This window comes from Candidatus Methylomicrobium oryzae (genome assembly GCF_016745425.1).
In the GTDB taxonomy this organism is placed as follows: Bacteria; Pseudomonadota; Gammaproteobacteria; order Methylococcales; family Methylomonadaceae; genus Methylomicrobium; species Methylomicrobium oryzae.
The window spans coordinates 46,582-135,446 of record NZ_JAERVK010000015.1 but is presented as its reverse complement, the minus strand read 5'-3'; the positions used below and the strand labels follow the sequence as shown (position 1 = coordinate 135,446).

Here is an 88,865-nt window from a genome sequence, read left to right as displayed (position 1 = left end):
GACCGGATGCCAAACCGTTAAAAACTCCGTTTACACAAAATTCAGGACACCCTCCCGCTTGGTATCAAAGTGGACCCGTTCACCCGGATAAGCCTTGTTATAGCGCTTCGCTTCCCGTTTCAGGCGCTCCTGGATCGATTGCTCGATCTTGGCTAAGCGTTTGAGGCCATATTGCAGCGTCTTAAACCGATGATTGGTGCTGTTACGCGGCGTAAACTCCTGCAGCCTGGCCCGTTTCAGCACGGCATCAATCGTTGGTGGACTGACGCGGAAGCTTTCCGCCAGCAGGGTCACTTTCCATAACCGGGTTTGATAAAGCTGCCAGATTTCCTGGCGGTCCAGTAAGGTTAAGCGGGTCCGTTTGTGAATGTTCATCTACAGTATTTTCCAAAATACTGTAAACAACGCTAGAAATTCTTACAATTTATAAATGTAAATTAACTGATGATTAAGGGCATCAATTTGTTTAGGCTTCCATTTAAAATTGCGAGCTTAGCCGCCCCCGACGGAGTTAATGCTTCTCCAAGCGCGACCACGTTTATTAAAACTGAAATCCAGAAACTCACTTGGAATTCGACTTTGGCGGTCTTGTGACGAAACAAGCGTTGGGCAAAGAGAGCGCCAGGCCAACCACCCACCAATCCCCAAAGTAAAAGCGTACTTTCTCTTGAACGTCGATATCCATTATGCGCCGCCCATTTGTCGAGCCAATACATAACAAAAGCTATAATGCTTGCGCCTAGGTAAAGCCAAACAAGAAACCCAGGAAGATATCGCAATACACTTAAGCCGATAACTAAAAGCAGGAAGACCAGCGAAGCAATAGTTGCGATAAAAAAACCAACTCTTGACTGGGTTCGTTTTACTGGACGAAGCTTCTCGCCGCTATAAACTACACGTTTAGCCTGAGGTTTGCCGTTGCTGTCGGTAAGAATTTCGTAAGTCACGAGTTCCCCAACTACGGGCCGACGTGAGCGATTTTGGAACGCTTTGATATGGACAAAGATTTCATCACCCCCTAAACTCGGTTCGATGAAGCCAAACCCCCGATCGTCCTTCCATTTATTCAGTTTCCCCTTGTGCCTCATACTCTCACTCAGAAAGATAAAAATTAACCATCCTAAAAGACGCTAACACTGGCGTCAATTGCCACTTTACACGCTACATTTCTCCTTAAAATCCGCACACATTACCAATCATGCCAGATTAAAAAATGCTGGATAGACTCTTATTCGTTTTGCTAGCGTCCCTTTAACAGGCTGTTGAAATTTGCCGACATGCCTTCGGATTCGGCGCCCTTTTTCGAGGTTTTGAGGCACTGGAAGCCTGATTAGGCCTCAAAAACCGGTTTTAGCCGATGATATTCGCCTCGACGGATTAATTTCCGCCTTTTGGCGGATTTCAGGCGCACGACCACCACTTAGGCCGTACTGTAACGCCAACCGAATATGGCGCCCATGCGCGTGAGGTTATACGCAGCCAAGGTAAACAGCGTTTGCGCAGCGACTTTTTTCAAGCTACGGAACTTGGTTTGCCGTAGCGGGCCGACGGTCTTGGCCCAGTCGAAGACTTCCTCTATCCGCTTACGGATTTTGAGGCTTTTACGATAGCCCTCATGTCGGCTGGTCCTGCCATCAATGGCGGAACCTTGATCTTTGCTCGCGACAGGCGGGGTGACTTTAGGCGGGCGTAGCTTGCTAACAAAGTCCTGCGTATCGTAGTTTTTATCCGCGCCCAACGTAGCCCCTGGCTTGCGAATGCTGCGTTTGACCAGGGTGTGGGCCGCCTCGCGTTCTGCGGTGCCGGTGGCCTGAGTCAGTTCGACATCAACCACCAGGCCGTTGCGGTTTTCCATCAAGGCATGGCCGAGGAAAGCCAACTGCGCCTTGTCGCCTTCGCTCTTTTTGTACAGCCGGGTGTCCGGGTCGGTCGTCGATGCATGGGTCTCGTGGCTGCGCTTCTCGCCTTTGAAATTGACCGTGGGATTACGACCGCCGTCTTCCGGCGGCGGGGTCGAGCCGTCTTTCTTGACGAAGCTTTTCTGCGAGGCCCAGGCCTGAATCAGCGTGCCATCCACCGAGAAATGGGCCGTCGGAAACCAGTTGCCTCCACTCCGCCAAGGCCAGCACGCGCTCGAAAAACAAGCGGCTGATCCGTTCGTTCAACAAGCGGTCGCGGTTGGCGCTGAAGGTGGAGTGATCCCAAACCGCGTCATCCAACGTCAAGCCGACGAACCCGCGGTAGAGCAGGTTGAAGTCGATGTGCTCCACCAACTGCCGCTCGGAGCGGCTCGAAAACAGGACTTGCAACAGACTGGCGCAAAGCAGGCGTTCCGGTGGAATGGAATCCCGGCCGCGGCGCGCATACAAGGCGTCGAACGCCTCATCCAGCGTAGCGAGCAGGAGGTCGACCACTGCCCGTAGTTTGCGCAGCGGATGGTTTTGGGGAATCCGTGCTTCCTTATCATCAATAACAGTACCTTATAGCGTTTATCCGGCTCCGGCTTACCCAATGAATGCGGCTTCCAGAAGGATAAAATCAACAGCCTGATTAATGATGATCTGCGAATTCAAACGGGGACTTTCGTCAGGTGGAGATCACCGATCGGCGCACCAAGCTTGAATTTGCGCACAGCATGAAGCACATCGCCGAGCTATATCCCGAAGCCATGGTGATCCGGGTAGCGCTCGACAATCTCAATACGCACAAGGGGGCCTCTTTGTATGAAGCTTTCCTCGCCGAGCAAGCTCGAGCTTTGGCACGGAAGCTGGAGTTCCACTATACGCCCAAGTACGGTAGTTGGTTGAACATCGCTGAAATCGAATGGGCTGTCCTGTCGAACATGTGTTTGTCGCAGCGGATATCGGACAAAGCCAGCCTCCACCGTGAGGTCGAAGCCAATATCCTATCGCGTAACGCTAAGGCGACACCCGTCAATTGGCGGTTTACCGCGCGAGACGCGCGACGTAGGCTGGCCCGCCTGTATTCTGGTATTTCTGAGTGACTGACTACTCGGTATATTATCTGCCGAGACGTGACATATGATGAAACGAAAGGGCGTTTCTCTATTTCATTATACTTGGCCTAAAGTCCAATAGTCAGCAGTTACAATTCCCGATAGATTCCTCAACATAAATCTTCAATTGCCTTAACAAATGGGTTATCCAGTTAACTGACTAAAACTGCCACTTATTGTTAGTACAGATCAAGAAACGCCAGATCATCAGGAAAAATGCCATGGTTGAAAAATATCGATTGATTTATTTGTTCATAACCTTATGGATTTTAGTTGGGTGCCAATCCACGGGGAGCGTTGGCTCGGCAGTGGCGGGTTCTTCCGTACAGATCGATCGTGACGTCGATTACGCGTTACAGGAGCTCTACGAAAGCAATCCCGCTGCAAGAAAATTGGCTACAAGTGCGAAAGGTATTCTGGTATTCCCCAGCATCGTCAAAGCCGGTTTCATGTTTGGTGGACAATTAGGACGCGGCGGTGCTTTACGGGTCAGAGGTCGAACAGTGGGCTATTACCAGAGCCTCGCAGCTTCCTACGGATTGCAAGCGGGTGTGCAATCTTTCGGATATGCGCTGTTTTTTATGAATAATGAGGCACTAAATTACCTCAATCGCAGCGGAGGATGGGAAATCGGAGTCGGTCCCAGCATTGTGATTGTCGATGCAGGAAAAGCCAAAACATTGACCACCACAACCGCCAGAGACAATATTTATGCATTTATCTTTGGTCAAAAAGGGTTGATGGCAGGGCTGGGTTTGCAAGGCTCTAAAATCACACGCATCTATCCCGAATAGATAAATCAATGCGCATCCGACGATTATAAATCAGATGCCAACCGTATAGAAAAAACTGCCGGATGCAGCGACCTCTGCACATTATTGCACTATAAAATTACCCTTACATTTAGTGAGGCACAGGATGGAAGCTTATACAAAACCTACGAAACAACTAAAAACAATCGCCGCTTTCTTGACGGTAACCTTACCCTTATCGGTTTTTGCACAAAACCCGATGGTCTATCCAGCACAAGAACAAAGGCCAGACCAGATGTCTAAAGATCGTTTCGAATGCCATAACTGGGCGGTCTAACAGAGCGGCTACAACCCGAGTACCGGCGCATCCGTTACGCAGCCGAGTTCTCAACAAGGCAGCTTGGGACGGAAAACCTTAAGGGGCGCCGCGATCGGTGCAATTGCCGGTGATGCGGGAGCAGGAGCGGCCATCGGTGCGGCGGCAGGCGGAATGAAGCGCCGCTTCGCTCAAAAAGATGCAAATAGGCAAGCTGCGTCTACAGCCTCTAACGAGGCAGTGAATAATTATAATCGTGCTTTGGGCGCGTGCCTGACCGGGCGCGGCTATAGCGTTCAATAAGTGGTATAAGCCTTTATTTTTGGCTGCAGCGGGAGAGCCTTTAAAATGCATGACTTATCGGGCGAAATAAAACTCGATCGTATCGATGCGCGCACCCTTGTTATTTATCTGAGCGGGAACTGGGTTCAGGGCGCCAAGATCAAGCCGGCAGACGTTGTGCTCACGGAAATCAAGGGCTCAGCGCCTTTCCAGCGGATATTATTGCAGGCGAATGAATTTGAAAGATGGGACAGCCGCCTGCCCACTTACTTGCTCAAAATTCTGGATTATTGCCAAGCCCATCGCATCGACATTGATGTGTCCGGTTTGCCGGAGGGTGTGCAAGGATTACTCAAACTCGCTCGCGCGGTTCCAGAACGTGCAGGCGCCCGCAGGACCGCCACATCAATGCCGTTACTGGCCAAATTAGGCAAATCCGTATTGGGCGGTTGGAAGGATGCCAAAGACCTCATTACCTTTATCGGTGAGGCCGTGCTGGCCGGACTGGCCGTGGCGCGAGGCAAGGCGCGGTTTCGGCTGCATGACTTATTTTTATGCCTCCAGGACGCCGGCCCCGGGGCACTTGCGATCGTGACGCTGATCAGCCTGCTAGTCGGCTTGATTCTTGCCTTTGTCGGGGCTGTGCAATTGGCGATGTTCGGTGCGCAGATTTTTATCGCCGACCTGGTCGGCTTGGGAACGGTGCGCGAGATGGGAGCTTTAATGACGGCCGTCATCATGTCCGGCCGGACCGGCGCCGCTTATGCTGCTCAATTAGGCACGATGAACGTGAACAGCGAAATCGACGCACTCAAGACGATGGGAATATCGCCGATGGAGTTTCTGGTGATGCCGAGGATGCTCGCTTTGATCCTGATGTTGCCTTTACTCTGTCTCTACGCCGACCTAATGGGGATCCTGGGCGGAGCAACTGTCACGATCAGCGCCTTCGATGTGTCGCTGATTCAGTATATCAACGAAACTCGCAAGTCCGTGCACTTAATGGATTTCGGCATCGGTTTGTTTAAAAGTCTGGTGTTCGCGGTACTGATCGCAACGGCCGGCTGCATGCGCGGGATGCAATGCGGACGCAGTGCTTCGGCAGTCGGCGATGCGGCGACCGCCGCTGTTGTGAACAGCATTGTTTATATCGTGGTTGCTGATTCGATCATTACCTTGATCTGCAACCGGCTTGGTATTTGAACGTCAGCGGGAAAAATCATGAGTACGCCTCATATTACTGTCACCGATCTGACCATGGCCTATGGCGACTTTCTGATCCAGCGCGACCTGAACTTCACCATTAATCACGGCGACGTATTCATTATCATGGGGGGAAGCGGCTGCGGCAAGAGCACCCTACTCAGGCATTTAATCGGCTTACAGCAGCCCGCCAAAGGAGATGTTTTTTATGAAGCTCAAAGCTTTTGGCATGCCGATTCTGAAGAGCGCGTCAAGATGATGCGCCGCATCGGTGTCTTGTATCAGAGCGGGGCTTTGTTTAGCTCGCTAACCTTGGCCGAGAATATCGCTTTGCCGCTCGGCGAGTTTACCGACTTTAGCCGGCAAGAAATCGCGGATATCGTTTCGTATAAACTCGCGTTGGTGGGTCTGGCGGGATTCGAGGATTATTACCCGTCGGAGATCAGCGGCGGCATGCAAAAGCGCGCAGGGCTGGCGCGGGCGATGGCACTCGATCCGGAAATCCTGTTCTTCGATGAGCCGTCGGCCGGCCTTGATCCGGTGAGTGCCCGGTTATTGGATGATCTGATTATTAGCCTGCGCGCTACGCTCGGCACCACGATCGTGGTGGTCACCCATGAGTTGGCAAGCATCTTCGCAATCGGCAACAATTCCGTGTTTCTCGATCCGGAGACCAAAACGATGCTGGCAACCGGCGCGCCCGAGAAGTTGTTGGCCGAGTCCAAGGATCCCAAAATTATTCAATTTCTCACGCGAGGCGAAGGCCGTGCTTAAAGTCAGCCCGAAACGGAGCAATAAGTATCATGAGTAAACCGATTAATCCTATGGCGATAGGAGGCTTCACTGTTGGCGCTCTGGCGCTGCTGATCGTGGGGGTGCTGATGTTCGGCGGCGGTCAGTTTTTCAATGCCGACAAATCTCGCTTTGTGGTTTATTTTGATACATCGCTGAATGGCTTGGATGCAGGGGCACCGGTCAAAATGCAGGGGGTCAAGATCGGTGAAGTCACTGAAATTTCAATAGAACTCGATCCTAAAACGATCAAGACGTACAAACCGGTTGTGGTCGAGATCGATCGCAATTCCTTAACCGGTGTCGGCGGTGTCAAATTTCCCAGAGCGATGACGCGTGCTCAACAGGTAATCAATCGTGACAATTTGGTGAAAGCCGGATTTCGCGCCCGTCTGGAAACGCAAAGCCTCTTGACCGGCCTGCTGTACGTCGATATTGACGTGTATCGCGACAAGCCGCCAGTGTTTGTCGGGCTGGATTATAAGGGGCTGGTGGAGTTTCCAAGCATTCCCAAAACAACCGATGAGCTTCGCAACACGGCCGAGGAAGTTGCGAAAAAACTACGCTCGTTGCCGCTGGATCAGATCGTGATGGATTTTGCGGAAAGCGTAAAAGAGCTCAAAAATCTTCTGGCTTCCGAAGACGTTAAGAAATCCAGACAAGCGCTGACCAAAACGCTTGAAGGGATGGAAAAAACGGTTACTACCTTGAATAAGAATCTTGAGCCGCTGCTTAAGGATACGAATCAGGCCATTCAGAATACTAATTTATTCATGCAGGACTCCAGGGCGATGGTTCGGGATGTGCATCAGGATATTCGGCCGATTCTGGCTACTACCGATAAGACTTTATTGGCGGCCACTGCGGCATTGAATAGAACACAGGAGTCGATGGCGAACGTCAGCGAGGCAATTGGCCCGGATTCGGCATTGAATGAGACGCTGGAATCGCTAAAAGAGGCCTCGCGCTCAATCAAAGAATTGACTGATTACCTGGAACGGCATCCGGAATCCTTGATTTCCGGAAAGGATCATTAAGGGGGGATGTTAATCATGTACACATACCGTTTTATTTATTATTCATTACTATCTTTTTTGCTCTTGCCCCTGGCAGGCTGTATCGGCGGTTCGACACCTCCCGCGCAATTTTATCTTCTCGAGCCGATCGGACAGAACGAAAATCCCAGTACGGAGCTGACCGAAAAGCCTGTCGTTGCGCTCGGGCCGGTACGCGTTCCCCGCTATGTTGACCGCCCTCAGATAATCAGGGCGTCCGGTAAGAATATGTATCAATTGAGCGAACTGAATCGCTGGGCAGAGTCGCTTGACGACAATATTAGCCGCGTGCTGGTGCAGAATCTGTCGCAACTGGCCTCCGTGAATACAGTGCTTGCCAATGGCTCTAGTCGAGCTCGCCAGGCAACGCTGCGGGTCGCGGTCAATATCAGGGAGTTTCATGTGAATTCAGAAGGACAGGCGGGATTAAACGCGCAATGGCAGATTATTCGCGGCGACGATACGCTCTTGAATCGACAGGTCTCGTACCACTCGCCGGCCTCGACAACGGACTATGCCGTGATGGTCGCGGCGCTGAACGATTGTCTGGATCGGATGAGCCGCGAGTTAGCGGGGGCATTGCAACAGGCCCTGAAAGAAAGACAAATACCTTAAGGAAGATCGATGACAGTTAGGAATCCCGTATCGGGAACCCGCACCAGCTCACCGTTCGCCAGAACATCCAGGAAGGCGTGGAGTTGAGCGTTGCCTATCTGTTGATGGACATTCTTGCCGCTACAATTGCCAGTTTCGGATTGCTTGCGAACAGTCCGGCGCTCATATGGGGACGATGATTGTCGCAATGTTGCTGGGGCCTATCGCAGGTATCGCGCTGGCCTTGGTGGATAGTGACATAAAGTTCCTTTGGAAAAGCACATTTTCCTTATTGGCTGGGGCGGCAGTTGTAATGGTGGCTGCTTTCGTAATCGGCATCTATGAAAGTCTGGACCTTGAAACGGGTAACGGGGAGACGGTCAAAACATACAGATTCACTTAAAAAATGAACATTAATAAACCAATTAACGCCTCATGCGGTGTCAAATTGCCCGACGATTTTTCTCTCGTGCAGGGCGGGCCCTTATTTCAGCTTTTTGTCCGTAGCCGTTTATCGACGAGCGAGTTGGGCTGGCTCAAACGGCGGATCATTTTCTTTTCCTCGCTGACCTGGTTGCCTTTACTGTTGTTGTCGACGGTTTCCGGGTTCACATTAGACGGCGTACAGATTCCGTTTCTGCATGACCTCGAAACACATATCCGCTTCTTGTTTGCCTTGCCATTGCTTTTAATGACGGAATTGATTGTTCACCAGAGATTGAAGCCAGTTGTTACGCAGTTTATCGAACGGGGTATTGTGACGGAAAAAATACGGCCTTTGTTTGATGCATGCATTACATCAGCATTACGTTTGCGTAATTCCATGCTGATCGAGATTGCGTTGATTGTTCTGGTTGTCACTGTTGGGCATTCGTATTTTTTCGATCTGATGACCGTAAAAGTTGACACTTGGTATCTCATTAGGACAGTATCGGAGGTCCGCTTCTCTGCTGCAGGTTACTGGTTCGCCTATGTCAGTTTGCCTGTGTTCCAATTTTTTCTTGTCCGCTGGCTGTTCCGGTTCTTCATCTGGGGGTGGTTCCTTTGGCAGGTGTCTCGGCTGAAGCTTTATCTCGTGCCGACTCATCCGGATCACGCCGGCGGCTTGAGTTTTCTAGCTGGCAGCCTCGCCGCATTTATTCCGTTTCTAATTTCCCAAGGAGCCTTGCTTTCCGCAATTATCGGAGAGCGAATTCTCTTCGAGGGGGCAACATTGCTGTCCTTCAAGCAAGAGATTGCAATCTTTGTGGTGCTCCTTATACTCCTAGTGCTTGGGCCTCTGAGCGTATTCGCTCCCCTCCTGGCGAGAACCAAAAGGCAAGGCCTTCTGACTTACGGTGCTTTGGCGAGCCAGTATGTGGTTGAATTCGATAAAAAATGGTTGCTAGGGGAAGCTTCACAGGATGAAGCATTGATTGGGAGTGGTGACATCCAGTCCCTGGCCGATTTGAATAATAGCTTTGAAATTATTCGCACCATGCAGGTTTTTCCGTTCGGAAGAGAGACAATATTGCAAACGGTCGTGGTAGCCTTATTACCGTTGGTACCTCTTTTACTGACGATGATCTCGCTGGAAGATTTGTTGAAGCGGCTTATCGGAATGTTGCTGTAGCCTGTCGGTTAGAGGGCCTAAAGTAGTCTGATGTCACTACGAAGCTTCCTACTCTGTTCCGGTGCTTCCAGACTTGTTGGTCCAGATTTCAGCTGATGAGATCATCATGCAGGTGAGGGGGACGGTGCTGATGACACCAAAGCCTGTCTTCCCGCAATTGCCGTACGCGGCGCAGAAGCCATTATTCCCGTGCGTAAGAAAGGCAAGCTGGGGAAAGAGCATACCTCAGGCGTCAAAGTCGGAAATGAAACGATTGTGTTGAAAAAGTCAGTTTGGGATAGAAAACAGCTTACTTCAAAAATTTATTTATATTAATAACAATGAGTTATTATTTTCGCTCATGGTCGAATCAGCTTGAATACGCCCAAAATCGACTTTTGCAACATAAGCAAACGTTACGTACCGCTCAACGATTGAGCCGAGCGCGTCATGTCGCGTCACTTTAACAGTCAAGTAGCCGAGTTACAGGTTCGCTCTGCACTTTTAAATCGGTTTACCCAATTGGAGATACCGGTGCCACTTGTTATACCCTAAATCCGCCCCAAATTTGGGGTAAGGGTAAATTTATCCGCCTTTTGACCTATGCAATAAAGCCCTGTGTTTGAAAAAACTTGCCCCCCTACAAGTCACTACGTATTAATTCAGGGAGTAGTTACAATCCTAAGCTATCCCCAAAAATTGACCTCTGACGGATTTAAGCTCCAACGCCATTGAAGGACTGAATCTATCGGAAGACTCTTCCGTCGGAGCTAATGGCGAAGCCCCTCTGCCTGCATGGCCTCCACTACCGAGGGCTGTGCTGCGACGTGGGTAAGATACTCCTGGAGTCTAGGCCATTTCTTAAGATCGACCTTCAGTAAAGCGCTCCAATTCAGGACTGTAAAAAGGTAGGCGTCGGCCACGGAGAAAGAGTCGCCTGCCAGGTAAGGCTTGCCGTTGAGCTGATGAGTCAAATAGTCGAAACGTTGGCCAAGCCTTTCCAACTGATTTTCTCGCCATTCCGCCGGAATTTTAGGGTTGAACAGTGAGCCGAACAGCTTGTGGAGCTCCGAAGAGATGAAATTCAACCATTCCATCAAATGATAGCGCTCTTTCGTTCCCAGTTTAGGCGCTAACCCGGACTCCGGCTTTTGGTCCGCGAGATACTGCAGTATGACGGCTACTTCGGTCAGGATGTCCCCCTCATCGAGCCGCAGTGCAGGCACATAGCCTTTGGGATTGATCGTCAGATAGTTCTCGCCGCGTTCGGTTTGCTTGTCGGCCAGATCCACCTTTTCCAATTCGAAGCGGTAGGCCGCTTCACGCAGCACGATATGCGGAGCCATCGAGCAGGCGCCCGGTGCATAATAAAGTTTCATCATACGTCTCCTCTCGTTAAAAAATAATCTCATTACTTTATAACGCGCATTGGCGATAAAATTTGGATTACCCTTTACTTGCTAGGTTCAGCGATGTCTATGACGCTTTACTATTTCCATGACCCTATGTGCAGCTGGTGTTGGGCATTCAGGCCGCACTGGCAAGAAATCGTGGCGGACCTTTCTGATGCTGTACGGAGTCAACGCACTCTGGGCGGACTTGCGCCTGACACGGAGCAAGCGATGCCAATAGACATGCAGGTTAAGCTGAGGAGCATCTGGCAGACCATCCAACAGATTGTCCCCGGCACGCCGTTCAATTTTGAATTTTGGGACAAATGTACGCCTCGACGCTCCACTTACGCGGCCTGCCGTGCTGTCATTGCCGCCCGGCGACAGCATCCTGGCTCTGAAGAAACGATGATCCTGGCGATCCAGCAGGCCTATTATCTGGAGGCAAGAAATCCAGCCGATAGGAACACGCTGATTGAACTGGCCAGTGAAATCGGTTTGGAAAGGGCGCGCTTTTCCGTGGATATCGAAAGTCTATCCGTCCAGGAGGAACTGTTAAAAGAGATTGCGTTCACGCACAGGTTGGCAGTAAAAGGCTTTCCGACCCTGTTATTGGAAAAGGAAGGTATTTTTACTGCCATTCTGCACGATTACCATCATGCCAGGACCGTGCTTGATCAAGTCGAGCGCCTAAGCAGGCCAAACATTTCAAAATGAAAATAATCAAGTTCGACCCAAAGCCGATTTACCTATCACAAGCTTGAAGGGCCGCTTAGCCTGTCAAACGGGGCCGCCAGCCTTCCTGTTCGGAGCACAGTCTGACTGCCGCGCCACCCAATAGAACCAACCGCTCTTGTTTGATTTGGAATATATCCAGCCATCCAAGAGATGAATCAAAGAGGAATGACTTAGGGTCTAATTTTTCGTTACGCGCCTTTGCTTCAGCCGTCCTCCAAGAGCTAGCGTATCCATTACACCGAAGAAAAGCGCAGCGTGGTTAATGGATACTTCGGTGAAACCAAGGAACTGATCGGCGGCTAAACCTTAGATTTAGATGAAGTCCAGAAGAGAGCAAATGCGGTGCAAAAACAAACGCAATACAATTTTGACCGTCTCCGGCTGATCGCTAAGGTGCGTATACCGCTATATTAGGGCATGGTGGCGATGCCCGCACACAATGGACCTTGTTTACACATGACTTTCTAACCACATCCTGAGAGGAGGAAACCATGCGTTACATTCAACTCACTTTCACCAGTCTCTGCATCGTACTGATGGCATCGGTTGTCATGGCGAAGGACAAAAAGTCGGAGAAATCGAAGGATCCGCAGGCGATGATGGAGGCCTACACGAAGCTGGCCACACCGGGCGAGCAGCACAAGCAATTAGCAAGCCTTGCGGGAAGCTGGACAATCAAAACCAAGGAATGGATGGAGCCCAACAAACCACCCGTGGAGTCTACCGGCTCCGCAGAGATGAAAATGCTGCTGGAGGGTCGTTTTCTCCAGCAGGAAGTCACCGGCCAAATGATGGGGCAGCCTTTCTCCGGGATTGAGATTACCGCCTACGATAATCTGCTCAAGCGGTATGTTACGGCCTGGATGTCTACCATGGGCACCGGGATCTTCATGATGGAAGGCACGGCGAGCGCGGATGGTAAGACGGTCACCTTGAAAGGCCAGCATGCTGAGCCGGGTGGCGGATACATGAAGCATCGCGCCATCTGGAAGATGGTGGATAACAATACCCAAACGTTTGACATGTATGGGGCTCACCACGGCGGCAAGGAATGGAAGATGATGGAGATGACGTATACGCGAAAGCAGTAGTCAGTAGACCGAACTGCCAGACTGATGCCCAACCTGTATGATCTTCGCAGTTTTCATATCGCTCGACGATTTGGCCGCTAGCCCTGCTCGTGCATGAAGATCTCGCTGTAAAGCGGTGAGCATCTTTATGTACTTGTACCTAGGCAATGGAACCTCGAGCTTGAGTCAGGATCTAAGAAAGTTTAGTTCACCGAGATCATGCTCCGACTCCGGAACATGATCCGCGCCCCCTTTGAGAAACTTTCATGTCTGATTTATTGAAACCCAGTGATGCAGCTCCGGCTACCACGCGTCTTAGAATCACCATCAAGAAGGCTGTCGGCCGGCTACAGGACTGGTTCGTGATCCAATCGGTAGTTATCAAGCTGACAGTGCTGGCCGTTGCCCTCCTGATCCCGGTCACCGGTATCTATTCGTTCATGCTCGTCCAGAGGCAGGCCGCTATGATTGAGCAGATTAAGACCATGGCGGCAGATAAGGAGAAGGAGGAGGGAATACTCAACGACAAGCTGCCCGTGGTGTTTGGTACTGGTTCGGTGCTGAGCTTTCTGGAAACGCACCCGGTCGAGCGCATCACCGTGGTCTACGAACCGCTGCTGTGGAACGTATCGGAACGCATCTTCCTGGTCGAAGCGCAGGGCAAACTGCATGCGTATTACCCCAGCGACATGGAAGCCAAAATCTTTGCCGACAAGGCCGTCACCGCGCCGTGGGGCAGCAAGCTTACCTTCATTCCACGCGAAGAGCTCAATTCCGACAGCCTTGAACTGTTCGAACTCCTGGACCAGCGCTTTGCCAGCGCCCGCCCGCAGCTCGAGAAGGACAGTTGGAAGGCCGGCATCAGCGGCGTGTTATCGGGCATACTGACGATCGGCGTGCTAGGTTTCCTGTACTTCCAGATCAAAAGCCAACACAAGTCGCTCACCTTCATAGAGCCGGCACAGATACAAGGCTCCATCGACGACTTGCTGGGTATGGATGATATCAAGGCCGAGGTGGCACAGATTAAGGATCAGTACGAGCGCCGCACCGAATATGCCGAATACGGCATATTCAAGCCCTTCAATGTCATGTTCAGTGGTCCGGCGGGTACCGGCAAGACCAAGCTGGCCAGTTACCTTGCCAAAGAACTGCGGCTACCCATCCTGTTCCACTCCGCCGCCAACCTGGAAACGGGCTTTGTGTCCGGCGGCTCGACTACACTCGGCCGCATCGTAGCCATGGCCAAACGGCGCAAACGCTGCATCATCTTCCTGGACGAGGCGCAGGATCTGTTCATGAAGCGCGGCGGCCGCCGCAAGTTCGACGACGATACCGCGAACACGTTTTTGTCTATGCTGGATGGCGTGCGCAGCAAGAACGAAACCGAGATCATCTGGATCGTGGCCAGCAACTTCAACAGCGAAACCATGGAGATGGACGAGGCCATGCTGCGCCGCTTTCAGATGAAGGTAGACTTTCGGATGCCCAATCGGGCGGAACGGCTGGCTATCTTCAACCACTATCTGGGCCAGCGGGCGGACAAGGTGCTGCCCGACCTGGACCTGCGCCATTTAGTGGAAGTAACCGAAGGCCGTAGCCCGGCCGACCTGGAGACTATCGTCAACCAAGCAGGCATCACGGCCGTGCAGACGGGAAGAATTATTGGGTCAGATACCTTGATGCAGGCCGCCGAGCGCGTACTGGTGGGCAACGTTAACACCAACACTACGAAGGAACGCGAGCGCGACCGCCGCATCATCGCCGTGCACGAATGGGGCCACTTCCTGGTGGATCTTGCGCATGAACGCCGGCAGACCAACGACAACTGGGAACAGATCCTGGATGACATGAAAACTATCAAGATTTCGCTCAAAGCTAACCCGCGCACCAACGCATTGGGCTTTGTCTTCCACAAGCAAGGAACCAATCTGCTCAAGACCAAAGGCGACATCGAACACGATGTGCGCGTGCTGCTGGGAGGGATGGCCAATGAGGAACTGTTCTTTGGCGAGGAAGGCACGACCAACGGGGCGCACAACGACATCACTCGCGTGACGCGTTTGCTGCACCATGCCGTGGGCGAAATGGGCATGTTCCGCGCCACTCGGCTGAATTTCAGTGCGCTGCAGGACAGGCACAGCGGCGCGAAGGATCTGGATGAGGAAACGCGCAGCATCATGGAAGCGCAGAGCGAGCGCTTATATGGCGAGACCAAGGCTATATTGGCCCGGCTCAAGCCGCTGACCGAGCATCTGGTCGGCAAGCTCCTGGAAGCCCACGAAATGAGCCTGAGTGAAGCGCTACTCGAAATCCGCAGCTTCGAGGCCGCCTGTACGGTGTCAGAAATGTATCAGGAATTTCAGATTGAGGCTGAGCTCAAAAGGGTCTGACTCTTACGATGTCACATAAAAATTCGCTCAAAGCTAAAATTCATGCAGCTGTAGATGCCTTGGGCAATCCGGTTCGCCTAGTGCTGACTCCCGGCGAGGCTTCTGAATATACCCAGGCGGAAGCTTTAATCGAAGGGGTTGAGGCGGATTATGTGTTGGCAGATAAAGGCTACGATTCGGATACCTTTATCGCCGCGATTATCGCCCAACAAGCACGGCCTGTGATTCCACCAAAGAAGAATCGAACAGCCCCGAGAGATTACGATAAAGCACTGTATGTATAAAGTGTATAAGGAGCGCAATCTGATTGAGCGCTGCTTCCTGAAATTGAAGCATTTCCGCCGCATCGCCACGCGCTATGAGCGACTGGCGATTACTTATCAATCGATGCTCAACCTGGCCGCCAGCATGATTTGGCTTAATTGAGAACGCCCTGTAGGTAAACTTTAATAAGGAAAACCGTCGTTAGAGGTTGGATCAACTTCACAGTTATAGTAGAACTCAAAAATTTCTTTGATTCTGATCCCACATGACATTACAACGGGCTTTCGCGGCGGCGGTGAGCAATTCGATTAACGGTAAGGCCCTATGTGCTAGAGACACGGGTTTTTCTTTCCAGTCATCCTGATCTGCATTTTCTTGACGGGATGTCTTAAGCGGTGGCTGTGCCTTTAGTTTTTCGATTGCGCTCTGCAACCGTTCCAGTGCTTTCGGAACATCTTCCGCCAGAAGGGCGCCCGGCACGTTGCCGCTTTTCCCCATCATTTTCAACAAAGTTTGCGCAACATCACCAAAATAGGTGGTATTCGGGTATGCCTTGCAGCTGAACGTAACTAACATTTTTTTCCGCCGTGTTATTCAGTTTTCTGGTAAATCCTCAAGGCCCTGTTGTAGACCGGATAATACTTTTGATGCCAACGATGAAATCGAACGGTATGCTTTCAAAATGTCTTAAATGCCTATCCTTATAGGATATACAGCCTGACGAGCCAGTTCCCCAATAAAGCTTGCCTGTTAGACATCAATGCAAGACTGGCTCGATTGGGAAGATCCTCATGAGTTCACGAGGAGTTGGATGTAACCCATCAATATTGGGCTATCCATTGAGCGAGTTACCAGGTAAAGGGATTGATGATGAGCCTGCTTTATTCGGAAACCGTTCGGTGACCATGGTACTTTAAATCAATGGTCGTCGAACGCTGGGTTATGAGCAGTATACCCGTTTTTGACGGATGTTCTTCAGGTTTGCGAAGCGCTCGCCCTTGAATTGCTTCCACTCCCGAAATGCCACCGTTTGGGCTTTGACTACCTCTGGTCCGGAGGGATGTTCCCGATCCCCTTCCGTTACGGAAGCTTTGTAATATGCTGTGCTCGCTGCCTGGCTCGACTCTATTGAGACAAAAAAGACCTTCTGCAAGAGTGCGTACCCTTATTGGTCAGGATGAATGACTGGCGAGGCCGAGATGCAACAAAAGTGGTAGATGAGCGGACGACAGCTGCCTAGGTGGAGCCAACGCTCGAGTGACGGCTCCAATAAAAAGACGAACGATCGCAGATGGCCTATAGTGCTCTGTCGAGCTTGAATGAGCTAGTTCGACCCTTTCCTGTCCCTCGCGCTTATTCTTTGAAAGGCCGCTCGAGAACCGTAAGCAGGCTGACGATAACCGTGATCAATTTGCACTTATGGGTGAATCCAAATGCATGTCATAATATTAGGATCTATTTATACCCTTCTTTGGGATGATAGGCTGTTAGCGAGCCGGGCTGATACTGTATGATTTGTTGTAAAGTTGCCTGAAAAAGCAGGAAGATAAACAGAACCACCTACATTACTAGATATTCCTAAATCAGTTCGGTTGCTCCATGCATGGAATTTCATGACTTCAACATCGACCTTTCTTCTGCGGGCTGCCTGTCTATTTTTGGCTATTTGGCCGCAAGGGGTACTGGCCGAGTGGCACGGAGATCTGAAGTTTCTGACCGACTATATTTATAGAGGATACTCGAAAAGCCGAGGGCATCCTGTAGCCCAGGCTCATGTTGACTATCAGGGGAATGCCGGATGGTTTGCCGGGTTGGGCGTATCTCAAGTCCGTTTTGATGACCAGATAGACCGAGAACGCGCCGAGATCGAAGTAACGCCTTACTTGGGCTGGAGTTTACCGCTTTCCTCAGACTGGAGAGCCGAGTTCTCGGTCAGCGGTTATCTCTACGACGGCAAAATTTTCGGCCGGAACCCTGATTACGCGGAAATTTACGCTTCTTTGCATTATCGGGACTGGCTGAGCGTCAGGGCATCAATCGCGCCCGATGCCTATCAGCGCGGCGCCGATGTGCTAAATTATGAGCTAAGTTATCGGCGCGATCTTTGGGACAATCTGCAGTTTTCGTCCGGATTGGGATATCACCAGGCCGGGGCTTTGTTGGGCCACGACTATTTCTACTGGAATGCGGGCCTATCCTGGTTTGCGACTTCCTATTTGGCTATCGACCTGCGTTACGTCGATGTCGACCTCAGCTCTCCGCACGAAGCGGAGGATCATCCTCCCGATCAGTTTTATCCTCGCCAGCAAGACCACAATTATCTATTCTCGATCATTCTGGGATTTTAAAAAATTTCGATGCGATTGAACTTTTTTGTTTCTCGGAAGAATACAGTTACGAAGCCGTCTTCGAAAGCACAGGAAAAAGTTTTAACCATGGGGCGTTTAGTTGGTAACAGAGCATCACAAATACCCGATAGGAAACAGGCCGACATGGATGAATATGTTTTGCTTCAGCGTATCGTCGAGGGTGACGCCTCGGCATTCGAAGTGTTTTATAAGCATTACTATCCGAGGCTGTTTCGTTTCATTCTGCGAACGACTCGGCAAGCCGAGCTCGTCGAGGAGCTGATTCAGGAAACGTTATTGTTCGTTTGGGAGAAGCCGGAACGCTTTAATTACGAGAGCAAAATATCGACCTGGGTATTCGGGATCGCGTATCACAAGGCGCTTAAAGCGATGGCTAAGACGGCCCGGCGCAGTCAGGAAATGGATATGGATGAACTGGATGAAATCATCGGCGACCCCATGGGCAATTTGGCGGAAACCACTGAAATACAGGATTGGCTGGATTGTGCGCTCGATCAATTGTCTGTCGGTCAGCGCGCTGTAATCGAGTTGACTTTCCAGCACGGGCTGGCGTATCAGGATATCGCCAAAATTCTCGGCTGCCCGGAAAATACCGTTAAAACGCGCATGTTTCATGCGCGCAAGAAGCTTCATGCCTTTGCAGAAGCTCAGGAGAATTAATGCCATGACCTCATTGACATCAACGACAACCGATCCGCACCAACAGATACGGCTTCTGCTGCCTTGGTATCTAAACCAAAGCCTGCCGTTCGAAGAGTATCGCCGCGTGGAAATTCATGTGCGCGATTGTCCGGCGTGCCGCCAGGAATTGGAAGGCCTGGAAAATTTCGCCCAGGCCTTAACGGAAATGCCCGAGCCGGAAGGGGACGCGGAAGCGTCTTTTGCTGCGTTGCGTTTAAAATTATCCCCTCGAAAGGCCGATCATGCGCAGGCATTCGACTCGGCTAATGCCGCCAAGTACCGTAAAACACCGCCTCCCGGCGGTCGCCAGTATTTTATCAGGTATGCCATGGCTGCTACGTTGTTGCTGGCAACGGTTCCGTTAATCCGGTATACCTTGCAAATAAGCTCGTCGGAGGCGTATGCCACGCTTTCTGACGCCAAACCGGTATCGCCAAGCCGAAACGAACTGCGTATCGTCTTTGCCAAATCCCTCTCTAACGCGGAAATCAGTGCGGTATTGGCAGAAATTCAAGGTCAGCAGGTCGGCGAACCCAACAGTATCGGCGCATTTACCGTAAGGCTGGAGGGCGGTCAAGACAGTCCTGCGCAGATGCAAAACGCCATTGCCTTGCTTCGCAGCCGTCGGGATGTGCTGCTGGCGGAACCCGTCGTACGACCATGAATTGGTTGTACCGCGGCGCCGTTATTGTATTGGCCATCCTGTTCTCGGGGTGTGCCCCTAAAGCCGGCAATTTCCAATTGGGCGACAATGCCGGCGCCGAAGAACGGCGCCTCTTGGTGACTTTTGCGGATCGCACGATCAACCGCAACTTTTCCGGCAATTCCCAGGACAATTATCGTCTTCGCGGTCGATACAGCAATTCCGGCTGGAGTGAACGCCTAGCCCATCAATTGGCAGAGCGCTATCATCTTGAATTCGTCGCTCAATGGCCGGTAACGGAATTAGGCGTCAGTTGCGTTGTTTTCCAAGTTCCCGAAGCGTTGCCGCTGGAGGAGGTGATGGCCGCGTTACAGCACGACCCGGATGTGTCGGTCGTCCAACTGATGCACAGTTTTGAAGTCCTGGGAGACGAACTGTCGGTTGCTCCCCCGCATAATGATCCTTATTTAAAATTGCAGGCCGGGTTTCAATCGCTGGGAGTTTCCGAGTTACATAAAAAAAGTACGGCGCGAGGTGTTCGCATTGCGCTGATCGATACCGGAGTCGATATCGGTCATCCTGATTTGAAGGGGCAAATCGGTTACTTCGAAAATATGGCTCCTGACCCCGGCGATTCCGATTTCGCGGAGATCCACGGAACTGCGGTGGCCGGGGTGCTGTCGGCTCGCTCCGACAACCATATCGGTATCGCGGGCATAGCGCCCGAAGCCGAAATTCTGGCTTTTCGCGCCTGCTGGCCGAAAAAATCCGGCGCCTTGGCAGCCCGCTGCAATAGCTTTACGTTGGCATTGGCGCTCAACCAGGCTATTCGCCTCGATAGCCGCATCATCAATCTGAGCTTAAGCGGTCCGGAAGACCCGTTACTGAAGCTGTTGATTGAGAAAGCGCTGAGTAAAGGGATCGTTGTCGTCGCGGCGCGGCCAGGCGATGATCAAAACGACAGTTTCCCGGCGTCGATGCCCGGCGTAATTCCCGTGGCCCAGGAAGGAAAAAATGAGAAGCCGGGCATTGTCGTCGCACCGGGACAGGATATTCTGACGACGGTTCCCCATGAAGGGTACGACTTCATGAGCGGCAGTTCCTTCGCCACGCCGCATGTCGCCGGCGTTATCGCACTCTTGATGCAGCTTCATCCCGACTGGCAGGCGGCCGAACTCAAACGCGCGTTTATTTCCGAAGCCAATCGGTTAACGGCTCATACGCTCAATGCGGAGAACCCTATTTTTCAGAAAGCTCCTGAGCCGAAGGGAGATGTTCCAATTTTACAAACTGTCTCGAATAAAATGGCGTCAAATCCCTCGGTTCCGTAAAAGAAAGGCGGACAGACGCACGGTAGTTTTTCAGGTTTTTTCCGTGTCTATTGAACCTTGCATGGTTTTTGGGAATTAACGGGCTGAGCAAATTCCAATGCCTCAACTATCAGTTGAAATTCAACATAGACTTAATCAGGAAAAACCATGAAATTGACAAAGCACAAAGAAGTCGCGTTATTACTGGTCGGGAGCTTAGCGATAATGAATCCAGCCTTTGCGCAAAACGGTGCAGATGATGGGATAAACTCGGGAACCTCGGGAACCTCGGGAACCTCGGGAACCTCGGGAACCTCGGGAACCTCGGGAACCTCGGGAACATCAGGAACATCAGGAACATCAGGAACATCAGGGACTTCAGGGACTTCAGGGACTTCAGGGACTTCAGGGACTTCAGGGACTTCGAGCAACACAATTGCACCGGCTGTAAATGGAACTGTCAGAGGAGGCTTTACTCCATCTCTCGGCACGCCGATGGTAAAAGCGACTTTCAAACATACCGTCAAAAGGCAGGGGAATAGACAGGAGCTGAAGATTAGTGTCAAGGTCGGGAAAGGGGGGGTAATTACCTCGGACAATTTCGATGAGGGAGTCGTGAGAGCGGTATTCCCTGATGGCGTCGTGTGCGAGCTAGAAAGCGACGATAATCCGCGCAAGCATTACAAATACGCTTTAAAGCTCAGGGTGAGAAAAGGGGTTTATGAAGAGAAAGACGGTTTTTGCGATTTTTCGCAAACGGCCCCGCAACTTCCTCTTTATGCCGGCAACCCGATTGTGATCGACTTTGATGCCGATGACGATCCCGATACGCCAAATGTGGAAATCGCGACCGGGATTTTCAATCCTTAAACTGCACCGGACAGGCAGACCGCTCCGAGTCGATTGAACTTGGAGCGGTGTTTCCCGATTTTTCAAAAATTTTCAAGGGTGCGGACAACGCTCAAGGTAAGGCAGTAGCCTACAAGAAGGGTCTTATGGCTTCGATAACCTGGCGGCCGCTGATCAGACGGGAGCATTCGAACATCCGTGGCGTGCCTTTATGGTCCGGACACCAATTCCAGTCGTTGGGGTCCAGGCGAAAACGGTTGAAGCATCCGCTGCAGATATCCGCCCGGGGAAACACCCGGATACAATCTTGCATCTCGGTGTACGGGTATGAAAAGCCGCTGATCAGACAAGTGCGGCATCCCACTGCCCAGGAAAGCCAGCTCAGGCCGCTCCCGATTCCGATAAACATGCTGGCGTGCTGCAGATAATTGACCATGATGTCCAGCGTGATTTCCGGCAGCAGTTTAATCCCTTGCGGAATGCGGTTGCCCATGTATTCTTTGCCCTCCCGGGACAGGAGCACCACTTTATAGCCCTTGTAATGCAGAAACCGTACGACTTCATCCCAGCCTTTCGGATTATTCCAGTATTTGGCCTGTGAAGTGGAATGAAAACCGATACAGACATAAGGTTTATCCATGGGAAGAGGCAAGTCTTTCAACTTTACTCTGGGCTTTGTCTCCGCATAGGGCAATCCTAAAATGTCGTAAGCCGCCCTGGCGATGGAGTGTTCGCGAAACGCCGAGTAGTTTTTACTGTAGTCGTAGCTCCCATCCTCCCGATAAAACACGCCTATCCGATAGGCCGCATAAAGATCCTCGACAATCGCCCCGGGCTCGATAAATTCGATCTCAGGATAGTTACCCTTGAATAAGCCGTTGAGAAACGTGGAACAGATCAGCCGACAGCCGTGCTGTTCCCGGAATTGCTCAACGGCCGGAAACCAGGCCAGGGTATCGCCTAGCGAACTGGACTCAAAGCCAATATAAACCCGTTTCTCCCGGCAATCGTAACGATGCTGAAAAACGGGTTTGTTGCCGGACAGCTCAAAAACCTCGATAGCCCAACGCACAAAATAGGATTGGGGAGACCGCACCCAGCCTCCGGCCGGGACTTCGCATTGCAGAACATACTCCGGTTCATCCAGATCCTGGAATTCCACGCGATAGCGATTGGGGCTGTCCCCCTGAATTTCCAGATAGGCGCCATTGATAAAATTGCACTTAAACGACGGCGCGAAAGGGGATGGAATTTGCCCGGCGGGGTCGCCGGGCTGTTCATCGGATACAGCTGCTCTATCTGTCATTTCAAGAAATTTCCTCAATCCTGATTGAATCGCGACGGTTATTCCGGGATAGTGAATTTTCGATGTTATCTGATACAGGCTCAAACTTTCCTAACTTCCCAAAATTCAGCAAAAACCGGCTTTTTCAACGCAATCGACTCTATGCCGTCATTTATTCTCTCAAAATAATTGTGACAGCAAACGATCATATATAACACACGCTCAAAATCTATCGTACCTATTCCGATCTAAAATGCGAGGCTACTATTGAAAGCTCCTGTTCTGGTTGAATCTTGACTCCTGTGAAGCCTACCTATTCTCCTGGATAAAAATTTTTGAACCTTTTGCACGACTTTGGGAATTAACGCTCCGCTGGCAAAAAAGAGTGAGGCAAAAAATAGCCGGCTGAATGTAAGTATGTGTCCAATAACAGGAGAAAAGAATGAATCGAACTGGGTCGTCGCACCTCATACGGAAGGTAAATCTATTGTTTGCTGTGGGTTTCCTGACGCCGTCCCTCGCAGCAGCGGGAAACTATATTGTAGGCTCATTGGGCAACTTCGATGCGGCCAATTTTGAAGGTCAGGATGCACATGGGTTTGAAGTGCAGCTGGAGGGCATTCAACCCGGCGACATGACTCAGCCTTGGACCGGCAACAAATACGGTCAACCCGTGGTAGAACCCTATGCCACAGGCAGTTATGTCCGCTACCAAAGTCCCTACGATACGCAAAGCCACCAATTTCCCGCTACAACGATTGCCAAAACGCCGGGTATAAATTTTTCTGGAACGTGTTACCAGTGGAACCCCAGTTATCTCACAGCGGGGTGTGACCACTTTGGGATTCATTTGAATTACACCGCCGTATCCAAAGCAACTGCGGTTACCTATCGCTGGCTGCTGGAAGATTCGGCCAATCCGGGTCAATTGATCGGCTCGGCGAATACAGTAACGGTACCGACGCCCAACTATTACTTTCAGCCCCCACCGCTGGATCAACCTACAGCTCCGCCAGTGTTAGTTGCAGAAGTTCAGTTACCTCCGCCCCCTCCACCCCCAGAGCCGGAACCCGTACCCCAGTACGGCGATGCCGCCTGGATGAAGGTATATAAAACGGAACTAAATCGAGAAATCGAGTTGAGCGAGCTGGTTTCGACTAATCCCGATGGCACGCCCAATACCCTCGTACCCCAAGATGCGGCACAAGTGGAAACAGATTGGGTGCTGATGCAACCGAGTCCACCACCCGATGGTAAGCACCGTCAACGCGGAAAATATGCCAATCAAGGCTCGCCCCACAGTGGGTCAAGGGCTGTGGTCAGACGTTATGAAACGTACGCGTATACGGGAAATTACGATCCTTTGACACATGAAGCCGTGTGCGGGGGCGATGGTAGCTGTAACGCGCCACTGGATGGTGAGTTAGGGGACCTATTAGTTGCCCAAATGGCAGCGGCCAATATCGCTGTGCCGTCGTTAAGTGTGTCGACCTCCGGCAACGGGAGTGTCGTATCGAATGAAAAGAGCATTAACTGCGGCAAGACATGTTCATCAAGCTATGAAATAGGCACCGTCATCACGCTGAATGCCAGTGCGGGTTCAGGAAGCATATTTACAGGTTGGCAAGGGGCCTGCCAAGGAACAAGCCCGACCTGTAATGTTACGGTTAACGATCAAATCACGACCTCCGCGACATTTGTATCCTTGTTTTCCGTTTCGGCAGCTACCAGCAATTCGGGTACGGTAACCGCGACGCCCAACGGGATCGATCGAACGATTAACTGCGGTAAGGATTGTTCGGCTAAATTCGCCCAAGGCACGGTAGTGACCTTTACAGCCATCCCCCCAGCGGGAAAACAATTTTTAGGATGGAGTGGAGACTGTGCGGGTACCGGAAATGTATGCGTGGTGACGGTCAATAAAAGCATGTCTGTGAAAGCCAGTTTTTCCAGATAAGGGACAACTGCAAAAATAGTGAATGGCCCTTCCATAAATCAATAGTTATTTTCCAGCCTTTAATTCGCCTTTGTGTATTAAGGACGGTTAAGGGCTGTTTATTGGCATAAACCCGCTATTCGTCAGGAAACATCCAAAAATAAATAGTGGCCGAATTCAGGTATTCATAATTCAGCCGTTTTTGAAAGGCGTTGACGGAGATTTAATCTCAAAATTTACTTATCGGCAATGTCATTTTTGATCTTCGAGGAAATAGGAAAAAGGCGTAATAACGCTGGTCTCTTTTTTGAGAAAGCCTTGGCTTTGCTAGCGGCGGTTGACATTTTTTAACCCTCGTAAATATTCCTGCGGATTTTGAGTAAAGATATTCAGCAAAACGGAGTGATAAGCCATGAAAACTATTTCATACCCTTCTGCTGCGCCACACTCTATGATACAGCTCTCTCCTGGTAAATAATTATCCTACCTATTCTCTATCCTATAGATAGCCTTAATTCTCCATTTACCCACCGCTGCAGGACGTTAAACTCTAGTTTGATAATTGCCGATAGCGAGAAGACAAGGGGAAACCAAGAAGAAGCTCAAACCGCTCACCCGAGCGAAAAGGTCATTAGGCCCCACTCGTAGTTATCTCATCCCCTGCGTTTAGCGCCGCCGTGCTCTTTTTCATAAGGCGGTCTGAGACATGGGAGTGTTTTCCCTCTCCGCTTATTTGCTGTGATCGTGCTCGCGGTTATTCTAACGCCAATAATACATCGCGATGCCTTCCGGTTGGGGCGGCCGGCTTAAAGGTTTCGCGCCGCACGTGTATGGCGCGCCACGCCGCACGGCGCTGTATGTTTTTCGGCTTCCAGAGTCCCACGTAGCGACGACTGACCGATGAAGGGGGAATTCTCAAAAAACCTTTATTGCAGGAGAACACATGATGAATAAAGCCAACTTCGTACCCTGGAAACTTATCCTGTTCTGTTTTTTAATTACAGGACTTATATTCAATTCGATGACTTTTGCCGGCGGTCAGGCACCTTTATCCTCAAAATCTTCCATCAAAATGGCCCTGAAGAAAGACCCCATCATGAAGAACGCGGCACAAATGCTCACTCAAGGACGCGATATTTTCCGTTTCGACACGTTTGGCGATGAACAATTCTGGGAAGATGCGCTGCATTTGCATCAAGCGATCGAAGGCCAGCAGTTCGGCGGGGTCGGTTCCGGCTTATCCCCTGCGCAAGCCTTGGAATTGGGGCTGAAGGTGGATGTCGACGCACTCCCGCAGGACATCGTCCAGGCGCTTGAAGCAGGTCAAGTCGACCTGAACGATGTCGCCGTCACTCTGGCTCTCCTCAAGCTGGATGCCGTGGTGGGCGTTAAGGGCACATTCAACGGCAATTCGCTGCAGTCGGTCGGGATCACCTGTGCACTCTGTCACTCCACGGTGGATGACTCCCTGACGCACGGCGTAGGCCACCGGCTGGACGGCTGGGCGAACCGCGACCTTAACGTCGGGGCCATCATTGCTTTTGCTCCTACGGTACAGCCGCTTACCGACCTGTTGAAAATTGTGAATCCCGATATTACGGACGAGAATGTACGCACTGTCCTGAATAGCTGGGGGCCTGGAAAATTCGATGCGGAGCTGGTGCTGGATGGCAAGGCCTCCAATCCGCAGCAGGTTACCAATGGCGTAGTCACCGCAACCAATGTCCCGGGTGCGACGCTGCTGCCCAATGCGTACGGCTTGGCAGGCTTTAATCAGCATACCTGGACCGGCGACTGGGGCTCGATTCCCTACTGGAATGCGTTTGTCGCCATCTTGGAAATGCATGGGGTTGGGAATTTCTTCGATCCAAGGCTCGATAATGCAGCCAAATTCCCGATTGCGGCGGCGAAGAAATTTGGCCATATCACGGTGGATCCGGATGAGGATTTGGTCACGGCCAAATTACCGCCGCTGCATTTGTATCAATTGTCCCTGCCGGCGCCCCAACCCAGAGCCGGCATCGACTTTGACGAGGCCGCGGCCAAACGAGGTGATGAACTGTTCAGCGGCAAGGCCAATTGTACCCAATGTCATGCCGAGCCGTTATGGACCGATCCAGGCTGGAATCTCCATACGCCGGCGGAGATGAAGATCGACGCCTTTCAGGCGAATCGTGCGCCGGGAGACACTTATAAGACGATGAATCTGGCTGGTCTCTTCGTCAGGGAGGAAGGTTTGTTCATGAAAGATGAAAACGCAGGGCGGTTTTATCATGATGGGCGCTTCAAAACACTACTGGATGTGGTCGACAGCTATAACGCTCGTTTTGACCTGAAGCTAACCGACTCAGAAGAGAAAGATCTGGTTGAATACTTGAAATCCCTATAATTCTGGGAACGAGATAGCGCTATCCTTTGATGACCTTCGGCCTTTCCCTTCGAGCAGGCATGAGCTCGGAGGGAAAGGGATAACGTATTTTCCTTACCTTTAAGCCTCTTGCTCCGACTCGGGGGAAGCATTTGTAAAACGGAACGTCGGTTTTTGGCCGGCAGTGCTCGACCGCTGTTTTGATCGTGGTCTATTGATCCGAGCTGTCTATCCATGAAACATAGCGCGTAGCCCAACCAGGGCGAAAAAATAAGAGTGCTATCTCCGCGACCTGGTACGCAAGACAAGCTACTCATTTAGCTATCATTTGAAGAAGCGATGACTTTCCGTTATATCTCCCTCGCGAACCATCATCCCTTATTCTTCAAAGTTTTCTCCATCCGGGGGACCCTACCTGGGCCTTATTAATATCGAAATCGCTAAGAAACCAGGACGGTTGCCTGCGACCGGTCCGCTTCTTGACATAAAATCAGCCATTCGAAACACCTATTAATTGACAGCTCTTGGCCGAAATAAGTCCGAGAAGATTCTACGAGTTTGGCATTAGCGAATTGCAGTTTTCATTTAATGTTCCGATTGAAAGGGCACGGTATGTATCATCAAATATTACAATCAATAGGCATCGCGTGAAAAACAAACATAACGAGTCGCTCCAGCCTACGTCAGGCCGCGATACGGCCTTCCTCGGTTGAGCTTGGCGTTAGGTGCCATGGGAGACACCCGAGATTTCGACAAGCTGCTGGCCTACCTCAAGCGGGTTCCGGCCATGTCGCCTGCTGCCATTGGTACGGGCCGCTTCGACGATGGCAATTGGTGGGTCAAGTTCGGCATAGACATTACGCATCCGTTGGCGTGGCACGTCGTTCAAGAGTTCGGCTGCGTTCTCAACTATCTCTCCGTCAAGGAGCGCCTGCCGACGGTTTTTATGCCGGTATCTCCCGCGCCCTATCTCAATGGAGGACCGGAGGATTACTTATCCTGGGTCATTGAGTCTAAAGACCCTTCGTTCCAACCCGGTACCGTTGCGGATTGGCTGGAGGGGCGCTTACCTCGCCCCGTAGATGACTCGGAACAGGGGGAGTTCGCGGATGGTGCCTAACAATTCATTTCAAGCCGAAGCCGCTTCGCAGCTCGGCTTAATTCAGGCGTTGAGCGAGCAATTGGTGATCTTTAGCAGCCGCTGGAAAATGCATAAAACCGGCAGAAAATGGCCTAGTGTTGTCCGTCGGTCTGCTTGAGATAAACTCGTAAGCGAATTATATTAAACGCTAACATATGTTTTCGTCCCCTTGGACTTCAAACCCTTTCAACCTTTGCAAAGAGTTAAAGAAACGAGAAAGCGGACATCTTAGCCATCAAAGGTCATTCATGAGCAAATATCCCAAAGCCGTCGTCCCAACTAGGGTAGGTGAATACCCGGCACTCGCTAAATCTGGAGCAGGCTACTTTTTCGACGAAGTCCTCGAATACAGAGTATGGTGCCATCCTACTTCTGACTCCACAGAGGATTTTGATGAGGGTGATTATTACTATGCGTTTGAAACGTATGAAGAGGCCCTAGCGTGCTCCATAGAAGCCCCCGGTGCTGAAGAACCTCTTGTTTTAATTCGTCAGTGGGAATGGATCAATGAGCCGGAATCCGGAAAATTTATCCATGAAAAGGGAGAGCGAATTGCTGAATGGCGGGTCGAGTGGCTGGAACGAGGTCCACGCCGGCCTGGAGAGATTGAAGCCTTCATCAAGGCGAAGACTCCTGTGTAAAACTCTGGATTTGATCAGCAGGATTCAGAAATTAGCCTTGACTGAATAAGGCAGACAGGCAGGGCTCGACTCAGGCTGTGTAAAAACGTGAAATTCCGGATAGAGGTGGAATTTTGTAATCAGTTTGCCAATTAGTGCCAAATCTTAGTGGAGATCAAGGTGGTTTAAATGGGCTGAAGGATGAACCAAATCGAGAAATTTTCAATTTCTGCCTTCATTTTCCACATTTTTACACAGCCTGGACCCTTATCGGTCTTTCAAGCGCTATTCCTTGAATGCCTGCTCGCTGTCAATAAGCGGACTCACAATAGTCCCCGTCAAACTTGCATTGTTCGGATGGGCCCAACTGCATGCCATGAGATCCGGATCAGTTTATCACCCCGTTTTAGGATGATAGGCCGTTAAGTGAACCTGCCTAACGTCACAGATTTGTTGTAAAGCTGCCCAAAAAGCAGGAAGATAAACGGAAACCATTTAATTACTAAATTACACATATGGACGACCTGATTGACGCGACTGTAGATCGTATAGTCAAAAACGGCTTTGATCCGATCCAATCGCCCTTTTCCCATAAGGTAGCCGTAATGCTCACGACTGCCCAAGGCATAATTGACAATGGCGGATTCGAATATTTCTTTGGCGTCCCCTTTAATATCGAGCCTGACATAAAGGACTTTGTAAAAGCCTATGAAGCTGTTGGAGCCCTTAGGTCTGCTAAGGCATTTGAGGAGGCGGCCATGACCTCTAACAAAACAGTGGAGCCGACGTGGTGAAATCAATTCGGCTCTGCCTTGGCTCATCTGCAAGCGGCGCATCCTTTATTTGCCTTAGAGCATGCTATGCCCAATCCGCTTCGTGAAGCCGTCAAACAGAGGTTCTACCCATTTGCAGAGTCCCGCGGGTTCGCGCGCATTAAGTCAACAAATTCACTCTTCACAGAATTCCGCAAGGATACCGGAGAAGCAACATACGTCTTTGAGATTCAATGGGATAAGTATCACCGCCCCTACTTTGTACTCAATTTCAGTCAGGCCGAAGCGACATTAGTCGGTTCGAGGACGAAACAGGGTCGCCTTCAACGCAAGCGAGGGGGCTCTTTGAGCTGTTGGTTCAACCTCAGGAAGCCACTGCGGGAAGTCATAAAAACCGGGCGGTTGAAGTACGCACCGGAGGAAGTTGTAGAACAAGTTATTTCTTGCTTCCCTGAAATGGAAGCATGGTGGGCGAGCGGAGCAGAGGGGCCGCATGTCTACTGCATTTGAGCGCGGGCTTGCCATTCGCTCCAGCCGATGGCCGACGGCTGCGGCTGATCTTCATTTTTACGCCAATTAAGGACCGCAGGGAGATGAAACAGAAAGTAGAAGCGCTATCGCCAGAAGATTACGCGAGGCTTGAGGCCCAAAGGAAATGGGTGCGCGAACATTATCCACCAGAATCAGAAGATAAATATCAGAGCTTAGAAGGGAAGCTGGTTTTGCTAGACACCATACTCAAGAACCAATGGATAGAACCTAACGAAACGGTAAAGCTCCAATGCCTCGGAATTACGTTCGGTGACGCTCTGGCGCAGAAACTCGGTTTGAAGTGGGTTATCGTTGAGGATGAATATGGCCGTGACCCAGCGCTGATCGTAGAAGGGACGTCAATTATGACGTTCCCCCTCACTTCCCTATCAAAACGCATCGAAAACGATGAGGAAGTGAATGTTTTCAATTTATTTGAAAATGCCTGTGCAAAAATCAATGCACTCAAACAACCGTTGACATAACTGCGCTGGCCGGTGGGCCTTTCAATGCGCGCCTTGAACCTAGTCTGTCGGTAGCTTCTGCTGTTGGCCGGGATTGGGATGTTTATACTCTATTTGAATGGCGCGGCCTATCGAGCCTGGCTATCCGGCGGGCCTCCTACCTCAAACTCGGAAGGATGGCTATTTAGCGCGTGGAATTTCTTGTCGTGGTCATTGGCATTCTTAAGCGCCGGTATGGGGGCATTTTTTGTGTTAGGAAAGTGGCCACGGCGCAGTACATTTAGGCTGAGTTGGTTGATTCTCGCTCTTGTGCTCTGGGTCGTTCCGCATATTCGGGAGTTCCCCGCTTCGGATGCCTGCCTTGATGCAGGCGGGCGGTGGGTTGCAAGAAAATTGAGGTGTACGCATGAGTAAGGCAGGCCCAACAAGATGCTCCAGGCTACCTTCATGTCTGCGCAGACGTGTTATGTCACAGAAGGGCAAACAGCGAATGCAATACCCGACGCCTTTCATGGAGGTTCGTCGCAGTAGTGCCGATCATAGGGTTTGTAGCGCTAGAGGCCTGGCTTGACGCTGACGAAGATAACGGCCATTGTAGGCTATTGGATGCTGGCTGGGAATGCAGTTGACGCGGTGGCCAGATAATTTCTAACTTATTGAGGAATGATTAATGTTCCGTAAAGAAACCACTAAAGCTAGCCCACCGCTTCCTTTAACCCGATGCCTTGCCAAAACCTATGTAGCGAATACCGGCGAGAAAAAAGCAGGGCGCCAGGTACTAAACCACTGCCATATTGTTGGCGAAGTAGCCCGTGGACTACTCGCACGGCTACCGGATTGGCTGGTTGCAGAATTATTTCCCAATGGGGTAGAGCTGATTGCGGCAGCGCACGATATCGGCAAAGTCAGCCCAACATTTCAGGCCAAAATTTATAAGGGTACTGATGCCTATAAAGATAACTTACCCCCTGAATTAATAAGCTTTAACCCAGAAATAGAACACCAATGGGGTGGTCATGCTGGCGTCAGCCAGGCTACGGCAAAATACTTAAAAGTTGGCAAATTCATCCCTGAAATTCTCGGCCAGCATCATGGTTATTCACCAAATGTTGCCAACTTGGCAACCGATGAAGTGTTTGGTGGTAGCGTATGGCAACAACGGCGTGAAGAATTACTCACCGATTTAAAAAGCGCGCTACAGACCGATTTCCCAACCGTACAGAATGAACTCCAAGCCAGAATTCTGGCAGGATTTACCAGTGTTTCCGACTGGATTGGTTCTGGGTCATTGTTTAATGATCCAGCGGAAAACTGGCAACCAAAGATAGAACAAGCCATTGATGAAGCTGGTTTTGTACGACCAATATTAAAACCCGACTTACGTTTTACCGATATTTTTTCTTGGCAACCTCGTGATACCCAACAGTACTTTATTGAGCAAGTCAAGCAACCGGGTGTATATGTATTGGAAGCGCCGATGGGGCTGGGCAAAACCGAAGCGGCGCTGTATGCCGCCTACCAATTGCTTGTAACCCATCAAGCATCCGGTTTGTATTTTGCGCTACCGACGCAACTGACCTCCGACAAAATTCACGAACGTGTGGGTCAATTTTTGCAGCGCATCCTAGTCGGTGAAGGTCCGCATCAACAACCCTTGTTATTACATGGCAATGCTTGGCTCAAAACCGAATTGGGCAAAGAAGGTAATCCGGGTGGTTCCTGGTTTCAGGCCTCGAAGCGCGGCATTCTCGCGCCGTTTGCCGTCGGTACCATCGACCAAGCGCTTATGGCGGTCATGAATGTTAAGCATGGCTTTGTGCGCACCTTTGGTCTGGCCGGTAAAGTGGTGATACTGGACGAAGTCCATTCCTATGATAGTTACACCGGCACCTTGCTCGATGAACTTGTTAAGGTATTGCGCGAATTGCATTGTACGGTGATTATTCTCAGCGCAACCCTGACCCAACAGCGCCGTAGTGCTTTATTAGGCACGGCCTCATCCAATGAGGCTTACCCGTTGATTTCGGCGTTACCGAAAAATGGTTGTTTGATCGAACAACCGGTACTCAAGATTGCCGATTGCACGATTGCCATTCAGCATTGCTATGATGAAGACGAAGCGATTGAAGAAGCCTTGCGCCGCGCGGAATTAAGTCAACAGGTGTTATGGGTAGAAAATACCGTGGCCGAAGCCCAGCGAATCTATCAAGCATTATCTGCCCGCGACTGCGAACCCAAAATTGAATGCGGTTTATTGCATTCACGTTTTCTCAAAATGGATCGCGAAAAAAACGAAGAGCATTGGACCAGACTGTATGGTAAAGACGGCGGCCCACAACGTCAGCAGTGTGGGCGCATTCTGGTGGGGACACAGGTTCTGGAGCAATCGCTGGATATTGATGCCGATTTTCTAATCAGCCGCTTTGCGCCCAGCGATATGTTGTTACAGCGCATGGGCCGCTTATGGCGACACAGCGGAACGGTTCGAATTGCCGGAGCGCTATGCGAAACCTGGTTATTAGTTCCGGAATTGGCCAGCGCTATTGACAACCCTGAACAGGCGTTTGGCCAAACCGCTAAGATCTATAGTCCTTATGTCTTGTGCCGTAGCTTGGAAGTCTGGCAAGACCGGCGAACGGTTGCCGTACCCGGACAAATCAGGGAAATCATTGAAGCGACTTATATGGACAGGGGCGAAGGTGGCGCGATGTTGAGCCATTTAAACGCCCTTGAAAAGAAGAAAGAAGAGATGCGAAATCAGGCTCTCTTTGGATTATCCAAAGCAGGCAAAACCCTGCCCGAAGAAAAAGCCAGCACCCGCTATAGCGCGCAAGACAGCGTAGAAGTGTTGCTGATCAAAAATTATCGCCTCGATACCCAGCAAGGCGGATGTTTTGTGCGTTTCCTAGACGATACCACCGCGCTGCTGCCAGAGAAGGGTAAAGGCCTGTCGCCATGGCAACGCCGGGAGTTGGCGGCCAAACTGCTGCGGAATACCGTGCGAGTTGCCGATTATTTGGCGCCTAAAGCCATGGATTTAAAAAGTCTGGACTGGCTGCAAGACTACATATACCTGGGCAAACATGAGGGCGAAAGCCGATTCCGATTGCGAGTGGCCAGGGTTTTGGATAGCGATACCGTCGTTAGCTTGGATGGCGGTGATGCCTCAGAAGAGTACACGATTCAATACGATCAACAATTAGGTTATCTTTCAATAAAAAAATAAACGATAGACTTGGATGTAAAAATTTATCTATAATAATTCCGTCCTTCCGACTTAGCAAAGCCATTAAATCGCTTACGGAAAAGCGAATCCTAAAATCCCAACAGCCGGGCGCAGCGTGAAATCCAGCTTTGCCTTGCGTCGAAATTGGAAAGACAAAATTTTCTCCACTTGATGTGGAGGTGTTTCCGATAGACTTGGTTGTTTAGTAATTTTTGCAAGTTTTTCCCCACATTAGTGGGGGTGTTTCTGTATAGACGAACTTAAGCTGGCCCTTCCATCGAAGGAAGGCCAGGTTCCCTTTAAACAGTAGAATTACAAAAGATAATTTGATGATTGAGGCACGTTTTAACCTGATCGACGAACCCTGGATACCCATTGTAGATGTTGGGCTAGTCAGCTTGAAAGCGCTATTTAGCCATAGCGGCTACCGCGCTTTAGGCGGCAATCCCGTACAGAAAATTGCCTTGACTAAATTGCTGTTGGCCATTGCTCAAGCTGCTTGCACACCTGAAGACGATGACGACTGGGCGGCATTGGGCGCGGATGGCATGGCAAAAAAAAGTTTGGCATATTTGGATCAATGGCATGAGCGTTTTTGGCTTTATGGTAACCAGCCGTTTTTGCAAATGCCGGCTATTCAGGCCGCTGATATTCAGAGCTTCGGCGCAGTATTAGCCGAAATTGCCACCGGCAATACCACAGTATTAACTCAGAGCCATATCGAAAAACAGTTATCGGAAGCCGACAAAGCGCTATTGCTGTTAACGTTGATGGGCTTTAGTTTAGGCGGCAAAAAAACCGATAACAGTATCGTGCTCTCATCGGGCTACAAGGGCAAAAGCAACGATAAAGGCAAAGCCAGTACCGGTAAGCCAGGAGCGGCCATTGGTTTTATGGGCTTTCTGCACAGTTTTCTCGTGGGGCAATCGATTATTGAAACCCTCTGGCTAAACCTGTTAACTCGTGAGCATTTGCAACAACTACCGATTTACAGCAGTGGGCTGGGTGTTCCGCCGTGGGAAAAAATGCCGGCCGGCGAAGCCTGCGATATCGCCAAAGCTTTGCAAAACAGTTTGATGGGGCGATTGCTGCCGCTATCGCGTTTTTGTTTATTGGTCGAAAACGGGCTGCATTATTCCGAAGGCATTGCCCATCTGGGTTACAAAGACAACATGGTCGATCCCAGCGTCTCGGTAGACTTTTCCGGTAAAGATCCCAAAGCCATTTGGGTCGATCCTGAAAAAAGACCCTGGCGATTTTTGACGGCATTATTAGGGTTTGTGACTCAAACCGGCACACAAGGGTTTGATTGCTATCACTTGCGCTTGGGCCTGCTCCGCGCTAGAGCAGAAGTCAACGCGCTGGGAATCTGGTCTGGCGGGTTACGCGTCAGCAGCAATGCCGGCGAGCAATACGTTTCAGGCACCGATGACTACGTAGAATCAGTCATTATGCTGCCGCAAACGATGTTGGGTGAAACGTGGTTCGCCAACCTAAAACTGGAAATGGCCGAACTCGAGCAGCTCTCCAAAGTCGTCTATAGCGCCACTTTGAATTTTTTCAAAACTCAAAATAGTGAAGGTAAAGCGCAAGCGGTAATAGCCAGTAACCTATTCTGGCAGCTGTGCGAGCGTAGATTTCAAGACCTGGTTAATGTATGTGAAGACACTGAGCAAGCCAAAGCACTTCGCAAACACTTCGCCGGATTCGCCAATCAAGCCTACGATCATTTTTGCCCCAGAGACACGGCCCGACAACTCGACGCTTGGGCAAAAAACCGGCCCAATCTAGGCAAATATCTGAAAGACCAAACCAAAAAAGAAGAGGTTCCAGTATGAGCGATGACGCAAAAAAACCGAGTAGATCAGAAGCTTTTGTGACATACACCATTGAGCAATGCCAAAAAGACAGAGGTATCGCCGCCAAATTGAAACGGGCCGACAACCCTAATACTGAATACCAGTGCTGGGAGCATCTGGCTGCGTTCCACATTGATCTGGAAAAAGAGTTTGAGCGCCTACCGTATGCCACCATCGCTGCGGCCATCGCCAAATCGAAGGCTGAACACAATGGCAACATTGGTATTGGTCGCGCCATTGCCTTGTGCTACGAGGACGGCAATGCCAATGATCAAGCCAAAGCCAAACTCCGGCGCTTGCTAGCCTGTGAAGCCGTCGACGAAGTCTGCCGGATACTCAGGCCATTATTCAGTCTGATTGAGGCTAAAGCGGGACTGAATTTGAACTATGACCAATTGCTCAGCGATTTGCTGTATTTCCATAGTAACCCGCAACGCGTCAAAAGTCGCTGGGCGCAAGATTTTTACCAGCGCAGCAACACCGAGGAGGTGGCATGACCAATCTGTACGCCGCCGTCTTGCGCTTATCCAGGAACGATGTCAAAACCCTGAAAATAACCGATCCCTATTCATTGCATCGGGTAGTTTATGATTTGTTTGACGATGTCCGAAGCGACCAGCAAAAACAGGCCAGTTTGCCCAGCGGCATTTTGTATGCCGATAAAGGCGGTGACTTTAATAGCCGCCGAATCTTGATGTTGGCCAATCGTCCACCCAACCTCGCGCCGGACCATGGCGAAGTTGAGTGCAAAACCATCAGTGCAGCCTTCTTACAACACTCGCGCTATGCCTTTGAAGTGGTCATCAATCCCGGCAGACGCGACAAACAAACCGGCAAAATCGTTGCCGTGCGTGGCCGCGAGGCCATTACTCACTGGTTTATCGAACGCGCCGAAACATCCTGGGGTTTCAAGGTTAATCCCATCAATCTGCAAATCGAAAAAATGGCCGTGCAAACCTTCAAAAAAGACAACCAAATCGTCACCCACGGCAGCGCTACCTTGAAAGGCGAATTGCAAGTGATTGACAGAGAACACTTCAACCAAAGCTTTCGCCAAGGCATAGGCCGGGGCCGCGCCTTTGGTTTTGGTTTGCTACAAATCGTGGCGATCTAAAAAAGACAATGTCATGGATATTTAAATTACATGGGCGTCTTTCCCTACATGAGTAGGGGTGTTTCTCGGGATGACGTCGGTGCGCCGAAAACGGCAATATTTTCCCCACTTCAGTGGGGGTGTATATTTAATTTTTAGGATAACTTTATGAATAATAACCCTTTTAAATCTACTCATATCGAATTTCATATTCTGCAATCTTTTCCTGTAACTTGTTTAAACAGAGATGATGTCGGCGCACCTAAAGTAGCAACGGTAGGTGGCAGTACGCGGGCGAGAGTCAGTTCACAATGCTGGAAAAGGCAAGTACGTTTAGCCATGCATGAATTAGGCATCACTCACGGCTCCAGAACCAAGCTCATATCTGACATGATTGCCAAAGCCTGTCTTGAAAAAGGTGCAAATGACGATCAAGCCAAGGCATGTGGCGACAAAATCGAGCAGATTTTTATCAAGAAAAAAGAAGAGAAGAAACCCAAAAAAGCTAAAGACAATGAGGCATTGGAAGAAGCGCCAATAGATTCCGGTCAAGAAAAAACCGATACGCTGTTATTTTTAAGTCCTAAAGAAGTCGGCATACTTGCCGAAGCATTTGCTGAAAAAGGTTTTGATCCAGACCTAGTCATCCTTCAAAAGGATGCAAAAAAACAAGCTAAAGAAATGGCCGCTTTGATCGGTGAAGTATCTGAGGCAGTTGATGCACTGGATATTGCCTTATTTGGTCGCATGGTCGCCCAGGCGGCGGAACTGAATATTGAAGCCGCCGCCTCGTTTTCCCACGCCATTTCCACCCACAAGATCAGCAACGAAGTCGAGTTCTTTACCGCATTGGACGACCTGCAAGAAGATCCCGGTGCCGCGCACATGGGCAGCCTTGAATTCAATTCAGCCACCTATTACCGCTATGTCAGCCTGGACTTGGGGCAACTTTGCCAAACCCTCGCCGGACAAAGCCTGCCGGAAGCCGTCGAAGCCTTTACCAAGGCCTTGTTTGTCGCGATACCCGCTGCCCGGCAAACCACGCAATCCGGCGCATCACCTTGGGAATACGCCAAAATCCTAATCAGAAAAGGCCAGCGCCTGCAAGTTCCCTTTGAAACAGCTGTAAAAGCCAAAGATGGCGGGTTCTTACAACCTAGCATTACCGCATTATCCGACTACCTGGCCAACAAAGAAAAACTGTTCGGCTCGTTGTTTGGCAAAATTGCCGACTATACCTGGGGTGAAGATACCAATTTCAGCATCGACGATTTAGTGGCGGCGCTCAAACAACATGCCGAAGGATGCGGGAATGAGTAACCCTTATCTGCTGTTATGGCTGGAAGCGCCGCTACAATCCTGGGGGCACGATTCCAAATTCGGCCGCCGCGATACCCTGAATTTTCCAACCAAATCCGGTGTATTGGGTTTGATCTGTAGCGCATTGGGAGCCGGCGGCGAGCAGCAAGAACTGTTGGCGGAGTTTGCACCGTTGGATCAAACCGTGCTGGCTTTCGTATCCACGCGCACTACGGGTAACGATAAGATCATCAAAACTGATCGGCAACCGTTATTACGCGATTTTCACATGGTTGGCAGCGGTTACGACGACCAAAACCCTTGGGAAAGTTTATTAATCCCGAAAACCAACGAAGGCAAAAAAGCGGTAGGTGGTGGTACTAAAATGACCTACCGCTACTATCTGCAGGATGCTTATTTTGCGGTGGCGCTGGAGGTTCCTGCCACCCGGGCTAATGCCATTGCCGAAGCCTTACAAAATCCGGCTTGGGACGTATATCTGGGCAGGAAGAATTGCGTCCCCACCGATTTTATCTACCGTGGCCAATATCCGACCCAGGGCGAAGCCATGGCTCAAGCCCTGAACATTGCCAGCGAAAAATCTCTGTTGGAAGACTTTCGTGTACTCTGTGGCGAACACTCGGGCGAAGCGCTCACCTTAATGGATGTGCCGGTCCAGTTCGGCGAGCATAAACAATACCGAGATCGACGGGTAACCGTGATTAACGCCGAATAGATGGGCTGCTCTTTAACAATTTGGATTTTTCACGGGCAACATAAAGGTTAACGGATACGATTTATGGCGGAAGATAAGCAGAGTCCGACTCGGCTCCTGATTAAAGTCACACGCGATACTCTGCCCCAGGTGAGTAGCAAGTACCCGTTTATTTATCTGGAACGGGGCCGGTTGGAGATCGACGACAGTAGTGTCAAATGGATAGACTGTGATTGCAATGTCATACGTTTACCCATCGCCACCTTAAACTGCTTATTGCTCGGTCCGGGTACGGCCATCACCCATGAAGCCGTCAAAGTGATTGCGGCGGCCAATTGCGCGGTTTGCTGGGTGGGTGAAGACAGTTTGTTGTTTTATGCCGTCGGCCAAACTCCCACCTCAAATACGCGTAACTTACGCAAACAAATGCTGTTATCTGCGGACGATACAAAATCACTGGAGGTCGCCCGCAGAATGTATGCACGCCGCTTCCCTAAAGCGGAACTCGCCGGCAAAAGCTTAAAAGAAATGATGGGCATGGAAGGCTACCGCGTTCGCGAGTTATACGAAAAAATGGCCAACGAGTATAAAGTAGGTTGGAAAGGCCGTTCCTATGTGCCGGGAAAGTTTGAAATGGGCGATCTGACCAACCAGATCCTGACATCGGCCAATGCCGCCTTATACGGCATCCTCACGTCAGCCGTTTATAGTCTTGGCTACTCACCCCATATCGGATTCATTCACGCCGGCAGTCCGTTGCCCTTTGTTTACGACTTGGCCGACCTATACAAGGAAAAACTGTGTATTGATCTGGCATTTTCACTCACGCTAGACATGGCTGGTAAGTACAATAAACACAAAGTGTCGGAAGGCTTTAGGCAACGGGTGATTGAGATGGATTTACTCGCTACCATAAGCGACGATATCGAAGAAATGCTAGGAGGTAAAAATGCTCGTCGTAATAGCCAATGATCTACCACCCGCCGTGCGCGGTCGTATGAAACTTTGGTTTGTTGAACCCCGTCCCAATGTTTTTATTTCGGGAATCAAGGATTCTGTGGGCAAAGCCGTTGTGGATTATCTGTATGAGCACTGTCCACCGGAAAGCGGGCTTATGGTGTTTCGCCGTATCAACGATGCCCCAGGCTATGAAATACGCGGCATAGGTGATACCAAGCGCAGTATTGTCGAATTATCCGGCTTGCAATTGGTGCAAGAAAAAGCGGGGTTGGAATAAAAATGGACTATTCAAAAACACTGCATATTGTTTCAGTATAAAAATTCACCACAAAATGCTGGTGTCTTCCCCACGCCCGTGGGGGTGTTTCCAGGATGAACTCAAAGAAAAAAACGCCTATTTAGTCTTCCCCACGCCCGTGGGGGTGTTTCCGCATATTGCTGTTTACCCGTTACCCGCCGGCCGTCTTCCCCACGCCCGTGGGGGTGTTTCTATGCCGGATAAGATCGAGGTGCAGATCCGGGAGTCTTCCCCACGCCCGTGGGGGTGTTTCTTAGAATCATACGTCAAATCCATTTCACCCAAAGTCTTCCCCACGCCCGTGGGGGTGTTTCTCTAAATTCTATCCAGTCCTCAGTGTGATCGATGTCTTCCCCACGCCCGTGGGGGTGTTTCTCTAAATTCTATCCAGTCCTCAGTGTGATCGATGTCTTCCCCACGCCCGTGGGGGTGTTTCCATAGTAGTTCGCCGGCGTGGCATTGCTGTACGGTCTTCCCCACGCCCGTGGGGGTGTTTCTTCAATATACAGCGTTCTTGAGTTTGCCGACGTGTCTTCCCCACGCCCGTGGGGGTGTTTCAGCACTGGTATAGGAGGCCCGCAGCGCGTCGTAGTCTTCCCCACGCCCGTGGGGGTGTTTCTGGTACGTGGCGATATACAAGAAAAGCGTCTGGGTCTTCCCCACGCCCGTGGGGGTGTTTCTCAAGCGGCAGTCGCTGACGGTAACCTGGCTGGGTCTTCCCCACGCCCGTGGGGGTGTTTCTTATCCGTTGTGGCTGGCCCGCACCACGCTGCAGTCTTCCCCACGCCCGTGGGGGTGTTTCTGCGGATAGCCGTCTTCACGCCGGTTCGTGCGGGTCTTCCCCACGCCCGTGGGGGTGTTTCCGAAGGCCGTTGCAGTAGCCGGCAAGCGATCTGGTCTTCCCCACGCCCGTGGGGGTGTTTCTCTTCCAGTGATATTCTGGAGGGCATCGCGCGGGTCTTCCCCACGCCCGTGGGGGTGTTTCCGACATCTTGGGTATGCCGCCGACTTTCCCCTGGTCTTCCCCACGCCCGTGGGGGTGTTTCCCCGTTGATCGTCTAGCCATTCGGCTAGGTTTAGTCTTCCCCACGCCCGTGGGGGTGTTTCCGGGTTTTTGCGGTTTGCTTCACCCAGGACGCAGTCTTCCCCACGCCCGTGGGGGTGTTTCTATTCTACGGTGTAGGTTTTACCGTGCTGTTCGGTCTTCCCCACGCCCGTGGGGGTGTTTCCCCATGAACGCAATACGCGAGTTTACCTACAACGTCTTCCCCACGCCCGTGGGGGTGTTTCCGCTTCACGATGTCGCAAACCACGGCGCAAGCGGTCTTCCCCACGCCCGTGGGGGTGTTTCTTACAAAAACGCGCCGGGGAAATTCTGTGGTTCGTCTTCCCCACGCCCGTGGGGGTGTTTCTGGGTTATAGTTGGCGTGCGGAGTTTTGGGACAGTCTTCCCCACGCCCGTGGGGGTGTTTCTAGTTTAGTGGAAGGAAACGAGAGCATGTTTGGGTCTTCCCCACGCCCGTGGGGGTGTTTCTCTTCGCGCGCAATGTCGACTCGCTCATGCCAAGTCTTCCCCACGCCCGTGGGGGTGTTTCCGGTTCGGAAATGGTCTGAATCGAATTAACTGGGTCTTCCCCACGCCCGTGGGGGTGTTTTTGACACTGGACTTTGAATTGACTTGTGTAGGAGTCTTCCCCCCGCGCACGCGGGGATCGACACCAGCGCAACGAGCGCATCAAGCGCATGTTCGTCTTCCCCCCGCGCACGCGGGGATCGAACTATAAGGACAAAATCTTCATCCGGGTCGTGGCAATATTGGCGTGACCAAGCCATTCCTGCACCTTCGCGATATCGGCCTGATGATCGAGCTCGTTGGTCGCCGAGGTGGCCCGTAGCGAGTGCGCGCCGATTTCAAAGCCTAATTTTCCCGAATACGTTCGCACCAGTTTATAGACGCCATCCGGCGTGATTGCCTTCGCCTCGCCGCTTTTTGTGTTGTGGCTGACCAGCCGGAACAGGGCGCCGGCATCATCTGCGCCGTGTCCGGCCCGCTCCAGATAGTTATGGATCAGCCCGCCGGCGGCCGGATGCAGCGGCACATAGCGGGTCTTGCCGCCTTTGCCGGCCACTTTCAGGTACGGCACCCCGCGCCGTTCGTGCTTGAAGTCCTTCACGGTCAATTTGCACAACTCCTTGCGCCGCAAGGCGTGATAGAGCAGGATGGCCAGAATCGCCTTATCTTGGAGGGGCCGGAGTGAGTCGCCATTCGGGGCATCCAACAATTTCCGGGCCTGGTGATCGCCCAAGGCCGGAGTCCGGCCTTCCAGGCTGTCGTGCTTCGGCCGTTTGACGCCCTTGACCGGGTTATGGGTCACCGCATTTTTCTCGCACAAATAATCGAACAGCGCCGACAACGCCGAGAGCCGGTGCCGAATCGTCGTGCCGTTCAGGACCCGGTTCCCTAAGTCGTCCGGTAAGGCGATCACATGCGCCCGGGTCACACGCCGGAACTCGCCCGGTTTCTGGATCCCGGTGAAGGCCATAAAATCCCGGATCGTATTTTCATAGGCACGGCGGGTGCACCGATTGGTCAGGTTCGCGAACCATTCGACTTCGGTCGGGCACATCGCTCAGACGTAAAAAATCTTCCGCCGTTAAAAAGACGGCTTTCGGAGGGGATCGTGGAGGGAATTTTCAGTGGCGTTCATTGGGTCAGTTTACTCTTGATAAAATCGGTTATCAGGAGTTTAAAGCTAGGGAAGGGGCCGGATTCAGATGTCACTTTCTAAATGAGTTGGCGCAGATTTTTTGGCATTATTTGGCGCCTAGGAGGCGACCTGCTTACCTTGGGGTGTAGCGATAGAAAAGACCGCTATCAGCTGTCGGAGGCGGAGCATTAGAGTTCTAAAAAGCTGTCGCCAAACTTTGACTGGAGGCCGAACTCAAGAAATCAGTCAAAGATTGGATAGGCTTGCAAGCAAAGTCTTAATGTCGGCATTTTTGCGGCTTTGCGGCAGGCAGACGGCATAAATCTGACGGCTGATTTCAGGATTGGCTAAATAGCGGCACTGCACGTCCTGAGCGTTCAAAGGCAGCGTATACTCCGGCATCAAGGCGACGCCAAGGTCGGCGCGGATCAGGTTGATGATCCAGTCTTCGCTGTTGCTTCGGTAAGAAGCGTAGAGGTTGATCTCTTGATCCTGGCAGACCGCCTTGAGTTTTTCCCTTAATTCGCAGTTGAGCCGATCCAGATACGGTTCCGCCTGTATGTCCTTCAAGTCGATCCGGGACAGGCGATGAAAGCGGTGGCTGCTGTGAAAAGCCACGACGTAGCGTTCCGTATAGAGCAGTGTGGATTGATACGGCGGCGCCAAGAGTTGAGTCGGGGCGCTGATCACCAAATCCAGCAAATCCGCTTCCAGTTGCTTCAGCAAATCGGCCTCCGTGCCGATAATCAGTTCAAATTCGATATGGGGGAATGCTTGCCGGTAATGGGCAAAGACAGGGCCTAAGCGTTGGGCGCCGACGGTTTCCATCATGCCTATCCGCAGCGGCACACTGTTCAACTGGGTAAAGCGGATCGCCTCGGCCTTGGTCGCCAAGGTGTCTTTGTATATTTTCCGTAAATTAGGCTCGACCATACGGCCGAGTGGCGTCAACAAGCAGCCGGAACGGTCCCGCGTAAATAATTCACCGCCTAATTCATCCTCCAGTTTTTTGATGGCCTGGGTCAACGACGGCTGGGAAATATAGCTGAATTGCGCGGCACGGGTAAAACTGCCATGGTCGCAGACCGCCAAAAAATAACGGATTTGGTGCAGTTCCATAAGTGCTCGCTCAGATCAGTATAGTTAAAACCTATTCTTTCATAGACAGTTTGTATTTTACAAGCCTTGTATTTCCAACCTATCATGGCCGCCATCATAAACAAATGCTATGAAAGGAGAGGCGATGAACGCTGCAAAATTAATAGTCATGTATCCCACCCCAGCCGATGTGGCCGTGTTCGAACGCCGCTATGCACAGGAACACGTGCCGATGGCGGTCGAAAAATTGGCCGGAAAAATCCGTTTTGACGCCAACTTGATTGCCTCGGCACCGGGACGGGAGCAGGCGCCTTATCATCGGATCGCGGAAGTGTATTTCCCTTCCATGAAGGCGTTGGAAGACTGCCTGAGTTCACCCGGAGGTCAAGAAACGGCGGCGCATGCGGTCGAAATCTCGAGCGGGGGCGCCCCTTTGTTCCTGATTGCGGAAGTCGAAACCTTCATTTTTTAAGCGGACTACCGTGGATAGTTCCAAGGATTCTTATGTCTTACCTGCCTTCAAGTCCGGAAATGGCCACGCTGGCCAATTTATTGTCCCAATATCCCCGAAGCGGCATCCTGTTGTGGAAGCTGTTGGAAAACGTCAAGGCCAGTTTTTCGCCGCAAGACGGCGGGATGGGTGAACTTCTGATGACCTACATCTCGGGGCTCAACCAGTCGGCGTTCTGCTATCAGGCGCATAAGCGTTCAGCCATGCAATTAGAGGTTGAAGCGGTCGTCTTCGACCAACTAAAAGCCGACATCGACAGGGCGAATGTGGAAACGAAATTAAAGCCGATCCTGCATTTTGTAAAAAAACTGACATTAACCCCGCAATTGATCTCTCAGGCGGATGTTAAGGCCATTTTTGAGGCAGGCTGGGACGAACGCCGCTTTCTTGACGCGATTTGCCTGTGCGCGGTCGTCAACTGCATGAATCGGCTGGCCATAGGGATTGGCATCGATAAAGCCATAGCCGACTCTCCCACGCTGTTGCCTGTGGCCAGGCCGGTACAGGTCGGCCTTCTTCATTAATTGTTTCGTTTGACTGTAGTCAAGCGACGAGGTAAAGCCGATGAGCACGCTCCTCCTGTTCTTTTTTAGAGTATTGATTATTTCAGCGCCCGTGGTTTTGTTGGTGGGTTTGTTCAAACCCGAATGGCTGCGGTTGCGCGGCAAACAGCCGGACCCTCTGATGACTTTCGTGTTGGCTGCCGGTCTGTTCATGGCGGGTTTTACCGGGGCGAGCAAAACCTACTTTTCCGTTGACGAAGGGACTGTTGAAGCGGCCAAGGAAGACGTGATCCCGGCGGCCGCAGACTATATGGATCGCCTCGCTGCGGCAGGCTGTCAACTTGGCTCGAAACCGGGCCCGGCCGGTGCCAGCGACGAGGAAGAAACGGATGACGGCATTCGTTTTTCAGTCAGGACACCGACCAATTATAAAGATACCGTCGCCCATCCTTTACTGGTGGTGTATGCGCCGGCCGGCAGGGATCGGGAAGAAACCGAAGCATTTACCCATTTGACTCGGGAAGCTACGGCGGCAGGTTTTATTATCGCGTATGCGGACCACCGCAGGTTATCGCCTGAAGAGGCTGTGCGTCTGGCCCAAATACCCAAAGCGGTTGAAGCAAAATGGTGCATCGACAGCAAGAGGATTTTTCTGACCGGACACTCCGACGGGGGCACAACCACGATGGCTATCGCCTTTTTCAACGGTACCAAGCATATCCCCGCCGCCATCGCCCCCAGCGCGGTGGGCCTTCGCGGGGATGATCTGACCGACCGCAATTGTGTAAAGCCCATACCCGTCATGATGATGCACAGTCGCCGCGACAAGCTGTTCCCGAATTATGGAAAAGAAGCGATTGAATGGTGGGCGAACTGCAATCAATGCGCCACCAAAAAGTACAACCTGGAGGACCGTAAATCCTTGTCCGGCAAGCCCATGCGCTGGGAAAGCTATTACCGGCACGAACTTGAACAAAAAGCCAAAGATCTGAAAATCGGCCAACCTTTACCCAATACCGTTCCCGTCCAAGACGCGGAAGGTTGCGTGGCTTACAGCGGCTGTAAAAACGGCGTGCAAACCTGGTATTGCGAAGGCAGCGGCCCGCATCCCGAATGGCCGGGTAAGAATAAAGCGATGATCGAGTTTTTCAAAGCCGTGAAAACAGACAGGTGAAAGCAATCTTTTCACTTCCATCGCGTTTTCTTCGATGTATGCTTTTTAGAGTGAGCAGACAGATAACAATTTTTTACACCAGTCTTCATTAAGATCAGAAGGGCGTGAGGTTATGAAAGACGTAAAAAAATTATTACTGGTGCTGGGGTTGCTGTTTCTATTGATTCAGTTGATTACCCTGTTCTTAGTTGGAACCAAAGGCATTGAGCTATGATCGTTCCATGGCTTCTAAATAGCTTAGTTACTCATATGCTTGAGCATCCCCGTATCTGGCAACGGCGGCTGTTCCTCGGTTTTCTTACCGGGAGAGAGAAAACCGCGAGAAGAAACGCCAGACTTCGGTATTGGCATCGATTACCTTTGTCGCTGGCCCCAGCAATACTTCCATCTTTGGTTCTGCCCCAGGCCAGCCATGGCCGGCCCCCGATAGTTTCCAAAGCGCCACTTCTGCGCCATTTCGGCAGTTTCCATAAACCCACAGTTGGGCCGTATGTTGGTGCCATTTCTTGAGTTCCTTCTCGGAGGCTATCGAATCACAACCGTTCCGTTGTATCCAGGCCGAGACAGTGGCCTGAACCGATGAATGCATCACCCGCATGCCCGTCAACGGAAAAGGCGGGCCCAGGCTTCCCTCATAGAGGGCGCGCGGATCGTCCACGCTATGGAGTTGCAGGACGGGAACCGATCGCCCCTTCCTATTAAAAGGCATATGCGCTCCGGCAACCGAGGCAATAGCGGCGATGCGCTCCGGTAGTTCATCACCCAAGCGATGAGCCATCATGCCGCCATTGGAATGGCCTACAATATAAATGCGTTTGAAATCGATGGCGGCCCGACGTTCGATATCGTCAATCAGGGCAGAAATGAAACCGACGTCGTCAATGCCTTGATTTTGCGCATAGCCGCAGCAATCACCCGCATTCCAGGTCAGAAGATGATTGGTCCACCGTCCGGTGCCGTTGGGATAAACGGCAATATACCCGTCTCGGTCGGCTGCCTCATCCATGCCGGAACTTCGACGATGTTGCCGGGCGTTGCCACCCCCGCCATGCAGGTTGATCACCAGGGGCAAAGGTCCGGATATAGCTTGGGGAGGCACATGAACCCAATAGGTTCGGGTCCGGCCGCTTTTTGTCAATTCAAACCGGTAATCACCCGGAGTCAGGAAGCTGGCGCCACTCGGGCATCCAATACTCAAGCCCCCAAACAAAATCATCAGGCAGAAATTCCGCGGCAATGGCGTATTCTTCAACCAAGGCAATTTACTATGAGGTTGCATGACTCAGGCCTTTTCAGAGACTTTGGCCCTCCTCAAAATGATCAGAAATAGACCCCTGTTCTAGCCATGCCCCATTATTTTTAATGACTGCAAATCTAATTCGGCATCTATGGCTGAGTAATATCGAAAATGAAGCGGGCTATAGAAATACAAAAAATAAGCTTGGAACGAAGAAACCTCGAGGGGCTGCTACGTGGCTTGGATTTTACTCATCTTTGATGGAATCCAATTCCTTATGGTTACATTGTAAGAAATTGACGGACGCGACACTGCGGAAAATGTCTTTGAGAAAGCAGAACAGTTATGAACGGCATTCACTGGACCCGCTGAAGTTGATTCGGAATTTGTACTAGGAGTCGCCATAGAATTACTCTTTCAATCCTCCAAACCCTCATTATAATCAATTAATTACAAAAACAGCCAAGTAATATTCGATGCTAATTTATTGAAAGAATTGTCAAGTAGTCAATGTTGACCAACAACCTGAGACGTTCCTACTGTAAAGCCCTATTATGTTTTCTAGAAAAGCAGAAACTCCTTGCTATTATTAAGGTTAACAGCATTTTCAGTAACGGGCTCAAAATGTTCAAAGCAGCAAGAATTTATATTCAACGTAATCTTAAAACAGGAAAAACAGAGTGGTTTTTTAAAGCCCGGGAAGGTGATTTTGGTCCTTTTAGCTGTAAGGAAGTCGCCAAACAAGAGCTAGACTTATTTATTAAGCAATGCATTGAAAAGGGTGAGGATGGTGGCCGCAAGTCTCGGGGTAAAGCTTCAAATAGGGGTAATAAGGCTGGTGAAGCTGGGCCACGGTAATCGAAGGAGCGAACAGAAAGCTGGCGGCAAACTCCCGGATATGGCGTTGCTTGCTGTGGTTCAGAGTGTTATTTGCCAAAATCTGCCAGCTATTAATTTTTATACTTAATTTTTTATGATCAATTTTTTGCTGCGTCATCCTTACCGCTTTTCAATTCTTTTTTCCGCATTTTTTGTTCTGTTATTTCCCGTTACAACTGGAGTATTCAAGCTTTGGTACAGCAATCAATCTATCTCATGGAATCACATTCTCGCACTTTATGACGGGCATGATGATTTATCGATGTGGGGGGCTGTAGCGTTGATTCTGGCTTTTTTGGGCGTTTTCACTGGCAAAATCAGCATGTGGCTCAAGCAAAAGATGGAGAGTTTGGAGCAACGTACTGTTCAACTCAACACGATTCTGGATACTGTGGCCAGTGCCATTATCACCATTGACAAAACCGGTACGATAATTAGCTTTAATCGATCAGCGGAACGCATTTTCGGTTACAGCCCCAGTGAAGTCATAGGCTGTAAGATAAATCGCTTAATGCCTGCGGTTATCGCTGAACAACATGACGGATATATCCGTCGTTTTTTTGATACGCAGAAGGCGGTCATTATTGGCAAGCGTCGTGAAGTGGAAGCGCAACGTAAAAATGGCGAAATTTTCCCCGCCTTGCTACAGGTCAGCCTCCTTGAGATGGAAGACGAGTTGTTTTTTACCGGCATGGTCGATGACATCAGTGAAACTAAAGTTTTACAGGCCCAGCTAAGTCAGGCCCAAAAACTAGAAGCAATCGGCCAGTTAGCGTCTGGTGTGGCACATGAAATCAATACCCCGATTCAATATATCGGCGACAATCTCTCGGCTTTATACGATAACTTTAACGAGATCATTGCATTTCAAAGGAATCTTGATGTCTTGGCGGATGAGTCTTTGAAGATTAAACTGGATCAATTGATTGAACGTCATGATCTCCAGTTTATTCTGGAAGATAGTCCTAAAGCAATCGAACAGGCATTGGAAGGAGTTGAACGGGTTGCGGAAATCGTGAAAGCCATGAAAAGTTTTTCTCATGTCGAGGCTAGCCAAACCAAGCAGCTGATTAATTTGCCTGAGGCGCTTAACGATGCGTTAACGCTAAGTCGCAACAGCTATAAATATGTTGCTGATGTCGAAACAGATTTTGATCCCGAGATGGGTTCAATCGAATGTTATGCGGGTGAACTGAATCAGGTATTTCTCAATTTGATCATCAATGCTGCCCATGCGATCGAAGAGAAAAAAGCGGGCAGGGGGCTTATTCGCATCGTCACCCGCAAACTGAATAATAATAACGTGGATATTCTGTTTACCGACAACGGTGCGGGCATCCCGAAGGACATTCAAGAAAAAGTGTTCAATCTTTTTTTTACGACCAAGCCGGTCGGTAAAGGCACGGGCCAGGGGTTAAGCCTTGCTCACAACATTGTGGTGGAAAAACACCATGGCCGGCTGTTTTTTGAATCAGAGGTGGGTATCGGCACTACTTTTCACATTCAATTACCTCTTGCCTCTAAAGAGTCGACATAAAATGTCATGAATAAAAAAAATATCCTCTTTGTCGATGATGATGAAAACGTGATTAGCGGCATTCAGCGCCAGCTCCGCCCTTACCGCGAACAATGGCAATTATTTTTTGCAAATAACGGCCAACAAGCATTGGAATGGATGGCCAAACAGCCCATTGATCTGATCGTCACCGATATGATGATGCCGGAGATGTGCGGAGACAAGCTCTTAAAACAAGTCAGGGAGCGCTATCCAGCGGCGATCCGTATCGTTCTCAGTGGCCATGCCGACGAAGCCACACTGAAAAGCGGTCTGGAAGTTGCCCATCAATATCTTAGTAAACCCTGCAGCGCGGAAATGTTGCGCGAGGTGATTGCCCAGGTATTTAAGATTCAAGCCTGTGTTAGCAATCCGCGCCTTATCTCCGGCATCGGCGATATTAGTCAATTGCCCAGTTTGCCCAAAATCTATCACGAGTTGAATGCTGCCATTGCCAACGAAAACACGAGTAATCGTGACATTGCCGAGATTTTTTCTCGCGACATGGTTTTGTCGGCAAAGTTGCTGCAGCTGGTTAATTCCCCTTATTTTGGTCTGAACCGTAAGATCTCTAGCCTAACCGAGGCTATTAATCTGATTGGACTTAAACAACTCCACAGCTTGATATTGTCCGTCCACGTCAAAAGTGCATTTCCAATCAGTAATCCCCGCTTGGAACATCATATGGAATATCTTTGGCTGGATGCGATGCAGGTCTCTTGTCTGGCCCGATTGATCGCACTAGCCGAACAACAGTCGGATGACCGTCCCGATCAAGCCTATTTAAGTGGACTGTTACATAATCTGGGCTTATTGATTTTCATGTCGCATAGTGGGGATAAGTTTGAGTCTTTGCTGGAGCATGTTAAAAACTTTCAAACTCCCGTCGCTGAGCTGGAAGCAGAGGTCTTCGGCTTCAATCGTTGTGAAGCTGCGGCTTATGTTTTAAGTATATGGAAAATTCCGCCCCGTATTATTGAAGCAATTCTGCTACAAAAAAATCCTAACGAGACAGATTACAATGGTATGAATGCGCTGACCGCTGTTCATGTCGCCGCCAGCTTATCGAAGCCTCCTTTACAGGACGATTATGCTCGCTTATTCGAAATCGATCTAGATACTGAATATCTACAGCGTATCAACAAACTTGAGCGACTCCCCGATTGGCAGTCGCTGGCAGCGAAAGCGTTAAACCAATCATATCAGCCTCATTGAGTGCTGCCGATAGCAATATCCTCTCCGAGAAATTCCTTTATTTAGCCAAGCCTACGAATAAGGCGAACTCTGACATTCTGATGATTAACTCAACCTTCGATATCAGCCGGAAAATCCTGTTTGTTGATGATGAATCACTGCTATTGGAAGGGATAAAACGTCAATTACGGCGTGAATTTGCTCTTAGCTTTGCCGAAAGCGGTGACGCTGCCTTGGAACTTTTGGCATCACTAGGTCCATTCGCGGTAGTCGTGTCAGATTTCAATATGCCGGGCATGGATGGTATCGCGTTTCTCAGTGCGGTTAATCGGCTTTATCCACAGACCGTGCTCATCATGCTCACGGGGCGTGCCGAGCTTGATGTGGCGGTGAAGGCCTTGCATAACGCTCATATTTCTCGCTTTCTCAATAAACCCTGTCCAAAGGAAATATTGATTGAAACTTTAAGAGACGGTTTGGAACAATATCGACTGCGAGTTTCAGAGCAGTTGCTACAAGACCAGTTGCGTGAAGCCAATCAGCAGCTCTGCCAATTTAACCATCACCTTGAAGCATTGGTCGAGCAAAAAACCCGTTCATTACAATTGCAATACCGTTATGCCACACGCATGACCCAAGTAAGCCATTCTTCGGAAATAGCTGAAGCTCTTGCTGGCAATGTTGTTGAATTGACCTCTGTGCAGGATATTACTTTATGGCTCAGCCCCAAGCTGGATGACCAATTTGCCTGCCATTATCCGCCTAATGCCAGTTGGCCGGTATTTCAGGGGAAAAACTGTCCTGAAGGCATCATTGCCTGTCTATTGAGCAGTAAGCAACCTTGGTGGCGCAATAATGATGTTATTCAGGCAATCAGTACTTTTGATCGCTCACTGTTTCGAGGCGAACCGTTGCTGTCCATCCCCTTACTTAGCAAACAAGGCATCCTGGGGCTGTTAAATTTAGCCGGCTCTGAAATTGAATTAACAAACGATGTGCTGGATGCTTTAGCCGGTATGGCTGATGTTACAGCCACCGCGCTGCAAAGCTATTGGCATCGTGAAGCCCATGACGAAGCGCAGGATGCCATTATCACCGCGCTGGCCAAATTGTCCGAATATCGAGACCCAGAAACCGGAGCGCATCTGCTTCGCCTGAAAAAATATTGTGCGTTGATTTGCTGTTACTTGGAGAACACTGATAGATATCGTGATCTCATTACGCCGAAATTTACTCAAGATTTAGTTCGTTCGTCACCTTTACACGATATCGGCAAAGTCGGTATACCCGATGCTATTCTGAAGAAGCCGGGTAAATTAACGCCCGATGAATTTGAGATCATGAAAACACATGCGCTGATTGGCGGCGATACCCTGCGTGTACTTTATGAAAAATACCCTTCGCAAAGTTTTATCCGATGCGGTATGGATATCGCATATTGTCATCATGAAAAATGGAATGGCAGTGGTTACCCTTATGGTCTGCAGGGCGAATCGATACCGCTTGCCGCACGCATTTTGGCTCTGGTTGATGTTTATGATGCTCTTACTTGCCGGCGCGTTTATAAAGAACCTTTTTCGCATGAACAAGCTAAATCTCTAATTATAGAAGGGAGCGGCATCCACTTTGATCCTGACATTGTTGCAGCTTTTTTAGGCAATGAAGCCGATTTTTATCAAATCGCCCAACAATTCTCTGACTCAACCTAGAAGTTGACTTATTAATAATGAAGACTTCTTTTGGAAGCGTTACTCTAACCGCAGCATCACCGAAGGGGATATCTACCGACGAACTTTATAGCAGGAAAGAGGAGCAGGCCGAGTAGGAATACCAAGCCAAATTAAAAAGTCAACGAGTAGAACTCGAGCCAGTGTTTCATAACCCAATTGACCGAAGGCTTACGCTCAGCTCGAACTTAACGCCCCAAGGTACTTAAGGATATGCCCAAGTGATGGGCGGCCTGTTGTTGGTTATAGCCTTTTTCAAGTACCCGTTTGGCGGCAGCTGCTTGAATTCCAGACTGTATTTGGGACGCTTGTATTCTATGTCGTTCGTCATGGTAACCTCTGTTGAGAGTATACAGTCGCCTTGAGAGGTGTTCGGGTTCATTAAACCATTTCACAAACATTATGGCTCATCCTGTAGCGATACCGGGTAGCGATTATCGGGCTCGTAAAGAGCGCCGCTTTTTCAGCTTGTGATTCAAAATTTCTTCGCCCTGTCTCAGAGCAACCTTGGCCTAAAGTCCAATAGATTCAGAGGACGAAGGAATATAGATTATCTCCGAAATTCTTAAAAGACCTTAATCGGAGCAATCTATTATGCAAGTCGAACATAGCGCTAAAGGAGCAGCCAAACCTTTAGCGCTGGCATTGGCGGCTGCGCTGGCCGGCGCCGCGGCGGTTTTTGGGGTGATGAAATGGAAGCACAAGCCGGTAGAACCGTCTCCTTCCGCAACCGCTGCCGGCCAGGCAACGCCTGTAGCCGCCGAGCCGGCGAATGCACCGTTAACGGCACCCGCACTCCCCGCTTCCAAGCCTACCGACCTGGAAACCTTGGTGGCCCCGATCGCTTTATATCCCGATCCCTTGCTTGCTCAATTGCTACCTGCCGCGACCTATCCGCTGGAAGTTGTGCAGGCGGCCCGCTGGCTTGCAATCAATCCCAATGCCACCTTAGCTACCGGTCAGGATTGGGCGCCCAGTATCATCGCGCTGCTTGAATTTCCTCAGGTTATTTCCTTGATGAACGACCGGCTCGAATGGACGACTCAGCTAGGGGACAGATTCCTGGCGGAACCGGAGGCCATGCTTGGATCGATACAGTCCCTGCGCGCCAAGGCGATGGCGGCTGGACTGCTGAAAGACTCGCCGGAACAGAAAATTACCAAAGCCTCGATCACAAAGGTTTCTGCAGGAGATCAAGGCGCTACCGGTACTTGGGTCGAAGCGCCCTCCGCGCAATCGTCGGTTCGAAAAACACAGGCCGAGGTCGTCCGCATTGAGCCCGCGAATCCGCAAGTGATTTATGTTCCGCAATACAATCCGCAAGTATTGTACAGTCCGCCGCCTGCCCAGGTTTATAACACCACGACGACCACCACCACGACCGGCCAGACCTCGCCCTGGCTGACTTTCGGCGCTGGGGTGGCCACCGGCGCATTGCTCGGTTGGGCGATTTCCGAATGGAGCGATGACGATTGGAATGACCATTATCACGGTTATTATCATTATCCAGCAATCTCTCATTACCCCAATTACCATTATGGTTACGGCAGTCGGGTAGGCAACGAGATCGATATCGACCGTAATGTCAACATTAATGCCGACGAGATAAACGTCAATCGTGATAATCCGATCAACGATCGCCCCAGACCGACGGCGTGGATTCACGACCCTAAACATCGGCGCGGTTACCGTTATACATCCCAGGCGCAGCAACGCCTAGCTGCCGTTCAACCCCAACCGCAACCGGCGCTCGCGGGGCAGCGGAAGACGATAGACCAGCCCGCCAATCTTGATTATGCCGGTTTTGACCGGGATCAAATGGATCGGGCACGGCAGGCTCAAATTGAAAAGACGCTCGGTCAAGCGAATCCTTCCTTACGGAAGCGGCAGGAGAAGGCATCGCCGCAGAGGATCGCGCAGTCTCTCAGTAACCCAAACCAGAAGCCGGGGATTTCAAGCCAACCCGCGGCGCCAGCCGGTCAGAGGAATGATTTCTCCGGCGCTCGGAGGAATAAGACGGTCTCGGGCGGAAGCGAAAGGCGTGTTGCGCGATCCGATGCACAACCAGGGGAACGCGGGAAGGACCGTACGTCGGAAACATCGCTGAGTTCGCAATCTTTACCGAAACCGATACCCCAGCAACGGAACTTTGCAGTCAGGGATTCGGCATCGAGGAGCGCTTTTGGCGGGATTAATGAAGGCGGCAGGGCGAAAGCATACAGCCAAAGAGGGCAATCGAGCCGGGCACAAGCCTTAGGGAGGACCGAGGCTCGCAAATCCGCCGGCGGATTCGGGCGACGCTAGCAGATTGCTCCATGTTGTCGCACGCGCAAGAAGCAACTGTTTGGGCTGGGACCAAGCTTCTTGCCAGTATTCAATCAAGTGTGTCAATTCTGTTTTTAATCAGCCAGAGTTACCGATCCAGTGATCGAGTTTTCCACCCTATTAACGAGATACCGTAGATGGAACGCTTTTTATTTTTCAGCAAACAGGCTTTAATCCGTATAGCCGTATCGGCCACTCTTCTGATTGTGAACGGAGTGCAAGCGCAGCCGGTGCCCGATCAGCAATTTTTTGCATCGCCGGAACAGGCAGTGAACGCTTTGCTGGAGGCCATCAATGCCGACAACGTCGAGGCTTTGATGGCTCTGTTCGGATCCCGATACCGGGAACAATTGACCAGCGGCGATCCCGTCGAAGACAAAAATAATCGCGAACAATTCGCCGCCGCTGCCGCGGTCAAACAGCGGATCGAAAAACAGGCTGACGGACGCGCGATTCTGGTCGTCGGCAATGAAGCTTGGCCTTTGCCGATTCCCCTTGTTCAGGAAGCAAATACGTGGCGTTTCGATACCGAGGCGGGGATTGACGAAATGTTGAGCCGCCGCATCGGGCGCAACGAACTCAGCGCCATCAATGTCGCGAAAGCCTATGCCGAGGCCCAGTTCAGTTACGCAAGTAAGGACAGAGATCAAGACGGCGTCCTGGAATATGCGCAAAAATTCCTGAGCAGCGCAGGCCGGCAGGACGGCCTATATTGGGAGAGCGCTGCAGGCGGGGAGCCAAGCCCGCTTGGGCCGTTGATTGCAAAGGCACGCTCTGAAGCTTATCCTGCTTCCAAAACCGACGAGCCGCAGCCTTATCATGGGTATTATTACAAATTATTGACCCGGCAGGGAAAAGATGCGGCCGGAGGAAAATATGATTATGTGATCAACGGCAATATGATCGCCGGTTTCGGTCTGCTCGCCTTTCCGGCCAAATACGGTTCGTCCGGAATCATGACTTTCATGATCAATCATCAGGGAAAAGTCCTCGAAAAGGACTTAGGCCCAAAGACTAGCCAAGAGGTCAAAGCGATTAAGGCGTTTAACCCCGAGGGATGGAAGCTCGCTGAAAGTCGGCAGTAAAAGTCAGGTAAAGCATCGGATTTAAAGGATAGACCGGGCAAGGTATTTAGGCTGTCGGCAGATGAGTAAATAACAATATAAAGTCATATAAGTCATCTTCCGTGCAGCAGACGAAAAAAAATAGCCGACGAGATATCGGCAAAGCTTGCCCGGTATTTTTCCCGGCAAGGCTGGTTTAAACCGGCTATGATGCAATGAGTCCGGGCTTGTTCAAAACATAAAATTAAGCCTGTCGGATTTTTCGTCGTCGAAATGCCGAATACCCGACTACTCGTCGGGACAGACTCAGGAAAAAACTTATTAATAAATATTCTGTATGCCTCTGGTTTTAAGCGGGAGATAGTCATGCCTTCCTATTTGGTAAATTCTAATCAATGTTGGATTTTGATAGTTTCATTTATGATCGCCGGTTGTTCTTTTTCGGATAGCTCCAAAAGCATTTCCGATTCGACCAGCTCCATCATCAGTAGCCCGTCTTCCATTTCCGATAAAGAAAAGAAGTACGAAAAAAATGTGTCCGATTACACGGCAGCTTATGTAAAGTCCTCCCATGCGGAGGCCGATTACTCCGGTTTTCTTAAAGGCTTGAGCGGCATTGCCGCCGAGGCCGGTATCGCAAACTGGGACCGGGAGCCGATAACTTATATTGCAATCGGCAAGGGTTTGAAAAAAGCCGGCATCGAAGGGATTGCCTACGAAACCTACAAAAAGAATTTTGCAAACGCTGACGAGAATAAAATGGAAAATATTCAAAAAGGTTACGAGTCCGAAAAATAACCCGGCTCGGTATGGCTCTTAATTGCCAGTTTGAAAGGCCGGTCACTCGCATCATGCTACGCTTGTGCTTTGCCATCGGCGTTCGTGCGGCGTTAACGGCCTTCTTTTTTTTAGCGCCCGCGGTATCGGCCAACTCTTTCAATTATCTGTATGTAGAAGCCAGCGAAGGGAATTCGAGCGGGGGGCATACCGCAATTCAATTCGATGACGACATTTATCATTTCCAGCATCTCGATTCCGGGCTCATTCGCTTGTTCCGGCGGGAAAAGGCCGATTTTCATTTTCATTACCGGTACTTGCAGAACCGTCCGATGCATTTGAGCCGCGTCGAGGTGGAGGAAGACACCTTTGAGCTGCTGAAAAATCAATTCAAATGGAAGTTTCTGGCGCAGGAAAGACAGTTCAAATGGCTCGACGATCTGCATAAGGATCGGACATTTATCCGGTATTTGCTGCAGAAGTCGAAAGCCGGTCATACGCTTCTTGATGCCGATGCAACGTCGATTCTGCGGCTAAAAGGCGTCGGGCTTTTTTATCCGGAGCCCGGCCGGCCGCTTCGGCAACCGGCCAGCGAATTAACGAAACGCCAATCGCAAAGCATCCAGAGTTTGCGCAAGAAAGTGGAGCAGCGCTATGGTGCGGACTTTTTGCATCGCCGTCGCGCTCGGGCCGAAGCGCAAATCAATACGCTGGCACCCAGCCAGTGGCCCGTGATCGATCCGGATTTCACTGATGACAGTTTTCCGGCCTCGGTCTATTCCTTCACCGAAAGGTATACGGACTGCCTGACGGCATTATATGCCCTCAAAGCCATCGATGAAGCGCGGCCGTTACAGCCCGATGCGCTTTTATCGACAAAGCGGCAAGCCTTCAGGATTTCCGCGGCGGAAAGGCGAGCACTGAAGACGTTACGCCGTGATCTGGAAACCGGCTTCATCGAAGCGCTCGATTCGAACCGCCCGGACTGGGGCTATGCGGTTTTGGTCAATCTGGCCCGTTATCTCGCGGTTGAAGCCTCGCTGCTGTCGGGTTATTGGTTTTTTGTCGACGATTTTGGCGAAAACCCCGAATGGGTTAAACCGGATCAATACCTCCGGCATAAAGGCCAAATACGGGTTCTGCTCAACGATGCCCAAGTGGCGCTGAATCGCCACCGGCAATTGGCAGCAGCCCGGGAACGGTTGACCGAAACCGAGTGGAGCCAGATCGAGATGATCGCCAATCGTTACTTCGAATTGCTCAAGAGCGAACAACAGCGTGGTTTCCGCATGAGCGGCGAAAACGCTCTGCCTTCCAAAAGTATTGCTTTTCCGGAGGGGCCGACGCCGAATTTGACTCCGGAACGCCTGACAACGGCGCTGTCCGCGTTGGATAACGTCGAACGGAGCCTGTTTCAAAAATTGCAGCAGGAATACCGCTACGATCTGATCACGCGCAACTGTGTCACCGAACTTTTCAGAACCATCCACCAGGCTTTGCTGAAACCTTACGGTAACAGTCATAACCGGTTAGCGTCGGATACGTTGGCGGTGAAGGAATCCGTAAAACGGTTAGGGGGATATGTGGACTCCGCCTACAACTTCATTCCGTTTGTCTCCTATCGATCCGTCCGCGATCAATATCGCGTGACGCAGAGCCGCGATTTGGATTCATACCGGGGTATGGCATTGAAACAGATCATGTCGCGGCAAAACAGGATGTTAACGGCGTTGAAAGAATCGAATATCGTGAGTAGCCGCTTATATCAATACAATCCCGACGATGCGTTATTCGTGTTTTTTACCGATGACAACGTGTTCTTGCGGCCCTTGTTCGGCCTTTTTAATACCACTGCCGGTATCGGCCAAAGCCTTTACGGGTTTTTTTCTTGGCCATGGGATTCGGGAAAAAATTTGCAATCTGGCGCCACGGGCATCTTGATGAGCCTTCCCGAGCTCGTGTTTTTCAATATGCGTAAAGGCAGTTACAAGTATTTGTCCGTCAATCAGTTGGCAAATTCGGACATACCGGGGTGATCGGTTTTAGTGGCCATCCTTCGAGTCTGCAAAACTGCCCCGACTGCCGGGTTAATATTGTAAATCATCAATGCATCGGCTCAACACGGCGTGCCGAAACAGGCAAAGCAGGCTTGAAAAGCCGGAATATAACGCTTCTTTATAAAAATTCAGATTCCTGATGGCGGAGCTCCGCTCCGAGCTGCGAGCGAATTACGTTGGCAGCGCAATGAAGCCTCGCCAATCCGCCGGCACCGATAAAACTTGGGCTAAAGTCCAATAGCCGTACCGGCTGGCTCGCAATAGAATGGTCCGTCGCGGTTTCAGCAGAAAAATGATCCGTAAGCAAACAACGTATGAAGGAAGAATCCATGTTTTCGGTTCGATCACTGCGACTCCGTTTTCTGACGGCTTATAGTGGCGATTGCCTGTGCTCGGTTTCAGTAAGTGAATGCCGGGCTGAAGAGACCGGGTGTGATTGTCTGAATTCAAATACGGCAATAAATCGATAAGGATGGCTTAAATGAAGCTAATTAATAAAATAAAACACGAGTTCCTGCTGGTCCTGCCTCCAACGATCTTTTTTTTCATTTCTTTTCTTCTGCTTGCCACCACGCGGAATTTGATCGAACGGGAATATGGGATTCCACTGACCGGGCTAGGTGTCGCGGTGATGGGAGCGCTGATTGTCGGGAAGGTGGTCCTGGTCGTCGATAAACTGTCATTGATGAATAAATTCGCCGGTAAGCCTTTACTTTGTGGCATTGCCTGGAAAAGCGGCATCTATTTTCTTGCGACATTTGTTGTGCGTTATGCCGAGCATGTGTTTCCTTTACTGCGAGAGGGCGGGGATATCCTCGAAGCCCATCGACATCTGCTGGAGAAAATCGTCTGGCCTCATTTCTGGATCATCCAGATGTGGCTTGCGGTATTGTTCTTCCTCTATTGCTTGCTAAGAGAACTGGTACAGATCATTGGCCGGGACAAACTCATTTACCTTTTTTGGTCGGGGATGCCTGTAACGGCTGAAGCCGAATGATTTCGGCCGACATATTCCCATCTAGCTCAATAAGATAAGCCCGATGAGCCGGCGCAAGAAACACAAACAGGTCCAGACTGCGCAAACTGTGCCTGATTCACCAATGGAAGGCGTCTCTAAATTGCCGATTTGGCAAATACGTCGACCGACGGCAATTATCCTTTCATTGATTTTGATCGCAATGGCGTTTGAGACTTTCATTTATTTGAAACATCCGCCCAAGAAAGCCCCTGCGCCGGCAGCGATGAATTCCGAAACCGCGGCACTTATAGCGCATAACGATTATGTCGGTGCGAATGCGTGCAGCGAGTGCCATAAGGACGAGGCCGAAGCATGGGCGGGTTCGCACCACGCACTCGCGATGCAGCCGGCGAATGCGCAAACCGTGCTCGGCGATTTCGATAATGCGACGTTCATGCATTATGGTTTGGAGTCTAAGTTTTTTAAACGCGACGGCAAGTTCATGGTGCGGACAGAGGGCCCGGACGGCAAACTCGCCGATTATCCGGTCAAATACGCGTTCGGCATTACGCCGTTGCAGCAATATTTGATCGAATTTCCGGGAGGACGCTACCAGGCTCTCGGTATCGCCTGGGATAGCCGCACAAAACCCGAAGGGGGGCAGCGCTGGTTCCATCTTTACCCCAACCAGAAAATCGATCATAAGGACCAACTGCACTGGACAGGGCGTTACCAGAACTGGAACATGCAATGCGCCGAATGCCATTCGACCGCTCTCAAAAAAGGCTACGATGCGGCGTCGGATAATTACCGAACGACATTCAGCGCATTGAACGTATCCTGCGAAGCCTGCCACGGCCCCGCAGCCCGACACGTCGCATGGGCCAAACAAGCCCGGCCGCCGTATCGGCAGGAAGACGGCAAAGGATTTGAGGTACGCCTGCTCAGCCGATGGCGGGAGGCGTGGAAATTTCCGACGAGCGATGCGAAATTCGCTCAACGGGATCGGCCTGCGGACGACAGGCTGATGAATACTTGCTGGGCTTGTCATGCGCGTCGTTCTACATTGGCCGAAGACGGATTGCCCGGTTTGCCGTTGGAAGACACCCATCGTCCGGCGCTGTTGATACAGCCGGCCTATTACGCGGACGGTCAGCAGCGCGATGAAGATTATACTTGGGGCTCATTCCGCCAGAGCAAGATGTATCAAAAAGGCGTGACCTGCCTGGACTGCCACGAACCGCACACGCTCAAGCTCCGCGCTGAAGGCAATGCTTTATGCGCACGCTGCCACAATCCGGCCGTGTTCGATACCGGCAAGCACCATTTCCACAAAGCCGGTTCAAAAGGCGCGCAGTGCATCGACTGCCATGCGCCCGAACAAAATTACATGGTCATCGACGGCCGGCACGATCATAGTTTTCGCCTGCCCAGGCCGGACTTGTCGCTATCTTTGGGCAGTCCGAACGCCTGCACGCTGTGCCACCAAAACCGTAAGCCCGAATGGGCCGCCGATGCGCTGGATAAACGGTACGGCAAATCCTGGCGGCAGCGTCCGCATTTCGGCAGCGTGTTGGAAGCCGGGGTCTCGCAGGGCATTACCGCCTTGCCTGCCTTGCTTGAGCTTGCCCAAGACTCGGCCAGCCCTGCCGTCGTTCGCGCGACGGCTGCGCTGCTCGCAGGACCGATGCTGCCTCCGGATTTAGCAGGTGTTGCGCGGAAGCTGCTGCAAGATGCCGATCCGTCGGTGCGGATCGCGGCGCTAAGCTTGCTCGAGTCGATCGATCCGGACAGCCGTGTCGAAATGGCATCTCCGCTGCTGTCCGATGCGATACGCGGCGTTCGTGTCGAAGCGGCCCGCCTGTTGGCCGATGTGCCGGACAGCCGATTTCCTCCGCATCGGTTAAAGGCGCGCGCAACCGCGCTCAAGGAATACCAGAGTTTTTTGACGATCAATGCCGATTGGCCTTCGGAAAATGTTAATCGGGGCAATTTATTATGGCGTCAGGGCAGGGAGGATGCCGCGATTGCCGCGTACGAGCGCACGCTCAGGCTGGATCCGCTCTTTGCCGCCGCTTACGTGAATCTCGCCGATGTGTATCGGCAGCAAGGCCGCGAGGACGAAGGCGAGAAGCAATTGCGCCGGGGACTGGCGTTATTGCCGAACGCGGCCGACTTGCACCATGCACTGGGGTTGGTGCTGGTACGCCAGGGCCATATGTCCGCCGCGCTCCAGGACCTGATGGCTGCCACGCAGTTCGCTCCCGATAATGCGCGGTACGCTTATGTTTATGCCATAGGCCTCCATTCCGCCGGGAGGCCGCGTGAAGCGCTGGCGATTTTAAAGGCCGCAGCAATTCGCCAGCCCTATGATCTCGAAATTCTGAGCGCGCTCATTTCAATGGAGCGCGAGTCAGGCGACATCAGATCGGCGCTGTTGTCCGCGCGAAAAGCGGCCAAAGTGATCCCGGACGACGCCGGCATAAAACGGCTGGTTCAGGAACTGGAAGGAATCGCAAGAGCCGAGTAGGGGCAATACCGTCTTCATGACTCGCCGGATTGAGTGAGAAAACCGAATTTACATACCAAGCATGGCCAGTATAAAAACGCTGGTAAATGACAGAGGAGCAGAATGAAAACTTCCAAATGGCCGATCATTACGGCCTTGACGGCGCACGTCCTGGTTTCGGCATGCAGCAGTACTTCCGGCGGAGCGGCCGTCGGTAAGCCGAATCCCGTCGACGTCAAACAGTCATTGGCAAGAAATGATCTTGCCAATGCAATCTATCGAATCGATTCATTGGGTGAATTCCGTCTCGACGAGGGTGCGTTTAAACGTCCGTACGGCGAAGGAATGACACAGAAGGATCAGGTCACTCTGGAAAGGTCCGCCTTTGGGGATCTGGACCAGGACGGATTAGGCGATGCGGTCGTTATTCTGGATCAGCAAAGCGGAGGTTCGGGAAATTTCAAGTATCTGATGGCTATGCGCAATACCGGCGGTGCGCCTGAACAGCAGGCTAGCGTTCTATTAGGTGACCGGGCTCGAATTACCGATCTATCGATTGCCCAAGGTTATGTGTACTTGAATATGCTCACGGCAAGGGCTGGCGATCCTGCATGTTGCCTGAGCCGGCAGGTGCGGCAAGTCTACCGTCTGCACGGCGGCAAATGGGAACGCAGCGCCGAAAAAATAGCCGATCCGAAAATCACGCTCGTACCGAGAGAAAGCATTACCGGCATCGTCTGGCAATGGGAGCGCTTTGAGGACACCCGAAAGCCGTACCGCGCCGTGATCGACACCCCCGACAAATACACGCTGATTTTTCTACCGGACGGTTCGTATCGAGTCAAAGCCGATTGTAATCGGATGCAGGGTCAATATACCTTGGAAGACGGGCGCATCAAGATCATGCCGGGACCGGCAACATTGGCCGAATGTGAGCCGGGATCGCGGTATATGGATTACTTGAGGGATTTGACCGATGCGGTCAGTGTGGAAATACGCGATAACAAGCTTGTGTTGAACCTGGTGATGGAAGGGGAAATTCTGGTTTTCAAGAAAGGTGGCGTTGCGCCCGATAATTCACGGAATCGGCCTAAAGTCCATTAGTGCCGGAATAAGCGAGCGATAAATTCTCTTTCCCTAACTTAAACAGCGATCGACGCTTTCGCGGCGCGATGAATAACAGCCGATTTTGAAGATACCATATGAATGGGTTACTTTTTAAAAAATTAAAAGTGGTTGCGAACTGGTATTTACGCAGGTTGCTGAATGCTATGGCGCAGGAATATCGGAAAATTCTCCGACGGTCATTTTTATAATGCAGAGAAGGTGCTGCCGGTGTTTTTCCGAAGCAGGCCATCAAACAAAGCAGCCTTTACGTTGCGAATCAATCTGGCGATTTCGCATCGCCGATAATCAAAAAGATTATCGAGGGATAAAATCGGCTATCGCTGGCGCTCAGCCTTTACGCTCTTTTCGATCGGCATGAACTTGATTCCCGACCGTTCCGTCAAGCGCACAAGATCGGCCAACGACCTGATGTGTAATTTCTCCATAATGTGGGCACGGTGAACCTTAATGGTTTTCTCGACGGTTCCGAGATCGGCCGCGATTTGTTTGTTGAGTTTGCCGGTAACGACATGAGCCAGAACTTCCTTCTCGCGCGGCGTGAGCGTCGCCAGTCCTGCCAGAAAACCCGTCAGTTCGGCGCGCGCCTGGCGGTTCAACCGGTCTTTTTCGATGGCGGCGTGGACGGCAGCGATCAAGTCTTGTTCATGCACCGGCTTAGTCAGAAAATCAACCGCGCCTTCTTTCATCGCCTTGACGCTGGTTGGTATGTCGCCGTGGCCGGTCAGAAACACGACCGGTGCGGCATCGCCCAGCGCCGCGAGTGCTTGCTGCAGTTGCAAGCCGTCGAGGCCGGGCATTGAGACATCGAGCACTACACATCCGGCGGCATGGGGATCGTAATTCTCAAGAAATTCATTAGGCGAAGTGAAGGTGACCGCGTTTAAACCGGCCGAAAGCAACAGGCGAGCCAGCGCTTTCAATACGGACGGATCGTCATCGACAACAAATACGGTAGGTTGATTCGTTTTCATGAATATGTACCGGAAACCACGGGCAGCGTGAAGTGGAAGCTGGTGCCGCGGTCGTTGTTACCCTCTGCCCAGAGCTGTCCGCCGTGGGCAGTGATGATGGTGCGGCATATAGCGAGCCCCATGCCCATGCCTTGCGTTTTGGTGGTAAAAAACGGTTCGAAGATTTTTTCCAAGTCGCCTGCGGCGATGCCCCGTCCCTGATCGGCGACCGAAATTCGTACCACGCCGCCGGCATGGAGGCTGCGAATGCGCAGTCGGCGATTTGTCGGCTTGGCATCGGCCATCGCTTCGCAACCGTTGATCAGCAGATTGAGCATAACCTGCTGAATCTGCACCGTGTCACCGTTGACTGCAGGCAATTGCGGCGCCAGATCGACCTTCAAGGTGATTTTGTGATTGAGCAAATCGCCCCGCACCAGCTTTAGAACTTCCCGCACCGCGGTATTTATATCCAGCCGCTGATGCCGCGATTCGCCTTTCTTGAGCAACAGGCGTAGGCGGTGGATGACTTCGCCGGCGCGTTTGTCTTCATCGACGATATCGTCGAGAATGTCGCGTACCTCCGCAAGACCTGCCGCACCCTGGGCGAGAAAGCGTTGCGCCGCCTGGGCATTGCTGAGGATGGCCGCCAGCGGCTGGCTGAGTTCGTGCGCCAGCGAGCCGGACAACTCGCCGAGCAAGGTGACGCGCGACAGATGCGCCAATTCGCTGCGATGCCGTTCAACCTCCAGTTCTGCCTGTTTGCGCCGCGTAATATCCAAGGTCACCCCGTGCATTCGCAGGGCGGTGCCGGGGGGCATGTCGATGCCGCCGCGGGCGGCGATCCAGCGCAGCTTGCCGTCCGGCAGCATGATGCGGTATTCGCTTTCGTAATCGCCGCCGCCCTCCAGCGCTTTTTGTACCGCCTGGGCAACCGGTTCGCGGTCTTCGGGGTACAAGGTGTTCAAAAAACGCTCGAAGGAGACGCATTCTTGGGCATCGATCCCGAACAGGGCACGCCCTTTGTCCGTACTCCAGATTTCATCGCGGGCGATATCCCATTCCCAGAGACCGAGTTCCGCGGCGCTCGCCGCCAAGGCCATGCGCTGCTCACTAAGGCGCAGCTCGGCTTCGCTGGCCTGCAGGCGGTGGGTCAGTTGTGCCGCATGCAAGACCTCGTTGCTGAGCTCAAGGCTCATTGCGACGATCGTGGGCAAAAAAGAAAAGCCGACGATATACGGTGAATTGATAATTCCCATATTGACCAGAGCCGCATGGATAGGCGCGATCAGTAAAAAGAGCACGATGCCGCTGCTGATGATCAGAGCAAGGCGGCGGTCAGTCTCCGTTCCGTGCCTCCACACGGAAAAAGACGCATCGAGCACATAGATGATCAATGCTAAAACGCCGAGCGGGCCGACCACATACCAGGGATTGAGCACGCCTTCGGGAATGGAGATCGTTTCGCCGCCGAAAATGGTGACATGCTTAAGCGCCGTCACTTCGCTGAAGAACTGATTCGAGCCCGTAGTGAAACCTAGAATTAGTGTCAGAGCCTGTAACGCGCATGCCGTCAAAGCCAGCCATAATCGTCCAGCCACGGAGAAACCATATACGAAGCAAGCGATCGCCACAAAGAAAACGAGTATCGGCAGGTGGGCCCAGCGCAGTATGAGAGACATTTGGTCGGTGCTGGAAGCATGCATTGCCAGCAGTTCCATAAATGTAACAGCCGCAGCGGCTATCGCGACTATCGAAAAGGAGAGATGCACCCTTTGCTGCGGCTGTTTATACCAGACAAATAGATGAATTAGGGCCAACGTAAGGCTCGTTGACACCAGCATCGACCATACGATAGTTGTCCAACTCATCGGTTAACGTATCTGAGGTTTTGAAGTTGGAGTTTTGCTTAACGATAGACCAACGATGCGGGTAGAGGTGGGTGTTATCGTCATGGAGTTCAATAATGGCTAAGTTGCATATCGAAAAATTCTTGTCGCACTTGTTGCGAATGAATGTTATGAAAAAGCCTAATGCCCCAAATACGCGACTTGCAAACATCGATAGTATAACAAGGGAGGTTAAGTTTTTCATAATCTAACGGTAACTGCCGGATTACCTATAAATAATAAGTAGGTTAGCTATAATTCCTCGGCTTTTATCGATGTTCACCCAGACGGTTTAATTTGGGATGTGAGCGATTCCGTCCGATTGATTCTGAATTTTATTTTGAAAACTTATTTCAAAAAGATTGATTCACAGCCGTTTGCGCTGCTCTTCTGTTATTGGCCAGCAACTTGGGATAATGATGCGTATCCGCAATCTGTCACGTGTTGCGATTAGGCAAAATACTTTGGCTCTTGCCGATACTTCCAAATTCTGAATATTCCTGCCGTTTTAACGAGCCTCTGGAAACAACAATTCCAGGTGCCGCTGCTTCCTGATCTTAAGTGGTTTCTACTGGATCACTGCACCATTTGATTAGAGCATTTTCGTTTTGGGTGTACGGTCATCCGCAATGCCGCAAAGTTAGGGGAAACGCGTCATTCCGGCAGGGCGCAGTTGCCGAATCCACAAGCCAGGGATGGCAAGCTTTAATGCATCCCTGCCGTCTGGCTCTCGGCACACATCTGTCTGGAACAGATTTGCATGGACCCGAAAGGGGCCAGGCCGGAAAGCCGGGCATGAATCCCTGCCGAGATGACGGCTGGACTTAACGGCATGATCTCCCTAGAGGCGATATGGAAATGCTCTAGCCGCTTCCGGCGTTGTTCTCCCTTTATGTTGGACCAAGGTCCAATATCATTGATGAACCAAATGCAATAAATTGCTACGCCATGAATACCTCCATTCCGTTAATCGCCGTCGTAGACGACGAAGAATCCATACGCAAAGCCCTTGAAAGGTTATTGAGGGCTGCTGGATTGAGCGCCAAAACGTTTCCCGATGGAGGTGAATTCCTACACTTTCTGCAAACCGTTCGGCCGGATTGCGTCGTGCTTGATCTGCATATGCCGGGGGCGAACGGTTTTGTCGTTCTGGAACAGATGGCGAAAGCAGGGTTCAGCTTGCCGGTGATCGTGATTACCGGCGACGAGAGCGAGGAAACACAGGCAAGAGTAATGCAGTCGGGCGTGAAATTCTGCTTGCAGAAGCCAGTCGACGGACAACTCCTGCTGGATGCCATTGCGCCGGCAATCCAAGCGGCAGCGCAGGGTGCGCCATGAATTTTCAAACAAACCGATACAGATATTAATTTAAGGAGAAAATCAATGATCAAGCCTGTAACTGTAACTAGTGCAAAACGCCGCGCGAGAACGTGGGGTCCCTTGATGTCCGGCATGGGCGTTTTGCTGTTAACTGCGTGTACCGTGACGCAAAAAGCGCCTCTCGATCAGGCATCCGTCCATTGCGGGCTGCTCGCCAACGAATGCGCCAAACTCACTCCGGGTGGGAAGGATCAGGTAAGTTTGCGTTACATCAATCCCTCCGCGCAGTGGACAAGCTATAACAAGATCATGATCGAACCGGTCACTTTCTGGGGCGGGGAATCCACGTCGGTTTCTTCGGCCGATCAGCAAATGTTGGTGAATTATTTTTCCCAACAGCTCAGGGAACAGCTCGGCAAGAAATTCCAGATCGTCGAGCAGTCGGGGCCAGGCGTGATGAAACTGTCCGTGGCGATGACCGATGCGGAAACGGCTACACCGGTGTTACGCAGTATCTCAATGTTCGTGCCGCAGGCACATATGTTGAGCAATTTGAAATATCTGGCGACCGGCACTTTCCCGTTTGTTGGCGGGGCGCAGGCGGAAGCGAAACTGACCGACTCGGTTTCGGGCGAATTGCTGTCGGCCGCCGCCGATAAACGTATCGGCGGCGGAAATGCCACCACCGGTTTTCAGTGGCAATGGGGCGATGCGGAGCATGCCATCGATAAGTGGTGCGAGATGCTCGCGGAACGCTTATCGTCGTGGACGTCGGGTTCGCCTAGCTCTTAACGGCGGGTCTGAAGAAAGTCTTGAGGGAGCGGATGCTGGTCCGCTTCCTTTAAATCATCCAGTAAAAAACAGCAAAAAGCTAACATGAATTACAGAAAGCATAATTTTCGCCGCGCAGCCTTTGCATCGGTTGCGATAGCCTGGTCTATCTCCGGCGTTGCGGGCGTGAGTCATTTTGTACCCGGCATGATGAATATTCGGGACTTCTTGATGCCCGAAAAAGAAGGGCTCTATGCGGCGCTTTATTTGGGCAATCTTTCGACAGACAAATTGAAGGACAAGAACGGCAATCCTATCGATAAGGCTACGTTTCACGCGAACCGGAATTTGGGGCCGGGTATACCGGCGGGGGTCAACATTACTGCCGACCTTGATGCAAGTGTGGACATGTACCTTATCGCTCCAACGTTTGTCTGGAATTCCGGTTACAAGATCTTCGGTGCGGACTATGGGGCGATTATCTCCTTGCCCTTCGCCAATACCAGCGTCGGCGCCGCCCTCGACACGTTGACCAATATCAACGTCGCCAACCGCTCGATATCCTTAGGCAGAAGTCTTTCGGTTGACGATAGCGCTTTCGATATCTCCGATATTTTTGTAGAGCCTCTTTGGCTGGGATGGCATGGTAAACATTACGATGTTTCCGCCGGCTATGGCTTTTATGCGCCCAGCGGTAAATACCATAAAGATGATGTAGCGAATACCGGCTTAGGTTTCTGGAGTCATCAACTCCAACTGGCGGGGGCATACTATCCGTTCGATCATAAAGGCACGGCGCTGATGCTGGCAGGTACCTATGAAATCAATCACGAAACTGAAGGCAAGGATTTTACTCAAGGGGGCCATTTTACTTTGAACTGGGGGCTCAGCCAGTTTCTGCCGATCACCGACAATATGCTGCTGGAGGTCGGGCCTGCAGGTTACAGCCAATGGCAAGTGCAGGACAATCACGGCGCGGATCAGTCATCTTTCTTGAATTCGCCGAATCAAGTCCATGCGGTGGGCGGACAGATCGGCCTGGCTTTCCCAAAAGCCAATGCGCAATTCACCTTTCATTATTTTACCGAGTTCGCCGCCGAATCGCGTTTTCAGGGCGATTACGCAGGATTCACCGCAGCCGTCGGTTTCTAAAAACGCCGCTTTCACGACGTTCCAACCTAGAGAGAAACGATTATGAATAAGCCATATTACAAAAAATTATCCTTGATTGCTGCATCGCTGGGGCTTCTGGCGGTGGTTCCGGCGCAAGCGGACATCATGATTTATCCGATGAAAGGACAGAGCAGCGAGCAGCTTTCCAAAGATCGATATGAATGCCATGTCTGGGCTGTGCAGCAATCCGGATTCGATCCGAGCACCGCGCAGGCACCCCAAGCCGCGCCGCAAACCCAGCAACAGGGAGGGCAGGTAATCCGGGGCGGCATGCGCGGTGCAGCAATGGGAGCCGCCGTGGGGGCAATCGCCGGCGACGCCGGCAAAGGCGCGGCTATCGGTGCGACGGCGGGCGGCATCAGAGGCGGATTTAAACGAATGGATCAGAATCGTGCTGCACAAACGCAGGCCCCTGTAACAGCTCCTGGCCAGGATGCTTACTATCAGGCCATCAAAGCCTGTCTGGCCGGACGCAATTATTCGGTCAATTAAGCGCATTCATAGATAAATAAAGTCAAAAAAGTGCGTGCTTATGAAATTAAACGTTAATGCAACGATGATGGTGCTGGCCGGTTGCGGTCTCTTGTCTGGGCCAATGCCGCAGGCGCAGGCGGCTAAAGAAACGATGTTGGACCGTACGGCGCTGCCCATTCCCGAGCCCAAGCGGGCGCCGATCAAGGAACTCGACGTTCGGAAGGCCAAGGCGCCGCCGCGTTTCGAAGTCAAGGCGCCCCGCGGTGCGCCGAACGTGGTTGTGGTGCTGATTGATGATATGGGGTTCGGGCAGCCAAGCACGTTCGGCGGAGGTGTCGCGATGCCGACCCTGGACCGATTGGCGGCGAACGGTTTACGCTATAACAACATGCATGTTACAGCGCTATGTTCGCCGACACGGGCGGCTTTGCTCACCGGCCGCAACCACCACAGCAACAATACCGGCGCGGTGCAGGACGTCGCTACAGCGTTTCCCGGCAATACGGGCGTCCGGCCAAATAGCGTGGCACCGCTCGCCGAGATGCTGCGGCTCAACGGCTACAACACTGCCGCGTTCGGCAAGTGGCATCTGACGCCGTTGTGGGAAACCAGCGTTTCGGGTCCATTCGAGCTCTGGCCAACCGGTTCCGGTTTCGAGAAGTTTTACGGGTTCCTGGGCGGTGAAACCAACCAGTGGTCGCCGTATATTTTCGACGGTACTGCGCGGGTCGAGTTACCGCATGATAGCAAATACAACTTCATGACCGACATGACCGATCAGGCCGTTTCTTGGGTGCGCGCGCAGCATTCGCTGACCCCGGACAAGCCGTTCTTCGTCTACTTTGCGCCCGGTGCGACCCATGCACCGCACCATGTGCCGAAAGCATGGGCCGATAAATACAAAGGCAAGTTCGATAGCGGTTGGGACAAATACCGCGAAGAGACACTGGCCCGACAAATCCGTCTCGGCGTGGTGCCACCCGGCACCCGGCTGGCGCCGAAACCGGCAGCGATCAAGGATTGGGGTAGCTTGAGCGCGGAAGAAAAGCGCCTGTATGCGCGGCAAATGGAAGTGTTTGCCGGCTACGCCGAGTATGCCGACCACGAGATCGGGCGTTTGGCGCAAACTCTCGAAGACATTGGTGCGATGGACAATACCGTGTTCGTGTACATCGCCGGCGACAACGGCGCCAGCGCCGAAGGCGGCATGAACGGCATATTCAACGAGATGTTCTTTTTCAACGGCATGCCGGCGACGGTTGCCGAGCAACTGCCTCTTATCGATAAATGGGGGGGGGCGGAATCTTACCCGCACTTCGCGGCCGGTTGGGCGGTAGCAGGTAATGCGCCGTTCGCCTGGACCAAACAAATGGCTGCCGATTACGGCGGCACCAAAAACGGCATGGTGGTGCATTGGCCGAAAGGCATCCGCTCCCGAGGCGAATTGCGCACACAGTGGCACCATGTGGTGGATATTGCACCGACAGTGCTGGAAATTGCCGGCTTGCCCGAGCCCAAAACGGTGAACGGCATCAAGCAGCGTCCGTTTGAGGGCATCAGTCTCGCTTATACACTGAACGATGCCAAGGCTAAAGATCGGCATCATACGCAGTACTTCGAGATTGCCGGCAACCGCGCGATTTATCAGGACGGCTGGCTGGCGCGCGCCGTGCACCGCGCGCCGTGGGAGAGGCAGCCGCGCGCCGCGTTGGATCAGGACCAATGGGAACTGTTCGACACGCGCAGCGACTTTAGCCTGGCCAACGATTTGGCGGTCCAGCAGCCGGCCAAGCTGAAAGCCATGCAGACGCTGTTCCTGAAGGAAGCCGTCAAGTACAACGTGCTGCCAATCGACGACCGCAGCATCGAACGTCTCGTTGCGTCCGTGGCCGGCCGGCCCGATCTGATGGCCGGGCGTACCTCGCTCACGCTGTACGAAGGCATGACCGGCATGATGGAAAATGCTTTCATCGACGTCAAGAACCGCTCCCACACGATCACCGCCGAGGTCGACATACCGCAGGGCGGGGCGAACGGGGTGATCCTGGCGCAAGGCGGCCGTTTCGGCGGTTGGTCCTTGTACATGAAGGACGGCAAACCCGTCTATGCATATAACCTAGTCGGCATGGAACGCATCACGGTCGCGGGGCCTCAGCCGTTGCCGGCCGGCAAGTCGACGATTGCGCTCGACTTTGTTTATGACGGCGGCGGCCCCGGAAAAGGCGGGTTCGCGACGTTATCGGTAAACGGACAAAAGGTGGCGGAAGCCCGTGTTCCGCGCACTACGCCGTTCATCTTCTCGGCTGACGAAGGCGCCGATGTCGGTATGGACGAGGACACGCCGGTTACCGAAGACTACAAGCAGGGCGACAATAAGTTTACCGGCAGGATCGTCAAAGTAACGGTAGGAACTAAAGCCAATCCGCCCGCCCAGGCGGCCGTTAACAAGCAGTAGCTCGTAGGTAAGCATGGTTTAACCCGCCTTTTGATTGTCGAGATTTCCCGGGGGCGGGTTACGGTGCGCAGAAATGCCCGATGTAATCCGGCGGAGGACCGGTCAATGCGAAAGGCTTTCTAGGTTTTTTGCTTGCGGAGATACAAAGACTCCCCTACAAAAGATGAAGCATGAAAATTCGTTTTACTGAGCGGCGGAAAGCGGTTTTAGCAGCGGCTACGGGCCGGCTGTAAAAGGTTATGCATGGGCTAAGACACCATCAGGCTATCAGTGAAGACATTCCCGCTGGATACAGCTAATAAGAAAACAAAGCACTATGAACATTAATAGAAACTTTTCCACCGTCGTTTTCGGCGTAGCCCTTTCCTTGGCCGCTTGTGCTGCCCCGGCCAATAAGAATGTCGATCCGGTGGCCAAGCCCGTCTCGAAAGGGCCGGCAGAGACCTTTTTCGAAGGTTGCAAGAGCGAGCTGGAAACCTACTGTAAGTCGGTTACCCCCGGGGACAACCGCCTGCTCGCCTGCATCTATGCGCATGAAGACAAACTCTCCGGGCAATGCGAATACGCGCTGTATGATGCCGCCGCCCAATTGGAGCACGCGGTCGCGGCATTCAGCTATGCCGCCGCCGAATGTAACGATGATTTGGAGAAATACTGCGCAGATGTCGAAATCGGGGAAGGACGTATGCTGGCTTGCCTCGACAGGAACGACAGCAAGGTCAGCGGGCGCTGTAAGCAGGCTTTGCAAGATATCGGTGCGAAGAAATAATCGGTAAAACAATTAATTAACAGCAGAGAAAACATATGAAATCTTTCCGAATACTGCCTTTCTGCCTTGTCAGTGCAATACTGGCGGGCTGCTCCGCCGCTCAGTCGGGCTCGAACGGAATTAAATCGGTGATGGTCGAGCCTGCGCCCGACGCGGGTTTCATCGAACATCCCGAACGCCAAAGCAAGCCTGCGGACTTGCCGTTTCAAAAAGTCTGGATTAAACCCGGTTCCAGCCTAAGTGCCTACCAGTCGCTGGTTGTGGCGCCGGTCAATACCTATTACATGCAGGAGATGGATTGGCTGCACAAAATGAGTTCGGTTAACGTCATCAGCGATGTCAAAAAGGATATCGAGGAACTGGCATACTATTTTCATGACCAGGTGGTTAAAAAATTCAAGGATGATCCTCAACACCGTTTTCAGATCGTCGAATACCCCGGCCAGCAGAAGGGTCGCGTGGTACGTTTGGAATTGGCACTGATCGAAATCGACCCATCCCAGCCGGTCTTACATGCCTTGAGCTGGGCGGGCCCTCCCGGTACCGGCACCGCCGCCGGCTTGATCAATCAACGCCGGGCCGCTTTCGAAGGGCGTCTGCGTGACCTGCAAACCGGCGAAGTCATTGCCACCTTTGCCGATCGCGATACGGCCGATGCCGGTCCCCTCGATCTGACCCGGCTCACTTGGTACGGGCCTGCCAAAGGCATTATGGACCGCTGGGCGGAACAGTTTGTGCAAATCGCCAACCGCAGGCCGGGCGAAGCGGTGGAGGACCCCATTCCGTTCACCCTGAGGCCTTTCTAGACGGCGGTGTTTTTTTAATATGTACTCACTCAATAAGGCAGGGACGCCTTTGACTTATGGCGCATACATTACAAATACTGGAGGAGCCAACATGCCATATCGACTTATTGAATCACTCGATAGCGAGAACTGGGTCAAACTCAGCGGCAGACTCACAGTGCATGATTTTCAGGAACTTCAAGCGCTGGCCAAATCGAGCCAGGAACGCTTCGGCCGAATCCGGATATTGGCGGAATTGGACGAATTTGAAGGCTGGAGCAGGGAGCGGGGATGGGAGGATTCCTTTTTTCTGGCTGAGAACGGCGATCAGGCTTCCAAATTTGCCATTGTCGGCGACGAGAAGTGGAAAGATGAAGTCTTCATGTTTACCGGGAAGCCCATGCGCAAAACGGCCATCGAATTCTTTCCCCAAGATCGGCTTCCCGAGGCAAAAGCCTGGTTATCCGAAGGAACAACCCAAACAATATTCCGTGATTAAGGTACAACAATGTCAGTTCACTATAAAACCGCAGCCAAGGTATTTCTGCAACGATTGACTCTTGCTCTGGGAATGGCCGCCGTTATTCCCGTGCATTCCGCAAACCTTCCCGACGCGCAAGAATTAATGCAATTGCTCGGTATCGGGCAAAATGCGCTTGCTGAACTGGAGCAGGGAAAAACCGTTTCCTTCGATGTCGCGGAGGGCAAGGAAAACGAGTTGGCGGCCGGTGTGGTGATGTATTTGCCCGCCTCGCCGTCCAAAATTATTCAACTGATCAATAAAAAAGGCTTGGCATCGGTAGATAGTGATCTTCTGGCGCAGGGCGCCATTCCTATTTCGGCCGCGGTAGATAATTTTAAGGGTTTCGGATTCAAGGCGGAGAGCGGGGAAGCCAAGGATTTTTTACAGGCTGAGCCCGGAAGCGAATTCAATCTGTCATTTCAGGAATTTGAAAGTCTTCGCAATGCCGACTCAACGCAACCCGATGCGGCATCGCAATCCTATCGGAAAATGCTGTTTGATCGTTGGCAAAGTTATCGCAAAAACGGTCTGAAGGGGATCGCCTCGTATGACCGGGGCAATGGGACGGAAGCCGATCCGGGGGGGGAGCTGAAAGCCGCCACACAGGACAGCAAGGTATTGGCGCGTTATTTTCCCGAACTTTACAAGGCGTGGCTCGATTATCCTGCCGCGTTGCCAAAAGGCGCCGATGAGCAATTTTTCTGGCTTAACCGCAAGGTGGAGGGGCGCCCTACCGCCATTTTAGGCCATCGCATTATTTTCGATGCGGCGGCCGCGGGCACCCTCATTCTTGCCCGGCAGTTTTACGTGGGTCATTCCTATAATTCCAATCAGCTCAATATCGGTTGCCTCCCATATCGCGCTGGTTCGCTGGTTTTTTATGCAAATCGTAACTTTACCGATCAGGTCGCTGGGTTGGGCAGCAGTTTGAAGCATTCGATCGGGCGCGAGCAAATGAAAGGCGAGATCATCAAACGACTGACGAATTTGCGTAAGGCCATTAAATAGAAGGGATGGCTGCTAGGGAAAACCAGGACGATTAACCGGATGATTAGAGCATTTTCGTTTTGGGTGTACGGTCATAAGCAATGCCGCAAAGTTAGGGCAAACTCGTCATTCCGGCAGGGATTGCCGGAATCCAGAAGCCAGGGACGGCAAGCTTTAATGCATCCCTGCAGTCTGGATCTCGGCAATCCTTGCCGAGATGACGGTTTGACTTAACGGCATTATCTTCCTATAGGCGATATGAAAATGCTCTAGCGTGAAAAAGGCAGAAACAATGAAAATTTTAGTGATTATAGGATGTATGTTGGTTTGTTCTTCTGTATTTGCAGATTGCCGTACCGTCAATAATAGAGTGGTTTGCAACAGCGGCGAAGGAGCTGCCGGTTACAACTCAAGAACCGGAAATGCCTGGAAAGCGGAAGAGAATGATGCCGGTATTAAGACAATTGAAAGCAGCCGGGGAGGGAAGGCCAAAGCAAAAAATGGAAGGGCCATCTACACGAGCCCAAACGGGACTTTCTGCATCAAGACCAAGAACAAATTAGAGTGTAAGGATTGAGATGGCGGAGTGATGATATGTCGTGATTGGCGTATCTTCGAAGAATCAATGCACACCGAGATCTTTATGGGGAAGCCTATCATTTGGGTATTGTCAGGATTGATCCTGACCGCGGTTACCCTTTGGGGAGTATTGGCCGTCTATTTCGGCGATTCTCAAAGCAGTATGATTCAGACCAGTTTGGCTGCCGCGTGGGGTTTGTATGGCTTAACGACGCTGGTCGGTTTGGGCTTTCCGCGTTGGCGCAAGCGGTTATTTGCGGGGTATTCGATTCTGTTCGTAGCCATTCTGGGCTGGTGGTTTTCGATTAGCCCTTCAAACGCGCGGCAATGGCCATGGCAGCCGGATGTCGCCGCACTGGCTTATGCTGACTTCGAAGGCGACCATGTCACCGTGCACAATATCCGCAATTTCGATTACCGGAGCGAGAATGATTATCGGCCCGCTTATTACACTAAAACCTTCGATTTGAATAAATTGGAGGGCGTCGATCTGATTGCGGTTTACTGGATGGGGGCGGCAATTGCGCATACGATTTTGAGTTTCAATTTCGGCGGCAACGATCATCTGGCCGTCTCGATCGAAGCCCGCAAAGAACTGAACGAAGGCTATTCGACGATTAAAGGCTTTTTTCGGCAGTATGAACTGATTTACGTCGTCGCGGACGAACGCGACGTGATTCGCCTTCGCACCAACTACCGAAAAGATCCTTCAGAGGCTGTGTACCTTTACCCAGTGCGTGGGCCATTGGAAAACGCCCGGCGCCTGTTTTTGGAATATATGAAAAAGGTCAATGAATTGAACCGCAAGCCGGCGTTCTACAATACGTTGCTGGATAATTGCACCACGACAATCTGGTTGAATAGCCGAGTCAATTCGAGCCATCTGCCGTTTTCCTGGAAGATTTTGCTGAGCGGCTATGTGCCCGAATACTTGTACGAATCCGGGCGCCTTGACTCTCGAGCCTCTTTTTCCGAATTACAGAAAGAGGCACACATCAATAGCAGAGCGCAGGCCGCCGATCGAGCGCCTGAGTTCTCAACAATCATTCGTACCACCCTATTAAAATGATCGAGTTCCTGCCATGACCTTTTTTTCTAAAAACATTACTTTTAAACGCGGATGCTTGTCAACGGCTCTTACAGCGGCACTTCTGGTATCGGGGTGTTCGAGCATCGGCAAAGGCATCACGGAAGCACTTCTAGAAAAAACCGAATCCGAAGATACGCGATTGTGCCAGATTTGGGGCAGTCCTTTTCCCGGTATTGAATCAAGTTTGAAGAAAAGCAAGGGAAAGACCAAAGTTTTGATGGTTCACGGCGTCGGCGATCACGTACCGGGTTATACCACGCAGTTTTTGGAGAAATTGGCTAAACAGTTGAATCTGAACGTGCGTTCGGACATCGATAAAAATATCGCATTGAATGCGCCTTTATTTCCGGGCAAGGATATCGGCAATTTGCGTGTGACTCGACTGCTCAATGAAGAAAGCGGCAAAGAGCTGATTTTTTACGAACTTACCTGGTCAGTGATCAGCCGTCCGGAAAAAGAGTTGCTGGCTTACGATACTTCGGGTGACTACGATTTCAGGAGGGCCAGGCTCAACAGCATGATGAAAAAATTCAGCAATGACGTTGGCCCCGATCCGATCATTTATCTGGGACAAAGCCGAGAGCCGATTCAGGCGGCGTTCGTGCAGTCATTTTGCTGGATGGCAACTCGCGATTGGGAAGGGCTCCCCGAAAGCGGCAAACATGCGTGCGAAAACTTGAACGATTCCAGTATCGAACATATTGCCAATGATGACTATGCAATCATTTCTCATAGCCTGGGCAGCCGAATCGCGATTGACGGGATGCAGCGTATTGCTTATATGCTGGCAAATCAAGAGAAATATGCCAAAGCTACTCATAAGAAAGCGATTGCCACACAAAAGTCGATTGAAGCGCTGCAGAGCAAGCATATCCTGATGGTCATGCTGTCCAACCAGTTGCCGATGCTGCAACTCGGAAGAGAGCTTCCTGATATCACCGGTCAGTATGCGAATTATTGCGATCCCAAAGGAGATCATTACAGCAAGCGCATGGTGAGCGAAACCTCCATTCTTGCTTTCACGGATCCGAATGACTTGTTAAGCTACGGAATACCCCCTGGATTTGCCGAAAAATTTCTGGATTCCCGTTTATGTTCCCGTATCACCAACGTTAATATTAACGTTGCCAAGGTCATGGATGCTTTTGGAATCAGTGATCTAGCCAATCCGATGGAGGCGCATGTCGGCTACGACCATGACGATCGGGTAGTTGCCCTGATCGCCAATGGCGTGGGTAATGAAAAAACATTGCCCTTGGTTAAGCAGCGGTGCGAATTTACAAAAACAGTTAAATGAACGCCGGTTCACGGCCAGTCATTCGGTCGGGAGATCTTTTGAATTCCTGCGCAGGTAGTGTCAAGGGAAGCTCCCGCAAGCGCGGTCTATTTCTGCAATATTTTCCCAATCCTTATTTCATCCCGAGGCTTATCGATGAAAAATTCATCATTGCTATTGCTGGCTTTGCTGTTGCCATCCACTGCGATGACCGAAAATAAACAGCTCGACCTCAAACTGGATACTTCGACGTTTTATGAAGAAGTTGATAAGGAATCTTCCTGGGCGCGCGACGAAAATTACCGGTCATCCGAACAGCAGTTATCGAGCGAGTGTCGGGAGATAAGCATGCAGATCAGATCCCTGCAGGGCAAACCGCAACGCAAGTATGCTTTACAACAACGGTTTGCGGCCGAGTGTTTAAGCCGGTAGCCGTCATAGCTGCCGATTCCGGGCATTTTCGGTTCGAGTATACGGTTTAGTAGGACAATGTCGTACTTACAGGTTTTCATAACGGCTCAAGTCGAGCAGCCCCGCTTGTAAGCCGCGGTATTTTTTATGCTGCTCGTTAAACCAGTCCGAATAATGCCAGATTTCAGGATTCGTTCGGCGTATGCCGAATCGGCTGTAGAATTGCTCTAGATTGGAGTCCGTTTTGGCGGTACGAATTTGTTCGATGAACTCGCCAAGCCGATTTTTTTCGACGCTGAAGAAAAAGTTGGGATAGCTGCCGACAAAACCTGGGATGATCGTAATCCTGTCATTTTTCGGCAGTCTTCGGGAGCCCAGGGATACCATCTTCGAGATATTGCTATAGGCTTTATCGATCAGCAGGGTATAGACCAGGTCGCCTTCGGGATCGCCGGTTTTGACCCGAAGCAGCGACATTTCGGGCAGTGCGCCTAATTCGAGCCCTTGCAGTTTCGTCAGCTTGCGCAATTTGCGGTCGACTTCCTGCTGGAGGGGTGTTGCGCCCGCTCGGTCGCAAGGCTCCTGCCGGCACTGATTGATGCTGTCGACGAAACCGGCGGCCTTGCCGAGGCGTTGCCTGACCTGGTCGAAAAATTCCTGCTTGTAATCCGTGCCTCGGTAGTTAATCCGGGTCTCGTGACCGATGCTGAACAAGGCTTCGGCCGTTCTGAGTCCTTTGAAGCCTTGATACCAGCTGTTATAAATCGCCTGGCGCTGCTTCCCGGGCATGAAACGCAGGAAATTATCCTCGCCGTCCTGACGCAAAAGATCCATATAGGTTCGGCTGGCGACCTGATGCCCTGCCGTGCCGTAGACATTAAACCCGGCAACCAACAGATAATGCAGCCGTTCGAAAATCGGATAATCGATTACCCAGGCCGTCAGCGGCGTATCGCCGATAAGGCCTTGCGTAACGGTCGCGCTGTCGAAATGCCTGAAAATGGTCAGCGCCGCATTCCGATTCATGCCGTCGCCGTCCCAGATATTTTCGAGCCCAAAGCCCTGGTCCTTGGCGAGCAACAAATCGATGAACCGGTCTTTCTTTTTCAGGTATTGCCTGCCGAAAACATCGAACTTGGTCCACCCCATCAGGCCGATTTGATCGCCTTCTTCTCCGGGCAATGCCAGAATCTGGTTATTGTCGGCAAGCGCCTTGGCTACTTTTTCAGGATAAAACCGGCCCGGCTGGGAAAAAACGACCCAGAACTGATCCCGAATACTTTCGGTTGCGATTTCGCCGCGGCACACCGGGCCTTTGATGAAACCGGATACGAAATATTCGGCATCATCGAGCAGAAAACGGTATTTCGAGGCCAGGGGCAACTCGATAAAGGTTTTGAACGGATTCGCCGCGACTTCGGGGCGATAGGAAGGCAATGAGGTGACTTGATAATTCGGCCGGAAGAACAGCTCGTCATAGCGCTGCATCTTCCGATCGCTGAGTTCGTAAACGAAGTGAATCTTATCGACGATCGTTTCGGTCTGCGGCCGCAAACGGTAATAAAAATTGACCGTGCCCGGATCGTCGTAAGGTCGCACCGACTGGATTTCCTCGATCGGAATTCCCGGGGCCGTTTTCGAGCGCACCAAACGATAGAACTCATGCTCGGGATGGCCCTGGAAATGTAGATGGCCGATGAAAAGATGCTCATACAGATAACGGGAAACGAGTTTATGCTTGAAGGTAGGGCCGTTGAGATAAGTTTCCCATTTTGCAATCGTCGGACCGGATTCGCTCGACAGCGGCGGCAGCGGTTCTGCTTTTGCCCCTTCCTGCAGCCATTGCAAGAGTGTCGCTTCTTCTTTCGGAGACAGTCCGGGCATCGCATAAGGCATGCCCCATTGGGGATGTTGGCGCTGATATTTGGGGAACTCCTCTACCGTCGGACACAGCAAATCGCGGCTGAATTCAAGATCATAATCCTGGTCGAGCTTGCCTGAGGTTGGCAATGGATGCTCGCGTTTTAACCGAATCAATTTGGCCAGGACCGAATTATCCAGATTCGCCTCTTTTCCATCGCGGCGCTCGTTCAAAATCGGATAGAACTCCTTCTGCCGCCAGCCCGCCGTATCCTGGGCATCGATGAAAAGCCGGGTTGGTTCGGCCGCTTTGAAGCGCGCGAAATCGTAGACCTTGCGTTTGGTAGCGCCGCGGTCTATGCCTTCGATAGAGCCAAGCTTCAACTGGCACGGCGCATCATAACAGCCGTGGCAGACCACGCAGCGCGAATCCAGGATCGGCTTGACGTCTCGGGAAAATGAGACCCTGTTGCGCTGCCGATCCAGCATTGCCTGTTCTTGCGTCAGACGCCGCTGCTTAGGCTCGGAAGGTCCGTACAAAGCCGGATAATTTTCGGCCTGATAGACCAAGGAAGCGCAGCCGGTAAAAACCATAAAACAGAGCAGAATGAGTGGGCGTTTCATCATTTTTTACCTGCCGCTCATGGGAATTTGGCGGACTATAGTATCAAGTTACCGAATTAGCTATCGTAAAATCTCGGCTGCGGGCGGATTCCGCCGTCCATCGGGAATATCCGGGAGCCCGGCGCGAACGGGCGCCGCCGGTAAGTTTTCTAGGCGCCAAGACTATGTAAAAATCGCGCTTTACTTCGGAAACAACAGCGTCACCGCTATTTCACTTCAATCACCACTTTTTCGATTTTGCCGCTGAAGCGTGTTTCCGATCCTTCGCCGATGCCTGCGACGACCGGCGTTGCATCGTCGATACCGACATCGGCGGTTTCGTCGGCCGAGAAAAACCTCGCTTGTGTCCGTTCGATACGGCCTTCGACGACCTTGCGGCCATTGACCGATAGGGTTCCAATGCCGCCTTTGCCCATGCCGCCGCCTTCATAAGCGAAGTCGAACACCAGCTTGGTTTTACCTTCAGACAGGATTTCGGATGCTGCTACCGTGTACTGGTTCAAGCCTAGAAAGTTGTAGGTGTAGGCAGGTTTGCCGTCCTTCATGTACAAGGACCAACCGCCGAAACGGCCGCCTTGCGCCAGAATCACCCCGTTCGCCCCGCCTTGCGGTATGTCGACCTCGGCGGTGATCGTGTGGGCGCGGTTCTTGACGTCGATGAATACGTTTTCCATCATGCCGGTCATGCCTTCACCGAGTGTCAGCGAGGTACGCCCGGCCATCACGTCAGGCCGTCCCACATCGGAAGCGGTGATGCGTTCGAACACGCGGTCGTCGATTGGCAGCACCTTGTATTTGGCTGCTTCAGTCATGAACAGTTTTTGCATCTCCCCGAGTTTCTTAGGGTTCGCCTTGGCTTGGTCACTGGTCAGGCTGAAGTCCTTCCGCACATCATAGAGTTCCCAAACATCTTCTGCGAGCGGGTGACGGACCTGAATCTCCCAGGGCGCCCGGTGCACCGTGCCGGCCAGCCAGCCGTCGTGGTAAATCGCGCGGTTGCCGAAAATCTCGAAATACTGGGTGCCATGCCGCTCTTTGGCCTTGGCGTCATCAAACGAGTAGGCCAGACTCACGCCTTCGATCGGCGTTTGCTTGACGCCGTTGACCACTTGCGGTTCGGGCAAATGCGCCGTTTCAAGAATAGTCGGAACGATATCGACAACATGGTGGAACTGATTGCGTATTTCGTTTTTGGCTTTAATTCCTCTGGGCCAGTGGATAACCATGCCGTTGCGCGTCCCGCCGTAATTCGATGCCACCTGTTTGGTCCACATGAAGGGAGTGTCGAAAGCCACGGCCCAGCCCGCCGCCATGTGGGGGTAGGTTTCGGGCCCGCCCCAATGATCCAGGTGCTTGAGTTGATCTTCGACCGTTTCCTGCACGCCGTTGAAATAGGTCATCTCGCTGAACATGCCGTTCATGCCGCCTTCGGCGCTGGCGCCGTTATCGCCGGCGATATAGATAAACAGGGTGTTGTTCAATTCACCCAGGTCTTCAAGTGTTTTGACCAGGCGGCCGATTTCGTGGTCGATATGTTCGGCAAAACCCGCAAACACTTCCACCTGTCGCGTGAACAATTTCTTTTCATCGGTGTTGAGCGTGTTCCAATCCTTGATCGCTTCGGGCTTGCCGGCCAGTTGAGTATGGGGAGGCACAATGCCAAGTTCGATCTGCCGCTTGAGCGTTTCCTCGCGCATTTGATCCCATCCCTGGTCGAATTTGCCTTTGTATTTATCGGCCCATGCTTTTGGCACATGGTGCGGTGCATGGGTCGCGCCCGGCGCAAAGTAGACGAAGAACGGCTTGTCCGGCGTCAAAGCCTGCTGGTAGCGTACCCACGCGATGGCCTGATTGGTCATGTCGCTGCTGAAATGGTAATTCGGGTCATGCGGCGGTTCGACTTTGGTTACGCCATCGTAGATAGACGGCGACCATTCGTTGGTCTCGCCGCCCATGAAGCCGTAGAACTTGTCAAATCCTTGCAGGGTGGGCCAGCGGGCGTAAGGTCCCGAAACGCTGATCTCCCAGGGCGCGGTTTCATGCCATTTGCCGAACGCGGCAGTGTTGTAGCCGTTGAGCCGCAGCATCTCGGCTACCGATGCCACGCTGCCGGGCAGGGCTCCGGTATTGCCGGGGAAGGCGGTGGAGGTTTCCATGATCGAGCCGGTGTTGCCGGTGTGGTGATTGCGGCCTGTCTTCAGCGCCTGGCGGGTCGGTGAACACAGTGCGGTGGTATGGAAGTTGTTGTAGCGCAGACCTCCCTGAGCCAGACGATCCAGGGTCGGCATTTCGACAGGGCCGCCAAAGGTTTTCGCGGTGCCGAAGCCCATGTCGTCGAGCAGCACCACAACCACGTTCGGCGCACCGGGGGGCGCCTTGACTTCGAAACGCGGCGGCGCCTTGGCCTTCCGAACGTCGAGTTCCTTGATCGGCGCCTGCTTGGGCTCGGGAATGGGCAAGATGGTGCGGCTCAACCCATCGGCTTCCGGAGGGGCGGCCTGAGCGACCGTGTGCACTCCCATCCATAGTAATGCAATAGAGATAACCGTGCTCGAAATTTTGAGCTTTTTCATTTTATCTTCTCCCATTCTATGGTTAATCTAAAAAATGATCCTTTCGGATTGTACTACTGCATAAGTTGCTCTCGGAATTGGACCTTAGGCTAATATCGGTTGCCGGTGGGCTTGCCCGGCAATCTGGAAGGGAAGTTGTGGGTCTAAAGTCCAATAGCAAAATCGGTAGGGGGATGCTTAAAATACAAGACGGCCATTTAAATCAGGGATCCAACAAATGAAAACCAAATTATTCAAAATCGTTTTGAGCATTTTAATGGTATGGATAATGGCCGGGTGCGCCTCGACCAGCGTCACAGCGAATCCGGAATCTGCGCTGTACGAACACTTACCGCGGCCCAGCCAAATCTGGGTTTATGACTTTACGCCGGCGTATGGGACTAATTCTTCCCAGCAAGCGGAAATCGGCAGGGAAATTGCAAGCGATCTTATCGGCAACATCCGCCAAATGGGACTGGCGGCCGAGCCGGGTTCACAAACGACCAATGTGCAGATCGGCGATATCGTTCTTCAGGGCAAAATCCTGATGGTAGATGAAGGGAGTGCCGCAAAGCGCATCACCCTCGGCTTCGGTTCAGGCGCATCGGAATTGAAGGTGCAGGTTGAAGGCTTTCAAATGACTCCTCAAGGGCTCAGAAGAGTGGGCGGCGGCACCGGCGATGCGGGCGGCGGTAAAACCCCGGGCGCTGTCCTGGGTGTTGCCGGCGCGATTGCCAGCGGCAGTCCGGCTGGCCTGATTGTTAATGCGGGCATGAAGGTTTACGGCGAGGCGAGCGGCAACAGCAAAATCGAAGGCAGAACCCGGCAGATCGTCGATGAGATCAGTGAGAGGTTGAGAATGCGGTTTCAGCAGCAGGGCTGGATTCGGTAATGGAACTGGAATAATCCTCTACGGGCGGAAAAACAAGGTTTGGGCTCTATCAGGAACAAATTGCGCGGTGTGGAGGTAAGGAGCATGCGCTTTTCCCCTGTACGAATGCCGTTATCCCGTTTAGTCGGATGGGGAGCTTTGGCAGCGATTGGACTGGCTTCTTCTTCAGTGGCGTTAGCGACCGATATAGAGCCCAGGGCTTATTCGAACATTCCGGTGGGCGTTAATTTTCTGCTCGCCGGTTATGCTTTTACCAAAGGCAACGTTGCATTTGCCCCGTCGGTGCCGATTAAAAACGGCAAAATGGAAATCAACAGCACGGTTCTTGCCTATGTCCGCTCGCTTGATGTCTGGGGAGCATCGGGTAAGGTCGACATCATCGTTCCGGAAGTCTGGGTGTCCGGACAGGCGGATTTTTTAGGGCAGCCAAGACGTAGAGAAACCTCGGGATTTGCCGATCCGGTCTTTCGTTTCTACGTCAATCTTTACGGGGCTCCGGCCCTATCGGTGAAAGAATTCGCTGCTTACAAACAGGACACGATTATCGGTGCGAGCCTGGCGGTTTCGCCGCCGGGAGGACGATACCAATCCGATAAAATCGTCAATATCGGCACCAATCGCTGGTCGATTAAACCTGAAATCGGGCTTTCCAAAGCGTGGGGGCCTTTGATTGCCGAATTTGCCGCCGGCGTGTTTGTATTTACCGATAACGACGATCAGTTCGTCCCTGTCTCTGCAAGTCAGGGAGTCGGGGTGCGGCTGGAACAGTCTCCTATTTATGCGCTGCAGGGGCATCTCATTTACAGTTTCGGAAAAGGCATATGGGGTGCGGTGGATGCTAATTATTACACCGGAGGACGTGCCACCATTGATGGAAGACTCTCCGATAACTTACAGCAAAACTGGCGCGTCGGCGGCACGCTTTCATTTCCGATCAATCGCCAGAATTCGATTAAGCTTTTCGGCAATACCGTCGTTCATTCACGAACCGGCGGCTTTTTCGATACGGTCGGGATTACTTGGCAGTATCGATGGGGAGAAGGGCTTTAGCCTTGTAAAAGAGTGTAACCGTCAGCCGGCCTAATGAATTACGCGTCGAAGTTGAACATAGCGATGGCGAAAAAAACATCTCGTGCTTTATGACGGCAACCGGATCACGGCTTATACGCCTATGCAATACCGGATAACCAGTTTGTATTAACAATAGCGGGTTTTTCGGGAAAGAGGCAAATTTTTCAAGCGAAAACAGTTCATAAGGCCGTAAACAGAGAGAGAATTCATGAATATCCGTTTATTGCTCGGGTTGGTGATGGTGGTCTGGTTCGTGATGGGAAACTGGGTCGGGGCAGCCGAAACGACAACCGTAACCGCGTCGGAATCGGCGGCTGTCGTATTGGACGGTGAGGCACTGTTTCAGGTGCGCCGACTGAAAAGCATTCCGGCCCGATTTCGGGCCGATAGCATCGCCGAACGCATCAAGCGTCTGGCCGAAGACCCTTATCTGAGTATCGACAGCATCACTGTAGTCAGCGATGAGCTTTCCTCGGATGTAACGGCCGGCGACAAAATTGTTGTGTCGGTGCTGGACCCCGATGTGGCTGGCGAAGGCGTTTCGCGTCAAGAGCGAGCGGCCCGATTGGCGGACAAAGTCCGTGCTTCGATCATCAAATACCGGGAGGCGCATAGCCTCAGTAATCTGCTTTACGGCTTGCTCTTCGCTTTGATGGCGACTGCTTTGTTAGCCGCCTTTATTTCCGTACTTTTCCGGCTTTTTGATAAGGTAAAGTACGGTTTAGAACCGAGGATTCGGGGGAGGCTGGCCCAAACGAATATCCGCATTTTCGAATTCGTCATCCTGGGAGTACTCGCGGGGAGTGCTAAGTTGTTGCGGCTGCTGATTGTGGCCGGCAGCCTCTATCTGTATTTCAGTCTTATTTTGAGCTTTTTTCCCTGGACGCGGACTTTTGCGGAACGCCTGTTTCTTACCCTTGCCGAGCAGGTCAGGCAGATCGGCAGGGATGTGTGGGAGGAATTGCCCAATCTGCTTTTCTTGATTATTTTATTTTTCGTTGTGCGCTGGCTGCTCGGCATCTTACGATTTTTTTTCTTTGCGCTCGAAAAAGGAGAAATTACTCTCGAGGGCTTCTATTCCGAATGGGCCACCCCAACTTATAAGATTTGCCGTTTTTTGATTATTATCTTTGCGATTGTAGTCGCCTATCCGTATATTCCCGGTTCAAAATCGCGCGCCTTCGAAGGCATTTCAATTTTTCTTGGCGTACTGTTTTCACTCGGCTCGACCTCTTTGATTGCGAATATGGTCGCTGGCGTGGTGTTGACCTATATGCGCGGGTTTCGGGTCGGCGATGTGGTCAAGATCGGCGATACGACCGGCAGAGTGACCGCAGTGGCGCTTTTAGTGACGCGCCTGCGCACGCCCAAGAATGTCGAAATTACAATTCCAAACTCTCTGCTGATGGGAAATCAAGTGACGAACTACAGCTTTGCGGCCGGAGAAGGGCGTTTGATTCTGCCGACCAGCGTCACGATCGGTTACGATGCGCCTTGGCGGCAAGTGCATGGACTGTTGCTGATGGCGGCCGAACGCACCTCCCAGATACTGCGCGAGCCGGCTCCCTTCGTCCTGCAAAGTGTGCTGGACGATTTCTTTGTTAAGTACGAGCTGAATGTCTACGCGGCCTCGGCGGATGATATGCCGAGGCTATACTCGGAACTGCACCAGAACATTCAGGACGCCTTCAATGAATATGGCGTGCAGATCATGTCGCCGCATTACATGGCTGATCCGGAGGCGGCGAAAATCGTACCGCCGCAGCGTTGGCGGCAGCCGCCAGCGGAACCGATGACGGATGATATGTTGGGCGCACCCATCTCCCCCGCCTTGAGCGAAGAGGAATCCAGGGAATGAGCCGGCGCCCCCTCTAAAGGTCAAACAAGTTAGGTAGAGCCCGCAAGCAGGCAAGCTTCTAAGTCTGCACATGCTTAGGCGGCAACACTTGAACGATTGCTATTAACCTGAGTTCGGGATAAGAATCCAGGGGAGCATGGATCTGAATCGGCAAACCGCTCGGCATATCCTAGAACTCGCTCCACTCTTCTTCGCGTTGACCGGCTTTGATCAACTTAGGACTACTGATGTTAAGGGATTTGGCAGCGTGATGGATAAGATGCGTCATCGGCCTATGCCTGAGGGTGTTTTGGGGAATTGAATGGTGCGTTTCGGCAATCACCTCGACGAAAGCATCCAGGCGGAAATGCTTCATGGATTCGGCCAGCATGGCGGCTTGCTCTTCCAGCGACTCGGCGGCCGCCGCCGCTTGTTCCACCAAGGCCGCATTCTGCTGGGTCACATCGTCCATCTGTGCGATAGCCTGGTTGACTTGCTCGATGCCCGCACTTTGCTCAGCCGATGCGGTGGCGATTTCTGCCATAATGGCGGTTACGCGCTGTACCGAATCGACGATTTCATCCATGGTTTGGCCGGCTTCGCCTACCAGCTTGGTACCATGATTCACCCTTTCGACCGAATCGCTGATCAGCCCCTTGATTTCCTTTGCCGCTGCCGCTGAACGATGCGCGAGAGTGCGGACTTCGCTGGCCACGACCGCAAAGCCTCGACCCTGTTCGCCAGCCCGCGCCGCTTCGACGGCGGCATTCAACGCTAAGATATTGGTTTGCCCTGCGATGCCGTCGATGACGCTGATGATATCGACGATTTTGCGCGCGCTGTCATTGATCGCTTTCATCGTGCCGGCTACTTGCTGCACCCTGCTGCCGCCCTGGACAGCGATATCCGAGGCGGCTACCGCCATGCGGCTGGCTTGCTGCGCGTTGCCGGCGTTCTGTTTGACTGTCGAGGCAAGCTGCTCCATGCTGGACGCGGTTTCTTCCAGGCTGGCTGCTTGCTGTTCCGTGCGATGAGACAGGTCGGCATTGCCGGCGGAAATTTCACGCGCCGCTATATTAATCGCGTCGGCTGCGGTTTTCACGACAAGCACAGGCGCCACGATGGTTTCCAGTGTCGCGTTGATACCCTCGACGATGCTGCGAAACTCGCCCAGATGTTTGCTGGCATCGGCTCGCGTCTGAACACGTCCTTCCTGAGCCGCTTCGGAGAGCAAGTGGGTATCGGCCACCAGCGCATTGACCGCTTCGATGCAGGTGTTCAGGTTGTTCTTGATGG

General features: G+C 51.7%; 77 protein-coding genes, 4 pseudogenes and 1 CRISPR repeat array. Of the genes and pseudogenes, 66 read left to right on the top strand and 15 right to left on the bottom strand.

Annotated elements, in window-relative coordinates:
* Positions 1 to 30: 30 nt before the first annotated feature.
* The 3 genes and pseudogenes from JJL52_RS16685 to JJL52_RS16675 form a co-directional block, all read right to left on the bottom strand.
* A complete protein-coding gene (locus JJL52_RS16685) occupies positions 31 to 375 on the bottom strand; it encodes a hypothetical protein (RefSeq protein WP_202053624.1) in 345 nt (114 codons plus the stop codon).
* 62 nt (positions 376 to 437) lie between these two features.
* Positions 438 to 1,088: a DUF1294 domain-containing protein gene (locus tag JJL52_RS21610; protein WP_202053623.1), complete on the bottom strand. Its 651-nt coding sequence runs from the start codon at positions 1,086 to 1,088 to the stop codon at positions 438 to 440.
* Between the two features lie 332 nt (positions 1,089 to 1,420).
* Positions 1,421 to 2,471 (bottom strand): annotated as a pseudogene (locus JJL52_RS16675) (IS5 family transposase).
* A gap of 110 nt (positions 2,472 to 2,581) precedes the next feature.
* On the opposite strand from JJL52_RS16675, the pseudogene JJL52_RS16670 reads away from it, so the two are divergent.
* From JJL52_RS16670 to JJL52_RS21455, 11 genes and pseudogenes are all read left to right on the top strand, one after another.
* Positions 2,582 to 3,004, top strand: a pseudogene (locus tag JJL52_RS16670) (transposase); the annotation flags it as partial.
* 233 nt (positions 3,005 to 3,237) lie between these two features.
* Positions 3,238 to 3,810 carry a lipid-binding SYLF domain-containing protein gene (locus JJL52_RS16665; RefSeq protein ID WP_202053621.1) on the top strand — a complete coding sequence of 191 codons (573 nt, stop codon included), beginning with the start codon at positions 3,238 to 3,240 and terminating at the stop codon, positions 3,808 to 3,810.
* Between the two features lie 124 nt (positions 3,811 to 3,934).
* Positions 3,935 to 4,105, top strand: a complete 171-nt coding sequence (locus JJL52_RS16660) for a hypothetical protein (protein WP_202053620.1) — start codon at positions 3,935 to 3,937, stop codon at positions 4,103 to 4,105.
* Positions 4,106 to 4,432: 327 nt separating this feature from the next.
* Positions 4,433 to 5,569: an MlaE family ABC transporter permease gene (locus tag JJL52_RS16655; protein ID WP_202053619.1), complete on the top strand. Its 1,137-nt coding sequence runs from the start codon at positions 4,433 to 4,435 to the stop codon at positions 5,567 to 5,569.
* 18 nt (positions 5,570 to 5,587) lie between these two features.
* A complete protein-coding gene (locus tag JJL52_RS16650) occupies positions 5,588 to 6,343 on the top strand; it encodes an ABC transporter ATP-binding protein (protein WP_202053618.1) in 756 nt (251 codons plus the stop codon).
* Between the two features lie 29 nt (positions 6,344 to 6,372).
* Entirely contained in the window at positions 6,373 to 7,398 is a 1,026-nt protein-coding gene (locus tag JJL52_RS16645; RefSeq protein ID WP_202053617.1) for an MlaD family protein, read from the top strand.
* Positions 7,399 to 7,413: 15 nt separating this feature from the next.
* Positions 7,414 to 8,031, top strand: a complete 618-nt coding sequence (locus tag JJL52_RS16640; protein ID WP_236994315.1) for a PqiC family protein — start codon at positions 7,414 to 7,416, stop codon at positions 8,029 to 8,031.
* Between the two features lie 166 nt (positions 8,032 to 8,197).
* Positions 8,198 to 8,413 carry a DUF389 domain-containing protein gene (locus JJL52_RS16635; protein ID WP_202053615.1) on the top strand — a complete coding sequence of 72 codons (216 nt, stop codon included), beginning with the start codon at positions 8,198 to 8,200 and terminating at the stop codon, positions 8,411 to 8,413.
* A gap of 3 nt (positions 8,414 to 8,416) precedes the next feature.
* Entirely contained in the window at positions 8,417 to 9,622 is a 1,206-nt protein-coding gene (locus JJL52_RS16630; protein ID WP_202053614.1) for a hypothetical protein, read from the top strand.
* Positions 9,623 to 9,680: 58 nt separating this feature from the next.
* Positions 9,681 to 9,818 (top strand): annotated as a pseudogene (locus JJL52_RS21460) (IS5/IS1182 family transposase); the annotation flags it as partial.
* 224 nt (positions 9,819 to 10,042) lie between these two features.
* Positions 10,043 to 10,156 (top strand): annotated as a pseudogene (locus tag JJL52_RS21455) (IS5/IS1182 family transposase); the annotation flags it as partial.
* Between the two features lie 215 nt (positions 10,157 to 10,371).
* Here JJL52_RS21455 and gstA read toward each other — a convergent pair.
* Positions 10,372 to 10,980: a glutathione transferase GstA gene (gene gstA / locus JJL52_RS16625; RefSeq protein WP_202053613.1), complete on the bottom strand. Its 609-nt coding sequence runs from the start codon at positions 10,978 to 10,980 to the stop codon at positions 10,372 to 10,374.
* 93 nt (positions 10,981 to 11,073) lie between these two features.
* Here gstA and JJL52_RS16620 point away from each other — a divergent pair, with 93 nt between their 5' ends.
* From JJL52_RS16620 to JJL52_RS21845, 5 genes are all read left to right on the top strand, one after another.
* On the top strand, positions 11,074 to 11,709 hold the full coding sequence (locus JJL52_RS16620; protein ID WP_202053612.1) for a DsbA family protein: 636 nt from the start codon (positions 11,074 to 11,076) through the stop codon (positions 11,707 to 11,709).
* Between the two features lie 512 nt (positions 11,710 to 12,221).
* Positions 12,222 to 12,821: a DUF1579 domain-containing protein gene (locus JJL52_RS16615; protein WP_202053611.1), complete on the top strand. Its 600-nt coding sequence runs from the start codon at positions 12,222 to 12,224 to the stop codon at positions 12,819 to 12,821.
* 245 nt (positions 12,822 to 13,066) lie between these two features.
* Positions 13,067 to 15,193, top strand: a complete 2,127-nt coding sequence (locus JJL52_RS16610) for an AAA family ATPase (protein ID WP_202053610.1) — start codon at positions 13,067 to 13,069, stop codon at positions 15,191 to 15,193.
* Positions 15,194 to 15,201: 8 nt separating this feature from the next.
* Positions 15,202 to 15,477, top strand: coding sequence for a transposase (locus JJL52_RS21850; RefSeq protein ID WP_202053609.1), 276 nt, complete (start codon positions 15,202 to 15,204; stop codon positions 15,475 to 15,477).
* Positions 15,470 to 15,619, top strand: coding sequence for a transposase (locus JJL52_RS21845; protein ID WP_202053608.1), 150 nt, complete (start codon positions 15,470 to 15,472; stop codon positions 15,617 to 15,619). Before JJL52_RS21850 ends, JJL52_RS21845 begins: the two co-directional genes overlap by 8 nt.
* Positions 15,620 to 15,694: 75 nt before the next feature.
* Here the strand turns inward: JJL52_RS21845 and JJL52_RS16595 are convergent, their stop codons facing one another.
* Positions 15,695 to 16,033, bottom strand: coding sequence for a DUF1840 domain-containing protein (locus tag JJL52_RS16595; protein WP_202053607.1), 339 nt, complete (start codon positions 16,031 to 16,033; stop codon positions 15,695 to 15,697).
* A 1,037-nt stretch (positions 16,034 to 17,070) separates the two neighbouring features.
* On the opposite strand from JJL52_RS16595, the gene JJL52_RS16590 reads away from it, so the two are divergent.
* The 5 genes from JJL52_RS16590 (at position 17,071) to JJL52_RS16570 (ending at position 21,330) form a co-directional block, all read left to right on the top strand.
* Positions 17,071 to 17,805 carry a TorF family putative porin gene (locus JJL52_RS16590; protein WP_202053606.1) on the top strand — a complete coding sequence of 245 codons (735 nt, stop codon included), beginning with the start codon at positions 17,071 to 17,073 and terminating at the stop codon, positions 17,803 to 17,805.
* A gap of 9 nt (positions 17,806 to 17,814) precedes the next feature.
* Complete coding sequence (locus JJL52_RS16585) at positions 17,815 to 18,486, top strand: RNA polymerase sigma factor (RefSeq protein ID WP_236994314.1); 672 nt, start codon at positions 17,815 to 17,817, stop codon at positions 18,484 to 18,486.
* Between the two features lie 4 nt (positions 18,487 to 18,490).
* A complete protein-coding gene (locus tag JJL52_RS16580; protein WP_202053605.1) occupies positions 18,491 to 19,171 on the top strand; it encodes a zf-HC2 domain-containing protein in 681 nt (226 codons plus the stop codon).
* Complete coding sequence (locus tag JJL52_RS16575; protein ID WP_202053604.1) at positions 19,168 to 20,481, top strand: S8 family peptidase; 1,314 nt, start codon at positions 19,168 to 19,170, stop codon at positions 20,479 to 20,481. The genes JJL52_RS16580 and JJL52_RS16575 overlap by 4 nt, the downstream gene beginning before the upstream one ends.
* 147 nt (positions 20,482 to 20,628) lie before the next feature.
* Complete coding sequence (locus JJL52_RS16570; protein ID WP_202053603.1) at positions 20,629 to 21,330, top strand: hypothetical protein; 702 nt, start codon at positions 20,629 to 20,631, stop codon at positions 21,328 to 21,330.
* A gap of 109 nt (positions 21,331 to 21,439) precedes the next feature.
* Here JJL52_RS16570 and JJL52_RS16565 read toward each other — a convergent pair whose 3' ends face one another.
* Entirely contained in the window at positions 21,440 to 22,615 is a 1,176-nt protein-coding gene (locus tag JJL52_RS16565; RefSeq protein ID WP_202053602.1) for an autotransporter strand-loop-strand O-heptosyltransferase, read from the bottom strand.
* Between the two features lie 421 nt (positions 22,616 to 23,036).
* Here JJL52_RS16565 and JJL52_RS16560 point away from each other — a divergent pair, with 421 nt between their 5' ends.
* The 15 genes from JJL52_RS16560 (at position 23,037) to cas2e (ending at position 39,856) form a co-directional block, all read left to right on the top strand.
* Positions 23,037 to 24,551 (top strand): InlB B-repeat-containing protein, encoded by a 1,515-nt coding sequence (locus JJL52_RS16560; protein ID WP_202053601.1) that lies wholly within the window; start codon positions 23,037 to 23,039, stop codon positions 24,549 to 24,551.
* 925 nt (positions 24,552 to 25,476) lie between these two features.
* On the top strand, positions 25,477 to 26,919 hold the full coding sequence (locus JJL52_RS16555; protein WP_202053600.1) for a hypothetical protein: 1,443 nt from the start codon (positions 25,477 to 25,479) through the stop codon (positions 26,917 to 26,919).
* Positions 26,920 to 27,628: 709 nt separating this feature from the next.
* Positions 27,629 to 28,018 carry a hypothetical protein gene (locus JJL52_RS16550; protein WP_202053599.1) on the top strand — a complete coding sequence of 130 codons (390 nt, stop codon included), beginning with the start codon at positions 27,629 to 27,631 and terminating at the stop codon, positions 28,016 to 28,018.
* Between the two features lie 269 nt (positions 28,019 to 28,287).
* Complete coding sequence (locus tag JJL52_RS16545; protein ID WP_202053598.1) at positions 28,288 to 28,680, top strand: hypothetical protein; 393 nt, start codon at positions 28,288 to 28,290, stop codon at positions 28,678 to 28,680.
* 494 nt (positions 28,681 to 29,174) lie between these two features.
* Positions 29,175 to 29,453 (top strand): DMP19 family protein, encoded by a 279-nt coding sequence (locus JJL52_RS16540; protein ID WP_202053597.1) that lies wholly within the window; start codon positions 29,175 to 29,177, stop codon positions 29,451 to 29,453.
* A gap of 18 nt (positions 29,454 to 29,471) precedes the next feature.
* A complete protein-coding gene (locus tag JJL52_RS16535) occupies positions 29,472 to 29,942 on the top strand; it encodes a hypothetical protein (RefSeq protein WP_202053596.1) in 471 nt (156 codons plus the stop codon).
* An 83-nt stretch (positions 29,943 to 30,025) separates the two neighbouring features.
* Entirely contained in the window at positions 30,026 to 30,448 is a 423-nt protein-coding gene (locus tag JJL52_RS16530) for a DUF3806 domain-containing protein (protein ID WP_202053595.1), read from the top strand.
* A 649-nt stretch (positions 30,449 to 31,097) separates the two neighbouring features.
* Complete coding sequence (cas3, locus tag JJL52_RS16525) at positions 31,098 to 33,653, top strand: CRISPR-associated helicase Cas3' (protein WP_202053594.1); 2,556 nt, start codon at positions 31,098 to 31,100, stop codon at positions 33,651 to 33,653.
* A gap of 329 nt (positions 33,654 to 33,982) precedes the next feature.
* Positions 33,983 to 35,491: a type I-E CRISPR-associated protein Cse1/CasA gene (gene casA / locus JJL52_RS16520; RefSeq protein WP_202053593.1), complete on the top strand. Its 1,509-nt coding sequence runs from the start codon at positions 33,983 to 33,985 to the stop codon at positions 35,489 to 35,491.
* Entirely contained in the window at positions 35,488 to 36,009 is a 522-nt protein-coding gene (gene casB, locus JJL52_RS16515; RefSeq protein ID WP_202053592.1) for a type I-E CRISPR-associated protein Cse2/CasB, read from the top strand. Before casA ends, casB begins: the two co-directional genes overlap by 4 nt.
* On the top strand, positions 36,006 to 36,626 hold the full coding sequence (cas6e, locus tag JJL52_RS16510) for a type I-E CRISPR-associated protein Cas6/Cse3/CasE (protein WP_202053591.1): 621 nt from the start codon (positions 36,006 to 36,008) through the stop codon (positions 36,624 to 36,626). Before casB ends, cas6e begins: the two co-directional genes overlap by 4 nt.
* Before the next feature lie 147 nt (positions 36,627 to 36,773).
* A complete protein-coding gene (gene cas7e, locus JJL52_RS16505; protein ID WP_202053590.1) occupies positions 36,774 to 37,925 on the top strand; it encodes a type I-E CRISPR-associated protein Cas7/Cse4/CasC in 1,152 nt (383 codons plus the stop codon).
* Complete coding sequence (gene cas5e / locus JJL52_RS16500; RefSeq protein WP_202053589.1) at positions 37,918 to 38,640, top strand: type I-E CRISPR-associated protein Cas5/CasD; 723 nt, start codon at positions 37,918 to 37,920, stop codon at positions 38,638 to 38,640. Before cas7e ends, cas5e begins: the two co-directional genes overlap by 8 nt.
* A 63-nt stretch (positions 38,641 to 38,703) precedes the next feature.
* Positions 38,704 to 39,591: a type I-E CRISPR-associated endonuclease Cas1e gene (cas1e, locus tag JJL52_RS16495; protein ID WP_202053588.1), complete on the top strand. Its 888-nt coding sequence runs from the start codon at positions 38,704 to 38,706 to the stop codon at positions 39,589 to 39,591.
* Complete coding sequence (gene cas2e / locus JJL52_RS16490; RefSeq protein ID WP_202053587.1) at positions 39,569 to 39,856, top strand: type I-E CRISPR-associated endoribonuclease Cas2e; 288 nt, start codon at positions 39,569 to 39,571, stop codon at positions 39,854 to 39,856. The genes cas1e and cas2e overlap by 23 nt, the downstream gene beginning before the upstream one ends.
* A 63-nt stretch (positions 39,857 to 39,919) precedes the next feature.
* A CRISPR array of direct repeats spans positions 39,920 to 41,533; the repeat unit is 28 nt; unit sequence GTCTTCCCCACGCCCGTGGGGGTGTTTC.
* A gap of 122 nt (positions 41,534 to 41,655) precedes the next feature.
* On the opposite strand, the gene JJL52_RS16485 is transcribed toward cas2e, so the two are convergent.
* Together JJL52_RS16485 and JJL52_RS16480 are read right to left on the bottom strand one after the other, a co-directional pair.
* On the bottom strand, positions 41,656 to 42,504 hold the full coding sequence (locus tag JJL52_RS16485) for a tyrosine-type recombinase/integrase (protein ID WP_236994313.1): 849 nt from the start codon (positions 42,502 to 42,504) through the stop codon (positions 41,656 to 41,658).
* Positions 42,505 to 42,831: 327 nt separating this feature from the next.
* On the bottom strand, positions 42,832 to 43,704 hold the full coding sequence (locus tag JJL52_RS16480) for a LysR family transcriptional regulator (RefSeq protein ID WP_202053586.1): 873 nt from the start codon (positions 43,702 to 43,704) through the stop codon (positions 42,832 to 42,834).
* Between the two features lie 124 nt (positions 43,705 to 43,828).
* Here JJL52_RS16480 and JJL52_RS16475 point away from each other — a divergent pair, with 124 nt between their 5' ends.
* The 3 genes from JJL52_RS16475 to JJL52_RS16465 are packed head-to-tail and all read left to right on the top strand — an operon-like array spanning position 43,829 to position 45,871.
* On the top strand, positions 43,829 to 44,155 hold the full coding sequence (locus tag JJL52_RS16475) for an EthD family reductase (protein ID WP_202053585.1): 327 nt from the start codon (positions 43,829 to 43,831) through the stop codon (positions 44,153 to 44,155).
* Between the two features lie 59 nt (positions 44,156 to 44,214).
* Positions 44,215 to 44,718, top strand: a complete 504-nt coding sequence (locus JJL52_RS16470; RefSeq protein ID WP_236994312.1) for a carboxymuconolactone decarboxylase family protein — start codon at positions 44,215 to 44,217, stop codon at positions 44,716 to 44,718.
* Between the two features lie 40 nt (positions 44,719 to 44,758).
* Positions 44,759 to 45,871: a CE1 family esterase gene (locus tag JJL52_RS16465; protein ID WP_202053583.1), complete on the top strand. Its 1,113-nt coding sequence runs from the start codon at positions 44,759 to 44,761 to the stop codon at positions 45,869 to 45,871.
* Positions 45,872 to 46,169: 298 nt separating this feature from the next.
* Here JJL52_RS16465 and JJL52_RS16460 read toward each other — a convergent pair whose 3' ends face one another.
* A complete protein-coding gene (locus tag JJL52_RS16460; RefSeq protein ID WP_202053582.1) occupies positions 46,170 to 47,150 on the bottom strand; it encodes an extracellular catalytic domain type 1 short-chain-length polyhydroxyalkanoate depolymerase in 981 nt (326 codons plus the stop codon).
* A gap of 468 nt (positions 47,151 to 47,618) precedes the next feature.
* Here JJL52_RS16460 and JJL52_RS16455 point away from each other — a divergent pair, with 468 nt between their 5' ends.
* The 4 genes from JJL52_RS16455 (at position 47,619) to JJL52_RS16440 (ending at position 52,445) form a co-directional block, all read left to right on the top strand.
* The gene (locus JJL52_RS16455) at positions 47,619 to 47,966 is read left to right on the top strand and encodes a hypothetical protein (RefSeq protein ID WP_202053581.1); all 348 of its coding nucleotides are present in this window, start codon (positions 47,619 to 47,621) and stop codon (positions 47,964 to 47,966) included.
* Between the two features lie 115 nt (positions 47,967 to 48,081).
* Complete coding sequence (locus JJL52_RS16450; RefSeq protein WP_202053580.1) at positions 48,082 to 49,524, top strand: two-component system sensor histidine kinase NtrB; 1,443 nt, start codon at positions 48,082 to 48,084, stop codon at positions 49,522 to 49,524.
* A 6-nt stretch (positions 49,525 to 49,530) separates the two neighbouring features.
* Positions 49,531 to 50,757: a response regulator gene (locus tag JJL52_RS16445; RefSeq protein ID WP_202053579.1), complete on the top strand. Its 1,227-nt coding sequence runs from the start codon at positions 49,531 to 49,533 to the stop codon at positions 50,755 to 50,757.
* Positions 50,706 to 52,445 (top strand): HD domain-containing phosphohydrolase, encoded by a 1,740-nt coding sequence (locus JJL52_RS16440; protein ID WP_202053578.1) that lies wholly within the window; start codon positions 50,706 to 50,708, stop codon positions 52,443 to 52,445. The genes JJL52_RS16445 and JJL52_RS16440 overlap by 52 nt, the downstream gene beginning before the upstream one ends.
* Before the next feature lie 206 nt (positions 52,446 to 52,651).
* Here JJL52_RS16440 and JJL52_RS21840 read toward each other — a convergent pair whose 3' ends face one another.
* The gene (locus JJL52_RS21840; RefSeq protein WP_202053577.1) at positions 52,652 to 52,864 is read right to left on the bottom strand and encodes a helix-turn-helix domain-containing protein; all 213 of its coding nucleotides are present in this window, start codon (positions 52,862 to 52,864) and stop codon (positions 52,652 to 52,654) included.
* Between the two features lie 193 nt (positions 52,865 to 53,057).
* On the opposite strand from JJL52_RS21840, the gene JJL52_RS16430 reads away from it, so the two are divergent.
* The 7 genes from JJL52_RS16430 (at position 53,058) to JJL52_RS16400 (ending at position 63,257) form a co-directional block, all read left to right on the top strand.
* Positions 53,058 to 54,767 carry a DUF3300 domain-containing protein gene (locus JJL52_RS16430; protein WP_202053576.1) on the top strand — a complete coding sequence of 570 codons (1,710 nt, stop codon included), beginning with the start codon at positions 53,058 to 53,060 and terminating at the stop codon, positions 54,765 to 54,767.
* A 158-nt stretch (positions 54,768 to 54,925) separates the two neighbouring features.
* Positions 54,926 to 55,873, top strand: coding sequence for a DUF2950 domain-containing protein (locus JJL52_RS16425; RefSeq protein WP_202053575.1), 948 nt, complete (start codon positions 54,926 to 54,928; stop codon positions 55,871 to 55,873).
* Positions 55,874 to 56,218: 345 nt separating this feature from the next.
* The gene (locus JJL52_RS16420; RefSeq protein ID WP_202053574.1) at positions 56,219 to 56,650 is read left to right on the top strand and encodes a putative lipoprotein; all 432 of its coding nucleotides are present in this window, start codon (positions 56,219 to 56,221) and stop codon (positions 56,648 to 56,650) included.
* A 53-nt stretch (positions 56,651 to 56,703) separates the two neighbouring features.
* The gene (locus JJL52_RS16415) at positions 56,704 to 58,665 is read left to right on the top strand and encodes a hypothetical protein (protein WP_202053573.1); all 1,962 of its coding nucleotides are present in this window, start codon (positions 56,704 to 56,706) and stop codon (positions 58,663 to 58,665) included.
* Between the two features lie 502 nt (positions 58,666 to 59,167).
* Entirely contained in the window at positions 59,168 to 59,683 is a 516-nt protein-coding gene (locus tag JJL52_RS16410) for a hypothetical protein (protein WP_202053572.1), read from the top strand.
* A gap of 181 nt (positions 59,684 to 59,864) precedes the next feature.
* Positions 59,865 to 62,174, top strand: coding sequence for a cytochrome c3 family protein (locus JJL52_RS16405; RefSeq protein ID WP_202053571.1), 2,310 nt, complete (start codon positions 59,865 to 59,867; stop codon positions 62,172 to 62,174).
* Between the two features lie 102 nt (positions 62,175 to 62,276).
* Positions 62,277 to 63,257 (top strand): META domain-containing protein, encoded by a 981-nt coding sequence (locus JJL52_RS16400; RefSeq protein WP_202053570.1) that lies wholly within the window; start codon positions 62,277 to 62,279, stop codon positions 63,255 to 63,257.
* Positions 63,258 to 63,595: 338 nt separating this feature from the next.
* On the opposite strand, the gene JJL52_RS16395 is transcribed toward JJL52_RS16400, so the two are convergent.
* Positions 63,596 to 64,252, bottom strand: coding sequence for a response regulator transcription factor (locus tag JJL52_RS16395; RefSeq protein WP_202053569.1), 657 nt, complete (start codon positions 64,250 to 64,252; stop codon positions 63,596 to 63,598).
* Complete coding sequence (locus tag JJL52_RS16390) at positions 64,249 to 65,832, bottom strand: ATP-binding protein (RefSeq protein ID WP_202053568.1); 1,584 nt, start codon at positions 65,830 to 65,832, stop codon at positions 64,249 to 64,251. The genes JJL52_RS16395 and JJL52_RS16390 overlap by 4 nt, the downstream gene beginning before the upstream one ends.
* Before the next feature lie 1,236 nt (positions 65,833 to 67,068).
* Here JJL52_RS16390 and JJL52_RS16385 point away from each other — a divergent pair.
* From JJL52_RS16385 to JJL52_RS16325, 13 genes are all read left to right on the top strand, one after another.
* A complete protein-coding gene (locus tag JJL52_RS16385) occupies positions 67,069 to 67,458 on the top strand; it encodes a response regulator transcription factor (RefSeq protein ID WP_202053567.1) in 390 nt (129 codons plus the stop codon).
* A 45-nt stretch (positions 67,459 to 67,503) separates the two neighbouring features.
* Entirely contained in the window at positions 67,504 to 68,232 is a 729-nt protein-coding gene (locus JJL52_RS16380; RefSeq protein WP_202053566.1) for a DUF3313 domain-containing protein, read from the top strand.
* 246 nt (positions 68,233 to 68,478) lie between these two features.
* Positions 68,479 to 69,363: a SphA family protein gene (locus JJL52_RS16375; RefSeq protein ID WP_202053565.1), complete on the top strand. Its 885-nt coding sequence runs from the start codon at positions 68,479 to 68,481 to the stop codon at positions 69,361 to 69,363.
* A gap of 42 nt (positions 69,364 to 69,405) precedes the next feature.
* Positions 69,406 to 69,876: a glycine zipper family protein gene (locus tag JJL52_RS16370; RefSeq protein ID WP_236994311.1), complete on the top strand. Its 471-nt coding sequence runs from the start codon at positions 69,406 to 69,408 to the stop codon at positions 69,874 to 69,876.
* A gap of 40 nt (positions 69,877 to 69,916) precedes the next feature.
* Positions 69,917 to 72,313: an arylsulfatase gene (locus JJL52_RS16365; protein WP_202053564.1), complete on the top strand. Its 2,397-nt coding sequence runs from the start codon at positions 69,917 to 69,919 to the stop codon at positions 72,311 to 72,313.
* 316 nt (positions 72,314 to 72,629) lie between these two features.
* Entirely contained in the window at positions 72,630 to 73,082 is a 453-nt protein-coding gene (locus JJL52_RS16360) for a cysteine rich repeat-containing protein (RefSeq protein ID WP_202053563.1), read from the top strand.
* A gap of 35 nt (positions 73,083 to 73,117) precedes the next feature.
* Positions 73,118 to 73,888, top strand: coding sequence for a DUF3313 family protein (locus JJL52_RS16355; RefSeq protein ID WP_202053562.1), 771 nt, complete (start codon positions 73,118 to 73,120; stop codon positions 73,886 to 73,888).
* Positions 73,889 to 73,907: 19 nt separating this feature from the next.
* Positions 73,908 to 74,366 (top strand): SpoIIAA family protein, encoded by a 459-nt coding sequence (locus JJL52_RS16350; protein ID WP_202053561.1) that lies wholly within the window; start codon positions 73,908 to 73,910, stop codon positions 74,364 to 74,366.
* A gap of 9 nt (positions 74,367 to 74,375) precedes the next feature.
* Positions 74,376 to 75,398 (top strand): hypothetical protein, encoded by a 1,023-nt coding sequence (locus JJL52_RS16345; protein WP_202053560.1) that lies wholly within the window; start codon positions 74,376 to 74,378, stop codon positions 75,396 to 75,398.
* 271 nt (positions 75,399 to 75,669) lie between these two features.
* Positions 75,670 to 75,954 carry a hypothetical protein gene (locus JJL52_RS16340; RefSeq protein ID WP_202053559.1) on the top strand — a complete coding sequence of 95 codons (285 nt, stop codon included), beginning with the start codon at positions 75,670 to 75,672 and terminating at the stop codon, positions 75,952 to 75,954.
* Between the two features lie 66 nt (positions 75,955 to 76,020).
* Entirely contained in the window at positions 76,021 to 77,025 is a 1,005-nt protein-coding gene (locus JJL52_RS16335) for an Lnb N-terminal periplasmic domain-containing protein (protein ID WP_202053558.1), read from the top strand.
* Between the two features lie 13 nt (positions 77,026 to 77,038).
* Entirely contained in the window at positions 77,039 to 78,343 is a 1,305-nt protein-coding gene (locus tag JJL52_RS16330; RefSeq protein ID WP_236994310.1) for a hypothetical protein, read from the top strand.
* 135 nt (positions 78,344 to 78,478) lie between these two features.
* Positions 78,479 to 78,754, top strand: coding sequence for a hypothetical protein (locus JJL52_RS16325; RefSeq protein ID WP_202053557.1), 276 nt, complete (start codon positions 78,479 to 78,481; stop codon positions 78,752 to 78,754).
* A gap of 66 nt (positions 78,755 to 78,820) precedes the next feature.
* On the opposite strand, the gene JJL52_RS16320 is transcribed toward JJL52_RS16325, so the two are convergent.
* Both JJL52_RS16320 and JJL52_RS16315 read right to left on the bottom strand, forming a co-directional pair.
* Positions 78,821 to 81,217, bottom strand: coding sequence for a fatty acid cis/trans isomerase (locus tag JJL52_RS16320; RefSeq protein ID WP_202053556.1), 2,397 nt, complete (start codon positions 81,215 to 81,217; stop codon positions 78,821 to 78,823).
* 206 nt (positions 81,218 to 81,423) lie between these two features.
* Positions 81,424 to 83,790 carry an arylsulfatase gene (locus JJL52_RS16315; protein ID WP_202053555.1) on the bottom strand — a complete coding sequence of 789 codons (2,367 nt, stop codon included), beginning with the start codon at positions 83,788 to 83,790 and terminating at the stop codon, positions 81,424 to 81,426.
* A 217-nt stretch (positions 83,791 to 84,007) separates the two neighbouring features.
* On the opposite strand from JJL52_RS16315, the gene JJL52_RS16310 reads away from it, so the two are divergent.
* The 3 genes from JJL52_RS16310 (at position 84,008) to JJL52_RS16300 (ending at position 87,590) form a co-directional block, all read left to right on the top strand.
* On the top strand, positions 84,008 to 84,661 hold the full coding sequence (locus JJL52_RS16310) for a DUF4410 domain-containing protein (RefSeq protein ID WP_202053554.1): 654 nt from the start codon (positions 84,008 to 84,010) through the stop codon (positions 84,659 to 84,661).
* Positions 84,662 to 84,745: 84 nt separating this feature from the next.
* Positions 84,746 to 85,711: a transporter gene (locus tag JJL52_RS16305; RefSeq protein ID WP_202053553.1), complete on the top strand. Its 966-nt coding sequence runs from the start codon at positions 84,746 to 84,748 to the stop codon at positions 85,709 to 85,711.
* Positions 85,712 to 85,940: 229 nt separating this feature from the next.
* A complete protein-coding gene (locus JJL52_RS16300) occupies positions 85,941 to 87,590 on the top strand; it encodes a mechanosensitive ion channel family protein (RefSeq protein WP_202053552.1) in 1,650 nt (549 codons plus the stop codon).
* A 169-nt stretch (positions 87,591 to 87,759) separates the two neighbouring features.
* Here JJL52_RS16300 and JJL52_RS16295 read toward each other — a convergent pair.
* Positions 87,760 to 88,865 (bottom strand): methyl-accepting chemotaxis protein (locus JJL52_RS16295; protein ID WP_236994309.1); only part of this gene is annotated, 1,106 nt, incomplete at its 5' end.

What these genes read in the sequence shown, in the direction of transcription:
- JJL52_RS16685 (WP_202053624.1), bottom strand. Translation starts at nt 375, where the DNA reads ATGAACATTCACAAACGGACCCGCTTAACCTTACTGGACCGCCAGGAA.
- JJL52_RS21610 (WP_202053623.1), bottom strand. Translation starts at nt 1,088, where the DNA reads ATGAGGCACAAGGGGAAACTGAATAAATGGAAGGACGATCGGGGGTTT.
- JJL52_RS16665 (WP_202053621.1), top strand. Translation starts at nt 3,238, where the DNA reads ATGGTTGAAAAATATCGATTGATTTATTTGTTCATAACCTTATGGATT.
- JJL52_RS16660 (WP_202053620.1), top strand. Translation starts at nt 3,935, where the DNA reads ATGGAAGCTTATACAAAACCTACGAAACAACTAAAAACAATCGCCGCT.
- JJL52_RS16655 (WP_202053619.1), top strand. Translation starts at nt 4,433, where the DNA reads ATGCATGACTTATCGGGCGAAATAAAACTCGATCGTATCGATGCGCGC.
- JJL52_RS16650 (WP_202053618.1), top strand. Translation starts at nt 5,588, where the DNA reads ATGAGTACGCCTCATATTACTGTCACCGATCTGACCATGGCCTATGGC.
- JJL52_RS16645 (WP_202053617.1), top strand. Translation starts at nt 6,373, where the DNA reads ATGAGTAAACCGATTAATCCTATGGCGATAGGAGGCTTCACTGTTGGC.
- JJL52_RS16640 (WP_236994315.1), top strand. Translation starts at nt 7,414, where the DNA reads ATGTACACATACCGTTTTATTTATTATTCATTACTATCTTTTTTGCTC.
- JJL52_RS16635 (WP_202053615.1), top strand. Translation starts at nt 8,198, where the DNA reads ATGGGGACGATGATTGTCGCAATGTTGCTGGGGCCTATCGCAGGTATC.
- JJL52_RS16630 (WP_202053614.1), top strand. Translation starts at nt 8,417, where the DNA reads ATGAACATTAATAAACCAATTAACGCCTCATGCGGTGTCAAATTGCCC.
- gstA (WP_202053613.1), bottom strand. Translation starts at nt 10,980, where the DNA reads ATGAAACTTTATTATGCACCGGGCGCCTGCTCGATGGCTCCGCATATC.
- JJL52_RS16620 (WP_202053612.1), top strand. Translation starts at nt 11,074, where the DNA reads ATGTCTATGACGCTTTACTATTTCCATGACCCTATGTGCAGCTGGTGT.
- JJL52_RS16615 (WP_202053611.1), top strand. Translation starts at nt 12,222, where the DNA reads ATGCGTTACATTCAACTCACTTTCACCAGTCTCTGCATCGTACTGATG.
- JJL52_RS16610 (WP_202053610.1), top strand. Translation starts at nt 13,067, where the DNA reads ATGTCTGATTTATTGAAACCCAGTGATGCAGCTCCGGCTACCACGCGT.
- JJL52_RS21850 (WP_202053609.1), top strand. Translation starts at nt 15,202, where the DNA reads ATGTCACATAAAAATTCGCTCAAAGCTAAAATTCATGCAGCTGTAGAT.
- JJL52_RS21845 (WP_202053608.1), top strand. Translation starts at nt 15,470, where the DNA reads ATGTATAAAGTGTATAAGGAGCGCAATCTGATTGAGCGCTGCTTCCTG.
- JJL52_RS16595 (WP_202053607.1), bottom strand. Translation starts at nt 16,033, where the DNA reads ATGTTAGTTACGTTCAGCTGCAAGGCATACCCGAATACCACCTATTTT.
- JJL52_RS16590 (WP_202053606.1), top strand. Translation starts at nt 17,071, where the DNA reads ATGACTTCAACATCGACCTTTCTTCTGCGGGCTGCCTGTCTATTTTTG.
- JJL52_RS16585 (WP_236994314.1), top strand. Translation starts at nt 17,815, where the DNA reads ATGCGATTGAACTTTTTTGTTTCTCGGAAGAATACAGTTACGAAGCCG.
- JJL52_RS16580 (WP_202053605.1), top strand. Translation starts at nt 18,491, where the DNA reads ATGACCTCATTGACATCAACGACAACCGATCCGCACCAACAGATACGG.
- JJL52_RS16575 (WP_202053604.1), top strand. Translation starts at nt 19,168, where the DNA reads ATGAATTGGTTGTACCGCGGCGCCGTTATTGTATTGGCCATCCTGTTC.
- JJL52_RS16570 (WP_202053603.1), top strand. Translation starts at nt 20,629, where the DNA reads ATGAAATTGACAAAGCACAAAGAAGTCGCGTTATTACTGGTCGGGAGC.
- JJL52_RS16565 (WP_202053602.1), bottom strand. Translation starts at nt 22,615, where the DNA reads ATGACAGATAGAGCAGCTGTATCCGATGAACAGCCCGGCGACCCCGCC.
- JJL52_RS16560 (WP_202053601.1), top strand. Translation starts at nt 23,037, where the DNA reads ATGAATCGAACTGGGTCGTCGCACCTCATACGGAAGGTAAATCTATTG.
- JJL52_RS16555 (WP_202053600.1), top strand. Translation starts at nt 25,477, where the DNA reads ATGAATAAAGCCAACTTCGTACCCTGGAAACTTATCCTGTTCTGTTTT.
- JJL52_RS16550 (WP_202053599.1), top strand. Translation starts at nt 27,629, where the DNA reads ATGGGAGACACCCGAGATTTCGACAAGCTGCTGGCCTACCTCAAGCGG.
- JJL52_RS16545 (WP_202053598.1), top strand. Translation starts at nt 28,288, where the DNA reads ATGAGCAAATATCCCAAAGCCGTCGTCCCAACTAGGGTAGGTGAATAC.
- JJL52_RS16540 (WP_202053597.1), top strand. Translation starts at nt 29,175, where the DNA reads ATGGACGACCTGATTGACGCGACTGTAGATCGTATAGTCAAAAACGGC.
- JJL52_RS16530 (WP_202053595.1), top strand. Translation starts at nt 30,026, where the DNA reads ATGAAACAGAAAGTAGAAGCGCTATCGCCAGAAGATTACGCGAGGCTT.
- cas3 (WP_202053594.1), top strand. Translation starts at nt 31,098, where the DNA reads ATGTTCCGTAAAGAAACCACTAAAGCTAGCCCACCGCTTCCTTTAACC.
- casA (WP_202053593.1), top strand. Translation starts at nt 33,983, where the DNA reads ATGATTGAGGCACGTTTTAACCTGATCGACGAACCCTGGATACCCATT.
- casB (WP_202053592.1), top strand. Translation starts at nt 35,488, where the DNA reads ATGAGCGATGACGCAAAAAAACCGAGTAGATCAGAAGCTTTTGTGACA.
- cas6e (WP_202053591.1), top strand. Translation starts at nt 36,006, where the DNA reads ATGACCAATCTGTACGCCGCCGTCTTGCGCTTATCCAGGAACGATGTC.
- cas7e (WP_202053590.1), top strand. Translation starts at nt 36,774, where the DNA reads ATGAATAATAACCCTTTTAAATCTACTCATATCGAATTTCATATTCTG.
- cas5e (WP_202053589.1), top strand. Translation starts at nt 37,918, where the DNA reads ATGAGTAACCCTTATCTGCTGTTATGGCTGGAAGCGCCGCTACAATCC.
- cas1e (WP_202053588.1), top strand. Translation starts at nt 38,704, where the DNA reads ATGGCGGAAGATAAGCAGAGTCCGACTCGGCTCCTGATTAAAGTCACA.
- cas2e (WP_202053587.1), top strand. Translation starts at nt 39,569, where the DNA reads ATGCTCGTCGTAATAGCCAATGATCTACCACCCGCCGTGCGCGGTCGT.
- JJL52_RS16485 (WP_236994313.1), bottom strand. Translation starts at nt 42,504, where the DNA reads ATGTGCCCGACCGAAGTCGAATGGTTCGCGAACCTGACCAATCGGTGC.
- JJL52_RS16480 (WP_202053586.1), bottom strand. Translation starts at nt 43,704, where the DNA reads ATGGAACTGCACCAAATCCGTTATTTTTTGGCGGTCTGCGACCATGGC.
- JJL52_RS16475 (WP_202053585.1), top strand. Translation starts at nt 43,829, where the DNA reads ATGAACGCTGCAAAATTAATAGTCATGTATCCCACCCCAGCCGATGTG.
- JJL52_RS16470 (WP_236994312.1), top strand. Translation starts at nt 44,215, where the DNA reads ATGGCCACGCTGGCCAATTTATTGTCCCAATATCCCCGAAGCGGCATC.
- JJL52_RS16465 (WP_202053583.1), top strand. Translation starts at nt 44,759, where the DNA reads ATGAGCACGCTCCTCCTGTTCTTTTTTAGAGTATTGATTATTTCAGCG.
- JJL52_RS16460 (WP_202053582.1), bottom strand. Translation starts at nt 47,150, where the DNA reads ATGCAACCTCATAGTAAATTGCCTTGGTTGAAGAATACGCCATTGCCG.
- JJL52_RS16455 (WP_202053581.1), top strand. Translation starts at nt 47,619, where the DNA reads ATGTTGACCAACAACCTGAGACGTTCCTACTGTAAAGCCCTATTATGT.
- JJL52_RS16450 (WP_202053580.1), top strand. Translation starts at nt 48,082, where the DNA reads ATGATCAATTTTTTGCTGCGTCATCCTTACCGCTTTTCAATTCTTTTT.
- JJL52_RS16445 (WP_202053579.1), top strand. Translation starts at nt 49,531, where the DNA reads ATGAATAAAAAAAATATCCTCTTTGTCGATGATGATGAAAACGTGATT.
- JJL52_RS21840 (WP_202053577.1), bottom strand. Translation starts at nt 52,864, where the DNA reads ATGTTTGTGAAATGGTTTAATGAACCCGAACACCTCTCAAGGCGACTG.
- JJL52_RS16430 (WP_202053576.1), top strand. Translation starts at nt 53,058, where the DNA reads ATGCAAGTCGAACATAGCGCTAAAGGAGCAGCCAAACCTTTAGCGCTG.
- JJL52_RS16425 (WP_202053575.1), top strand. Translation starts at nt 54,926, where the DNA reads ATGGAACGCTTTTTATTTTTCAGCAAACAGGCTTTAATCCGTATAGCC.
- JJL52_RS16420 (WP_202053574.1), top strand. Translation starts at nt 56,219, where the DNA reads ATGCCTTCCTATTTGGTAAATTCTAATCAATGTTGGATTTTGATAGTT.
- JJL52_RS16415 (WP_202053573.1), top strand. Translation starts at nt 56,704, where the DNA reads ATGCTACGCTTGTGCTTTGCCATCGGCGTTCGTGCGGCGTTAACGGCC.
- JJL52_RS16410 (WP_202053572.1), top strand. Translation starts at nt 59,168, where the DNA reads ATGAAGCTAATTAATAAAATAAAACACGAGTTCCTGCTGGTCCTGCCT.
- JJL52_RS16405 (WP_202053571.1), top strand. Translation starts at nt 59,865, where the DNA reads ATGGCGTTTGAGACTTTCATTTATTTGAAACATCCGCCCAAGAAAGCC.
- JJL52_RS16400 (WP_202053570.1), top strand. Translation starts at nt 62,277, where the DNA reads ATGAAAACTTCCAAATGGCCGATCATTACGGCCTTGACGGCGCACGTC.
- JJL52_RS16395 (WP_202053569.1), bottom strand. Translation starts at nt 64,252, where the DNA reads ATGAAAACGAATCAACCTACCGTATTTGTTGTCGATGACGATCCGTCC.
- JJL52_RS16385 (WP_202053567.1), top strand. Translation starts at nt 67,069, where the DNA reads ATGAATACCTCCATTCCGTTAATCGCCGTCGTAGACGACGAAGAATCC.
- JJL52_RS16380 (WP_202053566.1), top strand. Translation starts at nt 67,504, where the DNA reads ATGATCAAGCCTGTAACTGTAACTAGTGCAAAACGCCGCGCGAGAACG.
- JJL52_RS16370 (WP_236994311.1), top strand. Translation starts at nt 69,406, where the DNA reads ATGAATAAGCCATATTACAAAAAATTATCCTTGATTGCTGCATCGCTG.
- JJL52_RS16365 (WP_202053564.1), top strand. Translation starts at nt 69,917, where the DNA reads ATGAAATTAAACGTTAATGCAACGATGATGGTGCTGGCCGGTTGCGGT.
- JJL52_RS16360 (WP_202053563.1), top strand. Translation starts at nt 72,630, where the DNA reads ATGAACATTAATAGAAACTTTTCCACCGTCGTTTTCGGCGTAGCCCTT.
- JJL52_RS16355 (WP_202053562.1), top strand. Translation starts at nt 73,118, where the DNA reads ATGAAATCTTTCCGAATACTGCCTTTCTGCCTTGTCAGTGCAATACTG.
- JJL52_RS16350 (WP_202053561.1), top strand. Translation starts at nt 73,908, where the DNA reads ATGTACTCACTCAATAAGGCAGGGACGCCTTTGACTTATGGCGCATAC.
- JJL52_RS16345 (WP_202053560.1), top strand. Translation starts at nt 74,376, where the DNA reads ATGTCAGTTCACTATAAAACCGCAGCCAAGGTATTTCTGCAACGATTG.
- JJL52_RS16340 (WP_202053559.1), top strand. Translation starts at nt 75,670, where the DNA reads ATGAAAATTTTAGTGATTATAGGATGTATGTTGGTTTGTTCTTCTGTA.
- JJL52_RS16335 (WP_202053558.1), top strand. Translation starts at nt 76,021, where the DNA reads ATGGGGAAGCCTATCATTTGGGTATTGTCAGGATTGATCCTGACCGCG.
- JJL52_RS16330 (WP_236994310.1), top strand. Translation starts at nt 77,039, where the DNA reads ATGACCTTTTTTTCTAAAAACATTACTTTTAAACGCGGATGCTTGTCA.
- JJL52_RS16325 (WP_202053557.1), top strand. Translation starts at nt 78,479, where the DNA reads ATGAAAAATTCATCATTGCTATTGCTGGCTTTGCTGTTGCCATCCACT.
- JJL52_RS16320 (WP_202053556.1), bottom strand. Translation starts at nt 81,217, where the DNA reads ATGAAACGCCCACTCATTCTGCTCTGTTTTATGGTTTTTACCGGCTGC.
- JJL52_RS16315 (WP_202053555.1), bottom strand. Translation starts at nt 83,790, where the DNA reads ATGAAAAAGCTCAAAATTTCGAGCACGGTTATCTCTATTGCATTACTA.
- JJL52_RS16310 (WP_202053554.1), top strand. Translation starts at nt 84,008, where the DNA reads ATGAAAACCAAATTATTCAAAATCGTTTTGAGCATTTTAATGGTATGG.
- JJL52_RS16305 (WP_202053553.1), top strand. Translation starts at nt 84,746, where the DNA reads ATGCGCTTTTCCCCTGTACGAATGCCGTTATCCCGTTTAGTCGGATGG.
- JJL52_RS16300 (WP_202053552.1), top strand. Translation starts at nt 85,941, where the DNA reads ATGAATATCCGTTTATTGCTCGGGTTGGTGATGGTGGTCTGGTTCGTG.